General features: G+C 51.8%; 104 protein-coding genes and 2 tRNA genes (1 of these 106 running past the window's edge). 38 read left to right on the top strand and 68 right to left on the bottom strand.

Annotated features, from left to right (window positions below; translation table 11 throughout):
• Window positions 1-482, top strand: partial view of a hypothetical protein gene (locus tag DHN43_RS22235; RefSeq protein ID WP_208995567.1) — the 3' portion only. It extends 103 nt beyond the left edge of the window; the window shows 482 of its 585 coding nt (coding positions 104-585); its start codon lies beyond the left edge, outside the window; it ends in the stop codon at window positions 480-482.
• A 682-nt stretch (window positions 483-1164) separates the two neighbouring features.
• Here the strand turns inward: DHN43_RS22235 and uvrA are convergent.
• A complete protein-coding gene (gene uvrA / locus DHN43_RS22225) occupies window positions 1165-4098 on the bottom strand; it encodes an excinuclease ABC subunit UvrA (protein WP_108820084.1) in 2934 nt (977 codons plus the stop codon).
• Between the two features lie 401 nt (window positions 4099-4499).
• Between uvrA and DHN43_RS22220 the strand changes: the two genes are divergently transcribed.
• Window positions 4500-5057 carry a single-stranded DNA-binding protein gene (locus tag DHN43_RS22220; protein ID WP_063304007.1) on the top strand — a complete coding sequence of 186 codons (558 nt, stop codon included), beginning with the start codon at window positions 4500-4502 and terminating at the stop codon, window positions 5055-5057.
• A gap of 267 nt (window positions 5058-5324) precedes the next feature.
• Here the strand turns inward: DHN43_RS22220 and DHN43_RS22215 are convergent.
• Both DHN43_RS22215 and DHN43_RS22210 read right to left on the bottom strand, forming a co-directional pair.
• A tRNA-Glu gene (locus DHN43_RS22215) sits at window positions 5325-5399 on the bottom strand.
• Between the two features lie 190 nt (window positions 5400-5589).
• Entirely contained in the window at window positions 5590-6030 is a 441-nt protein-coding gene (locus tag DHN43_RS22210) for a VOC family protein (protein ID WP_057466264.1), read from the bottom strand.
• A gap of 417 nt (window positions 6031-6447) precedes the next feature.
• On the opposite strand from DHN43_RS22210, the gene DHN43_RS22205 reads away from it, so the two are divergent.
• Together DHN43_RS22205 and DHN43_RS22200 are read left to right on the top strand one after the other, a co-directional pair.
• Window positions 6448-7029, top strand: a complete 582-nt coding sequence (locus DHN43_RS22205) for a cold-shock protein (protein WP_057466310.1) — start codon at window positions 6448-6450, stop codon at window positions 7027-7029.
• A 116-nt stretch (window positions 7030-7145) separates the two neighbouring features.
• On the top strand, window positions 7146-7583 hold the full coding sequence (locus DHN43_RS22200; RefSeq protein ID WP_084407853.1) for a DUF192 domain-containing protein: 438 nt from the start codon (window positions 7146-7148) through the stop codon (window positions 7581-7583).
• 64 nt (window positions 7584-7647) lie between these two features.
• On the opposite strand, the gene galE is transcribed toward DHN43_RS22200, so the two are convergent.
• The 3 genes from galE to DHN43_RS22185 all read right to left on the bottom strand — a co-directional run bounded on the left by galE (window position 7648) and on the right by DHN43_RS22185 (window position 10383).
• A complete protein-coding gene (gene galE / locus DHN43_RS22195) occupies window positions 7648-8637 on the bottom strand; it encodes a UDP-glucose 4-epimerase GalE (RefSeq protein ID WP_108820083.1) in 990 nt (329 codons plus the stop codon).
• 69 nt (window positions 8638-8706) lie between these two features.
• A complete protein-coding gene (locus tag DHN43_RS22190; protein ID WP_093521706.1) occupies window positions 8707-9639 on the bottom strand; it encodes a cation diffusion facilitator family transporter in 933 nt (310 codons plus the stop codon).
• 111 nt (window positions 9640-9750) lie between these two features.
• Window positions 9751-10383 carry a MarC family protein gene (locus tag DHN43_RS22185; RefSeq protein ID WP_057466267.1) on the bottom strand — a complete coding sequence of 211 codons (633 nt, stop codon included), beginning with the start codon at window positions 10381-10383 and terminating at the stop codon, window positions 9751-9753.
• A gap of 408 nt (window positions 10384-10791) precedes the next feature.
• Here DHN43_RS22185 and gyrA point away from each other — a divergent pair, with 408 nt between their 5' ends.
• The 6 genes from gyrA (at window position 10792) to tgt (ending at window position 18095) form a co-directional block, all read left to right on the top strand.
• On the top strand, window positions 10792-13515 hold the full coding sequence (gene gyrA, locus DHN43_RS22180; protein WP_373456212.1) for a DNA gyrase subunit A: 2724 nt from the start codon (window positions 10792-10794) through the stop codon (window positions 13513-13515).
• A gap of 316 nt (window positions 13516-13831) precedes the next feature.
• Complete coding sequence (gene coaD / locus DHN43_RS22175; protein ID WP_063296938.1) at window positions 13832-14335, top strand: pantetheine-phosphate adenylyltransferase; 504 nt, start codon at window positions 13832-13834, stop codon at window positions 14333-14335.
• Window positions 14336-14534: 199 nt separating this feature from the next.
• Window positions 14535-15041 (top strand): peptidylprolyl isomerase, encoded by a 507-nt coding sequence (locus DHN43_RS22170; RefSeq protein ID WP_108820152.1) that lies wholly within the window; start codon window positions 14535-14537, stop codon window positions 15039-15041.
• 55 nt (window positions 15042-15096) lie between these two features.
• Window positions 15097-15558: a peptidylprolyl isomerase gene (locus tag DHN43_RS22165; protein ID WP_093521872.1), complete on the top strand. Its 462-nt coding sequence runs from the start codon at window positions 15097-15099 to the stop codon at window positions 15556-15558.
• Between the two features lie 273 nt (window positions 15559-15831).
• On the top strand, window positions 15832-16917 hold the full coding sequence (queA, locus tag DHN43_RS22160) for a tRNA preQ1(34) S-adenosylmethionine ribosyltransferase-isomerase QueA (RefSeq protein WP_108820082.1): 1086 nt from the start codon (window positions 15832-15834) through the stop codon (window positions 16915-16917).
• Window positions 16914-18095, top strand: coding sequence for a tRNA guanosine(34) transglycosylase Tgt (tgt, locus tag DHN43_RS22155; protein ID WP_108820081.1), 1182 nt, complete (start codon window positions 16914-16916; stop codon window positions 18093-18095). Before queA ends, tgt begins: the two co-directional genes overlap by 4 nt.
• 56 nt (window positions 18096-18151) lie before the next feature.
• Here tgt and DHN43_RS22150 read toward each other — a convergent pair whose 3' ends face one another.
• From DHN43_RS22150 to galU, 3 genes are read right to left on the bottom strand one after another with little or no spacing between them, the layout of a single operon-like run.
• On the bottom strand, window positions 18152-19438 hold the full coding sequence (locus DHN43_RS22150; protein ID WP_108820080.1) for a nucleotide sugar dehydrogenase: 1287 nt from the start codon (window positions 19436-19438) through the stop codon (window positions 18152-18154).
• 21 nt (window positions 19439-19459) lie between these two features.
• On the bottom strand, window positions 19460-20470 hold the full coding sequence (locus tag DHN43_RS22145; protein WP_108820079.1) for an NAD-dependent epimerase: 1011 nt from the start codon (window positions 20468-20470) through the stop codon (window positions 19460-19462).
• Window positions 20471-20487: 17 nt separating this feature from the next.
• The gene (galU, locus tag DHN43_RS22140; protein ID WP_108820078.1) at window positions 20488-21372 is read right to left on the bottom strand and encodes a UTP--glucose-1-phosphate uridylyltransferase GalU; all 885 of its coding nucleotides are present in this window, start codon (window positions 21370-21372) and stop codon (window positions 20488-20490) included.
• Between the two features lie 261 nt (window positions 21373-21633).
• Between galU and cysQ the strand changes: the two genes are divergently transcribed.
• The 6 genes from cysQ to eno all read left to right on the top strand — a co-directional run bounded on the left by cysQ (window position 21634) and on the right by eno (window position 28960).
• Complete coding sequence (gene cysQ, locus DHN43_RS22135) at window positions 21634-22443, top strand: 3'(2'),5'-bisphosphate nucleotidase CysQ (RefSeq protein WP_108820077.1); 810 nt, start codon at window positions 21634-21636, stop codon at window positions 22441-22443.
• A gap of 71 nt (window positions 22444-22514) precedes the next feature.
• A complete protein-coding gene (gene cysD, locus DHN43_RS22130; protein WP_057466276.1) occupies window positions 22515-23423 on the top strand; it encodes a sulfate adenylyltransferase subunit CysD in 909 nt (302 codons plus the stop codon).
• Window positions 23424-25349, top strand: coding sequence for a sulfate adenylyltransferase subunit CysN (cysN, locus tag DHN43_RS22125; RefSeq protein ID WP_108820076.1), 1926 nt, complete (start codon window positions 23424-23426; stop codon window positions 25347-25349).
• Window positions 25350-25564: 215 nt separating this feature from the next.
• On the top strand, window positions 25565-26155 hold the full coding sequence (locus DHN43_RS22120; RefSeq protein ID WP_108820075.1) for a hypothetical protein: 591 nt from the start codon (window positions 25565-25567) through the stop codon (window positions 26153-26155).
• A 491-nt stretch (window positions 26156-26646) separates the two neighbouring features.
• Window positions 26647-27495: a 3-deoxy-8-phosphooctulonate synthase gene (gene kdsA, locus DHN43_RS22115; protein WP_108820074.1), complete on the top strand. Its 849-nt coding sequence runs from the start codon at window positions 26647-26649 to the stop codon at window positions 27493-27495.
• 190 nt (window positions 27496-27685) lie between these two features.
• Window positions 27686-28960, top strand: a complete 1275-nt coding sequence (gene eno / locus DHN43_RS22110; protein WP_057466281.1) for a phosphopyruvate hydratase — start codon at window positions 27686-27688, stop codon at window positions 28958-28960.
• 481 nt (window positions 28961-29441) lie between these two features.
• Here the strand turns inward: eno and DHN43_RS22100 are convergent, their stop codons facing one another.
• The 4 genes from DHN43_RS22100 to DHN43_RS22085 all read right to left on the bottom strand — a co-directional run bounded on the left by DHN43_RS22100 (window position 29442) and on the right by DHN43_RS22085 (window position 35106).
• Complete coding sequence (locus tag DHN43_RS22100) at window positions 29442-30098, bottom strand: DsbA family oxidoreductase (RefSeq protein WP_108820072.1); 657 nt, start codon at window positions 30096-30098, stop codon at window positions 29442-29444.
• A 105-nt stretch (window positions 30099-30203) separates the two neighbouring features.
• On the bottom strand, window positions 30204-31445 hold the full coding sequence (locus DHN43_RS22095) for a DNA-binding response regulator (RefSeq protein ID WP_108820071.1): 1242 nt from the start codon (window positions 31443-31445) through the stop codon (window positions 30204-30206).
• Between the two features lie 8 nt (window positions 31446-31453).
• Complete coding sequence (locus DHN43_RS22090) at window positions 31454-33127, bottom strand: class I adenylate-forming enzyme family protein (protein ID WP_108820070.1); 1674 nt, start codon at window positions 33125-33127, stop codon at window positions 31454-31456.
• Between the two features lie 116 nt (window positions 33128-33243).
• Complete coding sequence (locus DHN43_RS22085) at window positions 33244-35106, bottom strand: extracellular solute-binding protein (RefSeq protein ID WP_108820069.1); 1863 nt, start codon at window positions 35104-35106, stop codon at window positions 33244-33246.
• Window positions 35107-35406: 300 nt separating this feature from the next.
• Here DHN43_RS22085 and DHN43_RS22080 point away from each other — a divergent pair, with 300 nt between their 5' ends.
• The gene (locus tag DHN43_RS22080) at window positions 35407-36021 is read left to right on the top strand and encodes an invasion associated locus B family protein (protein WP_057466286.1); all 615 of its coding nucleotides are present in this window, start codon (window positions 35407-35409) and stop codon (window positions 36019-36021) included.
• A gap of 114 nt (window positions 36022-36135) precedes the next feature.
• On the opposite strand, the gene hspQ is transcribed toward DHN43_RS22080, so the two are convergent.
• The 3 genes from hspQ to DHN43_RS22065 form a co-directional block, all read right to left on the bottom strand.
• Complete coding sequence (gene hspQ / locus DHN43_RS22075; RefSeq protein ID WP_057466287.1) at window positions 36136-36468, bottom strand: heat shock protein HspQ; 333 nt, start codon at window positions 36466-36468, stop codon at window positions 36136-36138.
• A 212-nt stretch (window positions 36469-36680) separates the two neighbouring features.
• Window positions 36681-37718 (bottom strand): HpcH/HpaI aldolase/citrate lyase family protein, encoded by a 1038-nt coding sequence (locus DHN43_RS22070; RefSeq protein ID WP_108820068.1) that lies wholly within the window; start codon window positions 37716-37718, stop codon window positions 36681-36683.
• Window positions 37719-37921: 203 nt separating this feature from the next.
• Window positions 37922-38815: a lysophospholipid acyltransferase family protein gene (locus DHN43_RS22065; protein WP_063288783.1), complete on the bottom strand. Its 894-nt coding sequence runs from the start codon at window positions 38813-38815 to the stop codon at window positions 37922-37924.
• A 201-nt stretch (window positions 38816-39016) separates the two neighbouring features.
• Between DHN43_RS22065 and DHN43_RS22060 the strand changes: the two genes are divergently transcribed.
• A complete protein-coding gene (locus DHN43_RS22060) occupies window positions 39017-39967 on the top strand; it encodes an AEC family transporter (protein WP_108820067.1) in 951 nt (316 codons plus the stop codon).
• On the opposite strand, the gene DHN43_RS22055 is transcribed toward DHN43_RS22060, so the two are convergent.
• The gene (locus DHN43_RS22055) at window positions 39964-41226 is read right to left on the bottom strand and encodes a UbiH/UbiF family hydroxylase (RefSeq protein WP_208995566.1); all 1263 of its coding nucleotides are present in this window, start codon (window positions 41224-41226) and stop codon (window positions 39964-39966) included. The genes DHN43_RS22060 and DHN43_RS22055 overlap by 4 nt on opposite strands.
• 271 nt (window positions 41227-41497) lie before the next feature.
• Between DHN43_RS22055 and DHN43_RS22050 the strand changes: the two genes are divergently transcribed.
• The 15 genes from DHN43_RS22050 to DHN43_RS21980 all read left to right on the top strand — a co-directional run bounded on the left by DHN43_RS22050 (window position 41498) and on the right by DHN43_RS21980 (window position 58795).
• Window positions 41498-42403 (top strand): DUF2182 domain-containing protein, encoded by a 906-nt coding sequence (locus tag DHN43_RS22050; RefSeq protein ID WP_063311220.1) that lies wholly within the window; start codon window positions 41498-41500, stop codon window positions 42401-42403.
• Between the two features lie 38 nt (window positions 42404-42441).
• Window positions 42442-43137, top strand: a complete 696-nt coding sequence (locus DHN43_RS22045) for a CDP-alcohol phosphatidyltransferase family protein (RefSeq protein WP_063288779.1) — start codon at window positions 42442-42444, stop codon at window positions 43135-43137.
• A 160-nt stretch (window positions 43138-43297) separates the two neighbouring features.
• Complete coding sequence (locus tag DHN43_RS22040; protein ID WP_108820065.1) at window positions 43298-44275, top strand: quinone oxidoreductase family protein; 978 nt, start codon at window positions 43298-43300, stop codon at window positions 44273-44275.
• A gap of 26 nt (window positions 44276-44301) precedes the next feature.
• A complete protein-coding gene (locus DHN43_RS22035; RefSeq protein ID WP_108820064.1) occupies window positions 44302-45231 on the top strand; it encodes a LysR family transcriptional regulator in 930 nt (309 codons plus the stop codon).
• Window positions 45232-45347: 116 nt separating this feature from the next.
• Complete coding sequence (gene uraH / locus DHN43_RS22030) at window positions 45348-45701, top strand: hydroxyisourate hydrolase (protein ID WP_108820063.1); 354 nt, start codon at window positions 45348-45350, stop codon at window positions 45699-45701.
• A gap of 4 nt (window positions 45702-45705) precedes the next feature.
• A complete protein-coding gene (gene xdhA / locus DHN43_RS22025; protein ID WP_108820062.1) occupies window positions 45706-47193 on the top strand; it encodes a xanthine dehydrogenase small subunit in 1488 nt (495 codons plus the stop codon).
• On the top strand, window positions 47183-49528 hold the full coding sequence (gene xdhB / locus DHN43_RS22020; RefSeq protein WP_108820061.1) for a xanthine dehydrogenase molybdopterin binding subunit: 2346 nt from the start codon (window positions 47183-47185) through the stop codon (window positions 49526-49528). Before xdhA ends, xdhB begins: the two co-directional genes overlap by 11 nt.
• The gene (gene xdhC, locus DHN43_RS22015; protein ID WP_108820060.1) at window positions 49528-50511 is read left to right on the top strand and encodes a xanthine dehydrogenase accessory protein XdhC; all 984 of its coding nucleotides are present in this window, start codon (window positions 49528-49530) and stop codon (window positions 50509-50511) included. Before xdhB ends, xdhC begins: the two co-directional genes overlap by 1 nt.
• A gap of 51 nt (window positions 50512-50562) precedes the next feature.
• Window positions 50563-52155, top strand: coding sequence for an ABC transporter ATP-binding protein (locus DHN43_RS22010; protein WP_208995565.1), 1593 nt, complete (start codon window positions 50563-50565; stop codon window positions 52153-52155).
• The gene (locus DHN43_RS22005; RefSeq protein ID WP_108820059.1) at window positions 52145-53233 is read left to right on the top strand and encodes an ABC transporter permease; all 1089 of its coding nucleotides are present in this window, start codon (window positions 52145-52147) and stop codon (window positions 53231-53233) included. The genes DHN43_RS22010 and DHN43_RS22005 overlap by 11 nt, the downstream gene beginning before the upstream one ends.
• Window positions 53226-54155, top strand: a complete 930-nt coding sequence (locus DHN43_RS22000; protein WP_082827144.1) for an ABC transporter permease — start codon at window positions 53226-53228, stop codon at window positions 54153-54155. The genes DHN43_RS22005 and DHN43_RS22000 overlap by 8 nt, the downstream gene beginning before the upstream one ends.
• Before the next feature lie 374 nt (window positions 54156-54529).
• Complete coding sequence (locus DHN43_RS21995) at window positions 54530-55603, top strand: BMP family ABC transporter substrate-binding protein (protein WP_063302018.1); 1074 nt, start codon at window positions 54530-54532, stop codon at window positions 55601-55603.
• A 118-nt stretch (window positions 55604-55721) separates the two neighbouring features.
• The gene (locus tag DHN43_RS21990; protein ID WP_108820058.1) at window positions 55722-56903 is read left to right on the top strand and encodes a urate hydroxylase PuuD; all 1182 of its coding nucleotides are present in this window, start codon (window positions 55722-55724) and stop codon (window positions 56901-56903) included.
• A gap of 4 nt (window positions 56904-56907) precedes the next feature.
• Window positions 56908-57444 carry a 2-oxo-4-hydroxy-4-carboxy-5-ureidoimidazoline decarboxylase gene (gene uraD / locus DHN43_RS21985; RefSeq protein WP_108820057.1) on the top strand — a complete coding sequence of 179 codons (537 nt, stop codon included), beginning with the start codon at window positions 56908-56910 and terminating at the stop codon, window positions 57442-57444.
• Between the two features lie 139 nt (window positions 57445-57583).
• Window positions 57584-58795: an ArgE/DapE family deacylase gene (locus DHN43_RS21980; RefSeq protein WP_108820056.1), complete on the top strand. Its 1212-nt coding sequence runs from the start codon at window positions 57584-57586 to the stop codon at window positions 58793-58795.
• Between the two features lie 34 nt (window positions 58796-58829).
• On the opposite strand, the gene DHN43_RS21975 is transcribed toward DHN43_RS21980, so the two are convergent.
• The 5 genes from DHN43_RS21975 to DHN43_RS21955 all read right to left on the bottom strand — a co-directional run bounded on the left by DHN43_RS21975 (window position 58830) and on the right by DHN43_RS21955 (window position 63680).
• Window positions 58830-59453: a LysE family translocator gene (locus tag DHN43_RS21975; protein WP_108820149.1), complete on the bottom strand. Its 624-nt coding sequence runs from the start codon at window positions 59451-59453 to the stop codon at window positions 58830-58832.
• A 177-nt stretch (window positions 59454-59630) separates the two neighbouring features.
• Complete coding sequence (locus DHN43_RS21970; protein WP_063318845.1) at window positions 59631-60254, bottom strand: LysE family translocator; 624 nt, start codon at window positions 60252-60254, stop codon at window positions 59631-59633.
• A gap of 183 nt (window positions 60255-60437) precedes the next feature.
• Window positions 60438-61163, bottom strand: a complete 726-nt coding sequence (locus DHN43_RS21965; protein ID WP_208995564.1) for a hypothetical protein — start codon at window positions 61161-61163, stop codon at window positions 60438-60440.
• Window positions 61164-61215: 52 nt separating this feature from the next.
• The gene (locus tag DHN43_RS21960; RefSeq protein WP_108820054.1) at window positions 61216-62259 is read right to left on the bottom strand and encodes a MaoC family dehydratase; all 1044 of its coding nucleotides are present in this window, start codon (window positions 62257-62259) and stop codon (window positions 61216-61218) included.
• A gap of 17 nt (window positions 62260-62276) precedes the next feature.
• Window positions 62277-63680 (bottom strand): acetyl-CoA hydrolase/transferase family protein, encoded by a 1404-nt coding sequence (locus DHN43_RS21955; RefSeq protein WP_208995563.1) that lies wholly within the window; start codon window positions 63678-63680, stop codon window positions 62277-62279.
• A 72-nt stretch (window positions 63681-63752) separates the two neighbouring features.
• On the opposite strand from DHN43_RS21955, the gene DHN43_RS21950 reads away from it, so the two are divergent.
• Both DHN43_RS21950 and DHN43_RS21945 read left to right on the top strand, forming a co-directional pair.
• Window positions 63753-64598, top strand: a complete 846-nt coding sequence (locus DHN43_RS21950) for an HpcH/HpaI aldolase/citrate lyase family protein (protein ID WP_208995562.1) — start codon at window positions 63753-63755, stop codon at window positions 64596-64598.
• 534 nt (window positions 64599-65132) lie between these two features.
• Window positions 65133-66149, top strand: a complete 1017-nt coding sequence (locus tag DHN43_RS21945; protein WP_057461165.1) for a zinc-dependent alcohol dehydrogenase — start codon at window positions 65133-65135, stop codon at window positions 66147-66149.
• Window positions 66150-66243: 94 nt separating this feature from the next.
• Here DHN43_RS21945 and DHN43_RS21940 read toward each other — a convergent pair whose 3' ends face one another.
• Window positions 66244-66708 carry a MarR family winged helix-turn-helix transcriptional regulator gene (locus tag DHN43_RS21940; RefSeq protein ID WP_057461164.1) on the bottom strand — a complete coding sequence of 155 codons (465 nt, stop codon included), beginning with the start codon at window positions 66706-66708 and terminating at the stop codon, window positions 66244-66246.
• 163 nt (window positions 66709-66871) lie between these two features.
• Here DHN43_RS21940 and DHN43_RS21935 point away from each other — a divergent pair, with 163 nt between their 5' ends.
• Window positions 66872-67711, top strand: a complete 840-nt coding sequence (locus DHN43_RS21935) for an SDR family NAD(P)-dependent oxidoreductase (RefSeq protein WP_108820053.1) — start codon at window positions 66872-66874, stop codon at window positions 67709-67711.
• Window positions 67712-67881: 170 nt separating this feature from the next.
• On the opposite strand, the gene wecB is transcribed toward DHN43_RS21935, so the two are convergent.
• The 26 genes from wecB to DHN43_RS21805 all read right to left on the bottom strand — a co-directional run bounded on the left by wecB (window position 67882) and on the right by DHN43_RS21805 (window position 98382).
• Window positions 67882-69027, bottom strand: coding sequence for a non-hydrolyzing UDP-N-acetylglucosamine 2-epimerase (gene wecB, locus DHN43_RS21930; protein ID WP_108820052.1), 1146 nt, complete (start codon window positions 69025-69027; stop codon window positions 67882-67884).
• 24 nt (window positions 69028-69051) lie between these two features.
• A complete protein-coding gene (locus tag DHN43_RS21925) occupies window positions 69052-70137 on the bottom strand; it encodes a DUF4434 domain-containing protein (protein ID WP_208995561.1) in 1086 nt (361 codons plus the stop codon).
• Window positions 70088-73780 (bottom strand): tetratricopeptide repeat protein, encoded by a 3693-nt coding sequence (locus DHN43_RS21920; protein WP_108820050.1) that lies wholly within the window; start codon window positions 73778-73780, stop codon window positions 70088-70090. Before DHN43_RS21920 ends, DHN43_RS21925 begins: the two co-directional genes overlap by 50 nt.
• On the bottom strand, window positions 73777-75246 hold the full coding sequence (locus DHN43_RS21915; protein WP_108820049.1) for a glycosyltransferase: 1470 nt from the start codon (window positions 75244-75246) through the stop codon (window positions 73777-73779). Before DHN43_RS21915 ends, DHN43_RS21920 begins: the two co-directional genes overlap by 4 nt.
• 174 nt (window positions 75247-75420) lie before the next feature.
• Entirely contained in the window at window positions 75421-76560 is a 1140-nt protein-coding gene (locus DHN43_RS21910) for a CaiB/BaiF CoA transferase family protein (RefSeq protein ID WP_108820048.1), read from the bottom strand.
• A 425-nt stretch (window positions 76561-76985) separates the two neighbouring features.
• Complete coding sequence (locus DHN43_RS21905; protein ID WP_108820047.1) at window positions 76986-77798, bottom strand: alpha/beta hydrolase; 813 nt, start codon at window positions 77796-77798, stop codon at window positions 76986-76988.
• A 1-nt stretch (window position 77799) separates the two neighbouring features.
• Window positions 77800-78219 (bottom strand): RidA family protein, encoded by a 420-nt coding sequence (locus DHN43_RS21900; RefSeq protein WP_108820046.1) that lies wholly within the window; start codon window positions 78217-78219, stop codon window positions 77800-77802.
• A complete protein-coding gene (locus DHN43_RS21895; protein ID WP_108820045.1) occupies window positions 78216-78638 on the bottom strand; it encodes an acyl-CoA thioesterase in 423 nt (140 codons plus the stop codon). Before DHN43_RS21895 ends, DHN43_RS21900 begins: the two co-directional genes overlap by 4 nt.
• Window positions 78628-79311, bottom strand: a complete 684-nt coding sequence (locus DHN43_RS21890) for an ABC transporter ATP-binding protein (RefSeq protein WP_063288762.1) — start codon at window positions 79309-79311, stop codon at window positions 78628-78630. Before DHN43_RS21890 ends, DHN43_RS21895 begins: the two co-directional genes overlap by 11 nt.
• On the bottom strand, window positions 79311-80060 hold the full coding sequence (locus DHN43_RS21885; RefSeq protein WP_108820044.1) for an ABC transporter ATP-binding protein: 750 nt from the start codon (window positions 80058-80060) through the stop codon (window positions 79311-79313). The genes DHN43_RS21890 and DHN43_RS21885 overlap by 1 nt, the downstream gene beginning before the upstream one ends.
• Window positions 80053-81078 carry a branched-chain amino acid ABC transporter permease gene (locus DHN43_RS21880; RefSeq protein ID WP_108820043.1) on the bottom strand — a complete coding sequence of 342 codons (1026 nt, stop codon included), beginning with the start codon at window positions 81076-81078 and terminating at the stop codon, window positions 80053-80055. Before DHN43_RS21880 ends, DHN43_RS21885 begins: the two co-directional genes overlap by 8 nt.
• Complete coding sequence (locus DHN43_RS21875; protein WP_057463887.1) at window positions 81065-81985, bottom strand: branched-chain amino acid ABC transporter permease; 921 nt, start codon at window positions 81983-81985, stop codon at window positions 81065-81067. The genes DHN43_RS21880 and DHN43_RS21875 overlap by 14 nt, the downstream gene beginning before the upstream one ends.
• A gap of 107 nt (window positions 81986-82092) precedes the next feature.
• Complete coding sequence (locus DHN43_RS21870; protein WP_063318834.1) at window positions 82093-83232, bottom strand: ABC transporter substrate-binding protein; 1140 nt, start codon at window positions 83230-83232, stop codon at window positions 82093-82095.
• Entirely contained in the window at window positions 83229-84875 is a 1647-nt protein-coding gene (locus DHN43_RS21865; RefSeq protein ID WP_193757806.1) for an AMP-binding protein, read from the bottom strand. Before DHN43_RS21865 ends, DHN43_RS21870 begins: the two co-directional genes overlap by 4 nt.
• On the bottom strand, window positions 84817-86028 hold the full coding sequence (locus tag DHN43_RS21860) for an acyl-CoA dehydrogenase family protein (RefSeq protein WP_108820042.1): 1212 nt from the start codon (window positions 86026-86028) through the stop codon (window positions 84817-84819). The genes DHN43_RS21865 and DHN43_RS21860 overlap by 59 nt, the downstream gene beginning before the upstream one ends.
• The gene (locus DHN43_RS21855) at window positions 86029-86850 is read right to left on the bottom strand and encodes an enoyl-CoA hydratase family protein (protein ID WP_082830577.1); all 822 of its coding nucleotides are present in this window, start codon (window positions 86848-86850) and stop codon (window positions 86029-86031) included.
• Window positions 86850-87332 (bottom strand): MarR family winged helix-turn-helix transcriptional regulator, encoded by a 483-nt coding sequence (locus DHN43_RS21850; protein WP_108820041.1) that lies wholly within the window; start codon window positions 87330-87332, stop codon window positions 86850-86852. Before DHN43_RS21850 ends, DHN43_RS21855 begins: the two co-directional genes overlap by 1 nt.
• Window positions 87329-88081: an SDR family NAD(P)-dependent oxidoreductase gene (locus DHN43_RS21845; protein WP_108820146.1), complete on the bottom strand. Its 753-nt coding sequence runs from the start codon at window positions 88079-88081 to the stop codon at window positions 87329-87331. Before DHN43_RS21845 ends, DHN43_RS21850 begins: the two co-directional genes overlap by 4 nt.
• Before the next feature lie 11 nt (window positions 88082-88092).
• A complete protein-coding gene (locus DHN43_RS21840) occupies window positions 88093-90390 on the bottom strand; it encodes a bifunctional salicylyl-CoA 5-hydroxylase/oxidoreductase (RefSeq protein ID WP_108820040.1) in 2298 nt (765 codons plus the stop codon).
• Between the two features lie 294 nt (window positions 90391-90684).
• Window positions 90685-91503: an MBL fold metallo-hydrolase gene (locus tag DHN43_RS21835; protein WP_108820039.1), complete on the bottom strand. Its 819-nt coding sequence runs from the start codon at window positions 91501-91503 to the stop codon at window positions 90685-90687.
• A gap of 49 nt (window positions 91504-91552) precedes the next feature.
• Window positions 91553-92335 carry a TatD family hydrolase gene (locus DHN43_RS21830; RefSeq protein WP_063297044.1) on the bottom strand — a complete coding sequence of 261 codons (783 nt, stop codon included), beginning with the start codon at window positions 92333-92335 and terminating at the stop codon, window positions 91553-91555.
• Between the two features lie 146 nt (window positions 92336-92481).
• Window positions 92482-94035 carry a methionine--tRNA ligase gene (metG, locus tag DHN43_RS21825; RefSeq protein ID WP_108820038.1) on the bottom strand — a complete coding sequence of 518 codons (1554 nt, stop codon included), beginning with the start codon at window positions 94033-94035 and terminating at the stop codon, window positions 92482-92484.
• 74 nt (window positions 94036-94109) lie between these two features.
• A complete protein-coding gene (locus DHN43_RS21820) occupies window positions 94110-95171 on the bottom strand; it encodes a DNA polymerase III subunit delta' (RefSeq protein ID WP_108820037.1) in 1062 nt (353 codons plus the stop codon).
• 20 nt (window positions 95172-95191) lie between these two features.
• Window positions 95192-95857, bottom strand: coding sequence for a dTMP kinase (gene tmk, locus DHN43_RS21815; RefSeq protein ID WP_108820036.1), 666 nt, complete (start codon window positions 95855-95857; stop codon window positions 95192-95194).
• Between the two features lie 52 nt (window positions 95858-95909).
• Window positions 95910-97127: a D-alanyl-D-alanine carboxypeptidase family protein gene (locus DHN43_RS21810; protein WP_208995559.1), complete on the bottom strand. Its 1218-nt coding sequence runs from the start codon at window positions 97125-97127 to the stop codon at window positions 95910-95912.
• A gap of 109 nt (window positions 97128-97236) precedes the next feature.
• Window positions 97237-98382 (bottom strand): septal ring lytic transglycosylase RlpA family protein, encoded by a 1146-nt coding sequence (locus DHN43_RS21805; protein ID WP_108820035.1) that lies wholly within the window; start codon window positions 98380-98382, stop codon window positions 97237-97239.
• A gap of 306 nt (window positions 98383-98688) precedes the next feature.
• On the opposite strand from DHN43_RS21805, the gene DHN43_RS21800 reads away from it, so the two are divergent.
• Window positions 98689-98778: transfer RNA gene (locus DHN43_RS21800), tRNA-Ser, on the top strand.
• A gap of 808 nt (window positions 98779-99586) precedes the next feature.
• Here DHN43_RS21800 and DHN43_RS21795 read toward each other — a convergent pair.
• The 4 genes from DHN43_RS21795 to DHN43_RS21780 all read right to left on the bottom strand — a co-directional run bounded on the left by DHN43_RS21795 (window position 99587) and on the right by DHN43_RS21780 (window position 101441).
• On the bottom strand, window positions 99587-99811 hold the full coding sequence (locus DHN43_RS21795) for a hypothetical protein (protein ID WP_108820034.1): 225 nt from the start codon (window positions 99809-99811) through the stop codon (window positions 99587-99589).
• A gap of 132 nt (window positions 99812-99943) precedes the next feature.
• Window positions 99944-100267 (bottom strand): hypothetical protein, encoded by a 324-nt coding sequence (locus DHN43_RS21790; protein WP_108820033.1) that lies wholly within the window; start codon window positions 100265-100267, stop codon window positions 99944-99946.
• Between the two features lie 102 nt (window positions 100268-100369).
• Entirely contained in the window at window positions 100370-100663 is a 294-nt protein-coding gene (locus DHN43_RS21785) for a hypothetical protein (RefSeq protein ID WP_108820032.1), read from the bottom strand.
• 1 nt (window position 100664) lies between these two features.
• On the bottom strand, window positions 100665-101441 hold the full coding sequence (locus DHN43_RS21780; RefSeq protein ID WP_108820031.1) for a glycoside hydrolase family 108 protein: 777 nt from the start codon (window positions 101439-101441) through the stop codon (window positions 100665-100667).
• 185 nt (window positions 101442-101626) lie between these two features.
• On the opposite strand from DHN43_RS21780, the gene DHN43_RS21775 reads away from it, so the two are divergent.
• Entirely contained in the window at window positions 101627-102082 is a 456-nt protein-coding gene (locus DHN43_RS21775) for a hypothetical protein (RefSeq protein ID WP_108820030.1), read from the top strand.
• Here DHN43_RS21775 and DHN43_RS21770 read toward each other — a convergent pair.
• The 15 genes from DHN43_RS21770 to DHN43_RS21700 all read right to left on the bottom strand — a co-directional run.
• Window positions 102066-102833 carry a DUF2793 domain-containing protein gene (locus DHN43_RS21770; protein WP_108820029.1) on the bottom strand — a complete coding sequence of 256 codons (768 nt, stop codon included), beginning with the start codon at window positions 102831-102833 and terminating at the stop codon, window positions 102066-102068. The genes DHN43_RS21775 and DHN43_RS21770 overlap by 17 nt on opposite strands.
• Before the next feature lie 10 nt (window positions 102834-102843).
• Entirely contained in the window at window positions 102844-106773 is a 3930-nt protein-coding gene (locus DHN43_RS21765; protein ID WP_108820028.1) for a baseplate multidomain protein megatron, read from the bottom strand.
• 436 nt (window positions 106774-107209) lie between these two features.
• Window positions 107210-107641: an NlpC/P60 family protein gene (locus DHN43_RS21755; RefSeq protein ID WP_108820026.1), complete on the bottom strand. Its 432-nt coding sequence runs from the start codon at window positions 107639-107641 to the stop codon at window positions 107210-107212.
• A complete protein-coding gene (locus tag DHN43_RS21750; protein WP_108820025.1) occupies window positions 107616-108509 on the bottom strand; it encodes a DUF2163 domain-containing protein in 894 nt (297 codons plus the stop codon). The genes DHN43_RS21755 and DHN43_RS21750 overlap by 26 nt, the downstream gene beginning before the upstream one ends.
• Entirely contained in the window at window positions 108506-109138 is a 633-nt protein-coding gene (locus tag DHN43_RS21745) for a DUF2460 domain-containing protein (RefSeq protein ID WP_108820024.1), read from the bottom strand. Before DHN43_RS21745 ends, DHN43_RS21750 begins: the two co-directional genes overlap by 4 nt.
• A 44-nt stretch (window positions 109139-109182) precedes the next feature.
• A complete protein-coding gene (locus DHN43_RS21740) occupies window positions 109183-109506 on the bottom strand; it encodes a hypothetical protein (RefSeq protein ID WP_063292412.1) in 324 nt (107 codons plus the stop codon).
• A gap of 246 nt (window positions 109507-109752) precedes the next feature.
• Window positions 109753-111480 (bottom strand): hypothetical protein, encoded by a 1728-nt coding sequence (locus DHN43_RS21735; RefSeq protein WP_108820023.1) that lies wholly within the window; start codon window positions 111478-111480, stop codon window positions 109753-109755.
• Between the two features lie 136 nt (window positions 111481-111616).
• Window positions 111617-111952 carry a hypothetical protein gene (locus DHN43_RS21730; RefSeq protein WP_063292410.1) on the bottom strand — a complete coding sequence of 112 codons (336 nt, stop codon included), beginning with the start codon at window positions 111950-111952 and terminating at the stop codon, window positions 111617-111619.
• 80 nt (window positions 111953-112032) lie between these two features.
• Window positions 112033-112776: a hypothetical protein gene (locus tag DHN43_RS27105; RefSeq protein ID WP_159096957.1), complete on the bottom strand. Its 744-nt coding sequence runs from the start codon at window positions 112774-112776 to the stop codon at window positions 112033-112035.
• A 146-nt stretch (window positions 112777-112922) separates the two neighbouring features.
• Complete coding sequence (locus DHN43_RS21720; RefSeq protein WP_108820022.1) at window positions 112923-113315, bottom strand: hypothetical protein; 393 nt, start codon at window positions 113313-113315, stop codon at window positions 112923-112925.
• 115 nt (window positions 113316-113430) lie between these two features.
• Entirely contained in the window at window positions 113431-113880 is a 450-nt protein-coding gene (locus DHN43_RS21715) for a hypothetical protein (protein WP_108820021.1), read from the bottom strand.
• Window positions 113881-113888: 8 nt separating this feature from the next.
• Complete coding sequence (locus DHN43_RS21710; RefSeq protein WP_108820020.1) at window positions 113889-114200, bottom strand: head-tail joining protein; 312 nt, start codon at window positions 114198-114200, stop codon at window positions 113889-113891.
• Window positions 114197-114340 (bottom strand): hypothetical protein, encoded by a 144-nt coding sequence (locus DHN43_RS27100; RefSeq protein WP_159096956.1) that lies wholly within the window; start codon window positions 114338-114340, stop codon window positions 114197-114199. The genes DHN43_RS21710 and DHN43_RS27100 overlap by 4 nt, the downstream gene beginning before the upstream one ends.
• 130 nt (window positions 114341-114470) lie before the next feature.
• Window positions 114471-114674, bottom strand: coding sequence for a hypothetical protein (locus DHN43_RS21705; protein ID WP_063292406.1), 204 nt, complete (start codon window positions 114672-114674; stop codon window positions 114471-114473).
• A gap of 85 nt (window positions 114675-114759) precedes the next feature.
• Window positions 114760-115343, bottom strand: a 584-nt coding sequence (locus DHN43_RS21700; protein WP_108820019.1) for a phage major capsid protein, incomplete at its 5' end; no start/stop codon positions are given.

Genomic DNA, 115343 nt, shown 5'->3' with positions numbered 1-115343 from the left:
ATCGCACGGCTGTGACGTTTAGCCAGAAAGACAAACAGCGATTACGCACGATTTTGAAGCGAGGGCATCGAAGCCCTGAAGCAGAACGCGCTGCAATTTCCAAAGCGGTGCAGTGGCAAGAAAAGCGTGTTGGGCCTGTGGTTGGGTCATCCAATGATATTGGTGGGCTGGATATGGGTAATGGCAACGTTAAAGGGCAGATGGACTGCATTGATGAGGCGACCAATACAACAAGCCTGCTGGTTTATGCGGGTTCTCAGGGTTGGCTTAAATACCACCGTGCGGCGCGGCCTGCCTCGCGCGGTTTTTTCCTTGATGGCAAATATCCGCATGCTTCAGCTGTTGTGGTGGATACGACCACAGAGATTCCATGGGTGGTAGACAGCTGGCGCCTAAGTAATGGCAAGCCGCCTGATATTTTGCACATGACTAAGTGGCTGACTATGACCAGCGCTGATTTGGAAAACCCATCAGGCAGGTGAGCTGGTGATGAGAGTTGCGCAGTGATGTGCGTAAAGCAGTGATGATTTGGAGAGCGTATCAGCGAGGCTGGTGCGCTTTTCTTTTGTGTGATTGCTTTACTGAGGACGATGGGCAGTTTTGAGGAAAATAGGCCCTTAAAACAGCTAACGCCCGTCGATGGGAGGAACGACGGGCGAAGCTAGTAAACAGAGAACTGGGAGGAAATCTCTGTTTAGAACCATCAAGCAGCTTGGGAGGAGGTGCTGCCTGAGGATTGTATGTTAGGCTGCCGAGGTTTAATTGGGAGGAGTTCCTCAGCGGCCTTGAGTTGGTTTATACAAAAGACTTTCCAATTGTGCATCACATCATTTCGCATGTCCGATATGCAAAAAATGCATGGCATTATGGCAAATGATGGCGCTACCATTGTTCAAAAAGACATAAATGCCAAAATTAACGATTGTGCAGTGCGGTAATTTTGTGATTTGCGGCACAAATCTGCATACCTGAGGGGCTGGGAGTGCTGTTTTTAGGCAGTTGGTGCTGAAAACTTAATCATATTTCAATGTGTCGCCGGCTTTGAACAGGTTTTGTAATAGAGCGGCGCCGACTGGTATTTTGTGTTGTTTTCGCGGAAAGAGACTGTTGGGGTGGTGGTCTTTGCAAAAAAAATGACCGGGACAGTGCCCGGCCATTTGGTTTTTATTCTGCTGCGTCCAGTTTGCTGGCGCTTCGCCTTTCAAACAATTCCTTGAGGAAGTGTCCCGTATAGCTCTTTGGTACCTCTGCCACATCCTGTGGACGGCCGGTTGCGACGATGGTTCCGCCGCCGTCCCCGCCTTCAGGGCCAAGGTCAAGGATCCAGTCTGCGGTTCTGATCACTTCCAGATTGTGTTCGATCACGAGAACTGTGTTGCCCTGATCGACCAGCTCATGAAGGACATCGAGCAGCTTGGCGACATCGTGGAAATGGAGACCGGTTGTTGGTTCGTCCAGAATATAGAGCGTACGGCCAGTTGAGCGTTTGGAAAGTTCCTTTGCCAGTTTCACACGTTGTGCTTCACCGCCGGACAAGGTGGTGGCCTGCTGACCGACCTTGATGTAGCCGAGGCCCACGCGGGCGAGGGTTTCCATTTTGTCGCGGATGGATGGCACGGCAGAGAAGAAGCTTGCTGCTTCTTCAACGGTCATGTCCAGTACATCTGCAATGGATTTGCCCTTGAACTGAACTTCCAGTGTCTCGCGATTGTAGCGCTTGCCCTTACAAACATCACAGGTGACATATACATCAGGTAGGAAGTGCATTTCGATCTTGATAACACCGTCACCCTGACAGGCTTCGCAGCGTCCGCCTTTTACGTTGAAAGAGAAGCGGCCCGGCGCGTAGCCGCGTGTTTTTGCTTCCGGCATGCCTGCAAACCACTCCCGGATTGGAGTGAAGGCGCCTGTGTAGGTTGCCGGGTTGGAACGCGGCGTTCTGCCAATAGGGGACTGATCAATGTCGATGACTTTGTCCAGACGCTCCAGGCCTTCAATCCGGTCATGCGGAGCAGGGTTGTCGCGTGCGCCATTGAGGCGACGAGCGGTTGCCTTGTAGACGGTATCGATCAGGAATGTAGATTTGCCGCCACCAGATACACCAGTTACGCAGGTAAATGTGCCAAGCGGGATGGTAGCATTCACGTCTTTGAGGTTGTTACCGCGTGCGCCGAACACCTTGATCTGACGGTTCTTGTCAATCTTGCGCGGCTCATCTGGTTGCGGAATGCTCATTTTGCCGGAAAGATACTTGCCGGTGAGGGAGGCCGGATTGGCCATCACTTCATCTGGGGTGCCTTGTGCGACCACCTGTCCGCCATGGATACCTGCGCCCGGACCCACATCCACCACATAATCTGCGGTGAGGACGGCGTCTTCGTCGTGTTCTACCACGATAACAGTGTTGCCGAGATTGCGCAGGTGTTTCAGGGTTTCCAGAAGGCGGGCATTGTCGCGCTGGTGCAGGCCGATGGATGGTTCATCCAGAACGTAAAGCACACCGGTCAGGCCGGAACCGATCTGGGAGGCCAGGCGAATACGTTGGCTCTCACCACCAGACAGGGTTCCGGAAGAGCGGTCCATGGAAAGGTATTCCAAGCCAACATCGTTGAGGAACTTCAGGCGCTCACGGATTTCCTTGAGGATGCGGTATGCGATTTCGTTTTGCTTGTCGGAGAGTTTTTCATCAATGCTGGAGAACCAGTCGTGTGCGGTTTTGATGGAAAGGGCTGTGATCTCGCCTATATGGCGATCTGCTATTTTGACGCAAAGCGCCTCAGGCTTGAGACGGTAGCCTTTACAGGCGTCGCAAGCATGGTCGGATTGGTAGCGTGAGAGCTCATCGCGCACCATCTGGGAATCTGTTTCACGCCAGCGCCGCTCGATGTTGCCGACAACGCCTTCGAATGGCTTTTCGGTTTTGTAAGAGCGAGTGCCGTCATCATAAACAAACTGCACTTTAGTGTTGCCGGTTCCGAACAGCACCGCATTGCGGAAGTCTTCAGGAAGGTCTTTCCAAGCTTTGGTCATTGGCTGCTTATGATGCTTGGCCAATGCTTCCAGTGTTTGGGTGTAATAAGGAGAGGTTGAACCGGTTTTTGACCATGGCAGGATCGCGCCGCCTCGAAGGGACAGGGTTTGGTCCGGTACAACGAGTTCGGCTTCAAACGCCAGTTTTGTGCCGAGACCATCGCAAGTCGGGCATGCGCCAAACGGGTTGTTGAACGAGAACAGGCGCGGTTCAATCTCCGGGATCGTGAAGCCGGAGACCGGGCAGGCGAACTTTTCTGAGAAAATGAGCTGCTTTGCTTTGCCTTTCTCATCCTGCTGATCTGCAAACTCAACAGTAGCGAGGCCTTCGGCAAGCTCCAGTGCGGTTTCCAGAGAATCTGCCAGGCGGCCAGCCATATCTTCACGCACGACGATACGGTCAACAACGACGTCAATATCGTGTTTGAACTTCTTATCCAGAGTGGGCGCATCGGCGATTTCATAATACTCGCCGTCAACTTTTACGCGCTGGAAGCCCTTTTTCATGAGCTCAGCGAGTTCTTTTCTATACTCGCCTTTGCGGCCACGCACGATTGGGGCCAGCAGGTAAAGGCGGGTTCCTTCTTCCAATGTCAGAATTCGGTCTACCATTTGGGAGACGGTCTGACTTTCAATTGGAAGGCCCGTTGCCGGAGAGTATGGAATGCCTACGCGCGCGAATAGGAGGCGCATGTAGTCATAGATTTCTGTGACTGTGCCGACTGTGGAGCGTGGGTTTTTTGAGGTGGTTTTCTGTTCAATGGAGATTGCAGGTGACAGGCCATCGATCTGATCTACGTCCGGTTTCTGCATCATTTCAAGGAACTGGCGGGCGTAAGCGCTCAGGCTTTCAACGTAGCGGCGCTGCCCTTCAGCGTAAATTGTATCGAAGGCAAGAGAGGATTTGCCTGAGCCGGACAGGCCAGTCATGACGATCAGGCTGTCTCGTGGAAGATCCAGGTCCACATTCTTCAAGTTATGTTCGCGAGCGCCACGTACAGTGATCTGCTTCATAAGGTCTGCGCGCGCTGGAGTATTTTGTGTGTCATGTGTTGGCGACTTCGCCATGGAACTGTCCTTTATCACGGATACCGAGTTCGCATATAAAAAGCAAAACAGGTCTGGGCGCGATCCTCAAAATGCAGGAGAATGAGCGCTGGAAATCAGGTGGAACATAAACGGAACAATTTTAAGGAGCAAGCCTTTTTGAGTTTGCTCGCGTAAAATTGTCTTTTAGAAAAATTGAGAGTTGAACTTGGCAGTTTTGCAAGGCATTGTATCGGAACAAAAATAGAACGAGCAGAGAGCCTTGCTTGCGGGCGCCTGATATTCCGACTGAAAGCCTAGGAAATGTGGACAACCACCGCGGGTTTGAGAAAGTCTGTTTGAATTGTAGAGCGCGGAGCATAGGTTACTTGCCAACTTAACTCGCTTAAACTTTGGGCGAGTTCAGACTTAGGAGTAATTCAATGGCCGGTAGCGTCAATAAAGTCATTTTGGTTGGAAATTTGGGCGCAGATCCGGAAATTCGCCGTACGCAGGACGGTCGTCCGATCGTCAACTTGCGTATCGCTACTTCGGAGAGCTGGCGTGACCGTAATAGCGGCGAGCGCCGTGAGCGGACCGAATGGCACCGTGTTGTTGTGTTTAATGAAGGTCTTGCAAAGGTTGCCGAGCAATTCCTGCGCAAAGGCTCCAAGGTTTACATCGAAGGTCAGTTGCAAACTCGCAAATGGCAGGACCAGAGCGGCCAGGATAAATACTCCACCGAGATCGTTCTGCAGGGCTTCAACTCTACGCTGACTATGCTTGATGGTCGCGGCGAAGGCGGTGGTGCAGGCGGCCAGGGTGGTCAGTCCGGAGGCTTCGGCGGCAGCGGCGGCGGTGGCGGCGGATACGACCAGGGCGGTGGCTTTGGTGGTGGCGGCTCCAGCAATCAGGGCGGCGGCTTCGGCGGTGGCGGCGGTGGTGGCCAAGCACCATCTGGCGGTTTCGGCGGTGGAATGGACGATGAAATTCCGTTCTAAGCCAAGCATGTAATTCAAGATGGCCCGGAGTGAGCGCAGGTTCACTGCCGGGCTTTTTTGTGTTCCGGCGTGGGGTCCTGATCAGAGGGTGATGTGGGTAAGGGTCTTACCTTGCGACTTTACTCGGGCTTAAGTGGACTGGTCGCGGCTATGAGGATTGGGGAGCTCGTTCGCAGAGATGTGTCGTCAGTACTTGCTCTCAAAATAATTGAGAAACAGCGCATGAAGATGCGATGCTAGCAAAACAAATAAATTTAAGGAGAGAATTGGTACGCCCAAGGGGAATCGAACCCCTGTTTCCGCCGTGAAAGGGCGGCGTCCTAACCGCTAGACGATGGGCGCACTCTACAGCATTTGCGCAATGTGGCGCGCTGTGAAGAGGCTTATAAGTTTTCAGCAGGATATTGTCTAGTGCTTAAAATTTTATAATTCAAACAATCCACAAATATGGATTTGGTCTATTCTTTTCTTAATTATTGTTAGATTTCAGCGCCTCAATTGAAATTGAGGCGCTGAAATACTTGTGCTGAAATTACCAGCTGCCGGTGTTGCCCATGGAGAGCCATGGCTCAGCTGGCTCAAGGCTTCCACCTTTTTGCAAAAGCTCAATGGAAATTCCATCTGGAGAAACAATGAATGCCATACGACCGTCGCGTGGTGGTCGGTTGATTGTGATCCCAGAGGCTTGAAGCTTTTCGCAGGTCTCATAGATATTGTCGACTTCATAGGCGAGGTGGCCGAAGTTGCGACCTCCGGCGTACTCTTCCGGATCCCAGTTGTATGTTAGCTCGAGTGCTGGTGCGGAAGATGCGCTGAAGCTTTCTTTGTCTTCAGGCGCAGCCAGGAAGACAAGCGTGAAGCGGCCGGCTTCGCTTTCGTGACGGCGAACTTCTTCCAGCCCAAAGATACTGCAATAAAACTTCAGGGATTCATCAAGATCTTTAACGCGGACCATGGTGTGTAGATAACGCATGTCGAACTCTTTCTTTTATGGGATTGGCTCTGTGAAGTGGGAACCAGCAGAGGTTGAAGTTGGCCGAAGCTAGCGCGAAAAAAGCTAGGAGGGAAGGGTGCCTAGTATTTCTGAATTCTGAATATGCAAGGTATGCTCCGCAATAGTGTGTATCTGATGACAAGCTGAGACTTTGAAAGTAACGCGGGGATTCATGGGATAAAATCTTCAGTAGTGTTAGCTATACCCCCTCCAAACTTCAGGTAAATGGTGTTGATAGGACAACACTAACCAAATCAATGGGGGATCATTTAGCTCTTTGTTAATTTTTTACCTTTTTGCCGTCGGGCGTAATGATATTCTTTTTGTGGAATCAAGTGGTGTTCGGTTTTGATCGAGCGTTACATTTCAGATGCGGCAAATTTCGGGGCATTCATCATGGTGGTAAAAACGGCGCCTCAGTTAGGCTCTGTCGAGGACCTGGTTGACGATACAGCCTTAGATGTTCTTCAAGTGGCAGGAACAATCAAGTGGTTTGATATTGGTAAAGGCTATGGTTTTGTAGAGCCGGAAGACGATCTGCCTGACGTCTTGTTGCATGTTACATGCTTGCGCAGGGACGGCTATCAGACGGCGTATGAAGGTGCGCGTGTTGTTTGCGAGGTGCTTAATCGTCCGCGCGGATTGCAGGCGATGCGCATTCTTTCCATGGATGAGAGTTATGCGGTTCATCCTTCTCAGCTGCCACCTTCTCGGACGCACGTGCAGGTGACACCAGAGGGTAGTTTTATCGACGCAGAAGTAAAGTGGTTTAACCGGGTCAAGGGCTTTGGTTTCCTGACGCGCGGCGAAGGCACGGAAGATATCTTCATTCATATGGAAACGCTACGTCGTTTCGGTATTACGGAGTTGCGGCCTGGCCAAAAGGTGCAGGTGCGCTTTGGTGACGGGCCGAAAGGCAAGATGGCTGCGGAAGTTCGGCCTGTTGGGAGTGGTACTCACATTCCGGCATCTCACTGACGAGAGTCTTACCGTTTTCAGATCACATTCCTGATATTTGCTGATTTTAAGCCCTTGGTGACTTGCCAAGGGTTTTTCTTTGGCTCAAAGCTAAAGAAAACGAGGTTTTAAGCTTTATGACGGTTCTTCGAATTGCATTCATTTTTGTTTTGCTGGGTATGACATCGACGGTTGCTGCAGGTATGAGAACTGAAATTCTTGAAGTGCGTAGTGCCAATGGAACGCATGAGTTCCAAGTTGAGGTCGCTGAAACGCCTGATGACAGGGCCCAAGGCTTGATGGGCCGAACGGATCTGACAGCTGATCAGGGGATGCTGTTCATTTTCCCGCAGTCGGGTCTTCAGTACTTCTGGATGAAGAATACGCCGACTTCGCTCGATATCATTTTCATCGGGTCTGACTATAAAGTTAAAAGCATTGCTGCGAACACAGTGCCGTATTCGGAAGAGATCATCCCTTCCGGTTTGCCTGCTCAATATGTTTTAGAGGTGGTGGCTGGGCGCGCGGCTGAATTGGGTATTCAGCCCGGAGATCGTGTTATCCGTATCCCATAGATGGAGCGTTTAGTGCTTCGCAGAAAAGTGCGCCGACTGAGGAGTTCAGCCGGCGCAATAGCGTCTAAAGACTGTTTTTGAATTGGAGCTTTTTCTCCCAATCCAGCGCATGTTTTACGATTGTTGGCAGGTCATCAAAGCGTGGCTTCCATTCCAGATTGCTCATGATTCTGGAGTTGTCTGCGACAACTTTTGGAGAGTCGCCAGCACGGCGCGGTTCTTTTTTCACCTCAAAATTAACGTCTGATACGGCTTTCACAGCATCGATGACCTGAAGGACTGAGTAGCCGTCACCGTAGCCTGCGTTCATGATAATGCTATCTCCGCCATCGCGCAGGCGTTTTAGGGCGAGGTAATGTGCGCTTGCGAGGTCGGAAACGTGGATGTAATCGCGCACTCCAGTCCCATCTGGTGTGTCGAAATCATCGCCAAAAATGCCGAGATGGGTGCGCTTACCGAGGGCAGCTTCGCAGGCCACTTTGATCAGGTGGGTCGCGTTCTTGGTGGATTGGCCAGTGCGACCTTCGGGGTCAGCGCCTGCCACATTAAAATAGCGTAGAGCCGTGTATTTGAACTCGTGGGCGGCGGCCGTGTCGCGCAACATAAGTTCTGTCATCAACTTTGAAGTGCCGTAGGGGCTTAAGGGAGTTAAAGGGGTATCTTCAGAAACTGGAATAACTTCTGGATCACCATAAACTGCTGCAGTTGATGAGAAAATGAAATGCTTGATGCCATTCTTCACGCAGGCTTCAATTAATGTGCGTGAAGCTGCTGTGTTATTCTCATAATATTTCAATGGGTTAGAGACGGATTCTGGGACGATAATTGAGCCCGCGAAGTGAATGACCGCAGAGATGTCGTGGTTGCGGATGATTGTCTGGAGCAGATCAAGGTCTGTGATTTCGCCTTCGTATAGCTTGGTGCTTTGCGGGATGGCCCAGTCGAAGCCCGTGGACAGATTGTCTATGACGACAAAATCCTCTCCTGCGTCGTGAAGACACCACGTCATGTGGCTTCCAATATATCCGCAGCCGCCTGTTACAAGTATGGTCATTGTCTGCTCCAAAATTCTTAGTATGTAAGCTTCTTAAGGGTCTAATTTGTAAGTCACTAGGCGGATAAACTACTCGCCCTCAAGAATCTGATGATCGCGTGCAGCCTGAACTTCAAGGAATACGCGTCCGATCAATGGTTGTGCCCGTTTGATCGTGTCTTCCAGTGAGAAGATGACTTCTTCAACTGCACCTGCTGTCAGAGCGTCTTCGAAATCCAGCGAGGCTGCGAGAAGGACGTCATTTGGGCCCAAGTGCAGGGTGCGGATTTCATTCACGCCTTTGACGGCTGCTGGTGCCTGTAGAATTTCTCGTACGGAGGCAACAAGTTCGTCAGAAGCGCTTTCGCCGATGAGGAGGCCCTTGGTTTCCAATGCCAGTACAAATGCTGTGCCTGCGAGGATGAGGCCAATTACGACAGAGGCTGCTCCGTCCAGCCATGCAATGCCCAAAGCTTGAGCGCCGTAGATGCCGACAAGTGCGACGAGCAAGCCAAGCATTGCGGCTGTATCTTCGAAAAGCACTGTGAAAACTGTTGGGTCTTTGCTGTCGCGCACAGCGGCAAGGAAAGGGCGCTTGCCTTTGGTTTTTTTGAACTCTTTGTAGGCGACCATCCAGGCCCAGCCTTCAAAAATGATTGCGAGTCCAAGGACGATGTAAGCGATCAGGGCAGATTCAATCGGGTGAGGATTGAGAATTTTCTGAATGCCTTCGTAGAGCGAAATTCCTGCACCAACGGCGAAAATCATGATGGCGACGACAAATGCCCAGAAGTAAATTTCTGAGCCATATCCGAACGGGTGTTTTTCATCTGCAGGTTTTTCAGCGCGCTTCATGCCAAGCAGCAGCAGGCCCTGGTTTCCTGTGTCAACGAGCGAGTGAATGCCTTCGGATAGCATTGCGGCAGACCCGGTATAGGCTGCGGCAGCAAATTTGGTGATTGAAATGAGTGTGTTGCCAGCAAGGGCGGCGAAAATCACTTTTTTTGAGCCGTGGGCAGCCATTCGAATCCTCCGTAAAATACAAGGGCGACTTTACGAAGGGGATTTGGGACTGCAAGCTTTAACTCATTTGGAGAGAAGAGCGCCCACAAGAGGTATGGGCGCTCACCTGAATTATGAATGCATCTCGATTAACGAGAAGATGCCGTCTGCAACGAACTGAACGGACAGTGCTGCGAGGATCACACCAAAAAGACGGGTGATGATGAGCTGGACTGTAGAGCCGAGCAGTTTATCGATGCGTGCTGCCAGCAGAAACACGAAGAAGCTGAGTGCGAGCACAGACAGAAGGACTGCGATCAGGCTCATCTGGCCAGCAAAGCCTGGTGCCTGACCGGCGAGCAGGATGATTGCAGAGATAGTTGCCGGACCTGCAATGAGCGGAATTGCCAGCGGGAACACTGCTGTCTGGGACAGGTCTTCCTGTTCGACAACCTTTTCCGCACTTTCAGCTTTACGCTTTTGGCGATGTTCGAACACCATCTCAGTTGCAATGATGAAGAGCAGAAGGCCGCCCGCAACCTTAAATGCAGCTTGAGAGATGCCGAGAACTTCCAGAAGCTGGCGTCCGGCAAAGAAAAATGCCAGGAGCGTGATGCCAGAAATGACTATGGCTTTAATCGCGATCTGACGGCGCTCAACACTGCTTGCCCCGGCGGTTACGGCCAGAAAAATTGGTGCCAGACCAATCGGGTCGATGGTGACAAACAGCATGGCAAATGCATTGATGAGGAACTCAATGAGCATTGCGCTTTACCTTGTATGTGGTTTAGCCCATCTTTGGGCGCTTTTACCCGCATTTCTGCGGTTCTTGAGAGGGCGCTACCAGACAATGTTGTATTTGGCAAGAGTTTGATAGGATTTTGCACTGCCTGCGTATAGCTTAGTATTTTTATGAGGAAGAGCGATGCTTTTGAGCAACGAAACTGTGTAGAAAGGCCTAGTAACCAGTGGTCGATGAGGCCGTGGGGTAAGGTAGTTGTTATTAGGTGTCTTTTCAGGGCTTGTGGCGTTTGGTTCTGCGGTTTGAATCGGCTATAAAGGCTAGGAATTCTGACTTAAAATTGATGAGAATAATCCTTGGCAGATCAGGACTTAAGTACACCACCAGGTGGCCTACCTAGCGACATTCGGCCCGTCTCTATCACAGATGAAATGAAGCGCAGCTATCTCGATTACGCAATGAGCGTGATTGTGAGCCGTGCGCTTCCCGATGTTCGTGATGGTTTGAAGCCGGTTCACCGCCGTATTCTGTATTCTATGCATGAAAACGGATATGAGTGGAACAAGCCCTATCGTAAATCCGCCCGCGTCGTTGGTGACGTTATGGGTAAATATCACCCACATGGTGATAGTGCGATTTATGATGCTCTTGTTCGTATGGCGCAGAATTTTTCCATGCGCCTGCCACTCATTAATGGGCAGGGCAACTTTGGCTCGGTTGATGGTGACCGTGCTGCTGCGATGCGTTACACAGAGTGTCGCCTCGAAAAAGTTGCTCAGACACAGCTTTCCGATATCGACAAAGATACGGTGAACTTCAATGAGAACTACGATGGCTCCGAGACGGAACCTGAAGTTCTCCCAGCACGCTACCCGAACCTGCTGGTAAATGGTGCTGGCGGTATTGCTGTTGGTATGGCGACCAATATTCCGCCGCATAACATGGGTGAAGTGATTGATGGCACGATCGCAATGATCGAGCGCCCTGAAATCACTCTGCCAGAGCTGATGGAGATTATCCCGGGTCCGGACTTCCCGACCGGTGGTATTATTCTTGGCCGTGCTGGCATCAAATCAGCTTATGAGACCGGACGTGGTTCCGTTCTTATGCGCAGCCGGGTTGAGACGGAAGAAATTCGCTCAGGCCGTATGGCTTTGATTGTCACTGAAATCCCTTATCAGGTGAACAAATCCTCTATGATCGAAAAGATCGCAGAGCTTGTTCGTGAAAAGCGGATTGAGGGCATCTCTGATATTCGCGACGAATCAGATCGTCGTGGCATGCGCGTTGTTATTGAGCTGAAGCGTGATGCTGTTCCTGATGTTATCCTGAACCAGCTCTATCGTTACTCTCAGCTTCAACAGAGCTTTGGCTGTAATGTGGTGGCTCTGAATGGTGGCCGTCCTGAGCAGCTTGCTCTGCAGGATATGCTGAAAGCGTTTATTGCTTTCCGTGAAGAGGTTATTGGTCGCCGGACTCGTTTCCTTCTGAACAAAGCGCGAGATCGTGCTCATGTTCTCGTAGGTTTGGCTGTTGCGACTGCCAACATTGATGATGTTATTCATCTTATTCGCACAGCACCTGATCCTGCGACTGCGCGCCGTCAGCTGATGGAGCGTAACTGGCCAGCGAAAGACATCGAGCCGCTGATCCAGCTGATTGATGATCCACGCTACGCTATTCAGGAAGATGGTACGTTCAAGCTTTCTGAAGATCAGGCTCGCGCCATTCTGGATCTGCGCTTGCAGCGTCTGACTGCTCTGGGTCGTGACGAGATTGGCGATGAACTCGACAAACTGGCGACGGAGATCAAGGATTATCTTGATATTCTGCGTAGCCGTGAGCGTATTCTTCACATCGTTCGTACCGAGCTTGAAGAAGTACGTGATGAGTTTGCGACACCGCGCCGGACAGAAATTACCGATGGTGGTGGAGATCTGGATGATGAAGATCTGATCCAGCGTGAAGATATGGTCGTGACTGTATCTCATACCGGTTACATCAAACGCGTTCCTCTGGACACCTATCGTGCACAGCGTCGTGGCGGTAAGGGCCGGTCTGGCATGCGGACGAAAGACGAAGACTTTGTAACCCGTCTGTTCGTTGCCAATACTCATACGCCGGTTCTGTTCTTCTCTTCACGCGGTATCGCTTACAAGATGAAAGTCTGGCGCTTGCCTCTGGCCAGCCCTCAGGCACGTGGTAATGCTTTGGTCAATATGCTTCCTCTGGAGCAGGGTGAACGCATCACATCTATTTTGCCGCTTCCTGAGAACGAGGAAACGTGGGCTGAACTGGACGTGATGTTTGCGACCAAGCGTGGAACCATCCGCCGGAACAAGCTTTCAGACTTCGCTCAGATCAACAAAAACGGCAAGATCGCCATGAAGTTGGAAGAGGGCGATGGCATCGTCAACGTTATGACTTCGACGGAAGATGATGACGTTCTGCTGACGACCTCATCGGGGATGTGTATTCGCTTCCCGGCAACGGATGTTCGTGTGTTCTCTGGCCGTAACTCCGTTGGTGTTCGGGGGATCAACCTTGCTGAGAGTGATCACGTCATCTCTATGACGATCCTTGGTCACTTTGAGTGCGATTCCGAAGAGCGGACGGCTTATCTGAAGCTTTCCCGTGCAATGCGCGGTGAGGAAGCAGAAGATAATGTGTCCTTTGAGGACGCTGGCATCTCCGAAGAACGCTTTAAAGAGATGGACGAGAGTGAAGAAGTCATTCTTACTGTTTCTGAAAAGGGTTATGGCAAGCGCACAAGCTCGTACGAGTACCGCACTACCGGTCGTGGCGGTAAGGGTATCGCGGCGATGACGGTGAATGATCGTAATGGCCGCCTGGTTGCGTCTTTCCGTAGTGAGGACAGCGACGAGATTATGCTGGTGACCGATGGTGGACAGCTGATCCGTTGCCCGGTTAACGGCATCCGCATTGCAGGTCGTTCGACACAAGGTGTGACCGTGTTCAATACCTCTGCTGAAGAGCAAGTTGTTGCAGTGGAGCGCATTAGCGAAGCTGATGACGATGAAAACGCTGACGTAGAAGGCGCCGTCGAGACCGGTGCAGACACCGAAGGAGCAGACGCAGAGAGCGCTGCTCCGACACCTGAGGGTGACGGTGGTGAAGCGCCAAGCACTGAGTAAGTGATGTAGATTCTAGAAAAAAGGCGGGGCATGTGCTCCGCCTTTTTTGTTTCTGGTTATTTCATTCTGAGAGAGGGAATTGCAATTTTATGAGTGATTTGGATTTTGCGACTTTCATTGTGCTTTTCTAGAAGCACGTCTTGGGTAGATCCAACTATCGATCCAATTCTGCATGATCTGTCCTATATGGTATGGCCTAATTGTCAGAAATAGCTTGAAACGCATGGATAAAATGGGTTCAATCTCGCCAAAGCCCAAAAGGTAAGTGTCATTTATGATGCTTATGGGGAGAGGCATTTGTGACGCGAGAGATTATATGAAGCGCATTGCACTTTATCCGGGGTCATTTGATCCTATGACACACGGTCATCTGGACATTCTGGAGCAATCATTGGTTTTGGCTGATGAGGTAATTGTAGCTATTGGCATTCAGGCTTCCAAGGCTCCGTTGTTTTCCTTTGAAGAACGTGTGGAGTTGATCCGCCTTGCTTGTGAAGAGCAGTTTGGTGCAGAAAATGCTGCTCGTATTCGTACAGTCTCCTTTACTGGGCTGGTAGTGGATGCAGCGCGAGAGCATGGCTCTAACATTCTGGTGCGTGGACTCCGAGACTCGACTGATCTCAATTATGAAATGCAGATGGCTGGAATGAATGGGGCGATGGCACCTGACATCAAGACCGTATTTTTTCCAAGCTCACCAGTGATGCGCCCCATTACGGCTACACTGGTGCGCCAGATTGCAAAGATGGGGGGAGATTACAGTTCGTTTGTCCCCAAGTGTGTTGAGGCTGCGCTTAAAAAGCGCTTTGAGATTGCTTAAAAACAACGCAACAGAAAAGACTGCCTATTTGATAGGGTTAGACTTTTTTAGCGCGTCGCGTTTATGTGCAATCACATAACACCCGCTAAATTTTGTTTTGTGTGCGTATCTCTTTTCGAAAGCCAATTGGGAGTTTGAGAGGTACGCCTTGGCTAAGACAAGGACAGAAATCTTGCTACGTATCCTGACAGCATGTGCGATGGTTGTGGGCGCATTTATGATGCCATTCACTGCCAGCGCGAAAGATCTTGAAAACACGATTTATCTGGACCTAAAAGACGGACGCGTTGAAATTGCGCTGCGTCCTGATCTTGCACCTGAGCATGTGAAGCGTATTAAACAGCTTACACGTGAAGGCTTTTATGATGGCATCGTATTCCATCGTGTGATTGATGGCTTCATGGCGCAGACTGGCGACCCAACCGGCACAGGCATAGGCGGCTCTGAAATGCCTGACCTGAAGGCTGAGTTCTCCAAGGCTCCATTCAAGCGTGGTACTCTTGGCATGGCACGTTCCCGCAGCCCGAACAGTGCGAACTCTCAGTTCTTCATCATGTTCAATGATGGGTCCTGGCTTGATGGTCAGTACACCGTATTTGGTGACGTGGTTTCCGGAATGGACGCTGTAGACAAGATCAAACGCGGCGAACCTGTTCGTAACCCTGATAAGATCATCAAAATGCAGGTTGCGGCAGACGCCAAGTAGAGGCTATGTCTGCACTCAGACTTATTCTAAGATAAAGGACAGTCCCGTGGCTGATATCAAAGATCCAGAAAACACACTGCTGCTGGAAACCACTCAGGGTAACGTTGTTATTGAACTGCGTCCTGACCTGGCACCTAACCACGTTGCTCGTATTAAAGAGCTCGCACGTGAAGGCTTTTATGACGGCATCGTGTTCCACCGTGTGATTGACGGCTTCATGGCTCAGACCGGCTGCCCTCAGGGCACAGGTACTGGCGGCTCCGGCAAGAAGCTGAAAGCTGAGTTCAATGATGCGAAACACGTTCGCGGCACTTGCTCCATGGCTCGCTCTATGGATCCAAACTCCGGCGACAGCCAGTTCTTCATCTGCTTCGGCGATGCATCCTGGCTCGACGGTCAGTACACCGCATGGGGTCAGGTTGTTGAAGGTATGGACAACGTTGACAAGATCAAACGTGGTGAGCCTGTTTCCAACCCAGATAAGATTGTCTCTTTGAAGGTTGCTGCGGACGCTTAATAGCGAACGCACTGTGAATTACAAAAGGCTCGGCAATTTGCCGGGCCTTTTTGTTGGGGCCATGCAAATGGACGCAGCGCTCTTCTAAACAGGTTGACCTAAATCGCGTCAGGAGGTATCTCCCTCTGGCTTCAATCGTTTGACTGCGGGACAGGTGACAGCAAGGCCTGCAGAATACAAACGGATTTGGCAATAATTCCAATAAGACAGCACGGAGATGGCGACCACATACTGTGCGGCGCTGATTTGCTGTTTTGTAAAACTGGATACCCTATGCTGGTTGATGATTTTGATTTTGATCTGCCACCGGAAAACATTGCGCTCCGCCCGGCAGTTCCGCGTGATAGTTCTCGGATGTTGGTGGTGCGTCCTGATGGTGAGCAACTGCTGACAGATGATCAGGTGCTGTCTCTGCCTGATCTTTTAGAGCCGGGTGATGCGCTCGTCTTTAATGATACAAAAGTTATTCCGGCACAGCTGCTTGGCTTCCGCTCGCGTGATGGCGTGACGGCAAAAGTTGGTGTGACATTGCACCAGCGTGCCAGCGCGAAGGAATGGCGTGCCTTTGTTCGTCCAGCTAAGAAACTGAAAGTTGGCGATACTGTTCGTTTTGCTTTTGATGAGGAAAGTAAAGATACTGCAGAGTTTTCTGCTGTTGTGACTGAGAAATCCGAGGCTGGTGACATTCTGTTTGAGTTTGACCGTTCTGCCGGTGAGTTGGATGCTGCGATTGCGCAGGTGGGGCACATTCCGTTGCCGCCATACATTGCAGCCAAACGTGCAGAAGACGATCAGGATCGCAAAGACTATCAAACCATCTACGCAAAATATGAGGGTGCTGTTGCTGCACCCACTGCTGGCTTGCATTTTACGGACCAGCTGTTTGCTGCCCTTGAAGAGCGCGGTGTTGAGAAACACTTCGTGACGCTTCATGTGGGCGCTGGCACGTTTTTGCCAGTCAAAGCCGACAAGACTGAAGACCATAAAATGCACTTTGAGTATGGCGAGATCAGCGGTGAGACAGCTGCAGCGCTCAACGCTGTTCGTGCCCGTGGCAACAAGATTGTTTCTGTTGGTACAACTTCACTGCGCATTCTTGAGAGCTCAGTTTCTGAGGACGGCGTGATTAACCCGATTTCTCAGAGCACCGACATTTTCATTACGCCGGGCTATCAGTTCAAAGCCATTGATGCGCTGATGACCAACTTCCATTTACCGCGCTCAACGCTGTTTATGCTTGTGAGTGCGCTGAGTGGTATGGACGAAATGCGCGCTGCTTATGAGCATGCGATCAGCACTGGCTACCGTTTTTACAGTTATGGAGACAGCTCGCTGCTGTTCAAGAAGGCTTCCAAATGACCGAAACATCTCGTGAAACACAGCAAGGCACCAAGCCGTTTTCCTTCAAGCTGCTGAAAACAGATGGCATGGCGCGCCGCGGTGAAATTACAACGCCGCACGGCAAGGTTCGTACACCTGCGTTTATGCCGGTTGGTACACAGGCGACTGTAAAGGCTATGTATCCGCAGCAGGTGCGTGATCTGGGGGCGGATGTTGTTCTCGGTAACACATACCATTTGATGCTGCGCCCGACTGCTGAGCGGATTGCCAAACTTGGTGGCCTGCACAAATTTATGGGATGGGATCACACGATCCTGACAGACTCTGGTGGGTTCCAGGTGATGTCCTTGTCTGGTCTTCGCAAGATGACAGAAGAAGGCGTAACCTTCTCGTCTCACCATGATGGATCAAAGCATTTCATGAGCCCGGAGCGTTCTGTCGAAATTCAGGGCCTGCTTGGTTCTGATATCCAGATGCAGCTTGATGAGTGTATTGCTCTTCCTGCTGAGCGGGATGAAGTTGAGCGCGCCATGCAATTGTCTTTGCGTTGGGCTGAACGCTCCCGTGCTCAGTTTGAGAAAATGGGCGGCCCAGAAAAGGGGCAGGGCCTTTACGGTATTGTTCAGGGCGGTGACGTGCCGGATCTGCGTGTTGAATCTGCTCAGCGGCTTGGTGAGCTTCCGATGGAAGGTTATTCCGTTGGTGGTCTGGCCGTTGGTGAGCCTCAGGCCGTCATGCTGAAGATGCTGGAGATCACGACGCCTGCGATGCCAAAGGACAAGCCGCGTTATCTGATGGGTGTTGGCACACCAGAAGATATTCTGGAAAGTGTCGCGCGTGGTATTGATCAGTTTGACTGTGTGATGCCAACCCGTGCTGGCCGTCATGGTTTGGCCTATACCCGATTTGGTAAAGTGAACCTGAAGAATGCGCGCCATTCTGAAGATCCGCGCCCGTTGGATGAGCAATCCAACTGTGAAGCAACTTCCAAATACTCCCGCGCTTACCTACACCATCTGGTGCGTGTGAATGAAGGTCTGGCTGCGATGCTGTTGACCTGGAACAACCTTGCTTACTACCAGTACCTGATGCAGGGCATCCGTGATGCGATTGATGAAGGTCGATTTGAAGAATTCCGCCAGCAGACCAAAGAAGACTGGGCACGTGGTGACAGGGAGCCTTATGTTTGGTCATAGGGTTCAGTGAACATAAAAACTACGAAGGCTTGGGCGTGTGAATGCCCAAGCCTTTTCTATAGGCGCCATAGAAGCACATGTTCTGGTGTCTTCTCTCTTTCCAAGAGGCCATGAAGATCGGCCACAAAGACTTTTTCTGCACTTAAGTACCGCTCCATCACATGCCAAGGTTCTTCGTTTTCGAAGAAAGCATGATGGGGGACAGCCAGAATAACTGCATCACAGTCACCTGGCGGAGTTTCCTGGTAGAGTTCGACGCCAAAGTGATCTTTCGTGTGTTCCGGATCTGCTAAAGGATCAACAGCGAAGATATGGGCACCGAAGCGTTCCAGTTCTCTAATCAGGTCGATTACTTTGGAATTTCGCGTATCAGGCACGTCTGCCTTGTATGTGATGCCTAAAATGGCAATGCGAGGTGGCATAGGGCGTGCAAGTTTTACGCACCCCTGAATGACTTCTGTTGCAATGAATCTACTCATACTTTCATTGGTTCCTCGTCCTGCAAGGATGACCTGAGGGGAGAAACCAAGCTGGTGCGCTTTATCTGTCAGGTAGTAAGGGTCAACGCCGATACAGTGTCCGCCGACCAAACCGGGATGAAATGGCAGGAAGTTCCATTTGGTTGAAGCACCTTCCAGAACATCGCGAGTATCGATATCCATGGCATGAAATAGCATGGAGAGCTCATTCATAAGCGCTATATTCAAATCACGCTGTGTATTTTCAATGACCTTTGCAGCTTCAGCGACTTTAATGGATGAGGCTTTGTAAACACCTGCTTTGACGATCTTTCCGTACAGCTCGGCCAGTGTTTCAAGTGCATCCTCTGAACTGGCTGAAACGATTTTGAGCAGATTCGAAAGTGTATGTTTTTTATCGCCGGGATTGATCCGTTCAGGTGAGTATCCAATCTGGAAATCCTTCTGAAATCGCAGGCCGGATTCTCGTTGCAAAAGGGGGATCGCGATCTCTTCGGTGGCGCCGGGATAGACTGTAGATTCGAACACTACGATGTCGTTGGGCTTCATGAAGGCCCCAACGATTTTGGAGGCTTTTTTGATTGGGCCGAGATCAGGGCGTTTGGAGATGTTTATTGGAGTGGGGACTGCAACAATGTGGATCCGCGCCTGTCTGATATCAGGCGCGGAATACGTGAGCGTTAGGTTTTTGGAAGAAAGAGCCGTCTTGCTGACAGATGCAGTTCTGTCATTTCCCTCGAGAAGCTCTTGGACCCGGTGACGATCTATGTCGTAACCAATGGTTTTGATACCTGCATGCGCTAACGCACAAGCAACAGGCAAGCCTACATAGCCAAGCCCGACAACTGAGACGATTTCTTCCATAAAATGGCACCTTGGGATGTCCTACACATTGTAGTAATCCCGATACCATTTGACGAAGTTTGCAACCCCTGCCTTTACGGAGGTTTGCGGTTTGAAGCCCGTTGTCTCAATCAGATCCGTAACATCAGCGAAGGTGGCTGCAACGTCTCCAGGCTGGAATGGTAAGAACTCTTTCTTTGCGGTCATGCCCAGCGCGTCTTCGATGGCGGCAAGATAGTCCATTAGCTGAACCGGATCGCTGTTGCCGATGTTGAAGACCTGATACGGTGCGCTGGAGGTCGCTGGATCAGCTGCTTTTCCATCCCAATCATCCGTACGTTTTGGCGGAAGGTTTGCAACCCGCACAATACCTTCCACAATATCATCCACGTATGTGAAATCGCGGATCATATTGCCGTGGTTGAACAGAGGGACAGGTTTACCCTCTAATATAGCTTTGGTGAACTTGAACAGAGCCATATCTGGGCGCCCCCAAGGACCGTACACGGTGAAGAACCGTAGGCCGGTGCAAGGGATGTCAAAGAGGTGTGCATAGGAATGGGCCATGGCCTCGTTGGCTTTTTTAGTCGCAGCATAAAATGAAACCGGATGATTGCCACCGCGATGTGTCGACAACGGCATCGTTTCATCTAGCCCGTAGACAGAGCTGGTGGAAGCATAGACCAGATGCTTTACATTATGCGCGCGAGCGCCTTCCAGTATAGATAAAAAGCCAGTGACGTTTGCATCGACATAAGATTGAGGGCTTTCCAGCGAGTAGCGCACACCTGCTTGAGCAGCAAGGTGAATGATCTTTGACGGTGCATGTTGCTTGAAGATGCGCATAACAGCTTCTGCATCTTCAAGCCTAATCCGTTCCTCTGTGAAATGGTTAGAGGATGTGAGGCGTTTCAGTCGCTCTTCCTTCAGCGTCACATCATAGTAGTCTGTGACACAATCCAGGCCGATGACATGATAGCCATTTTGTAACAGACGGAGGGCTACAGCGTTGCCGATAAAGCCGGCAGTGCCTGTTACAAGTACTTTTTCCATTTCACGTTTCCCGATACTCAGCTGGTTTTTACAAGAAGCTTGTCCAGCATTGGGCGTAGCTGAGCAGCCAGCTCCGAATCATCCAATGCATAAGCGACATTTGCCGATAAGAACCCTGAGCGAGAACCACAGTCGTATGTTTCTCCACGGAATTCGACGCCGTGGAAGTCCTGCTGGCCCATCAGTGTGAGCATGGCATCGGTGAGCTGGATTTCACCACCGGCACCGGTGCTCTGTTTTTCGAGAAGCCCAAAAATCTCTGGCTGCAGGATATAACGGCCATTGATGTAGAGATTAGATGGTGCAGTCCCCTCTGCTGGCTTCTCAACCATACCTGTGATGGAGAAGGTGTCGTCAGTGCGTGGAGCACCCCGCTCGACAATGCCGTATTTGTGTGTCTGATCCCACGGCACTTCCTCAACTGAGATGATGTTGCCGCCATGGTTCTCATAGGCCTCTACCATTTGTGAGAGGCAGCCTTTCGGTGCTTTCATCAGCATGTCTGGCAGCAAAATAGCGAAAGGTTCATTGCCGATGATGTCGCGTGCACACCAGATCGCATGCCCCAGGCCGAGAGGTTCCTGCTGACGGGTGAAACTGGTTGTACCTGCGGAAGGGCGGATCTTTTCAAGAAGTTCCAACGCATGGTCTTTGTTTCTGCGACGCAGAGTTTCTTCCAGCTCGTAAGCAATATCGAAGTGATCTTCGATCACCTGCTTGTTTCTGCCTGTTACAAATACGATGTGCTCAATCCCGGCAGTGCGAGCTTCATCAACCACGTATTGGATGATAGGCCGATCCAGAATGGTCAGCATTTCTTTTGGAACGGCTTTTGTTGCAGGAAGGAAGCGGGTGCCCAGACCTGCAACCGGGAGAACAGCTTTTCGTATCGCACGTGTCATATATTTGAATTCCTTAGGTCAAGGAGATCGAAACAGTCATTTTCTTAGCACTTATCTGCAGCGAATTAGGCTCGTCAATGGTACCAAATGAATTTGTCCTAGGACATAATGCTTCGATTGCCCGAAATTTGAATTACTCATTCTTTAGAGATGTTCATTCGCAGTCAATTATCGCGAAATTGTGAAGCTCTCTTGTTTCTCCAGAACATGCTGTTCTAAAAGTTACTTCCGAATGAACAAGATGCAATCAGAGGTATAATTGTGATTGAAGGTTTTAAGCTTGCGGCATTGGAAGCCGGACAACGAATTCTGGGGATTTATGGAGAGGACGTTCAGTCAAAAAAAAAGGGAGACGGGTCACCGGTCACGGTTGCTGACCAGCAGGCGGAGGAGATAATTCTGAAACATCTAGCTGTTTTGTGTCCTCAGATACCAGTCATCGCTGAAGAATCTATGGAGGCCGGGGTCATGCCTGAAACAGGTTCTTGTTTCATTCTTGTTGACCCACTTGATGGTACGAAGGAATTCATCAACAGGAACGGAGAGTTCACTGTCAATATTGCTTTGATTGAGAACGGCAAACCGACAAAAGGAGTTATTTATGCCCCTGCAACTGGTGAGTTATTTTGGGGAGAAGATAACAAAGGTGCCTTTCGTGCTGATGCAAAGGGTCTTGAGTGGGGTGATGAATCTCAAATGAGTTGTAAGGCGGTTTCTGAGGAACTGTTAGTTCTGGCAAGTCGTTCGCATCGCTGTGAGAAAACCAATACCCTCATTTCAAAGCTAGAGAACTCTTCAATTATAGCCGCGGGTTCTTCTTTGAAATTTTGTCGTCTTGCGGAGGGTAAGGCAGATTTCTATCCACGCATGGGGCCAACGATGGAGTGGGACACAGCTGCTGGACAGGCAATTCTGTGTGCAGCTGGGGGAAGCGTTATAGTGGAAGGCGGAGAGCCACTTGAATATGGCAAGCTGGAAACGCCTCAAGGCAAGCCTTTCGCAAATCCTTGCTTCCTTGCGGTCGCAGACGAAAAAATTATTTCCCATTATGGCTTAAGGTCGGGTTGGTAAGCTTCGGCGCATCAATGCTCAACCGTTAAACTCTGGATCAAGACTTAACGACACGTCCTTTGGAGACCGTGATGGGCATTGATAGCCAGTCGCATTTGCGACGACTAGAAAACGAGAGCATTCATATTATTCGCGAGGTAGCGGCAGAGTTTGACAACCCTGTGATGCTTTACTCCATTGGTAAAGACAGCGCGGTGATGCTGCACCTTGCTCTTAAAGCCTTCTATCCTTCCAAGCCTCCATTTCCTCTACTGCACGTGGATACCACGTGGAAGTTTCAGGAGATGATCACTTTCCGTGATTACACGGTAGATAAGTATGGACTGGATCTGATCGTTCACACGAACGAAGAAGGCGTCAAAAACAACATTAATCCATTTGATCACGGCAGCTCCAATTATACGCACATCATGAAAACGGAAGCGCTGAAAGAAGCGCTTACGCAATACAAATTTGATGCAGCTTTCGGTGGTGCGCGGCGTGATGAAGAAAAATCGCGCGCAAAAGAACGCGTTTTTTCGTTCCGTTCTGCGAGCCATGGTTGGGATCCTAAGAACCAGCGCCCGGAACTGTGGTCACTTTATAACGGTCGGATTGCCAAAGGTGAATCTATTCGCGCATTCCCGCTCTCCAATTGGACTGAGCTGGACATCTGGCAGTACATTCTGGCTGAAGGCATCGAAATTGTACCTCTCTACTTCTCTGCCAAGCGACCCGTGGTTGAGCGGGATGGCACTTTATTGATGCTGGATGATGATCGCTTTCGTCTGGAACCAGGTGAGAAAGTTGAGCAACGGGATGTTCGTTTCAGAACTCTTGGATGTTATCCGCTGACAGGGGCTGTGGAATCCACTGCTGACACTCTTGAAGATATTGTGAGTGAGATGCTCATTGCACGCACATCTGAACGTAGTGGTCGCCTGATTGATCATGACAGCTCCGGCTCAATGGAAAAGAAGAAGCGTGAGGGGTATTTCTAAATGAACAAGATCGCGCCAGTGGCAGAAGCATTTGATCTGTCCACCTATATCAACTCACAAGAGTCCAAAAGTTTCCTGCGGTTTTTGACTTGCGGCAGTGTCGATGATGGAAAGTCCACGCTTATTGGTCGCTTGCTCTACGACACCAAGCTGATTTTTGAGGATCAGCTGGCAGCGCTTGAGAAAGATAGCCGCAAGCACGGAACTGTTGCAGATGAAATTGATCTTGCGTTGCTCGTTGATGGCCTTGAGGCTGAGCGGGAGCAGGGGATCACGATTGATGTTGCTTACCGCTTTTTCTCGACTGAAAAACGGAAGTTTATTGTTGCTGATACACCTGGGCATGAACAGTATACGCGGAACATGGCGACCGGGGCGTCAACGGCAGATCTTGCAATTTTGTTGGTTGATGCGCGCAATGGACTGCTAACGCAGACACGTCGTCATGCATTTATTGCATCTTTGTTGGGCGTGCGTCATGTGGTTCTGGCGGTCAACAAGATTGACCTTGTTGACTATGACCAAAAGCGGTTTGATGAAATCAAAGCGGACTTTGAGAGCTTCTCATCTGGTTTTGATTTTGACAGTAGCGAAGTCATTCCGCTTTCAGCGCGTTTTGGTGACAATGTAACCACCAATAGCGAGAAGCTCAGTTGGTTTACTGGTCCGACTTTGCTTGAACACCTTGAAAATGTTGAACTTGGTGAAGAGCACAGTGAAGCAGCGTTCCGTTTTCCAGTTCAGTGGGTGAACCGTCCAAATCTGGATTTTCGCGGATATAGCGGCACTGTTCGTGGCGGATCTGTTAATGTGGGTGATGAAGTTGTCGTTGCTCAATCTGGCAAAACCAGTCGCGTTGAAAAGATTGTCACCATGGATGGTGATCAGCTGCGAGCTGATGATGGTCAGTCGGTTACTCTGACCTTAGCCGATGAGATCGATATTTCTCGTGGCGATGTTCTGGCGCCAGCGCACTCACGACCTGATGTAAGTGACCAGTTTGCCGCTCATCTGATCTGGATGTCTGAAAATGCAATGTTGCCGGGGCGTCCCTACCTTTTGAAGTGTGGTACTAAAACCATCGGGGCAAGTGTTACTGAGATCAAACACAAGGTAGATGTGAACACGTTTGATCATCATGCGGCAAAGCAGCTGGCTCTTAATGAGATTGCATTTTGTAATTTGGCGCTTTCTGAAGCAATTGCGTTCGACCCATATGAAGCAAACCGGGATACTGGCAGCTTTATTCTCATCGACAGAATGACGAATGAGACTGTTGCTGCTGGTCTGATCTGGTTTGGATTGCGACGGGCAACTAACGTTCATCGCCAAGCCCTGGATGTGAACAAGAAAGCGCGTGGCGGTCTTAAAGGGCAGAAGCCTGCAGTTCTCTGGTTTACAGGGCTTTCAGGTTCAGGGAAGTCGACCATCGCGAATGCGGTGGAACAGAAGCTCCTGAGCCTTGGACGGCATACCTATCTGCTTGATGGCGATAATGTTCGTCATGGTCTGAATAAAGATCTTGGATTTACCGATGCTGATCGCGTTGAAAACATCCGCCGAGTTGCTGAGACATCAAGACTCTTTGTGGACGCAGGGTTGATCACGCTGGTTTCCTTTATCTCGCCATTTAAGGCTGAACGTCAGCTTGCTCGTGATTTGCTGAATACGGACGAGTTCTTTGAAATCTTTGTCGATACAACTCTAGAAGAGTGTGAAACACGTGACCCTAAGGGACTTTATGCCAAAGCCCGGAAAGGTGAGATTTCCAACTTTACCGGGATAGATAGTGCTTATGAAGCCCCTGAGGCTCCGGAACTGCATCTGAAAACTGCAGGGCGCACTGTTGAGGCTCTGGCTGATGAGATCGTCGACCGCCTGCTTAAAGATGGCTATATTGGCTCGGACAATACCTGGGTCATCTAAAGCACCAGTAAGTTTTTGGAATTTGAAGCCGGGGACGAGAGTTCCCGGTTTTTCAGTTTCAAGTGAGTGTTTTATCAGGCATGGTTTATGCTAATCTTTCCGAATTGCTCTAAGAATTTTTTACCAAGGTGAGACCTCGTAATTTTTCGCAGGGTCGATATCAGGTAGTTTCTCGCTGCGTTTGTGCTGTCATGGCAAAACAGTTGGAGGAATAAATGCCAAAGGCTCTCAAAAAATATAAGAATGTCAAAGAGTTCTTGAGCGGTGTGTCTGCTTTCCAGAAAGAAATGGAAAAGAAACATAAGCTCCCGGCTAAAGATGTCGCTAAATACGGCAAGTTGACGAATGATAAAGCGGCTGTCGAAAAGGCCTACATGAAACTCGTCGAGGATGAACCGAAGCTAAAGAAAATTACTGCTGATATTGAAACAGGTCAGAAAGCCCTCAAATCTCTTGCGAAAGCGCAGGACGACTATATCAAGGCACATAATTTGGTGGAGCAAATCACCAAGGGAATGAAAACTTTGGAAGCTGAAGCTGGTGGAGACAAGAAAAAGCTCATTGGCGTTGAAAAGTATCAAAAACTTCGCCAGCATTTAGATACTGCGAACAAAGGTTATGATGCCGCTGAGAAGAAGATTGCCCAGGTGACCGCGCTCCAAAAGCAAGTTGAGCGATTTCAGGATACCTATGAGAAAGAGCGAGACAAAATAGCAAAGAGTTATGGAGTTACCTTAACAACAGATGCGAAGAGTTTGATTGTTCTTATGGGGAAGACTGCCGAGATGTCTATGGTTATTGGATGACGCTGTTTTAGCCTGGTGGATGTTTCGCTTGGCTACATAGTTTCTGATGGTTCGCTTTTGTGTTGGCGCTGTTATGTTTCATTTAAGCTCAGTGTGGGCGGCAACGTATCGATTGGCCGGTTGCCACTCTCTTCAATTCAATATGAAGCATTAATGAGCTCATCAAAGAATGTGTTTTGAACCACAGGCTTTGGCTAGTGAAAAGGTCGCCATCCAAGTTGAGGCGTAGCACTCATCTACTCACAGATGAGATGCATTCTATGCAGTGCGTGCTGTTGTTAGAAATGCATTGGACCAAGCAAGGTGATGACTGCAGCTATCCCATGAAACTCAAGTTTTTTGGCGTTCACAGACTTGGAGGACTGGCTGTAAGATCTGCGTATGTCAAAGGTCTCTGTGGAGTGCATCGCATCGTTCCTGCTCTTGTAATTTGGAGCCAAAGCGCCTAATCAACTTTTGGATTATATTCACGCCTTTAAGGAGATCTCTTCGTGTCTCAACCAAATTCAGAAGTTTCAGTTGGAAACGCTGTCTTTTCAAATGATAAGCCGTTTTCTCTTATTGCTGGACCATGCCAGATGGAGAGCCGCGCACACGCCATGGAAATGGCTCAGGCTGTCAAAGAAATTGCAGAAGAGCTGAATATAGGTTTGGTTTTTAAAGCGAGCTACGACAAGGCAAACCGGACTAGTCTGTCTGCCAGCCGCGGTATGGGCATGGCCAAAGGTCTGGAGGTTTTTGCCGAAATCAAAGAAACCTACGGCTTGCCGGTGATTACCGATGTGCATGAGCCAAACCATTGTGCGCCAGTTAGTGAAGTTTGCGATATTTTGCAGATTCCAGCTTATCTGTGCCGCCAAACTGACCTTCTTGTTGCTGCTGCTAAAACCGGCAGAGCGCTGAATGTGAAGAAGGGGCAGTTTCTCGCGCCCTGGGACATGAAAAACGTCATGACCAAAGTGGTTGAGAGTGGCAACTCCAATGTGATGCTGTGCGAGCGTGGCGCAACATTCGGCTACAACACACTTGTTTCAGACATGCGCGCTCTGCCGATTATGGCGGACATGGGTGCTCCTGTGGTGTTTGATGCAACTCACTCTGTACAGCAGCCAGGCGGCCTTGGTGGCACATCTGGTGGGCAGCGCGAGTTTGTTGCAACACTGGCACGTGCTGCTGTTGCCGTTGGCATTGCAGGCCTGTTTGTGGAAACTCATGACGATCCTGACAACACCATGTCATCTGATGGTCCGAATATGATTCCTCTAAACCGACTCAAAGACTTGCTGCTGTGGCTGCAGGAGTTTGATCGGATCGCGAAAAACGGAAGTTTTACGCTTTAGATATTTCACGGCACCTAAGGAAAGTGACAAAATACTGCGTTTTTACGTAGAGGTGCGACAAAATACATTCGTTTATTCCCAAGGATTTACAGAAGGGTACGGTCTCTTCTCTTCCTTGGGGGCAGTACCTCGGGTAAAAGCTCTTAGAGCCAAAATTCCACACTCTACAAGTACATTGGAGTACTCTTAGATGACTGCTATCATCGACATTATTGGTCGCGAAATCCTTGACAGCCGCGGCAACCCAACTGTTGAAGTTGATGTGCTTTTGGAAGACGGCTCCTTCGGTCGGGCTGCAGTTCCGTCCGGCGCCTCCACTGGCGCATTTGAAGCTGTTGAACGCCGCGATGGCGGTGAGCGTTACCTTGGCAAGGGTGTTGAGGACGCTGTAGAAGCTGTAAACGGTGAGATCTTTGATGCTGTCGGCGGTATGGACGCTGAAGACCAGATCAAAGTTGACCGTGCTATGATCGAACTTGACGGTACCGAAAACAAAGGCCGTCTTGGTGCAAACGCTATTTTGGGCGTTTCTCTTGCTGTTGCGAAAGCTGCTGCTGAAGCGGCTGCGATGCCACTTTACCGCTATGTGGGCGGTTTTGGTGCACGCACGCTGCCAGTTCCGATGATGAACATCATCAACGGCGGTGAGCATGCTGACAATCCAATCGATTTCCAGGAATTCATGATCATGCCAGTGGGCGCAAGCTCTCTGCGTGAGTCTGTTCGTATGGGTTGTGAAATCTTCCATACGCTCAAGAAAGGTCTTTCCGCTGCTGGCCACAACACCAATGTGGGTGATGAAGGCGGTTTTGCTCCTGGTATCGGTTCTACTGATGAAGCGATCGGTTTCGTTCTGAACGCTATTGAGAAAGCTGGTTACACCCCTGGTGACGACGTGATGCTTGCATTTGATGCAGCTTCCACCGAGTTCTACAAGGATGGTAAATACAACCTGAAGGGCGAGGGCAAGATCCTTGGTTCTGATGAAATGGTTCGCTACCTTGAAGATCTGGTGAGCAAGTACCCAGTATTCTCCATCGAAGACGGTATGGCTGAAGAAGATTGGGATGGCTGGAAGTCTTTGACCCAAGCGATCGGCAATAAATGTCAGCTGGTAGGTGACGATCTGTTCGTGACCAACTCCGAGCGTCTTGCTCGCGGCATCAAAAACGACACTGCAAACTCCATCCTCGTGAAAGTGAACCAGATCGGTTCTCTGACTGAGACCATGGAAGCTGTCGATATGGCGCACCGTGCAAGCTACACTTCTGTCATGTCTCACCGTTCAGGTGAAACCGAAGACAACACCATTGCTGACCTGGCAGTTGCATTCAACTGTGGCCAGATCAAAACAGGTTCTTTGTCCCGTTCTGACCGTATGGCTAAGTACAACCAGCTTATCCGTATCGAAGAAGAACTGGGCCTCCAGGGCGTGTTTGCTGGTCGTTCTATCCTGCGCGGATAAGACCTTCAGCATTTGCTTGAAATTAAGAAAGCCGGTCCATTTGGGCCGGTTTTTTTGCTTTCTACATCCTGACGAAAATGCCGTACAAAAAGGTTCCGACTTTGAATATGAACCACCCTGCAAATAGATAACCCCACATATACGGGACGGCTAGGAAACCCCATGCCGCCATCAGACCGAGATCATACAAAGAGTGCCCAAGATCAATCCCATAAATGATGCAGGGGCTTATACCTTTCGATGAAAATGAACAGTCAGTGCTCGAACTAATCACGAAGAGCGCTGCAATACTTGCAAGCCAAATGGCAATGGGAGTTAGTAGCAGCGCGATGAAAGTCCTAAGGCTCATGCATGCAAGGTTATACCTGCAAGCAAAACAGAGCCACTATTGAAATCCAGCAGTTGAATATGTGGCTTTGTTGTTGCGCTTGGAATTTATCTTCAGAAGCTCGTTGAGCGCATAAAGACGCGGCTACTTCTTTTAATCGCCAGTTTTTGTTTCCTCGGCGTGGCGGATTGCTGCTGCGAGTGTTTCGGGGTTTTCTGCTCCTGCCACAGCAAAGCGGCCATCTATGATGAAGAAGGGAACTCCTGTTACGCCAATTTCATGAGCACGGACTACATCTGCTTCAACTTCTTTTACGTCCTGATCCGTGTTCAATAGATCAGAAACGAGCTTGCTGTTGAGGCCTGCGCGTTCGGCGGCGTTGGTCAGGACTTGCTTATCGGTCAGGTCAGCACCTTCTGTGAAATAAAGCTTGAACAGCTCTTCGACCATCGCGTCCTGCATGCCTTCAGAACGGGCCCAGCGGATCAACCGGTGGCTGTCGATTGTGTTAGGGGATTTCGTGATTGCCTCAAACTTGAAGTCAATTTCTTCTGCTGCACCGGCATTGCATACCTGCGCGTAGATCTCTTTTGCCCGTTCAGCTCCGCCAAACTTGTCTTCCAGATACTTTTTGCGATCCTTGCCTTCTTTTGGGAGGGTCGCATCAAGTTGGTAGGGGTGCCATTGAACTTTTACGGTGCTGTCTGGTAGCAGCATCAAGGCTTTCTCCAGTCGGCGTTTGCCGATGAAGCACCATGGGCACATGACATCGGAGATAACATCAATGACAATCGGGGCAGTAGTAGACATCTGTATTCTCAGTTATGGGTTTGTCGCGTTAGCTCTACAATCTATCAGGAATATCCGATAGTTTTCCATGAAAACTCTCACAGTTTCGTGAGGAGGTGGAAGAGCTTATCCGTTGCCCAAGCCTGTGGTGCGTACCATGACGAGCACGCGGTTGGAGAGCTGTTCCATGCCTTTTTTGCTGCGTAGAACGGCGACGGGTCCGCGACCTTCAATGTTAGCAACGAAGTCTTCATCACGGCAAACGGCCATGGCTATGGAAAGAACAGTTCCGCTCCAGTATATTTGATGCTGTGCGAATGCCTGGGGGTTGCTGCCAGTGAAACGTTCTATGAGTTCAAGAAGATTAAGTTCGTAGATGGACTCACCACGGCGTTTCGTAGATTCTTCCAGAAGTTTCAAGTAGTTGAGGTATTTTTGCTCGGAAAGGAAATCATCATTATCCTGACGTGCAAGCCATTGGCTGGAAACAGTCAGGATTGCATCGGTCAAACGCTGGCGTCTGCCTGCGCGCAAGGCGCTAATGATATGACCCGTGAGCGCTTTATCTGAGACCTCACCGAGCAGGACATCAGTTGCACCTGCTGAATAAAGAAGGTGTGCGGACTCCTCGTCAACGCTATGGGCAAGTATGGGTAAGTTGAAATAACGTGGGTCAGCTCGCAGGCGCTCAATCTCTTCGCAAGCTTGCCATGCGGGCATGTCGATCAAGACAGCTTCAAATCGGCGCGCTGTCAGATAATCCTCTGTCATATCGGAGGAGAAACCGCTGACGATTTCTACAGGCATATCCAACAGAGCTTGCGTGCGTCCAAAGTGCTTGCCAAACCCAGCAACGAGTAGTCCCGCAGATTTTAGCGGGCCAAATTCGATCTTATACTCTGGCAATGGACCAAATAGGCCACGGCGCAGGCGCGCTTCCTCAGCTCTGTTAGCAAGACGCCTCAAACCGGCAATGCGTGGCAGTAGAACATCTGGTGGTATTGCATCACTCACAGTTGCGCTTGGCTTTAAATCCAGCGGAACAGGCACACTGCCACTTGTAATAATAAGAAGTGGAACTTCGACACCGGGGCCTTTTCGGAATTGCCTAATGGTTTGCGTGAGTTCATCAAGCTCAGGAGGGTTATCTTCCTGCCATGGCAAAAGAATGCATATGGGAAGAACGTTTGCACCCTGAAGCTCGTCGATGAGCTGCGCGCTGGTTCGAACTGCGACCAGACGATCGGATAGCACGGTCAAAGGCTCCAACATATCAAAGACATGATTTTGCACCGGTGCGATCAGCAGGATTTTGCCCCAACTGGAATCGTGCGTTTCAGTCTCTAATGGTTGGCTATGATCGGCCATTCATCCTCTCAGGCAACCGCTTCCACCGGTTTTGGCTGGGAGCGTCTGGTCAATTTCTGTCGGTCTACAGTGCCATCTTCTGTCATTGGCAATGCGCGAAGTGACAGAATTCTATGTGGCATCATTGTCAGGCTGACGCGTGATGCGTCGAGGTAGGCGTAAAAGGCCTCCACATCAACGAGAAGACCTTCTGACGGTACCACCGCGACCATAAGGCGTGCACCCATTAATTCATCTTCTACCAGAAAAGCAGCCGCTTCTTTTACCCCCGAGAATTCACTGTATATTTCGTCGAGACGTTCCAGCTCCAGCAAACCGGGCGCTTTTTGACCGGGCGTTCCAAAGCCATGAATTGCTCCAGTAACGTCATGTACGCCAACAGGGATTTGAGTAATCAGCCCATGTTCATTTTGCTCGTTGCTGAAGAATGTTAGATGAGATTCGTTGGTCGGCCAATCTGCATCCGGGACCATCGCACCCTTGAGTTTGAGGTGGTATCCGGGCGCTGTTGTCGAAACTCCCTGTGAATTTTCCTCATTTATTTCAACGGGATCAATATTAATAAGGCACGGGCCGTGGGTGGATGTGCTTGGGGCAAACTGGTTGCCCGGAATGAGGGGGACAGGCTCCTCAGAGGTTCCTCGCAAATGTGCCACCAGTGCATATTCATCCAACACATGGAGGTCTGTTACGATGCCTTTGGCTTTGTATTTGGCAGGCGTTGGTGAGGTGATTGCCCATGTGGCAACGGTGTTTGTTTTCCAGCCTTCCAAGGCCCCATCGATGTGAGACGCAAGCGGTCCAGGGGTTAAAATATAATTTGCCTCAATGGAGCGTGCGTGATCCGTTAATGTGGATAAAGCATGTGGATGGTGGAGATGCAGCGTCCCTTCGCTCAGTAGCCAAGGGACCAAACCGGCGCCAATTCCGGTAATTCCGCACAAAATATACGGCAGCAAAATCCGTGCACCTGGCTCCAGTCTTGTCTCAAGAAACGGCATGAGGCCTGTGGAGACCCAGTGGTTATGACTGCGTGGGATTGGGCTGATTTCAGATCCAGAGTGAACCCAGGTGAGTGTGGCGACGTGATTGGCAGGTGCGCCGTCCCGTTCTACCACCGGCTCCGGGAAGGAATCCCCGCTCTCAGCCAGCATAGGTGCCATATCGATGAGGCCGTCGGGAATGTCGCTGCCAAGGCCAAAAACGAAACGCAGAGAGAAAAAGTCAGCGGCAGCGTCGCGCGCTTCTTCGCCGAGCATGCGGGTCTCAACGCGATCTGCTGTGATCAGTGCTTTGGCATCTACTGTGCTGAGTGCGCGTAAAATCTCAGAGTGGCGCCAGTGCAGCGGGAAGGGGGAAACAATCAGGCCAGCGCGCAGAGCTCCAAGAATGCAAAGAACATTATCGACTGTATTGGGAGATTGCAGGCCCAGAATGTGATCGGGCTCCATCCCTACAGCTGCGAAGAAGCCAGCAATTCTGCTGATTTCCTGCTCTGCTTCGGCATAGGTCAGGTGGCGTGGCTTGCCGCCGGTCCATGTTTCTCTGTCGGGTGCATCGACCAATGCCAAGCGGTTTGGATGTTTTTGCGCAGCACGCCGGAACAGCATATCAAGAGTGATATTGCCCCAAACTCCAGTTGTGCTGTGGTTTGCAATGGCATCGGTATTTGACAGTATCATTTAAGGTAAGTCCGCTAAGCGACTGAGAAATTAGAGATTCGACAAGTTGGTTAATAGACACTTTTGTTGAGTAGGCTGCCTTCATCAAGAACGCAGCCTAATTTTTATGTGTTTATCTACTCTTTAGGTGCATCCCACCAGTTATCGAACTGCATGCCGTAAAGCGGTGATTTGGCTGGATGCTCAACGGTTGTCCATCGTGCAACCCACTCAGCAGGGGCGTGATAGAGTGGAATTGCGTAAAAGCCCGAGATCAGAACACGGTCGAATGCGCGGACTGCGGCTACAAACTCCTCACGGGTACGGGCCGCGACCATGGCATCGATCAATGCATCGATTACAGGTTCTTTTGCGCCAACGATGTTTCTGGAGCTCTTGGTGTCTGCTGCCTGAGATGACCAGCGCGCATATTGCTCACCACCGGGAGAAAGGGAAGCAAACCAAGTGTTGAAGAGGGCATCAAACCCAAAAGAAGCGCGGCGTTCTTCGAACTGGGCGGCGTCGACGGTTCGCACTGAGATTTCGATACCCAGAAGTTTGGCTGTGCGCTGCAATGCAAGCGCGACTTTCTCTTCGTCCTGAACGCGAACAAGAATTTCAAAGTTGAGCTGCTCGCCGGATTTTGTGTTGATCAGTTTGCCTTGATCAAGTTTGTACCCTGCCTGTTTGAAAAGGCTCAGTGCGTCGCGTAATACCTTGCGGTCACGCCCTGACCCATCAGCCTCGGATGGGCGCCATGTTCCTGCCAGAACCTCGTCTGTGACCACATTCGGGTATGGTTCAAGAAGTTTCTTTTCCAACTCGTTCGCCGGGCGCCCAATGGAGGACAGTTCAGAGTTGTCCCAATATCCGTCTGTACGTTTGTACAGTCCGTTGAAGAGGGTTCTGTTGATCCATTGGAAGTCTAACAGCATGCCAAGAGCTTGGCGGACGCGTTTGTCAGAGAACTGGGGGTGACGGGTGTTGAACGCAATGCCGGTCATGCTCGGTGGCGTGCCACGTTCAAATACGTCTTTGACAACCTTGCCTTCTTCAAATGCAGGAAAGTCACCCGCATTCTCCCAAAGGCTTGGATTGCCATAAATGAGCGCTTCTGTGTCACCTTTGCGGAATGCTTCCTGCAAGGCGTTATAATCTCTGAAGTAATCAACGGTCACTTCATTGAAGTTATCGAAGCCGATTTTCTGTGGCAGATCTTTTGCCCAATAATCGTCGCGGCGTGTGTAGGTGGTGCGTCTACCTGGGTCGATTTCAGAGAAAATGTAAGGGCCGGTTCCGATTGGTGGTGTCAGCGTGGTGTTGCCGAACGTTTCGGGATCAGTTGTGCGGCTGTTGAAAATAGGGGCCAGAGCAATGAGCAGTGGAAGCTCGCGGTCGCTGCCATCTTTAAAATGCAGTTTTACAGAATGTGCCCCCGTTTTTTCGAACTTGACGACTTTGCCATACCAACGCGCATAAGGCGGGCGGCCATGATCGCGGATGGTTTCAAGAGAAAAGATAATATCTTCAACGGTTAACGGGTCACCGTTGGAGAATTTTGCTGCAGGGTTCAGGCGAAATTCGATCCAGTTTCGCTCGTCTGGCATGCGCACAGCTTCAGCAAGGTGTGCATATAATGTGAATGCTTCGTCATTGGTGCGAAGAAGGAGGCTCTCCAGAATGAAAGAACCCATCTGACGTTCCTTCATGCCGCGTGCGGATGTCCATGCCCCTTTGAGAGCAAAGGAATTAAGACTATCAAATGTACCTTGAACGCCGAGAGAAAGACGACCGCCTTTAGGAGCTTCCGGGTTTGCATAGGGCAGGTGAGTATAATCTGCTGGCAGCGCAGGTTTCCCATGCATTGCAATGCCATGGCTCCAAGGAACGGTATCCTGAGCCAGTGCAGTTGAACAAGCTAATGTTGCCATACCGGAAATGACAACAAGCCCTTTCGTAAAATTGTTTATTCCATTCACATAGGATCGGAATTTAGTCATTAGAATTTCTCCTAGGGCGTCCGCAGAAACTAGCAATAATACGATTCTGAGGAAATTTCAGCCTACGAGGCTTTGGAAAAGGACAGTAACCACCCCAATCTATAGGTGGAAAAATGGTTCCGAGGCGTTTAAAGAGTACATAAGTAGCATTTAACAGAAGCGTTGCCTTTTTTTCAGCTCTGTTCTGAGTATGCTTGGCGCCGAACAAGCAGTCAAAACACTGTTGAACTTAAAAAATGGTTGCTGCGTAATTGCCGGAGGCATCGTTTTGCACCGGATCAAACTTTGAGGAAATTTGGGATGGCCGTTAATTTTAAGGGCGTTCTGACTGGTGGGATTATTGCAGCAATGGCCGCTGTTGGCTTTGCAGGCACCAGTGTTGCACAGAATGCACAGGCAGACGATGCTTGGGTGAAAGTTTGTAACACTGATCCTAAATCCAAGAAAGAATTTTGCCTTATCACACAAGAACTGCGCACGGACACAGGCCAGTTCCTAGCTCAAGCTGTTGTGCGTGAAGTGACCGGCGAAAGCCGCAAGTTGCTGCACCTTGCTGTTCCTCCAGGAATGCTGATTCAGCCTGGTCTTCGTGTACAGGTTGATGGTGGCAAACAGTCTGAAGCTAAATATACAATTTGTTTTCCAAACGCTTGTATTGCCGAGATGGTTATTGATGACACCTTCATCGGTGGCCTGAAAAAAGGTGGCAAGCTGATCATTACTACGTTGAACCAGCAGGGTAAGGCACGTCCATTCGACCTTACTTTGAAAGGGTTCACCCGTATTTATGATGGTGAAGCTATTAAGCCTGAAGAACTCCAGGCAAAGCAGGAGCGCCTGCAGTCTGAACTTCAGAAACGTGCTGAAGCCGCTCGTCAGAAGCTGATTGAGCAGCAGCGACAAGCAAACCAGTAATTTGGTTTTCGCTTTAAGAATTAAAAAACCCGAAGGAGTTTTCCTTCGGGTTTTTTATTGATCTGATGATTTTAAAAAGATGCGGTTTCCATGAAGAGAATTCAGGAACCGGCTTTAATGAATTTCCACATCCTTGACGATGTAGTCTCCATCGGTGGTCTCATCAAAAAACTCATCGACCTGCGGGTGTCTCACAGGTTCGCCACTGTCGTCTTTTTCCAGATTCTGCTCCGAGACATAAGCAATGTATTCACTCTCAGCGTTTTCAGCGAGAAGGTGATAAAAAGGCTGGTCCTTGCTTGGGCGTGCTTCTTCGGGAATTGACTCCCACCACTCTTCTGTATTGTCGAATGTGGGATCAACGTCGAAGACTATGCCACGGAACGGGTACAGGCGGTGACGTACGACCTGTCCAATTCTGAATTTCGCGGTTCTAATTGTCTCCATAATCCACCAAGCTTTCGAAGATACTGTATCTTGTCAGGGCGCCTTAAAGGTCATGCCATGCTCTTATTGTCAAGCTATATAGCGCAGCAAAGAGGCGAGAGGCAGCACAAACCGATCAAAATGTGACGTTTGGGGATGAATAGCTCCTCACATTTCATTGATATGCACATCCGCAGGGTTGAAGAGTGGCGCCGACCACTCTTCAGGATTGATTATTGGAAAGATTCTGCCAAATCCGGGTCTTTGGAGATGACCAGATCAGCTAGGTCACAGATCACCTTTGCCTGTTTCCAGGTTGCATCATCCTGCATTTTCCCATCCAGCATGACTGCGCCGGTTCCATCCGGCATTGCTTCCAGAATCCTGCGAGCAAATTTCACTTCATCTGGCTCTGGTGAGAAGACTGATTTTGCAATGCCAATCTGGCTTGGGTGCAATGTCCAGGTTCCAAGACAGCCCATGAGGAATGAGTTGCGGAACTGGGCTTCACATGCGGCTGGGTCGCTGAAATCTCCGAAAGGTCCGTAGAAGGGTTTAATGCCTGCAGCAAGGCATGCATCTACCATTTTGGCTACAGTATAGTGCCATAAGTCTTGCTGGTAGCGTGCGCGCGGTGCGTCACCGTCGGCATCTGCAAGTACCTGATAGTCAGGATGACCGCCGCCAACGCGAGTTGTCTTCATGCCGCGGGAGGCCGCGAGATCTGCTGGGCCGAGGCTCATGCCATGCATGCGCGGGCTGGCGGTGGCGATGGCTTCTACGTTGTTGACGCCTTCAGCCGTTTCCAAAATGGCGTGGATCTGGATCGGTTTTGTCACACCTGCCTTGGCTTCGAGCTGAGCGAGCAGCTGATCCAGATAGTGAATGTCCCATGGGCCATTCACTTTTGGCAGCATAATCACATCAAGCTTGTCACCGCAGCGGGTCACGATTTCGGTAATATCATCTAGAACCCATGGGCTTTCCAACGAGTTGATACGCGTCCAGAGCTTTGTGGTGCCAAAGTCATTGTCATTGGCCATCTGGATGAAGCCTTCGCGGGCATTGAGCTTTTCGTCCGCTGGGATCGCGTCTTCCAGATTGCCGAGAATTACGTCCACTTGAGAGATCATCTGCGGGATCTTTGCACGCATCTTTTCGATATGCGGCGGCACGAAGTGGATCATGCGCTCCAGTGCGACAGGCGGCTCAGCAAACGGTGTTGGGGCACCAATGGCCAGAGGCTTATAATAGGAACGATAGGTTTTCATCTGGCTAGCTCCCTCCCGAGCCGAAATTGAAATTCAAAGGGGAGTATACAGAATATTGTGCGGTGCAAAATCAGCTCTTTGGGCTAAGTCCTGAAGCGGTCAGTCTTTCGTTAGAACTGATTGTAGGGCTTTAGCTTTTGCCGGAGCGTGTCTTAAACTTAAACCAGCTCCGGCATTTGAGAGATACACCGTGGGGGAGCGGGCTAAATCCACTTCTTCATGATCCACATCCATTGGGATGGTTCTTCGCGGATCCATTCTTCGAACTGATCGTGCACTGCCTGTGTCGTGGTGATGGCATCCTGTACACGGTCTTTGGTGCGAGCAACTGGGATTTCTTTGGCAATGATGTCGAAGCGGGAGCCTTTTTTGCGGCGAGCAACCACAGCGATGAGACGCTTGTTCATGGTGCGGGCGAGCGCAGCTGGAATGTGCGTTGCTGCTGACGGTTGCTTGAAGAACTCAATTTTGACACCGCGATGGTCACGTACGTCTGCGACGAAGGCAACAGAACCCTTTTTACGCAGGATTGAAATGATCTTTGTGCCGGTGTCGTGGCCTTTGCAAAACAGGCCAAGCTTATAGAGGAAATTACGTTTTTCGACCAAATACCCTTCAGAGTAAGGGTTCTTCAGTTTTTGATAGACACCAGCGAGCGGAAGACCAAGTTCCTCGGCTTTGTCGGAGACAACCTCCCAGTTGCCGGAGTGCATGGTTACAAGAACGGCGCCTTCACCAACCGAGGGTTCAAAGACCTCTGGATTTACGTAGGTGACGCGGCTCGGATCCTTGTGGATTTTGGAAAGTAAAACGGTTTCAGCAGAGACTCGACCAAGGTTTTCCCACATATCCCTGATAATTTTATCCGCTTCATTGAGCGTCATTTCCGGATAGGCGGCCATGATGTGCGCTTTGGCACGGGCATGCCTATGGGTCATGGGGGCGATCAGACGCCACATGTTTCCCATGAAAGCGGAGGACCAATCCAGCGGCATAGAGCGCAGAATTCCGCCGATAAATCTTAGAGCCAGCCATTCAGCACGAAAGCTGAGCTTCTCGCGACGTGTCAGTGGGCGACGGGATTTTTTAGCTTTCATTTTGGCCTTTGGGCGGATGGAGCTTTCCAGTTCCGTTTACTCGCATACTATAGTGTCGTAGTTGCCGGTATGCCAACCTCTGTAGAATGGCTATATACGCTCAACTCGGACATGGTGATTAGCCAATCAGCATTTCAAAAGCAACTCATTCTCCAGTTGGATGCGGAGAACACTAAAAAATTGCATGGGGAAATGGTTTAGATGCTCAATGTTGTTAATTTGGCAATGCCATTTTTCTTGCTCATCTTCCTAGGGTTTGTTTCTGGTCGCGGTGCGAAACTCTCACGAGAGGGTTTGTCATGGATGAACTTTTTCGTGATCTATCTGGCTCTGCCTGCGCTGTTCTTTCAGTTGCTCTCTGAAACGCCGCTGGAAGAACTTGCCACTTTTGACTTTGTCGCTGCGACCACATTTTCCACCTTCGCAATGTTTGTGCTGGCTTATGCTTTTGCGCGCTTCATATTGCGCGGCAGTATCGGTGAGGCGACTGTGCAGGCACTGGTTGGTTCCTATTCCAACATTGGTTACATGGGGCCGGGCGTTACGCTTGCTGTTCTTGGGGCAGGGGCGGCGGTGCCGACGGCTTTGATCCTGTGTTTTGATACAATCTTGTTGTTCATTCTCGTTCCCATGATGATGTCGATTGGTGGGGCACGGAACATTAAGTTTGGGCCATTGGCCTTTGAGATTTTCAAGAAGATCATCACTCACCCGTTTATTCTTGCGGTGTTTGCGGGAATTCTGGCTGCTGCAATTGAGTTCAAGCCACCTGTTGCACTCGATCAGACCATCTCGTTTTTACGACAAGCTGCGGCACCTTGTGCATTGTTTGCCATGGGGGTGACGATTGCCTTGCAGCCAAGCCGGAGAACGGCGAAGGAACTGCCGGTCCTGTTGCTTATCAAGCTGGTGGTGCACCCAATCCTTGCATTTGTGCTGCTGGAGTGGATTGGTGGCTTTGACAGTCTGTGGGTCTCAACAGCTGTTCTCATGGCGGCGTTGCCGCCGGCTGCGAATGTTTATGTGCTAGCTCAGCACTACTCGAGCTATGTCGAGCGCGCGTCTACAGCCGTGCTTTATGGGACGTTGGCCTCTGTTATTACGTTGCCAACGCTCATTTATCTCATTCAATCTGGAATACTGGTGCCTTAATCGTTTTGCGCGCGCATCAGTGTTGGCAGGCTCCAGGATGGAGCGATGCCTTCACGCATCAGCAGACGACGTACAAGTGGGATTCTGGAGGCTGTGTAGAGCCCCAGAGAACGCAGCATCTGAACAGGTAAGGCATCCGTCAGCAAAGATCTGTTGAGCAGGTCTACGGCCGTTGTGCGGCTGATCACGTCTGCCTTGCGGCTGCGGTCATACTTCTGCAGCAACTCAGCCGAACCCATATCTGCCTTGGTGTGCTTTGCGTTGGCCAGCAGTTCTGTCGCAACGGCTACATCGCGCAGAGACAGATTGAGACCCTGGGCTCCGATTGGCGGGAAGGCGTGGGCTGCTTCGCCCATAAGCAGTGAGCGATTGCCACTCATGTGAACGGCTGTCAGGCCGGAGAGTGGGTAGACCTGCCTTGGGCTTGCTAGTTTAAGTGAACCCAGAACGAACTTGCTGAGTTTTTCCAGTTCGGCTTCGAGAGCTTCGTCCTTATAATTGTTCAGCTCTTCGGCGCGTTCTGGCGTTTCCACATAAACAAGGGAAGAGGTCTTACCTGGCAGCGGGACCATGGTGAATGGGCCAGTGTTGCGGTGGAACTCGGTAGAGATGTTGTAATGCGGCAGGTCATGCTTGAGATTGAGAACGAGCGCTGCTTGCGGGTACTTCCAGTTCTTTGTCTCAATGCCAGCGGAGCGGCGTACCACAGAATTTCGTCCATCTGCGCCGATGACGACATGACAGCTGATGTCTGGCGTATTGCTCAGTTCAATGGTGGCTTTGTGGTCATTACTGGAGACGTTTTTGATTGTGTCTTCGACAAGCTCAATGAGCTCGTTGTTGTTCACAAGATCAAACAGCACCCGGTTCAAGTCCTTGTTGAGGATGTTGTAACCGAAGGCAGGCAGGTCCAGTTCCGAGGCGGAAAATGTGGTTTCTGGTGCGCGCAAAAGGCGATCTGTGCCGTCGATCAAGCGCATCTTTTCCAGCGGTGTAAACGCTGAACGCAAGTCTTTCCAGATGCCGATATTATCGAGAAACTGGCGGGAGGCATCCATCAGGGCGGTGGTACGGGCATCATTGAGGTTGACTGGTGGGCCGATCAGCACAGTTTCCAGTCCATTGCTGGCAAGGGCAAGGGCGGCGATCATGCCAGCCGGGCCAGTGCCGATTACAGCGCAATCGTAGCTCTTTTCCTGCGACGGCGTGAGGTCGTTGTTTTTGCCTTTGGTGCTGTCTGCTGCAAGATTGGCTGCCATTTTTTCGTTCCGCATTTTGTTTGCGTTCTATTACCCAAGTATCTAGGGGATAAAACCTATCGGTTTCAAGGTGCCGCACGCGGATAGTCCCCTAGTGAAAGCGGAGAGGTCTCGTTGCGCCAGCTTCATCATGTCGCAGGTTCCAGTTTAGATTTGAACTAAATCAATGTCGCATTGGGACTATTACTGGTCTATTAGAGAAGCTGCATAAATTGCGCCGGTTCCGGAACCCCAGAGTTTCGGCCTGTCCTGATTGATTTTGAGGTTGGTTATGTCAGTTACCAGTCCGAAGACGGATTTACAGTTGTCCTATCGGCTCCCGTACATTGTGCTGGGTGGTGCTGTGGTTTTGGGCTGGGTTTATCTGGCGGCCATGGTTATCGACATGATCTCTCGCATGGATATGGGCGAGATGGGCCCAGGCATGGAGCTGTTCAATCAGTTCAACATGTTCCAAGGCCTGCCGGAACATGTGCGTGTTCAGCTAGCCTCGCTGTGTTTGCCATTGGCTCAGGAAGCGTTTGGGATGCCAGCGCTGGTGAATATGGGCCTTTACGACTATTTTCTGTTGTTTGTGATGTGGTTCATGATGGTGCTCGCCATGATGTTGCCGACTGCCATGCCCATGCTACAGACCTATCATGAAGCGCGTGGTGGCAAGGCTATTTATGTGGTGGCTGGCGGGTATCTGGCTATCTGGGTTGCGTTTTCCGTTGTCGCGACTGTTGCTCAGGGCGTGCTGCATGAGCTGGGTGTGATGAGCCCGATGATGATGCCGGTGTTTTCTACACTGACGATTACAACTGTCATTGCAGCCGCGATCTATCAGTTTACGCCTGCCAAGCAGGCTTGTCTTGACCGGTGCCGGACGCCCAATGTTGCATTGGCTCTGCATTCTGGTGAGCAAAAGCAAAGTGCCTTCCAGTTTGGAATCGAGCAAGGTTTGTACTGTTTGGGGTGCTGTTGGGCACTCATGGTGCTTATGTTTGCAGTGGGAATCATGAATATTATTTGGATCGCGCTGCTTGGTCTCATAATGACACTTGAAAAAAAGAGCAAAACACCGTTTACAAGCTATGGAATAGGTATCGCACTTCTGCTATGGGGCGGTGCAAACATCTATTTCGCTCGGGCGGACTTACCTCTTATTGAAGTTTTGGGCGATAGATTGTTCTAAGTGGTACCTTCACTTAAAGAATAACAAAGGACCCAAAGTTGACCGGTCAGACCAACTCCCGGCTGTTCCTCATTCACATCCTCACCGCATTGGGGGCCCCCATTGCGTTGCTTGCGCTTGTCGCTGGAGCGAACGGCAATCTGCCTATGATGTTTTTCTGGCTCTGGGTGGCACTTGTTGTCGACGGGCTGGATGGTCCTTTAGCACGTAAATATGACATTCAGAATCGCCTGCCGCGCTGGAGCGGCGTTATTCTGGATTTAGTGATTGATTACGCGACCTACGTTTTCCTGCCTGCTTTCGCGCTATACCAAAGCGGCCTTCTCTCAGAGTTCTGGGGACTTTTGTCTGGTGCTGTCATTGTGTTTACCGGCGCGATCTACTTCGCTGACGGCAACATGAAGACAGAAAGCGGTGGCTTCCTTGGCTTCCCTGGTGTCTGGAATATGGTGATTGTTGTGCTGGTTGCACTGCAGTCTCCGCCATGGATCATCATCGGCATGGTGGTGCTGTGTTCTGTGCTGACGTTTGCTCCTGTCGAGTTCGTCCACCCGGTGCGCACTGTCAAGTGGCGTCCGCTGACCCTGGGCATTCTCATCGTGTGGAGTGCTGCACTTGCGGTTGCCCTTTATCAGGATTTTATTATCGATAGCTGGTTGTTTGCGCTGATCACGGCAACGAGCCTTTATCTGTTTTGCGTTGGGGCTGTTCACCAGCTGTTTCGCAAGATGTGATTCTCGACAAATGAGTTTTTTAGAAGCCCGGCCAATTGGTCGGGCTTTTTGCTTTGATGCTTGCATTTCTCAGGGTGGAGCATGGTTTTCCCAAAGGTGCTTGCAAGTTAGCGGCATTCTGTCCAAACTCCGCCTCCAGCTTTTGTAAGGGAAAATCCATATGGTCTTTGCTGTTCGCGTTGAAAAAACTGGTGATCCGTCCGTTCTGACACACGTGGATGTGGACCTGCCTGATCCGGGGCATGGTGAAGTTCGGATCAGGCACACTGCGATCGGGCTCAACTTTATTGATACCTATTTTCGCTCTGGTCTTTATCCGGCACCAAATGGCGTCCCGTTTATTCCTGGCAATGAGGGGGCAGGGATTGTTGTTGCGCTTGGGCAAGGCGTGACCGGGCTCGCTCTTGGGGACCGTGTGGCATATGCAGGACCGCTGGGGGCTTACAGTGAAGAGCGTAATATTCCCGCCAGCGTGCTTGTGAAGATCCCTGAAGGTGTGAGTAATGAGCAAGCGGCGGCTTTAATGTTGAAAGGCATGACCGCACGCTACCTGCTGCGCGAGACCTACAACGTGGGAGCGGATACGACTTTGCTTTACCACGCAGCGGCTGGCGGTGTCGGGCTTATCGTTGGTCAATGGGCGTCGGCCCTTGGTGCAAGGGTGATCGGGACAGTCAGCTCGGAAGAAAAAGCCCGGCTGGCTCAGGCCAATGGTTATGAATATGTGATCAATTACAAGAGCGAGGACTGGGTAGCGCGGGTGCGTCAGATCACCGATGGGCGCGGCTGTGATGTGGTTTATGACAGTGTGGGCAAGGATACATATCCTGCATCGCTGGATTGCCTTCGTCCACGTGGGCTTTGGTGTTCCTTTGGTCAATCGTCCGGGCCGCTCCCTGAGTTCAACATGGCCATCCTGTCTCAGAAAGGCTCATTGTTTGCGACGCGACCGACGCTGTTCAATTACATTGCTGAGCGTTGGGAGCTGGAAGAGACCGCTGGGGACCTGTTTGCTGCTGTGGCTGACGGGACAATTAATATTCAGATCAACCAGCGTTACAGCCTGAAGGACATTGCGCAGGCGCACTGCGATCTGGAAGGGCGTAAAACCACCGGTGCAACAGTGATTATTCCCTAAATACGTTTGAGGGATTGGGAGGATTGATGGATCGGTCGCGGTATCTTTACGGCCCAGCGCTTCGCTATTTCGCAGCGGCTGCGGAAGAGAACTCCATTCGGGCGGCGGCGCGCAAACTCAATGTGGCGTCCTCTGCGGTGAACCGGCAAATTCTTACGCTGGAAAAGCAGCTTGGAATGGAGCTGTTTGAGCGAGTTGGCCGCACGATCCGTCTGTCTTCTGCAGGGGAAATTCTGCTGGCACATATTCGGCGGACGCTATCCGATCTGGAAGCGACCGGTGCGGAGCTGGATGCGCTAAAAGGTCTTCGTCGTGGTGTGGTTTCGATTGCAACGGTTGAGAGTGTGACCGAAGCGCTGTTGCCTGAGGTGATTGCGCAGTTCCACAAGGATTACAGCGGCATTCATGTGGATGTACAGGTGATGGGGGCTGAGCGGGTTGCGCAGGCCGTTGAGAAGGCAGAGGTGGATGTAGGGTTCACATTTGAACCACCGGATACCGATGCGCTTAACATCACCTACAAGAAGGCATTGGAGATTGGGGCAATCATGGCTCCGACGCATCCGCTGGCAGGAGAGACGCAACTTAGTCTTGCACAGTGCTTTGAGTATCCGGTTGCCATGCCAGCGTGCGGGATCTCCATTCGTGCCCGGCTGGATGTGGCGCTTTCTCACAGTTCTATTGGTGGGCACAGCAGTGTGGAGGCCAATTCTCTTCGCTTTATGAAACATCTGGTGCGCTCTGGTGAGATGGTGGCGTTTCAGACGGTCATTGGTTTGGAAGAAGAATTGGCGAGCAAACGGCTGCTTTTCAAACCGCTTGTTGATGAACAGCTGACACGCGGCCATTTTTGCGTCATCACCTCGTCGTTGCGTGGGCTTGCACTGGCGCCAGCGATTTTTCTTGAGCAAGCAGAGGCAAGATTGGAGAAGATTTTGCCTAAAGTTGATGCCTAAATGGCATCATGTATGACACTTTTTTGTTCTTTTGTTATCATAAATAGTCGTGCACTCTGTAGTTTCACTTAGATTCTGGCATCTATTGCAGTTGCCATTTGAAAGACGAGGCAACTATGGGGCGATTGACCACCCACGTTTTGGACAGTGCTCAAGGAAAACCTGCAGCAGGGCTGCGGGTTGAGCTGGTTCGTATCGATGGGGACAGCTTCTCCAAAATCGATGTGTTTTCGACCAACAATGACGGGCGTGTGGATGGGCCGTTGCTGGAAGGTGAGAGCCTGACCGCAGGCACCTATGAACTGCAGTTCCATGCTGGTGACTATTTGCGAGCTGAGGGTATTTCTCTTCCAGAGCCTGCGTTTCTTGATGTGGTGCCGATCCGCTTTGGTATTGCGGATGTGAGCAGCCACTATCATGTGCCGCTGCTGCTTTCTCCCTTTGGTTACACCACCTACAGGGGGAGCTGATTTGATGCGCACGGCAATCCGCTTCCTTCGTAAAGGCCAGATCGTCGAATTGGATCGTTTTGAGCCGACAACCACTTTGCTGGACTATCTGCGTCTGAGTGAACGCTCAACGGGCACCAAAGAAGGCTGTGGTGAAGGGGATTGCGGCGCCTGCACCATTGCGCTTGGGCGTTTGCGTGATGGCAAACTCATTTATGAGCCCGTGAACAGCTGTATTCTATTGCTCGGCCAGATTGATGGCTGTGAGCTTGTGACGGTTGAAGATCTGGAAGGGCCTGACGGATTACACCCTGTCCAAAAGGCGCTTGTAGAGCTTCATGGATCGCAATGCGGTTTCTGTACGCCCGGTTTCGTGATGAACCTGTTTACACTTTACCATGCGAATACGCCGGGTTTAACTCGGCAGGATGTGAACACCTGGATAGCGGGCAATCTGTGCCGCTGTACCGGATACCGACCAATTGTTGACGCAGCTCTGGAAGCGTGTCGCGATGGCTTGAATGACGTTTTTGCTGCGCGTGCAATGGAGACAGAGAGTAAACTCGCTGCTCTTCAGGATGCGCAGGATATTCATGTGGGCGATGACGAGCGGTTCTTCTTTGCTCCGAGCAGCTTTCAGCGCTTGCTGGAGACCTATGGTGAGCATCCGGAGGCTACGCTTGTTTCTGGCTCTACAGATGTTGGGCTTTGGGTCACCAAGCATCTGCGCGACCTTCCGAAGGTTATTTTTCTTGGGCGCGTGAATGGATTGAGCACTTGTTATGAGGATGAACAGGGTATCCGGCTTGGTGCGGGTGCGTCTTATGCGGTTGCTGAGCAGTTCCTGAAGTCTATTGATCCTGATCTAGAGGTGGTGATCAGCCGGATTGGTTCAAAGCAGGTTCGGGCATCGGGGACCGTTGGCGGGAACATTGCAAACGGATCGCCTATTGGGGATATGCCGCCGATGCTGATTGCTCTTGGGGCGGAAATTGAGCTGCAGAGCAATCGTGGGCGGCGTACCTTGCCTCTGGAGAGTTTCTTCATTGACTATGGCAAGCAGGATATCGCTGAGAACGAAGTGCTGACGTCGATCAGTGTGCCTCGTTTGAGCGCAGATGAGCAGTTCCGGGCCTACAAGATCACCAAGCGCTTTGATCAGGATATCTCTGCAGTGATGGCTGCGTTCTGTCTGACGGTGAAAGACGGTGTTGTGGAGCGTGCGCGCATGGCATTTGGTGGTGTTGCAGGCATTCCAAAACGTGCAAGTAGCGCTGAAGCGGCTCTGGTTGGTTCGTCCCTGGAAGATCCAGGCAGTTGGCAGGATGCGTTGAATGCGATTGAGAGTGAACTCGTTCCACTGACTGACATGCGAGCCTCCAGCACCTATCGGCGTGATATTGTGCGAGGGCTTTTAGAAAAGGCCTTGCTGGAGATATCTGCTTCATCCTCGCAAAAAACGCGTGTCCACGGGCAGCGTGAACTGGTTGAGGGAGGCGCTCATGTCAGCTGATCTTCTTGAAAAGACAGAGGCAGGCACCTCGACCTCTCAGGTCGTGGGAAAATCCTACAAGCATGACAGTGCAGAAAAGCATGTGTCTGGAACTGCGACATATATTGATGACATGATTGAGCCGTACGGCACTCTTCATGTGGCGCCGGGGTATGTGCTTCATGAAGCGTGTGGCCGTCTGACGACAATCGATCTGAGTGCTGTCAGAGCAGCCCCCGGTGTTGTTGCGGTACTGGAAGCTGCGGATATTCCCGGTGTGAATGATTGCTCTCCTGCGATGGGAGATGATCCGGTCTTTGTATCAGATCGCATCGCATTCCATGGGCAACTGGTGTTTCTTGTGGTGGCTGAGAGCCGTTTACAGGCACGCAAGGCTGTTCAACTGGCACGAATTGAAGTTGAGGCTGAAACGCCGCTGGTGAGCGTTGCTGATGCTCTCAAAGCCGAGCAGAAGGTTTTGCCGGACTATGAGTTTCGCCGTGGGGCACCGGAAGCCACTATGGAACGGTCTGCACACACGGTGAAGAGCAGTTTTGCGCTGGGTGGGCAGGAGCACTTCTATCTTGAAGGGCAAATGGCCTTTGCTGTTCCCGGTGAAGATGGCGATATGCTTGTGCATTCCTCCACGCAGCATCCAACTGAGGTTCAGCATACCGTTGCAAAAGTGCTGGGTGTTGATGAGGCGGCGGTGACCGTTGAAGTGCGTCGGATGGGCGGTGCATTTGGTGGTAAGGAATCTCAGGCCAACCAATGGGCCGCACTGGCGGCTTTGGCTGCAAACGCTACTGGTCGTCCATGTAAATGTCGGTTGGACCGTGACGACGATATGATCCTGACCGGGAAACGTCACGATTTTCTTGTTGATGTGGAAGCGGGATGTGATGCAGCCGGCAAGATTGAAGCGGTTCAGATTAATCTGAATTCGCGCTGCGGACACTCTGCGGATCTGTCGCTAGGTATCAATGATCGGGCTATGTTCCATGCGGATAACAGCTACTTTTATCCAGAAGTTCTTATTCGCTCTAAGAGACTAAAAACAAATACTGTTTCCAATACTGCCTTTCGCGGGTTCGGTGGCCCGCAAGGGATGTTTGCTGCTGAGCGATTGATGGATGCGATTGCGATCAAGATGGGACAAGACCCACTTGATGTACGTAAGGCAAACTTCTATCGCGAAGGTGAGAACACCACACCTTATGGGCAGTCGGTTGATGAACACGACGTGCTGGCCGCACTAGTGGATGAGTTGGAGGAAAGCTCCGAGTATCGTGTGCGCCGTAAAGCTGTAGATGCGTTTAATGCTGAGAACACGATCCTGAAGAAAGGGATCGCGTTGACGCCAGTGAAGTTTGGTATTTCGTTCACGCTGACCCATCTCAACCAAGCGGGTGCACTGGTGCATCTTTATCGGGATGGTTCTGTGCACCTGAACCATGGCGGTACAGAAATGGGGCAGGGCCTCTATCAGAAGGTTGCGCAGATTGCAGCGACTGAGATGGGGGTTCGCCTTGAGAAGGTAAAGATTACCGCAACCAACACCTCCAAGGTGGCAAACACGTCGCCAACAGCCGCCTCGTCCGGTACGGATTTGAACGGTATGGCAGCAGCGATTGCTTGTCGTGAGATTGTTGGACGACTGAAAACCTTTGTAGCGCAGCAATTCGAGGTGTCTGAAGACGATATCGAACTGGTTGATGACCAGATGCTGATTTGTGGGAAGCAGAAGCTTTCCATCAAAGAGCTGGCGCAGCTTGCATACGAACACCGCATTCATCTGTCTTCTTCAGGGTTTTACAAAACGCCGAAGATCATCTGGGATCGTGAGCGGGTAAAGGGACGTCCATTCCTTTATTTCTCCTATGGGGCCTCCTGTTCTGAAGTGGTGATTGATACATTGACCGGAGAGATGAAAGTTGAACGGGTTGATGTGCTTCATGATGTGGGCAAGTCGCTCAATCCAGCGCTGGATATCGGTCAGATCGAAGGTGGCTTTGTGCAGGGTATGGGTTGGTTGACCACGGAAGAGCTGTGGTTTGATGATGCGGGCCGACTGCGGACGCATGCCCCGTCTACCTACAAGATTCCGACAGCCACGGATGTGCCTGAGATTTTTAATGTGGCGCTTTATGAGAGTGATGGAAATCCGGAACCAACAATTTATCGCTCCAAGGCAGTTGGAGAGCCGCCTTTGATGCTGCCGATCTCGGTTTTCTGCGCGATTAACGATGCGGTTGCGAGCCTGAACAAGGGTGTTTTGCCGACACTGGATGCACCTGCAACGCCTGAAGCGATTTTGAAAGCTGTTAAAGCGATCAAGGTCGGAGAGGAGGGCTGATGCGGGTTTGGGGTGAAGTTTTGTCTGCTCTTGATGCTGCTGGCCAATGCGTGCTGGTGAGCATTTTGGATGTTGCTGGATCATCTCCCCGCGAGGTTGGCGCACGCATGGTGGTGCGACCGGATATGTCGTTTAAGGGAACCATCGGTGGTGGCCGTCTTGAGTACGATGTTTTGCATGAAGCTGTTTCATTGATGGGAAATGATGGGTCGGCCTTCCAGACGCGCTCATACGCGCTTGGTCCAGACCTTGGGCAGTGCTGCGGCGGGCGGGTTGAAATCGCATTTGAGCAATTTCACCTCAATTATCGCGGTCGTGCACAAGATTTTTCCACACAAGAAGGGGTGGGATTTTTTTCAACGACTGCAAATACTTGCAGCTCTGGCCCCCTTGAAAGGCACGTACTACCCCCTGCAATGTGCAGTGCAGATTCCGCAGAAATTGTTTTAAATCAAGGCAAACTGACCGAGAGGTTCGGGGAGGATAGGCCTCACCTGTATCTGTTTGGTGCAGGGCATGTTGGCAAGGCTTTGATGCTTGCGATGGCCCCTTTGGGCTTTCAGATCAGTTGGATTGATGAACGGCGTGAAATTTTTCCTAAATATGTACCTTCCAATATCCGCTGCATTCATCTAAATGAGCCTCAAGTCGTCGTAAAGAACCTTGAGCCGGGAAACTATGTCATCGTAATGACCCATGATCACAAGCGTGATCATGCTATAGTAGATGCCGCTGTTCGTAGAACCGATCTGGCATTTATTGGATTGATAGGCAGTGCAACAAAGCGCGCGCGAACACTAAAACGGTTCAAAGACTCCGGAATATCGGAGGCGCAAAGCAAACAGCTTGTTTGTCCGGTCGGAATTACTGAGATTAAAAGCAAAAAACCGTCTGATATTGCAATTTCCATTGCTGCTCAACTTCTAGTGGTGAAAGAGCAGCAAATGAGCAATGCTCAGGGAGGTTTTCGTTTTGCTTCTTAGGTTCAGGGAGAACATCTTGATCTAATTTTGCTTGGGGGAACGGGTAACACGATGGAAAACGAGCAGAGGTCTGGCCCGGTGACAGGGGGCGAGGATCTCATTGAAGCCAAGGGTATTACCAAGCGATTTGGTGACATTCTAGCGAACGACAATGTCGATCTCGTCATTAAGCAGGGTGAAATTCATGCTTTGCTTGGCGAAAACGGAGCGGGTAAGTCCACGCTCGTCAAAATTCTCTACGGCGCTCTTGAACCGGGTGCGGGAGAGATCCTCTGGAAGGGGAAACGGGTTTCAATCTCGAACCCTGCGGCTGCCCGCAAACTGGGCGTTGGCATGGTGTTCCAGCACTTTTCCTTGTTTGAAGCGCTGAGTGTGGTTGAAAACATCGCGCTGGCCTTGCCTAAAGGCGAAAAAATCGAGGCACTTTCCAGACGTATTACTGAGGTTTCCCAAAAGTATGGCCTGCCTCTGGATCCTGCAGCACTGGTTGCGGATCTGCCGGTTGGCATCCGTCAGCGTATTGAAATCGTGCGTTGCCTTTTGCAGAACCCCAGTCTCATCATCATGGATGAGCCTACGTCTGTATTGACCCCGCAAGAAGCGGATCAGCTTTTCATCACCTTGCAGCGCCTCGCCTCCGAAGGGTGTGCGATCCTTTACATCTCTCATCGTCTGGAAGAGGTGAAGAAGATCTGCCACAACGCCACGATCATGCGTCATGGCCGTGTGGTGGGTGGGTGTGACCCTGCTGAGGAAACACCGGCCAGCCTTGCCCGTATGATGGTCGGCGGCGATGTACATGATATCTCTGCTGGTGCGATTGAGGCTCAGCCGGGTGATGTGATGCTCAAGCTGCGCAATCTATCTATTCCATCGGATGGTGCGTTTGGCATTGAGCTGAAGGACGTCAATCTTGATTTGCGCGGCGGCGAGATTGTTGCTGTTGCCGGGATTGCAGCGAACGGCCAGAGCGAGTTGTTTGATGCGATCTCTGGCGAGACGCAGGTCAAAGATGCTTATGCGGTTGAAATTTGCGGTGTGCCAGTTGGCAAGCGCAAGATCAATGACCGGCGTTTGCTAGGCTCTGCCTTTGTGCCTGAAGAGCGCTTGGGTCATGGTGCGGTGCCGGGCTTTGTGCTTTCTGACAATATTTTGCTGACGCGCTATAAAACTGAGCCGTCATTGATCAAGCACGGCATGCTTAACCAGAAGCTTGCAACTGAAATGGAAAAGCGCATCACCGTTTCCTACGATGTGCGCATGTCTCATGATAATCCTGAGGCCCGCTCGCTTTCTGGCGGTAACCTGCAGAAGTTTGTGGTTGGCCGTGAGCTGGACCGTGTGCCGAAAGTGCTGGTGATTAATCAGCCGACATGGGGCGTTGATGCAGGCGCTGCGGCTTTGATCCGTCAGGCGATCATTGATCTGGCCCGAGGCGGTTCTGCTGTTCTGGTGATTTCCCAAGATCTTGATGAGATCTACGAGCTTTCTGACCGGATTGCGGTGATCTCTCGTGGTGAGCTTTCTGTCGCCGAACCAGCTTCTGAAATGACGCGTGAGAAGATCGGTCTTTTGATGGCGGGTATGGGTGAGGGCAAGTCTGCTTCCCCTGCAGCAAAAGCGGGAGAGACCCATGCGCATTGAACTTGAAAAACGTGCTGAGCACTCTCAGCTGATGACTGTTGTTTCGCCGCTGATTGCGATTGGTCTCACCCTCGTGTGTGGCTCAATTTTGTTTGTCAGCATGGGTTACAACCCGATTGATGCGCTTTATGCTTATTTCATCGAGCCCCTGACAACCAGCTGGTCCATTGAAGAGTTGCTGGTGAAAGCTGGTCCGCTGGTGCTGATCGCGGTTGGTCTGTCTGTCTGTTTCCTGTCCAACTCCTGGAACATTGGTGCCGAAGGTCAGTTCACCATGGGTGCGCTGGCTGGGTCTATCATTCCGGTACTGTTTTACGACTTTACCAGCCCGCTGGCCCTGCCATTGATGGTGCTGATGGGCATTTTGGGCGGTATGGCTTGGGCGTCTATTCCGGCTTTCCTGAAGGTGCGGTTTGGGACCAATGAGATCCTGACCAGCCTGATGCTGGTTTACATCGCGCAGTACATTCTCGACTTTCTTGTCCGTGGTCCATGGCGTGATCCGGAAGGTTTCAATTTCCCGGAAAGCCGGATTTTTGATGCGGCACACGTGCTGCCGAAAATCGGTGAAGGACGACTGCATATTGGCATGATCTTCGCCATTCTGGCCGTTCTGGTGGTTTGGTGGATGCTGTCTCGCACGCTCAAAGGCTTTGAGATCAAGGTGATGGGTGAAACGCCGCGTGCTGGCCGTTTTGCTGGGTTTTCCAGCAATGGGGTTGTCTGGTTTGGTTTCCTCGTTTCCGGCGGGTTGGCTGGTTTGGCTGGTATGGCGGAAGTTTCCGGTTCTATTGAACAGCTGACACCTGTTATTTCTCCAGGCTACGGGTTTACAGCGATTATCGTGGCGTTCCTTGGTCGGTTGAATCCGATTGGCATTCTGTTTGCCGGATTGTTGCTTGGGCTTTCCTACATCGGCGGCGAGTCTGCTCAGGTTAGCCTTGGTTTGACCGATAAGGTGACGCGTGTGTTTCAGGGCATGCTGCTGTTCTTTGTGCTCGCCTGTGACACGCTCATTCTTTACAGATTCAAGATTGCTTCCAGTGTGAAAAACATGAAGGAGGCAGGCAATGTCTGATCTTTCCATGATTGAGGCTGTACTTCTGACCATCATCACCGCATCCACACCGCTGTTGCTTGCTGCTATTGGCGAGCTTGTGGTGGAGCGCTCAGGTGTGCTCAACCTTGGTGTTGAGGGGATGATGATTGTCGGCGCTGTGATGGGTTTTGCAGCGACACAGGCGACTGGCTCTCCTTACATAGGGATTGTGGCGGCCATGATCTCCGGCGTTGCCATGAGCCTGCTGTTTGGCTTCCTGACGCTTAATCTGATGGCCAATCAGGTGGCGACAGGCCTTGCGCTGACTATACTGGGGCTTGGCCTTTCCGGCATGGTTGGAGAAGCTTTCATTGGTCAGCCGGGTATCAGCCTGAAACCGATTGCTATTCCAGTGTTGTCGGGCATTCCATTTATTGGGCCGCTGCTCTTTAATCAGGACGTTCTGGTTTACGCTTCTTATGGTCTTGTGATCGCGGTTTACTTTGTGCTGTTCAGGTCCCGTACGGGGCTGATCATCCGTGCGGTTGGCGACAATCACGGCTCAGCGCATTCACTTGGATACTCCGTCATTCAGGTGCGTTATCTGGCTGTGATGTTTGGCGGGGCGTGTTCTGGCCTTGCTGGCGCTTACCTGTCACTCATTTACACCCCGCAGTGGGTTGAGGGTATGACGGCGGGCCGCGGCTGGATTGCGCTGGCTCTGGTGGTGTTTGCAAGCTGGCGCCCGGCGCGTGTGCTGATTGGGGCTTATCTGTTTGGTGCTGTTTCCATTTTGCAGTTCCACGCGCAGGCTGCTGGCATTGGTTTGCCGACGCAGTTGATGTCCGCGCTGCCGTATCTGGCAACTATCATTGTGCTGATCATGATCTCGCGTAATAAGACACTTGCCAAGGTGAATACACCTGCATGTCTTGGTAAGCCCTTTGTGCCTGATCGCTAATAAGAACCTGATTTGACCGACGCGCTCATAGTAGACGTTGGTCAAATTGTAAATATTTCGACCTTCGTATACATGGTGGGTCGGAGATATGGATAACAGAGATTTAAATCTCTGAGTGAATATGAACTTATTCACGGCTGCACAACTTGCGGATTTCTGCACGCGCACGAATAAACGATCGCAAATATTTGCGAGCGAAAACAAAGCAGAAAAACAACTTGTGGGCGCACAAATGCGCAGAACGGCCTTCGGGTTTGTTCCTATCGTGTTTGCTTGGCGCCGTCGTTCATCTGGTTCTCAATGGTGTGTTCCGCCGCGCTTATTAGGGTGTTGCGTGGCAGGAATGCAGGTTAACCTATAAAGGGGAGCGCACAATGCGCACTATCTTCAAGCTTGCTGCAACTGCTGCAGTTGCACTTGGTCTTTCCGCAGGGGCTTCAATTGCTGCTGATCCACTGAAAGTGGGTTTCATCTATGTTGGTCCGGTTTCTGACCATGGCTGGTCTTACCAGCACGATCAGGGCCGTCAGGCGATTGAAAAGCACTTTGGCGACAAAGTTGAAACCACTTACATTGAAAGCGTGCCGGAAGGTGCGGATGCTGAGCGCGCGATTGAGCGTCTGGCTCGCTCCGGTCACGAGCTGATCTTTACAACGTCCTTTGGTTATATGAACCCAACCTTGAAGGTTGCGCGCAAGTTTCCGAAAGTGAAGTTTGAACATGCAACTGGCTACAAGCAGGCGAAGAACGTTTCTTCCTACGGCGCTCGCTTCTATGAAGGTCGTTATGTGCTTGGTCAGATCGCTGCAAAGGTCTCCAAATCCGGCACTGCTGGTTACATCGGGTCTTTCCCGATCCCTGAAGTTGTGCGTGGCATCAACTCCTTCATGCTGGGTGCACAGTCTGTGAACCCGGACTTCAAGATCAAGACCATCTGGGTGAACTCCTGGTATGATCCGGGCCGTGAAGCCGATGCTGCAAAAGCGCTGATCGATCAGGGCGTTGACATCATGGTTCAGCACACTGACTCCCCAGCGCCTCTGCAGGTTGCTGAAGAGCGTGGCATCATGGGCTTTGGTCAGGCATCTGACATGATCAAGTTTGCGCCTAAGGCACAAGCAACTGCGATCATCGACGACTGGTCCGCTTACTACATTGCCCGCGTACAGGCAGTGATGGACGGCAACTGGAAGGGGCAGGATACCTGGGGCGGTCTGGATGTCGACATGGTTCACATGGCGCCGTTCACCAACATCCCGCAGGATGTTGCAGAAGAAGCTGCCAAAACTCTTGCTGCAATCAAGTCTGGTGAGCTGAAGCCATTTACCGGCCCAATCACCAAACAGGACGGCTCTGAGTTCCTGAAAGCTGGTGTAAGCGCTGAAGATGGTGCACTGCTTTCCATGAACTTCTACGTTAAAGGCATCGACGACCAGCTGCCTGAATAAGCTCCAAGCTTGTTTTCGGAGAGCGCCACATTTTTTCACGGTGCTCTCCGCTGATTTCAGCAGTGGGGGATTTCTCCCGCTGCCCACTCATTTCAATTGAACTTAAAAGAACAAGACAATGACAGCCACTTTCCTTAGTGAATGGCTCAATCTGCTTTTCCGCTGGTTTCACTTGATTGTGGGCGTGGGCTGGATTGGGACCTCTTTTTATTTCATCGCTCTCGACCTTTCCTTGCGCAAACGGGAAGGGCAGGCAGAGGGCATATTTGGCAGCGCCTGGGAAGTCCACGGCGGCGGTTTCTACCATGTTGAGAAATTCATGGTGGCACCGAAAGAGTTGCCGAAAGACCTGATGTGGTACAAGTGGGATGCTTATCTCACCTGGGTATCCGGCTTTGCTCTTTTGAGCGTTCAATACTATTTCAATGCAACAGTTTATCTCATTGATCCAGCGGTCATGAAGCTTTTGCCTGTTGAGGCTGTTGCGATTTCCATCGCGTCCCTTGGGCTGGGCTGGATCATCTATGATCGCCTGTGCCGCTCTGCCATTGGCAAGAACACACCCTTGCTGGCTGCGTGCCTTCTGGTGATCATTCTGGGTGCGACCTATGGGTATTCTCAGGTCTTTTCAGGGCGCGGGGTTCTCATTCACGTTGGCGCGCTGATTGGCACGTTTATGGCCTTCAACGTGTTTATGGTGATTATCCCGAACCAGAAAAAGATTACCGCAGACCTGCTGGCAGGGCGTAAACCTGATGCCGCGCTTGGCCTGATTGGCAAGCAGCGCTCGGTTCACAACAACTATCTGACATTGCCGGTTCTTTTGATGATGGTGTCCAACCATTATCCGTTGCTGACGGGGCATAGCCAGCCTGTGCTGGTTGTTGCGCTGATCCTGGTGATGGGCGGCATGGTGCGCCACTTCATCAATCGTCATGATGCGCATGACAACTTTGCCAATTTCTGGTGGGCCTTGCCTACCGCAGCTGTCAGTCTGTTTGTGGCTCTCATTGTGACACAGCCTGCCAACATTGGTGGTGGACATGGTCCGATCCCAGACAGTGATGTGCTGGAGATTGCGCAGACCCATTGTGCGGCCTGCCATAGTGCGGCGCCAACTAATGAGGCTTTTAGCGAAGCGCCTAAAAACATTGAGTTGGACAGCATTGCTGATCTGCAACGCTATGACAGTCTGATCATGGCGCAGGCGGTGCGGTCCTCTGCCATGCCACTTGGCAATGAGACAGGCATGACCAAAGAAGAGCGCGAGATTCTTGGCGCCTGGTTGCAAGGGCATTGAGGCCATGGTGACTTATTCTCTGGATGAAGTGAACCGGTTTTCGCTGGACACCTTTGTCGAGGTGTTTGGCGGGGTTGCCGAGCACACTCCCTGGGTTGCAGCTGTTGCCCAGAAAGATGCACCTTTTGCCTCTCGTGATGCGCTGATCGAGGCGTTTGCTCATGCTCTGCAATATGCGGATGAAGAGGCGCAGCTGGCGTTAATCCGTGCGCATCCTGACCTTGCCGGCAAAGCGGCGCGTGCCGGTGAAATGGCTGATGCCTCTGTGAATGAACAGTCCGGCGCTGGACTGGATCAGCTGAGTGATGCGGAATATGAGCAGTTCACCCAGCTTAACGGCACCTACAAATCCAACTATGGCTTCCCCTTCATCTTTGCGGTGAAAGGGGCAACCAAGCATCAGATACTGGAGGCCTTCCAGCTTCGCTTGCAGAACAGCGCGAAAGATGAGTTCGCGGAGGCTTTGCGACAGATCTGCCGGATATTCAGCTTCCGACTGGAGGATCTGGTTGTAGATGAACAGAGTGCTTGCAGTTCCTGATCCTTGCCGGAAAGTGCTAACTACAGTTACGTAAGGGGCAATAATCCACTGGAACATGAGGGGCTGCATGACAAGATGCTTGCAACCATCACCGTTATCTATTGGATTAATGCTACTGTAAAATTCAAGGGGAGCATTCATGAAGGCCGCGATTGAAAACCGGTTTGCGGAGCAGGTCGACTTCCTGCGCGAATTGGTCAAGGTGCCAAGCGACAACCCGCCAGGGGATACAGAGCACCACGCGTTGCGGACTGCTGAGCTGCTTGAAGGCCTTGGCTTTACCGTTGAAAAACACCCTGTTCCAGAACCATTTGTGCGCCAGAACGGCATGGTCTCTGTGACCAATCTGATCATTCGTGAAACGTTTGGCGACGGGTTCGGTCCAGTGATTGCTCTAAATGCACACGGTGATGTTGTTCCTCCGGGGGAAGGTTGGACCAAAGACCCTTATGGCGCCGAGATTGACGATGGTGCTTTGTATGGGCGCGGAGCTGCGGTTTCCAAAGGAGATTTTGCCACCTACGCTTTTGCATTGCTGGCTCTGCGTGAGTATGCAGATGAGCTGGAAGGCTCCGTGGAACTGCATTTGACGTATGATGAGGAAGCTGGCGGGTTTGTAGGGCCAAAGTGGCTTTTGGAGCAAGAGCTGACCAAGCCGGACTATGCGATCTCGGCAGGCTTTTCTTATGCAGCGACAACGGCTCACAACGGCTGTTTGCATATGGAAGTGATCTTCCGTGGCCGTCAGGCGCATGCTGCAATGCCAGAGAGTGGCGCGGATGCCCTGCAAGCTGCAACGCCTGTTCTCACAGCGCTTTATGCGGAACGTGAAAGGCTCAAGTCCATTCAGAGTGAACAGGATGGCATTGGGTCACCTCAGATCACTGTGGGCCTGATCTCAGGTGGCATCAACACCAACGTTGTGCCAGAGCGTGTCTCGCTTCGCGTTGACCGGCGTTTGATCCCCGAAGAGAACGGCGAACAGGTGGAAGAGCAGCTGATTGAGCTGATTGAAGCTTTGGTACCGGAAGATTGCGGTGTTGAGGTGGAGTGTCGGCGCATTATGATTGCTGAGCCGCTGCGCGAGTTGCCGGGTGCAAAAAAGCTGGTGGAAGCGTTGAAATGGCCTGCCAAAGAGGTTTTGGGCATTGAGCTGAAAAGCACGGGTGCTCCGCTTTACACCGATGCCCGCCATTATGCTGAGGCCGGTATTCCAACAGTGCTTTATGGTGCAGGACCGCGGTCCATTCTGGAAGCCAATGCCCATGGGGCGGATGAGCATCTGCAGCTGTCGGATCTCAAGGCAGCTACGATTATTGTGGCGGATGCCTTGAAAACACTTCTTCGATAGATTGTGAAAAGCCCGGATGTTCCGGGCTTTTTTGTTAGCTCACGCGGCCAGACAAAGCGGTGAAAATACCTGCGCCCAGAAGGCCGGTGCCACCGACCTTATTGAGGCGCTTGAGTGTGCTTGGTCCGTTGACAACTTTGCGCAATCCGCCCGCCATGGATACCCAGAACACTGTGTTTATGCCTCCAAGCGTAACAAAAGTGAGGCCCAGAATGAAAAATTGGGTCAGCACGGGCTGGGTGTGGTCAACGAACTGAGGCAGGAATGCCACGAAGAACAGCATGCCCTTTGGGTTGAAGGTGGTGACCAGCAGGGTGTCTCTGAAGATCTGCAGTGCCGGAACCTGTGGCATTTCAACTTGTGTGGATGGGCCGGAATTGCTGCGCCACATCTTAATGCCAATGTAAATCAGATAGGCAGCGCCGATGTATTTCATGATTTGGAAAAGCATGGCGGAGGTTGCCAGCAGGGCTCCAAGGCCAGCAAGAGCTGCTGTAATTGCAAACAGGTCCCCTAGCATCACTCCGGTGACGGAGGCAACTGCGGCGCGCTTGCCCTGACTGAGGCTGTAGCTGATGACCATCAGGACGGTTGGGCCGGGAATGATCAGTAGTAGGATACTTGCCGCGGCAAACGCGATCCATGCTTCAAACGCCATGATGTTCTCCGGAAAGGCCTGATCGATCATGAACAGGTGATGAGTTGAAAGGCTTTGAGCTGATGTCTCAAAGTGTGCAGCAAATGAGAAGCTTACCCATGTAGATGCTGTTTGGGTAGAGGCAGGCCTTTGAGAAATACTGGAGAGACTTTGAGTTCTTGCCACTGTCTGTGAGTTTTATGGAAACTTACCGGAGAGTGCGATGAAGAGCCCGGCACTCAGCAGACCAGTCCCTCCGATCCTGTTGAGACGTTTTGCGCATTTGCCTCCGGTGAGCATGGCACTGCAACTGCCTGCCATGGAGGTCCAGAACATTGTGTTGATACCACCAAGGAGCACGAAGGTTGCTCCCAGCAGTATGAACTGCGGAATGACTGGAATCGTGTCATCTACAAATTGCGGGAGAAACGCAACGAAGAACAGCATGTCTTTGGGGTTGAATGCTGAGACCAGAAACGTATCTCTGAATATTTGCAGGCGGGTCGTTGCCACAATCTCCATTTGGTCTTTGAGGACAGATTTCCTGCGCCACATGCTGACGCCCAGATAAATGAGGTAGGTCGCCCCCGCATATTGCAGGATGTCATAGAGCAGTGCAGAGGTTGAGATGACGGCGCCAAGTCCGGCCAATGCGACCGAGATCAGTAAGATACTCCCCAAACTAACGCCAAGGGCTGAGGCGACAACCGCCCGCAGGCCCTGGCTGATGCCATAACTGGAGACCATAAGGACCGTTGGTCCGGGGATGATGAGTAAGATGGTGCAGGCGAGGACATAAGTCAGCCAAACCTCGATGGCCATGGCTTTTCTCCTGAAATGATATGTTGCACAGGAGAGGTAGGGGCGAATTGTGACCAAAATTCTGCGGGTGTGATGACGAAATACAACAATGGAAACAATTATTTACGCCTCACATTTTGTTGCAGGAGGCAATGACGCTTGATGAAAGTTTGAGCGATTGCATGCTGTTGCCCTTAGGAGAGCTTAGCTTGGTGAGAATTGTTTGACCCAGACCGTCAGGTTTCCGGAAGTTTCAAAGCCCGTTTGTTTGGCGCTGTGCAGAGTTTCACCTCGTGCATAGCCGACTATAGGTGCTGATGGTTGCCATGCCTGCAACAGGCACGCCATTTGCTGGAGGTCTTTTGGGGACAGTGTGCCTGCAAAGATGTTGGAAAGGCCGATTGAGCTGCCAGACCAGTTGCCGATGAAGCCCTTGGTGTACTTTCCCGCTTCAGCATAGCCCCAAAAGGTAATGTTCGGGTTCGTGAGAAGTGCAGGTGGAAACATGCTGCAGTCTGTCTGATTGCCGCTTGTCTTCCATGCTGCCTCCCAGTGCTCCAGCTGCCGGGCGGTCTTTATCTGCTCCCAGCCAACCGTGTCTGCTTTGACGATTTCAGTCAGATAAAACCAGCTGGCATCGAACAGTTTTTTGAAACCAAATTGTTCCAGTGGAAGATCTGCAAAACTGTCTTTGACATAAACATCAACGGTTGCAGTACGCGTGAAGTCATTGACGAGTTCAGGTTTTGTTGCCGGGAGGCAGGTCACGATGCTGGAGTAAAACGGAAGGGGCAGCACAATGGTGTGAAACAGCTCCTTGGAGCGCTCATAGGGAATGCCATGGGCTTCAAACATAAGCTGATAAAGATCTGCATTGTTTTCAGCGGCTTCCAACTGCCATGCGGCTTTGCTCATGATAGCTGGTCTCATGTATCATCCATCTTCTACACAAGAGAGCATCATAGGAGAATGTGGTGTGGGATCAATAGCCAGCGGCTGCGTATGGACCGCCGCCCTGACGGTAGACGAGCAGGGTGCGGGTGTAGGAGAGGGCCTCGGTGCCGGTTTGATCATGGGCGACGGTTTTTACGGTCAAAATGCCTTGATCTGGTCTGGAACGGCTTTCTCGCTTTGACAGGACTTCGCTTTGCACTTTGAAGCGGTCATCTGCATAGAAATGACGAGACAATTTTGTATCGGTCCAACCCAGATTGGCAACCACACGGCCAAAGGTGGTTGTGGTGGCGGCGGTGACCAGCGAGAGGACGTGCAGTTCTGATGCTGGCAGACGGTCTCTGCCGTAGACCTCCCGCGCGAACTCATGATCACGGTAGAGTGGATGCCATTGCATGGTCTGGACGGCGTGGCGAAGCATGGAGGAGGAGTGGAGTGTGATGTCCGGGCTGTGCTCGAAGACCTGACCTGCTGCGAACCCCTCAAAGTAGATGCCTGTTGTTTCCTGCAAGGACCCATCCTCACGTTGATGATAGGCCAAAAACCAAGGATTACTGCTGGAGTTAGGAAGGTCGCCCCAAACCGGGTGCTTGCCTTTCTTGAAGATGCTGACGGTGTATGTGAGGTTGGCGACCTCAACACCTTTCTGATTGGTGCTGGAGGCTTTTACGGTGACGTTGCCGGTTTTATCTTCGCTCTCATCCACTGCGATAATTTGGCTGCTGCAGTAGAGCGTATCACCGCCGAAGATGGGCGCAGTCATGGAGATGTTCTCAAACGCTGTGATGCGGTCTTTTCTGGCGAAAGTCTTCCAGCTCATGCCGAAGATCTTTTGCAATGTCAGCGAGGAGACGACGAGAGGTTTCCTGAACTCAGTCTGCGCTGCGTAATGAGCATCATAATGCAGCATTGCAGCATTGAAGGTGTCCAACGCTTCCTCTGCATTTTCCTGCTGAGAAACCGTCATGCCGGGACGATGGTGAAAGATCTGGCCCACGGAGAATTCCTCGAAGTTGAGGCCGTAAATCTCCAAAAAGCGATTTTCTGAGATTTGAGCGTAGGCTGAATACATGATGGGCTCCTTTCAGCCTAGTAGATGGTCAGGTTTTTGGCTTCTTCGCGCAGCTCATCGCGAAATTGCGGGGCGGCGAGCTCAATGAGGGCGTGGGCGCGCTCTGAGGTGGACATGCCAAACAGGTTGGTGCAGCCGTACTCTGTAGCCACATAACTGACGTCATTGCGCGGGGTAGTGACGATGTTCTGCAGGCGTGGGACAATCTTGGAGATACTGCCGTTTTTCGCGGTGGAATGGGCTGCCAGCACGGCAATGCCTTCTTTGGAGCGGAATGCTCCGCGGACGAAGTCCAGCTGCCCACCGCTGCCGGAAATCTGACGCCAGTTGATGGATTCTGAGGCGACTTGGCCGAACAGGTCAATCTCCACGAAGGAGTTCACGGAGACCATCCGGTCATTTTGAGCAATGATGTGCGGATTGTTGACGTAGTGTGCGGGGTGGCAGGCCATGGTGGGGTTGTTGTCGAGATAGGCGTAGTAGTGGGGATTTGAGAACAGCGCGATGTTAAAGACGGTGTGCCCGACATTGAGCTGTTTATACCGATTGGATACGTTACCGGCCTGTATCAACTCGAACAGCGTATCACCCAGCATTTCAGTGTGAATGCCAAGATCAGATTTTGTCTTCAGGCGTTTGCCAACTTCATTCGGGACACCGCCAATGCCGAGCTGAATGCAAGCATGATCTGGCACAAGTTCAGCAACAAACTCACCGATCTTATGGTCCTCAGGACTTGTCGGTTTGTTCGGCAGGACCATGAGGTCGCTGTTGTGCTCAATAAGGGCTGAGACCTGAGAGATATGAACCAGCCCAGACCCAAAGGTGCGCGGCATGTTTTGATTGACTTCAACGATAATCTGGCCGGCTTCAAACGCCAGGGGGATGGACATGCTGCCATCCACGCCAAAGCTGAAATAGCCGTGCTCGTCCATGGGAGAGACCTGAAACAAGTGCACATTGGGCTTGCCATGACGGGAGAAAACACCTTGTGCATACAGGCTAAAATGCTCTGGCAGATAGTGCGGAATGATCAGATCCGGATGGCTCTGCCTTAACTCCTTGGCGTGATCAGCAAGTTGACGAAAACTTCCTCCTAAAAAGGGGCAGAGCAGCTTGATCTGTTTGAGGACATCGACATTTGAAAACTGATCGACAATCTCTTTGCGCGAGCGGAGCAGGTAAACATCTGGCGTGCTGCTAAAGTATCCGGCAGCAGCAGCCTCGCAAAAGGCTTGGGTTAGGCGAGGAGGGGTTCCGCAATAACACCCGAAGGTGATCAGCTTTGTATCTCTTGCAAGCGTTTTTATCGCCTCATCTGCGCTTATCAGTTTTTGTTGATACAGCTGATCAAAGTGGTCTGCAGGCATGCGGTTATGTCCGGGGTCCATCGTCAAAGAGATCAGCTTGATCCTATCCATTTTCAGGAAATTAATTGTTACTGATCTAAATTATGCCCTAACGGCATCAATGGATTAAGTTGGAGTTCCGGTGTGAAGAGCCTGTTATTCTTACCTGCAGATAAAGCCCATCTTTTCCCGAAGGCGACAGCATCGGGAGCAGGGTGTGTGGTGCTTGACCTTGAAGACGGTGTTTCTGAAAAGCAAAAGCCAGCAGCTAGAGATCTGCTGCGCGGCCTTCAAGATGAGATCCGCGAGCATGAGGCCTGTGAAATCGGCATTCGCATCTCATCGATGAGCACGCCGGATGGACTGGAAGATGTGTTGTGCCTGCTGGACCTGGCGCACCTGCCAGACTGGATATTTCTGCCCAAATGTGAAAGCCCACGTGATCTGGAGCAACTTGACCATCTGCTGCAGGGCCATCCTGGCAAGGAGATGGTGCGGGTGTGCGCGTTGTTGGAAACGCCAGCGGGACTGTCTAACGCAGAAGCGATTGCCTCAACTCATGCACCGCTTCATGCACTGGCCTTTGGGTATGCGGACTATACGGCAGAGACAGGCGGCACTATGGGCTGGAACAGTCTTGTGTGGCCACGTGGACAGCTGCTGAATGCAGCCGTTCAGAACCATCTTTGGGCGATTGATGGCGTGTATTTAGACTTCAATGACCCTGAAGGGCTTGAAGATGAAGCCCGCAATGCGCGAGATATGGGGTATAACGGCAAGTTTGCCATTCATCCTTCTCAAGTCAGCGTTGTCAATTCGTGCTTTGAACCAAGTGATGAGGAAGTTCAGTGGGCCTTGAATGTGCTTGAAAAGCAAAAGGATACAGCAGGACAAGGCGCGTTTGTTGTTGATGGCAAGATGGTCGATGCACCTGTGATCTTACGCGCAAGACGTTTGCTTGGCCTGAGTGATGGTGATGATCATCCATAGTATGAACTAGCTGTTAGATTGTTAAGTATTTAAATGACACAATACTTATAGTTGCTATATTTAGATCGAATAATAGCAAGTAATTCCATAATCTACCTTATGCATACATTTGATTTATACTTGGTATTGTTAGGTGGAGGCAAGTGTTTTGTGGTGTTGCATGGAGTAGGGGGAGAGTGTCTGGTCTCCGCTCGACTCATGACGATGAAATGATCTCAGGTGAAATCGCCTAAAAGCTACGTAGTTAGCCTAAGTTGATGAATTTGTTTCACTTTACGGAAATGTATGTCCTTGAATACACCTGATTGTCGTCCGCGGGTTTTGTATTAAAGAACAAGCCTTTTTAACTTTGAGTGACCGGCGAGAAACGCTGTTAACCGCGCTTGCATCCTTGAAATATCATCTCTTTTATACTTGGCTAGAGGTTTGTTAGGCTCGGGTTGAATGCTGGTGCTGCATACCTGCATTTGCAAAATTTAGCTTTCCCTGTATGCATCTGGGCCGCTGCGGCCCGAACAGGTCAAGGAGCCCGTCATGTCTATGATGAGAGCGGCCGTTGTGCGCGAGTTTGGTGCACCGTTGGACGTGTGTGAAGTTGAAAAGCCTACAGTAAATGATGACAGTGTTCTGGTGAAAATTGAGGCCACTGGCGTGTGCCACACCGACCTTCACGCTGTTGAAGGTGACTGGCCAGTCAAGCCGACACCAGCCTTTATTCCGGGCCATGAAGGTGTGGGCATTGTGGTTGAGAAAGGCCGGAATGTCACTTCGGTGAAAGAGGGGGATCGCGTTGGAATTCCCTGGCTTCACACTGCTTGCCGTTGCTGTCGTCACTGTGTTGATGGCTGGGAAACTTTATGCGAAAGCCAGCAAAACACGGGTTACAGCGTCAATGGCAGCTTTGCAGAATATGCTTTGGCAGACCCGAATTTCGTCGCTCATTTGCCGAAGGAACTTGAATTTGCACCAGCAGCACCAATCCTGTGCGCAGGTGTAACCGTTTACAAGGGGCTGAAGGAAACGGAGACAAAACCGGGACAAACGGTTGTGATTTCCGGTATTGGCGGTTTGGGGCATCTGGCTGTTCAGTACGCCAAGGCTATGGGCTTGCATGTGATTGCGGTTGATATTGCAGAGGACAAACTGGAGCTTGCAAGATCACTTGGCGCGGATATGACGCTCAATGCCTTCAAGTGCGATCCGGTGGCTGAAGTGCAAGCTGGCGGCGGTGCTGAGGGCGTGTTGGTGACGGCAGTGGCTGGCAAGAGCTTCCAGCAAGGTGTTGGCATGCTGGCACGTGGCGGCACTATGAGCCTTGTTGGTTTGCCTCCTGAGGACTTTCCACTCAACATCTTTGATATGGTGCTCAACCGCAAAACATTACGTGGTTCCATTGTGGGTACGCGAAATGATCTGCGGGAGTCATTAGAGTTTGCTGGTGAAGGCCAGGTGGCTGCGCATTACACCACAGAGCCGCTCGACAACGTCAATGACATCTTCGATCGTATGCGTAACGGCAAGATTGATGGTCGTATTGTGATGGACTTTTAAGGCCTGAGAAGACGAATGAATGCCGCAGATGCCAAATCTGGTTCTGCGGCATTTGCTTGTCTGTCCGTACCTGGTGAGACCGTTAGAAAATCGCTCATAACAGGTCGGGATGCGCACCAAGCTTCTCCAATAGGCGGCTCATCTGGGCACATTCTTCTTCAGAATACACTTTGCTCAAAAGCGGATAGGCGACATTCGCCATGGCGCTGAGAGCGGTTGCGAGTTTGCTTTCGCCTTCCTCTGTGATGTTGATCAGGATAACCCGTTTATCCTCTTGCGAGCGATGCCGCGTGACGAGGCCTTGCTTCTCCAGCCGGCCGATGATCTTTGTTGCGCCACCTTCGGTGAACATCAGAGCACTGGAAATATCACTCATCCGCACTTCACCTCCTGATTGCTGGACGCGTCCAAGAAGCTCTTTTTCTGACAAGGTCAGATCACACGCCTCAGTCACTGCCGTTTGTAGCTTCTGTCGAAGGCGAGCGGCTTGCTGCAACAGCAGATGCGCTGTCTGAATGGTTGCCTTTTGGGATTCTGGGGCGAAATCAAACTGAGTCATCACGTATCCGAGGTGTTATAGATAATACTTGACTGGATTAGTAATCCAGTCAAGTATTATGGTCAATCAATCTTGACCGACTGTAAACAAGGATAAAAAAGTGTCCATAGACCTCACCCCATATAGACCCTCCAAAACCAGTGTTTTCCGCCTTTTACGGTGTATGTTTCGTCAGGGGGCGAGAACGCGTATGTGTCCTCCTGGACCACGACTTGACGGGAAAACTGCCCTGATAACAGGTGGATCAGCGGGTGTCGGCGAGTACGTTTCCCGCGGATTGATTGCACGAGGCGCTAAGGTTGTGTCTCTGTCCCGCGGCATCTCTCAGGGGAAGAGAGGGGGCTGTGACCTCCAGCAAGTTAAGTGTGATCTATCATGCTTGCAGTCTGTGGCGGATGCAGTTGGTAAGGTGGGGGACCAGAAAATTGATATATTGATCTGCAACTCGGGTGTTATATTGCATGATCACAAAATGGCCTCGGACGATATTGAAATGACCTTTGCAGTCAATGTCTTAGGTCATCATCTGCTGTATCGGCTTCTGATGGAGCAAGGCAAGTTTGCGGAGGATGCACGCATTGTGATGACATCGGGAGACGCCTATATCATGGCCCAAACCTGTGATGTGAACCCGCTAAACTACTCAAGCAACAGGGTTTATGGTGGCAGCAAACTGGGTAATTTATGGCAGATGCGGGAGCTCGCGAAACGCTATCCGGCTCTCAATAGCTATGCTGTTCATCCCGGGGTTATTTTGAGTGGTTTTGGTGGGTTTGCTGAGCAAGGCGGGCTTAGAAGCTGGTTGGCCAAAAGACTGCTGATATCGGAAGAACTCGGGGCGCAGGCTGCTCTTATTGCAGCTACGCAAGATGTTCCCAGCGGAATTTATTGGCACAACGTCTGGGGCCTTATGGATTTGCCTGATGGAGATGCCAGTATGGATTATCAAAAATCAACGGCTCTTTGGGATCAACTAGAACAGCTTACTGAAGCTTACTTTTGATTGCCTAAAGGTCGTGTGCCATGCTTGAGAGCTGCATTCTGACAATATCGCAGACCTGAAGAGCGGACATTTTAGAGGTGCGAAGGACAAAGATACCTTCGCACGGGCCGCATATATAAAATACGCATAAGGTAGATTATGGAACTTAAATGATAAAGGCCAGAATGAAGCTAGTCTGCTGAGTTTATGTGGCTTTCTACGGCCGTCGCTATGCGCTGTGATGCATGGCCATCGCCGAACGGGTTTTGACGGTCGATCTTTGTGTGTTTGCATTTCAAGATGTGTGCGGCTTCATCTGTGATGGTTTGCTCGCATGTGCCGACGAGTTTTGCAAGACCGCTGGTCAATGCTTCTGGTCGCTCTGTGGTCTTGCGCAGGATCAACAGCGGTGTTCCGAACTCCGGTGCTTCTTCCTGTATGCCGCCGCTGTCGGTCAGGATCAGGTCTGCGTCACGTTCCAGTGCTATCAGTGCTTCATAGGACAATGGCGTGACCAGATGGATGCGCGGTATATTTTTGAGCTCGGACTCGATCATGTCTTTGACGACCGGATTTGGGTGGACTGGCAAAATGACTTGCAGGTCCTCATGGGCTTTTGTGATGCGTTTAATGGCCTGGCAGATGCGGCGCATGGGATCGCCCCAATTTTCACGTCTATGTGTGGTCACCAGCACCAATCGCTTTTGCGGCCCCAGAACATCTTTCAGTTCGTCGAGCTCGCGTGCCGGTTTGATTTTCTGTGCCAGATGACGAACGGCGTCGACCACCGTGTTTCCTGTGGTGAGGATTTTGTCGTTGCTCAGGCCTTCACGCAGCAAGTTGTCTTTGGCGATGGATGTTGGTGCGAACAGCCTATGGCACAGTTGGTCTGCCAATCGTCGGTTGGCTTCCTCGGGAAATGGATCCCGCAGCTCACCACTGCGCAATCCGGCTTCCACATGGCCGACTGGAATGGCGCTGTAAAAACTGGCCAGCGCGCCGACGAAGCCTGTTGTGGTGTCGCCGTGGACCAATGCGTATTTGGGGTGATGCACGGCAATGTATGCGTTTATGCCTTTGAGTAGTTCGCCAGCCTGATCGGCCAGCCTGTGACTGGTGCTGGATACGTCGAGCCAGTTGATCTGGTGGATATCAAATGATTCCAGAGCTTTGGATGCAATGTCGCGGTGCTGGCCTGTCATTAGAATATGGGCGTGCAAGTTTGAGCAGTTTGCGATTGCAGAGATGACCGGCGCCATTTTTATAGCTTCTGGGCGGGTGCCAATGATGCATAGCACTTTGTTCGGACCCGCTCCGATGATCTCTGGCTCTTTCATCCTATGCGCTACTGTCCTTGTGAGTTATTCGGCAGATTCCGCATTTGCCAGTGTGTTTCTGCCGCAGATATGAGCGTTTTCTGTAAGAAACTCTTTGATATCGCGGCTGTGTTTATTGTCGAATTTCAAGATATGGCTGGACAATGAGAACAAGGCCAACGGCTGTGCGGGCGAAAATCTTGCGTTCTTCAGACGGCTTTTCATGGTGCCGAGCGTGGTTGGAATTGTGCTGAAATCTGCTGTTCTCGGATCGATTTCGAAGATTTCCACCACGGGAATAACCGTATGATCTTGTGTGCTGAAGGCGGCGCTGATGGCGCGTTGCAGGTTGCGGCTGGAATAAGGTTCCATAAGCTTGGCCCCTAGCCCGTCCTGCAGCAACAGAATGTCCATGGATGATTTCGCCATGAGTTTGTTCCATTGTGTGGCCAGTTTTCGCGGAATGGTCTTCAAATCGGTGTATCCAGAGATGGCAACAGGCCCCGGGAGGATGTGGTTCAAGATTGCGCGGGTTTGTTTTGTGTACCCGGTGACGAGCTTTCTGAGCTTGCTATCCAACAGCAGATTGCCGTCAATTTCATCTGGTATATACCAGCCCGCAAATACCTCAGTGGGATGTGCGGTATAGCTGATCTGGGCCTTTATCGCGGTGGCGAGCTTTTCGGTCTCTGCTAAGCGATTGTCCAGATAGGTCTGGCCGTCCTTTTGCAGCTTCTCCATGAATGTTGGATCATACCGCAGGCCGAACCAGAGTTTGGCTCCAGCCTCATCTGCGCCCATGATTGCAGCTTCGAGCCAGAGTGGCAGCTTGATTTCATCCTGAAGATCGCTGCCCCACATGGTCCACTGCAGGATGACCTCTTCAATGCCAAGTCTTTGATGTGCAAGGAGTTCGCTGCGCCATAATCTGGGATTAGGAAAATATTCATCACCCCATGGCTGGATGAAGCTCATGCGTATAGGAATACATTCCTTAGTGCCGGAATCCTGCCGCGCATAGGCTTTAAAGATCATCATGAATGTGATGAGAGCGAGGCAGAACACCCCAAGAACGAAGAGTTTAGAAGTTTGCTTGAAGCCCGAGAAGCACTCGGCTGGTCTCACTGTCATCTGTGTTTAATACTTCGTGTCCTACACGCCCGAACACTTCCAGCTGAAGCAGGTCACCATAGGCTTCGGTGTACCACCCTCTCCACTTCAAAGATGCTCCCAGCCCTGCCTCGATCGCCACAGCGCTGGTTTGGGAGTTCCAGTTTCCGCTCCCTATGGAATACGCAAAGGGCGACAAAATCAGGTTAGGATCGAGCCTAAAAGTGTAACCAAGTCGGCCATCTCCATAGAATAGAATGGTTTTTTCCTTTTCGAAGAAACGACCACCTTCCAGATACAGGCTGATGTAGGGTTCTTTGTCGATAGGCTCACCGGAGTAAAAATCGTAGAGCGGGAGGAAGTCGTTTCCGCGTGTGAAGGACCAAAGCACCCTCCCCAGCCAGTTGTCTTCTGTGATGCTGCCGCCTTTGAAGAACCGCTCCAGACCGATTTTCAGGTTTTGCGTCATGAAAGGCTTGAAGCGCAGGCCGACGATGGTCTGGTAGGTGTCAGGGTCAGGGCGGAAGCTGTAGCGTTGGTTGAGCCACTGGGCGCGGGCAATGACTTCAAAGACGCGGCCATTCTGGTAGCCAATGACCGGAGGTCGCCATGCCACTTCCAGTGAGCCGAACGGGCTGCTGGATGGGATGCCAAGGATGGCGCCTGCAAACTCCTCCTCATCCTGCCGTGACGGGCTGGCACCATCGAAGAACAGAAAGCTGATCGGGATTTCCAGAATGCGGAGCTGGCGCTGGAAGCGCTCCAGCTTGTCCTGTTCATAGATGTCGCGCTGATGCTGGTGCAGCACATCAATCCGCTTGCGAAACAGTTCAGCGGCCTTCTTGTTTTCAAAGGCTGCCAGATAGGTATAGGCCAGATCTTCCTGCAGGTTCGCCTGATCTGGTTTTTCCTCCAGCGAGGTTTCAAAGCGGGTGACTGCCAGATCATTGTCACCCTGAGCACGGGCAAGGTATCCTCCCAAAGCGAGTGTTGCCGGGTTTTTAAGGTCGGCTGGCGGCAGGTTTTCGTATTCGGCCTCTGCTTCCTCTAGTTGATCCAGCTGGAAAAGAACCTGAACTACGGAAAAGCGAATGTCCGGTGTCGAGGCGATGGACCGTGCCTTGCGCAGGTCCACCAGAGCGCTTGCCAGTGCTTCGGGTGATTGATTGCCCTGATGGAGCGTGAGCTGGGCCCGGGCGGCGTAGTAGCCGGCCATTTGCTCTTGAGAGAGCTTGGAGACATCCAGTTTGGCAAGGAGTTGTGCTGCCTCATCATAGTCCATCTGGCGCAGGTTGAGGTAGAGCAGCGCCATACCAGCGCTCTGATCGTCATGTTCTTCAAAAGATTCCAGAAACCAGTCTTCCGCGACCTCATATTCTCCCAGCTCCTGATAGAGGAAGCCAAGCTGGCTTGCGGTGGCGAGGTTTGGGCTGAGTTCATACGCTTGCTGTAGTTCCTCTCTGGCTTTCTCTTTGTCTCCCAGCCGCAGGTAGAGGCTGGCCAGTGTCAGGTGCTTGTCTGCATTCATGGGCTGAGCCTGAAGCTCCTGTTGCGCGCATGTCAGGGCCTCAAGATTGCGGTCAAGTACGCGGTAGGCCTCGCACCTGATGGCCAAGATCGCATCGGTGTTTTTGGTCTGGTCCAGTTGTTGCAGCAACATCAGAGCTCTTTTGGGGTGATTGAGCTCCAGTGCAAGATAAGCGGCTTCCAAACGGGTTTCCGCAGTTGGGGCCAGTCGTAGTGACTGGCGGTACATTTTCACGGCTTCTTGAAGCTGCCCTTCTGTTTTCAGGAGGCGTGCCAGTGAGAGGAAAGCCATGGCAAACATGTCTTTGCTTTCCTCTGACAGGTTTGCAGTGTTGGTGTAGCTGAAAACGTAGTTAAGCCACATGCGTGCCGTGATGCCTTCTGCGGTGCTTTCCTTGAGCATGAGATATGCTGGCAGAACCAGTGTCGGGTCCGGTTGCAGCTTCCAGTCAGCGATCAGATAGTCAAGCGTGCTGGTCCAGTCTTCATTGGTTGCAGAAACGGCTGCCAGATCAAACAGAAGACGTGCATAGGCTTTCTTGTCGTTTTCATTGAAGGCGCCGTCAGCGCGGGCTCTTTGGGCTCGTGCAAGAGCATCCTGAAGAACAGCGGAAGCGATGCGGTGATGGTTGGAGAGCAGGGCGACCTGCCCTCTTTTTGCTGTGATGCGCCAGTTGGGCATCAACGTTTCAGCTTCTTTGAGAACCTGATTGGCGAGATCCAGATCCCCTGCCCGCCGCGCCAGATCTGAAAGGGTTTGCAACAACTCGACCCAGGCTTCCGGAGATTTCTGTTGGTCTGTGAACTGGGTGATAGCGCGTAGTTCCACCAGCGCGTTGATGGCTTGTGTTTCCCAGCCGTTGTTAAGAGCGAGCATGCTGAGTTGCAGGCCGTATTCCGGGCTGCGGGTAAGCTTGATCAGCAGTCGGCCTGCGGTGACCGCTCTGGCATCATCTCCTGCGCGAATGGCGATGTCTGCCAGTGCCAGATAGTAGTTGGCGGCTTCTTCCGGGCCAGAGGCTTTGGTGTCGAGGATCCTGCCATCCGCTGTCAGAAGCGCCATTTCTGCCTCTGCGCTGGAGCCTTTTTTCACCAGAGCGTAGGCCAGTTGAACGCGCGTGGACAGTCCCAGTTGATCAATGCGCCCGGGGTTGAGGAAGGTCAGCAACTCATCCAGATGACCAGAATTGAGCGCGCTGGCGGCCAGAGCTCTGGCGAATGTGCGTTGTTCCAAAGCGGAGGATTGGCGGCCCGTAAACAGTCCATTCATTTCACCGCGCAGTAGCAAGCGGTAGGCTTCTTCGTCCTTGCCTTGCGCAAGAAAGAGGAAGGCTTCGTTCAAAATTGCTGTGCGCTGAGTTCTTGGTGCGTTGTCCAGCTTGGAAAGCTCGTCCCATTCGCTACGGGCTTCTTCCAGCTGATTGAAGTTGCGCAAAAGATCCGCTCTGATGAGCCTTTGTCTTGGGGTGGCAGCGCCCAGTTCCCGCAAAATGTTCAGTGCATGGAGAGCTTCCTTGGTTTTGCCAAGCTTGATGGCTGCTTCTGCTGCGCCTGCGAGGGCTTCTTCCCGGTTGCTCGGCAGCAATTTGCCAGTCTCTATCGCCAGCCGGAAATCATCAAAGGCTTCCGCATACTCGCCCGTGAGCATTTGCAGGTGGCCGAGCGAAAGATAGCCGCGGCTGAAAGCGGGAGCTTGAGATTGGAGGATCTCTAATTGGTCGATTGCTGCGATCGGGCGATTGAGGCCGATGAGCAGCTGGATTTTTTGCCAGCGGGCCACAAGATGATCAGGGTCTTGTTTCAGCAGCTCATCCAGTTCTTTCAGCGCATCTTCACTTCGCCCCTCTGCCAGCAGGCGGTAGGCAAGGTCCAGCAAGGGATAGGAGCGGTAGCCACGCCATGTGCTTTGCAGCAGGGATTGGCTGTCCTGTCGGTCCTTCAGCAAGCTGATGTAATACTCGTCTTTTTGCTGGAGAGTGTAAGGCGCAGGGCTGACTCTCTGTGAAGGTGGTGCTGGATTTTGTGATTGTGTTGGGATGGATAAGCCAAGCGCAAACATGACGACCCACAGCAGATAGAATGCCGAGTTTCGGTTGGCATTTCCGCGTGTGTTGTGGGGCGTTTGGGGCCGGGTCATGTTTGTGCTTCCTGCTCTACAGGAATTGCAAGCTCCAGACTTTCTTCCTCCGGATAGTCATGAGCGGTCTTGTCCCAACCGATGACTTCGCCAGTGCCCAGATGCCGGATCCATGTTTTGATGGCGCGCATCATGGCGATGTAGTTGATGATGATGGATACGAAGTAGCGCAGGGTCACAGGTGCCAATGCGCGCAGGCCATAATGGTAGCCTGTCCAGATATGGCGCTGGATAAGGCGGTGGGCGAGCAGGAGCACGTTGAACCAGATTACATACCAAAATGGGCTGTCTTCTGGCAGAAGTGGCGGCAAATGGTAGGCATCCGGTGTCAGACGCTCATAGAGGCGAAGGCCCCAGTAGAAGAAAAGCGAGATGTACCCGATGATGATGGCATGGCTGAAGAACACCATCTTCCTGTCGCGCCAATAAAAATATTTATCAGCGAGCCCTCCCTTCCACCCCAGCTGTGCCCAACCCTGAAACGCGATGCCGATGGTCCAGCGGGTTTTCTGGCGTACGCTTTGCCAGAAGCCGGAGGGAAACAGCTCCTGCGTGACTGCAAAGTCCGTGTGGTCGCTTTTCTTTGCCGGGTGGACCCAGAGCAGGTGGTGGGTGAGCCCCTTCCCTGTGAGCCGCATGGCGAGGTCGTAATCTTCCGTCAAGGAGCCGATGTTGAAGACTTCCGGTATGCCGTTCTCATCTGTGCCGGAAATGGATTTGGCTGTCTCGATGGTTTTCTTGGAATAGCAGGTGCCAACGCCAGCGCCCGGAACTGTTCCGGTCAAGAATCCCCTGACGAGAACTTCCTTGGAATGGAACTCGGCAAACTCGTCCATGTAGTGGCCGGCTGTCAGGTTCCGCCGTCTACGGGGTAAGGAGAGGACAGGCAGTTGCACCACATCGGCAAGTTCAAGGCTGGCGTTGAAGACGTGCAGAGCGTTTGGGTTGAGGATGTCTTCGGCGTCCTGCATGACGATGCCGGCAAAGGAGATGTTCTGTTCCTGTTCGAACTTTTCGATTTCGGCAATGATGGTGTTGACGCAATCGGCTTTGCAGGTTGGGCCGTCATTGTTGGTGGTAACGACACGCAGATTGTCATGTTCGGCTGCCAGACGATTTGCAGCCTTCTGTGTGGCTGTGTCATTGGGATAGACGCCAATGAATATCCAATAGGATGGATAGTCCAGTCTGCGCATAATGCCTGTAACGGCGGGATAGAGGATTGAGGCTTCATCCCATGCAGGTAGCATGATGGCCAGCGGTCTGGGCGGGACGTGCCCTGTTTCTTCAAACAGGCGTTCTTCGGTTCTTCCTGCTAATGGGCCGCGATACCAGGCGACGAAGGTGTAATAGAGGGTGTCAACGAACAGGTCATCTGCGCCAGATACAGCAAAGACGTATGAGGCGACGAGAAAGAGGCCCTGCGTAACAAGAAACAGTAATACAAATGCATCTGTTACCAGCATACTCTGGTGCACTCCTTCGCAGTAACCTGATTAAAGTTACCCTAGGAGATTCGAGAGGATGTCCTCAGTCATGGGATGTGCTCAGAGGATTGGGCTGAGGCAGTTATGACGTGGGAGGGAGTGCTGAGGCCCCCTCCGTTTATAGTTTGTTTCGCATCGTTAATTGTCGCAGATTCAGGCCAAAGTTTTGCTCTTTTGCATATCAACGATATCAGCTTCAGAGAAACCAAGCTGCTGTAAAACCTGTGCAGTATCGTCTCCGGTTCTTCCTGCTGGTTCAGGTGTTTGCGGAACTGTGCGGCTGAAGCGCGGTGCGGGTGCTGCCTGGGTGACGCCGTTGAGGCGGATGCGGTTGCCGCGCTCGGTGTTGAGAGAGGCTGCATTTGCCTCCTCAATGGAGAGCACAGGGGCAACGCAAGCGTCAGTTCCCGCAAAGACGCCAGTCCAGTGGTCCAGCGTATTCGCCTTGATGGCAGTGCCGATTTGCTCTTCCAGCTGAGGCCACTCTTTCATGTTCATCTGGATCTTGGAAAGCTCTTGCGGGAGGTCCAGCCCTTTTAGCAGCAGAGCGAAGAACTGAGGCTCCAGAGAACCAACGGACAGATAGCGGCCATCTGAGGTTTCATAGCAGCGATAGAACGGTGCGCCACCGTCCAGCAGGTTCGTTTGGCGTTTGTCCTGCCAAAGCCCGCGACCCAGCAAGGAGTAGATCAGGCCCATCATGGCTGGTACGCCGTCGACCATGGCTGCATCGATCACCTGCCCTTTGCCGCTTCTGGTGCGCTCAAATAGCGCTGATAACACCCCCAGCAGCAAGAACATGGACCCGCCGCCGTAGTCTGCCGCCATGTTGAGTGGTGGGACCGGTGGGCGGCCTTCCTCGCCGATGGCGTGGAGCATGCCCGTCATGGCGAGGTAATTGAGGTCGTGGCCGGCGGAATGAGCCAGTGGCCCGTCCTGCCCCCAGCCGGTCATGCGGCCATAGATCAGGCCCGGGTTCTTGGCGAGGCATTCGTCCGGCCCAAGGCCAAGGCGCTCCATTACGCCGGGGCGGAAGCCTTCGATCAGGATGTCGGCTTTCTCAACAAGGGAGAAGAAGACTTTGACGGCCTCATCGCTCTTCATGTTCAAAGCGATGGACTTCTTGCCTCTGCGGTTGACGTCCTTGTCGATCCGCTCGCCGGTGCGGCGGTCGACGACGATGACATCGGCTCCCAGATCTGCAAGCAATTGTCCGGCCATGGGCGCTGGGCCAAGGCCTGCCATCTCCACCACCTGAAGTCCTGAAAGTGGTCCCGCTTTTTCTGCTGTCACATATGCCTCCCCAGTCAGCCAAGTCCTGCGCATACGAGCATCTTGGAAAGTGCCCGTTTCCAGAGTTGATGCCTTACAGAGCTGGCTTGTCAGATGAGTGTACCTGCAAGCCGCGCTGGGCGGATAACTCCGGTTCGCGTTGTTGGGTCAACCTTAGAGCGGCTGGTAGCTGTTCCACAACTCTCCATTTGGTGAATAGGATATCCAATAGGTTAAGATGGATGGAGAGTGCGAGGAGATTTTCAATCTGATGCGCCGGGTTGCTTCGGTTGCTGTGATGGACACTTTCGGATGAAATGAATTCATCAACGCAGTCACATAGCAACTTAAAGTAACGCATGAATCACTTAAACCACGCAAAATTACACATAGGAGCGCAAAGTTGCGTGGTTTTTATAATATCTATATATTTCAGTATGTTGTGATTATGTATTCAACATAGTTGTGAGGGGGAGACTGTTGGGCTGCTCCAGTGCCTCTACCACGGTAAAATGGTTTTTGCCCGGATCCTCATAGGCGGTGATGTGTGTTTCGAAACCGCCCCACATTGCGCAGTGGGTTGCATTTTGCCGCCGAAACTCTGCCAGCTCCTCAGCGCCAACCCAGCCTGTAAAGCGAAGATTATCAAGAGGTTCGTGCAGGACTGGACTTTCTGCCAGCGCCTCAGTCTCGTCGATATGCAGAGTATCGTTCATTGCCGTCCTGCGGATTGGCCGCAGATCGTAAACCCCGCTGATGCCGAGGATGTGCTTGATCCGACTAGTGATACTGTCTGGTATCATCCTATTTTTGCAGCCCAACCTCGCTACCAAGTGTCCACCAGCAGAATGACCGGTCAGGTGAATCGATCCTTCAACTCGTTCAGCTGCAACTTCAAGAGCTTGCTGCATCTGATTGGTAATGCTGGTTATTTTTGCGTCCGGGCAAAGGTCGTAAGAAGGTACGGCAACGGTGTACCCCATCTCGACGGCCCCCTTCGCCAAGTGGCTGAAGGCGGATTTATCGAAGGCCTTCCAGTACCCTCCATGAACGATCATGACGAGCCCTTTGGACGCCTCAGCGCCTTGCGGGAAGAACAGGTCGAGCTTCTCTCTCTCCCCGCTTCCGTAGGCTACGTCCAGTTGGTTTTTTGAGGTCTCGCGAAACGCTTTGGAGCGCTCAACCCATTGATTAAACAGCTCTTGTGCGTTTGGTACTGCACCGGAGTTATGATAGGCCGCGTCCCAATCCCGCATCATGTTATTCCGCTCTTGGCAGTACTGCCGTTGCTTCAATTTCCACTTTGGCCTGATCTTCCACCAAATCAGCCACCTGGATCATGGTCATGGATGGAAAATGACGGCCAAACACAGAGCGATACGCCTCGCCAACTTCGCGCAGGCGAGCGGTGTAGTCTTTCTTGTCGACCACATACCATGTCAGGCGCACCACATGCTCTGGCTTAGCGCCAGCTGTGGCTAGAATTTCGCTAATGTTCTCAAGCGTTTGCTTGATCTGGTCAATGAGATCATCGCTCTCGAAGACCTGCTGGCCGTTCCAGCCGATTTGACCTCCCAGAAAGATGGGTGTGCCTTCTGCCATGATGCCATTGGCGTATCCAGAAGCAGGCTTCCAACCTTCCGGCTGGAGAAATTTGAACAGTGCTTGTTGTGTTGTCATGAAGGTCCCTCTTCCTTCAGGAAAAATTCCATTCGTTTCTTAATGGCTTGCGGCCAACTCGCTGGCTTCTTGTCCTCGCCTTTGACGTAGACAATGACCGAGTGGCTTGTGAGACGAAGCTCGTCCTCGCATGTCACCGTAAACTCCAGATGGACGCTGGAGCGTCCCAGCTTTGTGACCTGGAGCGTGAATAAGAGCTCGTCACCAAGCTTGCTCGGCTTTTTGAACTCTGTTTCGATCTTGGCTGTGGGGACTGCATCCCCTTGATTTATATGAATTTCTACGAACGACGTGCCGAGCGATTGCTCGAACCACTCTTCGGTGACCTGATTGATCATCTCGAAGTAGCGGGGATAAAAGACAATTCCAGCGGGGTCGCAATGCTGGAAGATCACTTTGATCGTGCGTTCAAAGACCAAGGTATCTGTCCTTCATTTCCTCGGTGAGTGTATCCGGGCGACCTGCCCAGACTGACTCGCCTTTTTCCAGAATGACGGCCTGATCAGCCAGCGGAAGGAGCTCCTTGAGCGTCTTGTCGACGATGAGAATGGACAATCCTTCCTTCTTCAGCCTGGCGATCGCCTGCCAGATTTCCCCGCGCACCACAGGTGCCAGACCTTCCGTTGCTTCATCAAGGATCAACAATTTGGGGTTTGTCATCAAGGCTCTGGAGATAGCGAGCATTTGCTGCTCTCCGCCAGACAGCGTGTTTGCGCTCTGGCTTTTCCTCTCCTGAAGGCGTGGAAACAAGTCATAGACGCGGTTCAGCGTCCATGCGCCTTTGCGGGCGGCCGCGCTGAGGTTTTCCAGAACAGACAGGTTCGGGAAACAGCGGCGACCTTCCGGGACCAGTCCCAGACCAAGGCGTGCGGCTTTGTGGCTGGACAGGCGGTTCAGGCTTTGACCGCGAAACTCAATGGTGCCTTTGGTCGGCGTAACCATCTGACAAATAGAGCTGATTGTGGTCGATTTGCCCATGCCATTGCGGCCAAGCATCGCGACCATTTCGCCTTCATTGACGGAGAGATTCACACCGAAGAGCGCTTGCGCAGCACCGTAGTGGGCTTCCAAGCCTTTGACTTCTAACAGCATCAGGCTTCCTCCCCAAGATAGGCTTCTCTGACAAGTGCACTGGCGCGGATATCATCGACCGAGCCGGACAAAATAGCTGCACCGCCGACCAGAACCGTGATGCGATCTGCCAGACGGAACACGGCATCCATGTCGTGCTCAATGAGCAGGATTGGGATTTCCGGGCGAATTTCCTCAAGGAATTCAGTGAGCTGAATAGAGCCTGTCGGGCCGAGGCCTGCCATAGGTTCGTCCAGTAGCAATGCTTTGGGTTTGAGAGCCAGAGCGCAGGCGACTTCCACCTGACGGCGCTCACCGTGAGAGAGTTCCGAGACCGCGATATCTTCGCGGCCACCGAGACCGACTTTTCTGAGCCAGTTTCCGGCTGTTTCACGCAGTTCTTCGTCGGACTTGGTTTGCTTCCAGAAGCGGAAGCTGGAGCCCTGACTGGCTTGTACGGAGAGCATGACATTGCGACGGGCGCTGACGTCCATGGCCAGCGAAGAGACCTGGAAACTGCGGCCCAGTCCTTTGCGAGACCGGCTGGCGACTGTCTCTGAAGTTACGTCTTCACTATCCAGAATGATGCTGCCGCTGTCAGGTGTGATCCAGCCTGCAATCTGACCGATGAGCGTTGATTTACCAGCCCCGTTTGGTCCGATAAGCGCATGAATCTCATTGGGTTTCAGGTCCAAGGATACGTTTTTTGTCGCTTGCAGAGCCCCAAAGGATTTGTGCAGGCCTTTGACTTCAAGAACCGGTTTAGTCATGGCGTGCTCTCCCTGCAATCATGCCCATGACGCCACCTCGGGCGAACAGAACGACCCCGAGCAAGGCCAGACCAAGCAGCAGTTGCCAGTGCTCTGTCCATTCGCCGATATAGGTTTCGAGCAGTACGAATAGCGCTGCGCCGATAACAGGGCCATAGAGACGCCCGACGCCGCCAAGGATGACGAACACCATAATCTCTCCGGAACGGTGCCAGGAGAGCATTGAAGGCCCTACAAAGCCATTCAGCTCGGCAAACAATGCTCCAGCCAAGCCGGTGATCATCGCGGAGATGACAAAGCCTGTGAGCTTGATCGGGAATGGATCAATGCCAGAGGTTGCCAGCCGTGTCTCGTTCATACGGGCGGTGCCAAGAGCTGCACCGAAACGGGAGCCAGACAAGCGTGCTGAGACGAAGATTGCACCGAGCAGCAGGACAAAACAGACAAGGAAGAACGTCAGAGCGCTTTCTGCATCTACCATTGGAAGTTCGTTGCGCAGGTAAATTGAGAGGCCATCTTCACCGCCGTATGTCGGCCAGGAAATGGCAAAGTAGTAGATCATCTGGGCAAACGCCAGTGTGATCATGATGAAGTAGACGCCTTCGGTTCTCAGCGAAATTGCGCCAATTGCTAAGGCAGCGATGCCGCAAATGACCATTGCGACAATCCAGATAATAAGCATCTGGTTGGTGCCGGAGATTGCAAAAGGCATGGCCATGAAGAGGGTCTCTTCAAAGCTGTGAAAGGCTGCAATGCCAGTGGTGTAGCCGCCAATGCCGAAGAAGGCCGCATGGCCGAAACTGACCATTCCGCCTTGCCCGATGGCAAAGTTGAGGCCAACGCCAGCAATGGCGAAGATGGTGATCAGGCTTGCCAGATTGACGTAGTAGTCTTCTCCGATAGACGACGCCCAGAGCGGCAGAGCCAGCAGGATTGCCATAACTGCGATGTTGACGACGGTCTCGCGGCTCAGCTTTGGCATGTTGATGGATTTTGGAGCTGTATCAGTTCGTTGCATTGAAAAGCCCCTTTGGTTTGACTGCCAGAATGCCTGCCATCATCAGATAGATAAGCATGGAAGACAGAGCTGCCCCGATGCTGTTTGCACTGGCATTTTCCATGAAGAACTTCAGGATAACGGGCAAGAAAATACGTCCCAGAGTATCCACGAGGCCAATCAGGATGGAGCCGATGAGAGCGCCTTTGATTGAGCCAATGCCGCCAATCACAATGACCACGAAGGCCAGAATGAGAACAGGTTCTCCCATGCCGACCTGTACGGAGCGCAATGCCCCGACCAGAGCACCCGACAGACCTGCGATCGCGGCGCCCAATGCGAAAACGATGGTGTAAAGCGTTTTGATATCAACACCTAAGGCAGCGATCATCTCGCGGTCACTTTCACCGGCGCGGATCCGCATGCCAAGGCGCGTTTTGGAAATAAGCAGGTAGAGAAGCAGGGCAACAGCCAGCGCTGCCAGAATGATAAACAGGCGATAGACCGGATAAGCTTCTACGCCGGGCAACGCCATGGTGCCCCCCAGAGCTGCCGGAATGTTGAGGTAAAGTGGCATGGAACCGAAGACCATACGGGTGCCTTCAGAAAAGATCAGAATAAGAGCAAAGGTTGCCAATACCTGATCAAGGTGATCGCGGTCATAAAGCCTGCGAATGACAAGCATTTCGATGAGTGCACCAGCTGCCGCCGCTCCAAGGACACCACCACCAAGACCAAGCCAGAAAGAGCCGGTCTGCTGAGTGATCCAAGCGCAACAAAAGGCACCGACCATGTAAAGCGAGCCATGAGCGAGGTTGATCAGACCCATAACGCCGAAGACCAGCGTGAGGCCAGCTGCCATCAGAAACAAAGTGAGACCGAATTGCAGCCCGTTCAATACCTGCTCAAAAATCAAAGCTGCCGTCATTTATGATATTCCCGAGGCTTCTTTTTCATTGTGACATCAGTATAGGGGATCAGCGGAGAAGGATTAGGGTTTCCCCGCTGATTAACTTTTTACTTCAACGCGTTGGCTTATTTCATCCGGCATTTGGATGCGTATGCATCCTGATGGCCTTTGATTGCGACACCGACAATTTTGTTGGTGATCTGGCCGTCTTCTTTCACCACTTCGCGAACATAAATGTCCTGAATTGGGTGGTTGTTGTTGCCGAATTTGAAGTCACCGCGCACAGAAGCAAAATCAGCTTCCTTCAGTGCTGCGCGGAAATCGTCTTTGTCACTGACATCTGCCTTTTCCATTGCAGAAAGGATCAGATTTGCAGCGTCATAGCCCTGAGATGCATATAGGGAAGGCAGACGGCCATAAGCTTCTTTGAAGCCTTTGACGAACTTGGCGTTCACCTCGCTCTCAATGTCCTTACCCCACTGTGAGGAGTTTGCCACGCCGAGTGCAGCGTCACCAATCGCAGGCAGAATATCCTGTGAGAAGGAAAAAGCCGGACCCATGACAGGTACATCAACGCCGGACTGCGCGTACTGCTTCATGAACGCAATGCCCATGCCACCTGGCAGGAAGAAGAACACGCTGTCAGCGCCAGAAGCACGGATTTGTGCGATTTCTGCAGCGTAGTCATCCTGACCGAGCTTGGTGAAGAGTTCACCTGTCAGCTCGCCTTGGTACATCCGCTTGAAGCCTTTCAGAGCGTCGGTACCAGCTGGGTAGTTTGGCGCCAGAATGAAGGTCTTCTTGTAACCTGCCTTGTTGGCGTGAGATCCCATTGCCTCATGCAGGTTGTCGTTCTGCCAGGCCACGTTGAAGTAATTTTCGTGACAGGCTTTACCAGCCAGCGCAGATGGACCTGCATTTGGGCTGATGTAGAGCGTGCCTTTGCGGGTTGCCGCAGGAACCACAGCCATTGCCAGGTTGGACCAGATGATACCTGTGAGGATATCAACCTTGTCTTTTTGAATGAATTTGTCTGCCAGTTTTTTGGCAACGTCCGGCTTGCGGGCGTCGTCTTCTACCAGCAGCTTTACATCGGATGCGCCTGCCTGTTTGAGTGCGAGCTCAAAACCATCGCGGACGTCGATACCGAGGGTGGAGCCACCGCCTGACAAGGTGGTGATCATGCCAATTTTAACTTCGGCTTGCGCCACGCCAGCTGTACAACACAGAAGGGCGGCTACTCCGGCTGAAACGAGTTTTTTCATATAAGTTCCCCTGATTTATCCTCGACCAGCTGTTCCTTCAGGCGGAATCTTTGAATTTTACCGGTCGCGGTTTTTGGTAGAGAATCTACCAGTTTAAGTGAACGAGGGTATTTATAAGGCGCTATAGTAGATTTTACATAGTCCTGAAGACGTTTGATTACATCTGCATCTTGTGGGTGGTCCTCCACCAGCACCACATGAGCTTCAACAATCTGTCCCCGGTCCTCATCTGGCACGCCTATAACAGCACACTCGGACACTTCCGGGCTGCTTAGCAGAGCAGCCTCAACTTCAGGTCCGGCGACGTTGTAACCGGACGTGATGATCATATCGTCTGCGCGGGCTGCGAAGTGGAAATACCCTTTTTCATCCTGATAAAAGGCATCACCTGTCAAATTCCAGCCGTCACGAACATATTTCTGCTGCCGGTCATCTTGCATATACCGACAACCGGTTGGTCCTCTTACGGCAAGTTTACCAACTGTGCCGCGTGGAACCTCCTGCATGTTTTCATCAACCACTTTTGCGGAGTATCCTTTGATCTCCCGGCCAGTGGTTGCTGGCATGGCATCTTCCAAATGGTTGGAAATAAAGATGTGCAACATTTCTGTTGCGCCAATCCCATCCAGCATCGGAATCCCGGTTTTCGCTTTCCATTGCTCAAACACTGGTGCTGGCAATGTTTCTCCCGCGGAGACTGCGATGCGCAGTGAGGACAGGTCTGCCCCCTCTTCCATTGCCGCCATCATGGCACGGTAAGCCGTTGGTGCTGTGAACGAGATCGTTGCCTTGTAAGTCTCAATGATCTCAATAAGCTGTTTGGGTCCTGCCGTTTCCAGCAGAGTAGCGGTTGCGCCGAAACGAAGCGGGAAAATTGCCAAGCCGCCGAGGCCAAATGTAAAGGCCAGTGGTGGACTGCCAACAAACACGTCCGATGGCTGGATGTTCAGCACTTCCTTTGCATAGGCATCTGCGATGATCAGCAGATCGCGGTGGAAGTGCATGGTTGCCTTCGGCTGTCCGGTGGTGCCAGATGTGAAACCCAGCAGGCAGACATCGTCTCTGCCCGTTTGAACGGCCTCAAACTGGACGGGCTTTGACAGTGCGACCTTATCCATCTCACCAGCAAAGTTGGCCGTGCCATCGAAGCTTACGATTTTGCTCAGATGATCGTTCTGCTCAAGGCAACGTTCCATCTCTTCCATAAGGCGAAGATCGCACATGGCCAGTTTGATTTCGGCCTTGTCGACGATCTGGCTTAACTCGCCAGCCCGCAGCATTGGCATAGTGTTGACTACCACGGCGCCTGCTTTTGTGGCAGCCAGCCAACAGGCGACCATCGCCGGGTTGTTTGCTGAGCGGATAAGAATGCGGTCGCCCGGTTCTACTCCGTAATCCTCCTGCAGAGCTCGAGCGATGCGGTTCGTCCAGTCCGCAAGCTCCTTGTAAGTACGTTTTCTGCCATTGCCGATGAGAGCAATGTTGTCACCAAAGCCGCGTTCAACCATCTTGTCGGTCAACTCTACTGCGGCGTTGATGTAGTCTGGGTACTCAAACCCCTCCAGCTGGAAAACTGGCTGCTGATCAATTGGTGGCAGCCTGTCCCTTGTGAAGGTGTCCTTGTGCGCGCTTGGTCCCAGCATTTCTCCCCTCCTGAGAAAGCAATTGCCTTGCTACTATTATTTTCTGAACATCGGATGCGCCTTCGTAGATGCGAAGAGCTCTGATTTCACGGTAAAGTTTTTCGACAGTATTGCCTGAACGGACGCCCTCACCCCCGTGGATTTGTACCGCCTTATCAATGATTTGTTGGGCCTGATCGGTTGCGAATTGCTTTGCCATGGCAGCCTCGCGAGATACTCGTGCTGCCCCCATGTCTTTCGTCCATGCAGCGCGGTAGATCAGGAGTGCAGAGGCATCAATGTCGATTGCCATTTCCGCCAGGTGGCCTTGCACCATCTGCATATCGGCCAGCACGCCATCCCCCAGTTTGCGGGTTGTTGCGCGTGCTACGGCTTCTTCCAATGCACGGCGGGCAAAGCCCAGTGCGGCAGCGCCGACGGTGCAGCGGAAGACATCCAGAACCGACATTGAGATCTTGAAGCCTTCTCCGGCTCCCCCAATGCGGTTTATTGCTGGAATGCGCAGTTGTTTGAAGCCCAACCGTGCCAGAGGATGAGGTGCCATCACATCCAGCCGTTCTTCAACGGTTAAGCCCGGTGTATCCGCCGGTACTATGAAGGCGCTGATGCCTTTGGCACCCAGTGCTTCGCCCGTCCTTGCGAAGACAACGTAAAGGCCTGCAATGCCGCCGTTGGAGATCCAGGTCTTTTCGCCATTGAGCACATAGTCATCGCCGTCGCGGATGGCAGAAAGCTCAATGTTTGCAACGTCTGAACCGGAGTCTGGTTCTGTCAGCGCAAACGCAGAGAGTGTCTGGCCTGCTCTGGTTTTATTGAGCCACAGCTGTTGTTCTGGCGTGCCAAACAGGCTGATGGCGCCGGTGCCAAGGCCTTGCATGGCGAAGGCGAAGTCCCCCAGACCGTCGTGACGGGCCAGTGTTTCGCGCATGATGCACAGGCTACGGACATCCAGCGGTTTGGGATCAGCCGGATCAACAGCAGTGAGCTTCAGGAAACCAGCAGAACCAAGATCATTAACGAGCTTGATACAGGCAGCATCCGTGTCAGAGTGGTCAGCTGGAAGGTTTTTGCAGCACCAGTTTTCTATGGCTTCGGCCAGCTCTCGGTGTTTTTCTTCAAAAAACGGCCATGTGAGGAAGGTGGTGTCAGCCATTTATGCCCCCTCAAAGACCGGTTTTTCTTTTGCAACAAAAGCTTTGTAGGCGGTTTCGAAGTCTTTGGTCTGCATGCAGATGGCCTGCGCCTGTGCTTCAGCTTCAATCGCTTGATCCAGACCCATGTTCCATTCCTGATTGAGCTGGGTCTTGGTGATACCGTGCGCAAAATTCGGCCCTGCCGTGATACGCTGAGCCATGCGAATAGCATCGGCCTCTAGTGCTTCTGTGGTGGACATGGAGTTGAAGTAGCCCCAAGTGTAGCCCTCTTCAGCGCTCATGGACCGACCTGTGTAGAGCAGCTCTGCAGCACGCCCCTGCCCGATGATACGTGGAAGAATGGCACAAGCACCCATGTCACAGCCAGCAAGACCGACGCGGGTGAACAGGAACGCTGTTTTGGCGTCTGGTGTACCAATGCGCAGGTCTGATGCCATGGCCATGATTGCCCCAGCACCAACGCTGATACCGTCTACAGCTGAAATGATCGGCTTGGTGCAGTTGATCATGGCTTTGACCAGATCACCCGTCATACGCGTGAACTTCAGCAGGTCTTTCATGTCCATTGCAACTAGCGGACCGATGATGTCGTGGACGTCTCCACCTGAGCAGTAGTTGCCTTCGTTGGAGGCGATCACAACGGCATTAACGTCATCTGCATAGACGAGATCGCGGAATGTATCGCGCAGCTCGGCATAGCTTTCAAAGGTCAGCGGGTTTTTGCGGTCCGGGCGGTCCAGTTGGATGACTGCGACATCGCCTTCCATGCGCCAAATGAAGTGCTTTGGCTGCAAATTCGCCATTTTGTAGGTTGTCAGCATTATCGGGGCTCCCCCTCCCAATCGCTTGCAAATACCTTCAGTGTGTCAGCAAGGGTTTCTGCTTCATCGGGAGAAAAGTGAGAAAGCAACTCATTGATCCACTCGCGGTGGCTTGCTGCCATTTGCTCAAAATTCTCGTGGCCTTCTTTGGTAAGCAGAACCACAGAGGTTCTCCGGTCTCCGTCTCTCAAGGTGCGCTGAACCAGTCCGTCCGTGGTCAGGCGATCAATGAGGCCGGTGACGTTGCCGTTGGATACCATCAGGTATTTGGAGAGCTGGGACATGAGCATGCCCTCTGGCTCCCGGTAAAGTGCCGCCATCACGTCAAAGCGTGGCAAGGTCACATTGTAGGTTGTCCGCAGCCGCTCTCTCAGTTCGCCTTCAATCGCACGAGAGGCGCGGAGCAATCTCAACCAGAGGCGAACGCGGGACTTGTCGTCGGTTGCTCTGTCAGCTTTGAGCATTTCCTGTGAGGCTGTCATTGGGTCTCGCCTCCTGATACTGAAATAGCTTGCCCTGTCACTGAGCGGGCACCATCTCCGATGAGCCATGCCACTGTGGCGGCGACTTCGTCCGGCTGGATGAAGCGTTGCTGTGGGTTGTCCTTGTAAAGAGCGGCCCGTGCCTGCTCTTCGTTCATTCTGGTTTTTTGCATGATGTTTTCGATCGAGCGTTGCAGCATTGGGGTCTCTGTGAATCCTGGACACACAGCATTGACCGTAAATGGCTTGCTGGCAAGTTCGAGTGCCAGTGATCTGACCATGCCGACGACACCATGTTTGGCTGCGGCGTAGTGAGAAACATAGGAATACCCGCGCAAACCTGCTGTAGATGCAATTGCGATCAAACGCCCATACTCCTGCCCTTTCAGGCATTCCAGTCCCTTTTGGAAGGTCAGGAATGTACCTGTCAGGTTGATGTCGAGCATGCGCTGGAAGTCTTCCCGTTCGATCTTTCCAAAAGGTGCAGATTCTGCTGCACCTGCATTGGCAATCACGATGTTGACTGGTCCGTTTGCTTCAGCCGCCTTTTCAAACATCTGTCCAACGGACACTTCATCGGTAATGTCTGCTGTAACAGCGCTGATGCGGCTGTTGGCACTTGCGACCAGATCAAGCGGCTCGCGTCTGCGCCCAGCAATGGTGACGTTGATGCCAGCCCCCGCAAGGTGGCGGGCTATTTCAGCCCCAACGCCTGTCCCGCCACCTGTTATGAGTGCATGCTTTTCCAAACCGATCTTCCTCACACGCGAACTTTCATGGTCTCGGCGCGCTCTGCCAGACGGTACAGCTGGTCACGGCCAGCATGATATGGTTCTGGCCAGTACACACCTTTGTCGCCCAGTTCAGCAGCTGCGTGCAGTGTCCAGTACGGATCGGACAGATGCGGACGAGCAAGACATACAAGATCCGCGCGACCAGCCATCAGGATTGAGTTCACATGATCTGGCTCATAGATGTTGCCGACAGCCATGGTTTTCATACCGGCGTCGTTGCGGATACGGTCTGAGAACGGCACCTGGAACATACGACCATAAACCGGTTGTGCGCGAGTGCTGGTCTGACCTGCGGAGACATCGCAGATATCAACGTCAGCTGCGTCCAACATGCGGGCGATCTCAACGGCTTCTTCTGGTGTGAGGCCCTCGTCTTCCACCCAGTCCGTTGCTGAGATACGCACGGACATCGGTTTGTCCTGAGGCCATGCTTCGCGTACTACTTTGATGACTTCCAACGGGTATCTCATGCGGCTTTCAAGCGATCCGCCATACTCGTCTTCACGCTTGTTGGTGAGTGGAGAGATGAAGGAGGACAGAAGATAACCGTGGGCGCAGTGGACTTCGATCATGTTAAAACCAGATGCATCTGCCATCTTGGCTGCATTCACGAACTCTGCCTTGACGCGGTCCATGTCTGCCCGGTCCATTTGCTTTGGTGTCTGGTTGCGTTCAGACCAAGCGATTGGAGAGGCGGCAAGAAGCGGCCAATTGCCGTCGTTCAGCGGCGCGTCCATCTCTTCCCAACCAACTTGCGTTGAACCTTTTGGACCGGCATGGCCAAGCTGACAGCAGATCTTTGCGTTGCTGTGTTCATGCACAAAATTGGTGATACGCTTCCATGCCGTTTGATGTTCTGGTGCGTAAAGACCCGGGCAGCCTGGTGTGATGCGGCCATCTGCGCTGACACAGGTCATCTCAACAACAACCATCCCTGCTCCACCTTTGGCGCGTTCGCCATAGTGGGCCAGATGCCAGTCGGAGACTGTTCCATCTTCCGCTTTGTACTGGGCCATAGGAGAGACAACCACGCGGTTGTTCAGCTCCATCTCGCGAAGTTTGAACGGTGCGAACATTGGCGGGCGTGGAGCATTGTCGGTGTCCGACACTCCGGCTTGATTTTGGAACCAGCCTTCTGCAGTTCCCAGCCACTCAGCATCGCGCTCACGCAGGTTCTCATGGGAGATGCGCTGGGAGCGTGTCAGGAGTGAGTAATTGAACTGAACTGGATCGAGATGCAGGTAGCGTTCGACGTTTTCAAACCATTCCAGTGAGTTACGGGCAGCGGACTGGAGCTTCAGAACTTCCAAGCGGCGCTCGTCCTCATATTTTTGGAAGGCGCTTTGAATGGAGTTTTCGCTGTGCAGGTAATCTGCCAGTGCAATGGCGCTTTCCATGGCAAGCTTGGAGCCTGATCCGATAGAAAAGTGTGCAGTTGCAGAGGCATCGCCCATGAGAACGAGGTTTTCGTGGGACCATTTCTCGCAGAGCACGCGTGGGAAGTTGATCCATGCAGAACCACGGACGTGGTTTGCGTTGGTCATCAGCTCATTGCCGCCAAGATGCTTTTTGAAGATCGTCTCACAAGTCCGGCAAGACTCAGCCTGGCTCATGTCGGCAAAGCCAAATGCTTCGTATGTCTCTTCCGTACATTCCACGATGAACGTCGCGGTGTCATCATCGAACTGATAGGCGTGTGCCCAGATCCAGCCATGCTCTGTTTCTTCAAAAATGAAGGTGAAAGCATCATCGAATTTCTGGTGGGTGCCGAGCCAGACGAACTTGCATTTGCGGGTGTCGATGTCTGGCTTGAAATACTCAGCAAACTCGGTGCGGCTGGTGGAGTTTAGGCCATCTGCTGCAACAACGAGGTCGTAATCACCCATGAACTCTTTAGCGCTGGTGTAATTGCGCTCAAATTCCATGTTTACGCCAAGCTCTTTAGCCCGGTCTTGTAGCAGCAGAAGCAACTGCTTGCGGCCAATACCGCAGAAGCCGTGACCGCTGGAGACGTGGCAGGTATCTCGGTAGTGAACCGCGATGTCATCCCAGTAAGCAAAATGTGCGCGGATGGCTTCAGCGCTTTTCTCGTCGTTGACCTTGAAGTTGTCCAGTGTCTCATCTGAAAGAACAACACCCCAACCGAAGGTGTCGTCAAACTTATTTCGCTCGATGACTGTGACCTCATGCTGAGGATCTCGCAGCTTCATGCTGATTGCGAAATAAAGACCTGCCGGGCCGCCTCCAAGACATGCGACTTTCATTGCTCTCTCCCCCTTAGGCTGCAAGTGCCTAATTCCAACTTGAGGTAAGCGTGACAGGTTTTTTAAATTATTTCAAACATAAAATATCTAAGTATAAAATATACAAAGAGTGGCCAATTGTCAGTCTAACGTGCTGTATTTTATATGCTTATTTTTGATTTGTAACGAGCTGCCTTATATCGGCAGGGAAATATATTTATCTCGCACGCGTCACTGATATATCTATATCAGCATGAAATGTGGAGGTCTGGCAAGCATTGATTCTGTGTAGGTATCATAAAAAATGCGACGGCTTCAGACCGTCGCATGTGCTGGAAATTTGATTTCCTGACCATCAAAGGCAGGTGAAACACCCTCTGGTAGGTCTGTTCGCAAGCGCTGATAATCCAGATCGCAATGCAAATTGGTGAGGATGCTCTTAACGGGTTTCATCCTCTCGATCCACGCCAATGCATCATTTACGCAGAAGTGGCTTTGATGTGGCTTCTGACGTAGTGCGTCTACAATCCATGTATCGAGGCCCTTCAATGCATGAAAGCTGCTTTGCGGGATGTCGTTGACATCAGGGGTGTATGCCAGATCCTGAAAGCGAAAGCCCAGTGCATCAATGTCGCCATGATGGACAAGAAATGGTAGCGCAGTGATCGGTCCCCCTGCACCATCGATGGTGACCGGAGTGCCATTCGTCAGGCCGTTTTCGCTCAGGATTGGCGGATAACCGGAACCTGGCGGCGTGACAAAGCAGTAGTCGAAGGCAGATCGGACGCGCTTTGAGGTGAACTCATCCATGAAAACGGGCACTTTGGCACGCTGCATGAGTGCGAAGAAGCGCAGATCATCTATGCCATGCAAGTGGTCTGCATGGGCATGGGTATAAAGTACTGCGTCCACGTGTGTGACACCGGCTGCCAGCATCTGCTCACGCAAGTCCGGGCCGGTATCCACGATTATGGTCGTCGTGCCATTTTCAGAGAACCGCTGAACCAGCAGAGCACATCTACGGCGGCGGTTTTTCGGTTCATTGGGATCACATTCGCCCCAATCTCCGCCAATCCTTGGTACGCCGGTAGATGAGCCGCAGCCCAGAATAGTGACCTTAAAATTGCTGGTCATCGGTCCTCTCAAAATACAATGGCAACACGATCCGCGTCAGTTTAGTCAATCAAGCTGGCTGTGGCACCTTGGAAAACAGGCGCAGGAAATTCTGTGTGGTTGCCTTGGCCATTACATCTTCTGAGACGCCCAGTGCTTCAGCCAGAACTTTGTTGGTGTGCGCTACATAAGCTGGCTCGTTGCGCTTGCCACGCCATGGCTGCGGCGCAAGATACGGGGCATCTGTTTCAACAAGAAGGCGATCCATTGGAAGTTCTGCTGCGATCTCGCGCAGTTCGGTGGAGCGCTTAAAGGTCAAAATGCCGGAGAAGGAAACATAAAGGCCGAGCTCCAGTCCCTTCAATGCCAACTCTTTGCCAGAGGAAAAGCAATGAAGAAGTGCTGGGAAGCTGCCAGCCTTCATCTCTTCTTCCAAAATGCGCATCATGTCTTCATCGGCATCGCGGCTATGTATCACCAGCGGCAGCTGGGTTTCGCGGGCTGCTGCAATATGCGTGCGCAGGACCTTTTCCTGATCTTCTGGAGATGCGTTGTCGTAAAAATAATCTAGTCCAGCTTCTCCGATTGCCACCACTTTGGGATGCTTAGCAATCTCCACCAATTCTTCCGTGGTGACGTCGGTTTCCTCACCCGCTTGGTGCGGATGGGTTCCGACGGAGCAATATACGCTGTCATAGGCCTCAGCGATTTCTTTAATCTGCTCGAACTTGCGGACGCGAGTACAGATGGTGACCATCAGCTTGACGCCAGCCTCGTGGGCGCGCTCGATGATCTGGTCGCGTTCTTCTGCGAAATCCGGAAAATCCAGATGACAATGACTATCAACTAACATGGTCACAGCAAAAGCGCCTCCAGCGCGATTCTGTCAATAGGTCCGGTAGACCTCTTGTTTTATCTCAGCGGTAAATACCAGCGTATTTACCTCATAAAAAAGGGAGGCATACGCGCCTCCCCCTTTAAGTTACATAATCTTGCGTTTTATTCTGCAGTTTCCGGCTCAACATAGCGCGGGAACACGCCTTGTGGCTTCGGCAGATCACGACCACCTTGCAAGCGACCAGCTTCACCCAGCAGTGCGAATGAGCGCTCGTCTTCATTCAGCACCAGCAGGTCGAGCAGTTTGGATGCAGAGCCTGGCATTACAGGTTGTGCGAGAATGCCAACCTGACGGATGATCTCGGCGGTGGTGTAAAGAACGGTGGCCATGCGCTCGGGGTCAGTCTTCTTCAACGCCCAAGGTTCCTGAGAAGCAAAGTATCGGTTTGCTTCACCAACAGTTGACCAGATGCATGCCAGTGCATGGTGGATTTCCTGCTTTGCCATGAAGCCGCGGCATTTTTCCAGCATCTCATCAGCTTGCTGCAAGATCGCCTTGTCTTCGACAGAGAATTCGCCTGGAACCGGCAGTTTGCCTTCGCAGTTCTTGAAGATCATGGAGAGCGAGCGCTGAGCCAGGTTGCCGATATCATTGGCAAGGTCAGCGTTGATGCGGTTTACCATTGCTTCGTGGTTGTAGTTGCCATCCTGACCGAATGGCACTTCACGCAGGAAGAAGTAGCGAATTTGGTCGAGGCCGTAGGTTTCTACCAGATCACGCGGTGCGATGACGTTGCCCAGAGATTTGGACATCTTCTCACCGGAGTTGAACAGGAAACCATGGGCAAACACGCGCTCTGGCAGTGGAACACCAGCGGACATGAGGAACGCAGGCCAGTACACCGCGTGGAAGCGGATAATGTCTTTGCCGATGATATGTGCGTTGGCAGGCCAGAACTTGGCCATGTCGCCGTCCATATCAGGATAACCAAGCGCAGTGATGTAGTTGGTCAGAGCGTCAACCCAAACGTACATAACGTGCTTTTCATCACCTGGCACCGGGATGCCCCAGTCAAAGGTGGTGCGGGAGATGGACAGGTCTTTCAGGCCACCTTTTACGAAGCTCATGACTTCGTTGCGGCGTGCATTTGGACCAATAAAGTCAGGGTTCTTCTCATACAGCTCGATCAGCTTGTCTTCATAAGCTGAGAGACGGAAGAAGTAGCTTTCTTCTTCGACCCACTCGACAGGCGTGCCTTGCGGACCATAACGAACACCGTCTTCGCGAACTTCGGTCTCGCCTTCCTGATAGTAGGCTTCGTCGCGTACAGAGTACCAACCGGCGTAGCTGTCTTTGTAGATATCGCCAGCATCTGCCATTTTCTGCCAGATTGCCTGACAGGATTTATAGTGACGCTCTTCGTTGGTCTGAATGAAATCGTCATTAGAGCAGCCCAGCATCTCCACCATTTCGCGGAAAAGCTTGGAGTTCTTATCTGCAAGATCTGAAGGTGACATGCCTTCCTTGACGGCGGTCTGAAGCATCTTCTGACCGTGTACGTCGGTACCCGTCAGGAAGTGTACTTCTCGGCCATCCAGTTTCTGGAAGCGGGCCAGCACGTCAGTTGCAATTGCCTCGTAGGCATGGCCGATATGCGGCTCACCATTTGGGTAGGAAATTGCTGTTGTAATATAGAAAGGCGATTTTTCTGTCATATCCTAAAGCGATCTTTTGATCCGGGATCTAAATCTGGAAAGTTCTTTGGGTTTGTGGCCCAAAAAGACGTAGGTCAGCTCGTGCTTGCTTTCCGCAGGTCAACGAGGAAAGACAACACAACTTGCTTGCGATCAAGGTTTAAAGCTTCTGCTGTTGAGGCAGCGCGGCCCACCTTTTCCCACAAGTCAGCCCACCTGACAAGCGCATCCGGCTTTGTGCTTGCATCTTTACGCAGTTGATTGCTCAAGAACGTGCGGGTCAGCTCCAAAAATGTGTTCCACGCGTCTTCTGCACCACGTCCCGAAACTTTATCTGCAAAGCTGTGCGCACGGATCATATCCAGATTGGCGATTGTCTCAACCAAGCCGGTAAACTCCTGCGCGATTTGCAACGCTCCGCCGTTTGCTGCCAATGCGGCCTGACGCAGGCTACCATCAGCGAGTGTGTGCAGAGCCTGTGTATTGCCGGATGGAGCGCAGTCCATGTCAGTCAACGCTTGCTCGATCGTTTGCTCTTCCAGCTTGCGCATAGACAATTTGCGGCATCTGGAGCGAATTGTTGGCAAAAGACGTCCTGGATTGTGTGAAAGCAGGATAAAGAGCGACTGCTTTGGTGGTTCTTCGAGAATCTTAAGCAGCGCGTTGGCTGCGGACTGGTTCATGTCGTCAGCAGAATCAACAAGGCAGATGCGCCAGTTTCCACCTGCTGCCGTTGACCCAAAGAAGCCTGTGGTCTTACGAACTTCATCAACAGGAAGGTCCCGCTTGAAGCGCTTTCCTTTCAAGTCCCATGGACGGCGCAGGTGTAATAGGTCTGCGTGAGAACCTGCCGCGACCATTTGTGCGCTATGGCTTTCTGGCGGCACATACAAGCTGTTTGCTGCCATGACAGGCGTTGAAAAACGGTCCGGGTGCTCCAGTATGAAGCGTGCGAAACGAAATGCCAGCGTGGCTTTGCCGATGCCTTTGGGGCCACCGAGGATCCATGCATGATGAAACCGCTGCGATCTGTAGGCATCAAGCAGTTCGGTTTCTGCAAGTTCGTGGCCGTATAGGTTGGATTGCTCGCGTGGAAGCGGAAGGCCTTCGACCTCGTCGAACTCAGGGACTTCTTCGATTATGGGAGCTTTCGCCATACTCACTTTTCCCTGATTGCTTACGGACGGGCCGTATCTTGTTTGATCTGCTCTTCAAAGCGGCTTTGGACAGCTTGCCAAATATCTTCAGTCACCTTGTCCTGCGACTGGTCACCATCAATCACAGTGATGCGGTCTGGCTCTTTACGGGCCATCTCCAGAAACATTTCTTGTCTGCGACGATGCGTTTCCAAGGTATCTGTTTCAAATCGATCCGGGCCATCAAATTCGACAGGAGCAGTACGCTTTGAGACGCGGGTTAAGCCAACTTCAGGCGTCACGTTGATCAGCAAGGTCATGTCTGGATTATGACCTGCGATTGCGACCTGTTGCAAGGCTTCCACTGTTTGCGGAGGAACACCGGATTCCCCCTGATAAACGCGTGAGGAATCGGCAAACCGGTCGCACAGGACCCATTTATCGTCATCTAATGCTGGTTTGATCAGTGTATCGATATGGTCTGCTCGGGCAGCTGCAAAAAGGACTGCCTCAGCCGTTACACCATAATCTTTTGCAGCGCCGGACAGCAGGACTTCGCGAACGAGTTCAGCGCCTTGAGAGCCGCCCGGCTCACGTGTGGTGATTGCTTCAATGCCTCTGGCCGCGAGTTTGTCGCGTAAGCGCTGAATTTGAGTAGACTTACCGGCGCCCTCGCCGCCCTCAAAACTGATAAAAATACCCGACAACGTCGAACAGGCCTCCAAGACCTACGGAATTCAATAGTTCTGAAATCCGGTGCTAGAACAACTGGTAGAAGAACTCGCCTAGCGCGTCCCAAGCACGGCCTTGCAGGTCTCCCATGGCTACATCCTCTCCTGTAACCAGTGTTGCCCGATAAATCACGTCATTTTTGGAAAGAACCTGCAGTTCTCCAACTTCCATTCCCTCTTTAATCGGTGCGGGTATGGGGCCATTGTAAACAACGCGCAGTTGGTATTTATCTTTTTCGTTGGGGTTGATAAGCGTTGCGACGGCATCATTTGTCTTCAGGGAGACTGTTGTTCTTTTGCCGCCATACACTTGTGCGTCACTGACAAGATCACCTTTGCGGTAAAACTGTTCGAGCTTAAGGCCGGAAAAAGATGGCAGCAATAGAGTTTTCATGTCCTGAACACGGTCTTGCATCGTCGGCGAGGCTGCAATAGCGGCTACATAGCGACGACCGTTGCTGTCGAGTGTTCCAAGCGCAGCAAAGCCTTCTCTCTCAGAAAAGCCGGCACCAAACCCATCCAGGCCTTCAATATCCCGAATGAGTGGGTTTTTGTTGCGCTGTGTGATTTTGTTCCAGGTAAAGCGGTCCATGGAAAACACAGAATGCAATTCAGGCTCATGTTCCAGGACATACGCCGCCAAGATTGTCAGGTCTTCCAGTGTCGTTTTGTGGTTCTCCTCAGGGAAGCCGGTCGGATTGGTGAAATTTGAATTTTCCATTCCGATGGACTTGGCGAGCTTGTTCATCTCCCGCGCAAAGTTGGCTTCACTGCCGGCCAGGCCTTCCGCCAGAATGATTGCGGCATCGTTCGCGCTTTGAACGATAAGGCCATACATTAGATCGTTCACGGGGACGGAGGAGTTCAGGCGTGCAAACATGGTGGTAACGCGCGCTGGAGCCCCGCCTGTCCGCCATGCATGTTCACTGACCTTGAATGTGGTTTGCGGCGTAATATCACCGGCATGCAGTGCCTGTTGCACTGTCACTGCGGTCATGAGCTTGGTTAGATTTGCCGGCGCAAGCAGAACCTGAGAGTTTTTAGAGAAGATCAATGACTTGTTGGAGAAATCGTAAAGCGTTGCGGCTTTGGCTTTTATCTCAACAGCATGAGTTGCTGGAGATACGAGTAGTGCGCAGAGCGCTATTGCCGAAGCCGCTGAGAATCTCCAGCAATCAGGAGATAGCCAGCGCTTAAAGTTGCTTCGAGATTTATGCTGTTTGCACTTCTGCCACCCAACCTGCACGCCTGTGTCTCCCTGAATGTTTTTAGAGAGGCTATGCTACGCCCCATCCCCTAAAACAAACACTAACGCAGGTCAGCAGACTGGGTAAAGCCGTTTAAAGCTAAATGACTTAGTGTTTTTGGCCAGTACGAGATTGCAGTAAGTTCTTCAAACCAGTTCCACCTGAAAATGATTTAAATGCCTCATGCGCACTGTTGAGCCTTTGCTGTGACGTATAGGAGGAAACTGCATTTCCGCTCTGGAACGTTGGTGCGCTGCCACTTGTTGGTGTTTTGTAGACACCTGAACTTGGTGGTGGAAGGAGTGAGCTGCCAAAGGATGTTGAAACTGGTTGTGCGGCAATCGCAGGTTTGGGTGCATTCGGGTTTGCGTTTATCGCAAGGGCGCTGTTGATGCGGTTCTTGAAGCTGGATATGGATGCGACTTGTGTCGTGCTCAAGTTACGTTCGTAAACCACTGCAGGATCGAGCTGGCTGGAATTGAACGCCAACACATTTTGCGCCGCATAAATTGGAGTGTCGTATGGCCTGCTTTTTGGCATTGGAACCGGGCCGTAAATGCGTTTCACAGGATTTGCAAAGGCAAACATGGTCCGAGGTGCAGAGTTCCCGCCGTTCCAGTTTCCGCCATTGCCAGAATAAGATGCCAGTAGCTTCTTCTCGTCCTGTCCGTGAAGAGGTGCGCGGCTAACGTATTCAACACGAACCTTTGCAACACCGCTGGATTTGGTGCCCAACATTCCAGCAACGCGCTCAGACAGATCAATCACGCGATTATCGTGGAATGGTCCACGGTCATTCACGCGCACAATCATGGAGCGGCCATTTTGCAGGTTTGTCACCTTAGCATAGCTTGGTAGAGGCATTGTTGGATGTGCCGCTGTCAGCGCATTGCGATCAAAGATTTCGCCGTTTGCTGTTTTGCGACCATGGAAGGTTGGACCATACCATGATGCCTTACCGGTTTTCTTGTAGTTATCGTCTCTTTTGGGGTAATACCACTTGCCAGCCACTTTATACGGTTTGCCGACAACAGCGCGCCCGCCTCCTTTGGGAACTGGCTTAGTGCCTTTCACCACACGAGGACTTGCAGCCACGCCGTACTTCTTTTCACTGAACTTCACTTTGTCTGTGCCGCCACCACAGGCTGCAATACCTGCGCACAAGGCAACTACAGATATGCTGGTCGCTACACGTTTGATCGTTTCGGGAGCTGGTGCTTTCACCGAATAGCCCCAATTCAGTAAAGAAGTCATACCGTTGTTACTCACTACATGTTCGGCACTGACGGATTTCAGTCTGGTTGAGCAAAAACACCCGAGCTCACTACAAACTGAACCAATATTAAAAAGATAGCCGATAAACCTTAACTGAATCCGATCAAAATGTCTCCACAAGAAAGAGAGTTTCTTGTCAAGGCTAACTTACTTAGGGGAAATAGCGGTTTTGGCGGGACTGTTTGATTCCGCTGTGAAAAAAATAAATTCAGGCTGTGGAACAAGTTTTTCGCCGGCTTGACTTTGGAGGCCGCATGAACCAAATAGAGCCCACACCACACAGCCGGAGAGGTGGCAGAGTGGTTGAATGCACTGGTCTTGAAAACCAGCGGGCGTGGAAGCGTCTCGTGGGTTCGAATCCCACCCTCTCCGCCATCACTACTTTTACTAAGTAGTTGATAGCTAAAGAAAAACCCGCGAAAGCGGGCTTTTTTTTGCCTATTTGTTTCCCTGAGCGGGTAACAAAACGGGTAACAAATAAATTTTTTAGAGCCCAAAACCTCCTCCTCTAAATTCTTATGGCGCTTCCTTTTCAGAGCCCATTTGCCTAATTTCTATCACTTTCAATTGCCACGATACCCACCGCTTTCATAGCCGCCAAGGTCGGAAAGAAGAACTCACTTTTGTAACTGCGCCACGAATCTTTTTCTATTGGCATTCCAAAGCTGGAAAACACCGCCCTACATAGTAGCGCGCAAACACCAAGCTTATAAACGCCAAGAAAAAACTCCATCCAGCAAGCGAAATATCAGAGCGGCTAAGCGCAGGCACAATTCGCAAACCTGTAATATACGCCGAATAGACGCATAGCGACGCTGGGATTAACCACAAGAACCTGCGGATGCTGAGAACACACCAATACCAACGCGGCATTACAACAAGTCCGTTGTTCTCATTCGTTTTCAATTTCATGCTCGACCCTCCGGATATTTGACAATCCAATCTTGGGGAGCACCGCTGAACAATGGAATCCTTGAATATTCAAGTTGCACACAAGCATGATGAGTGATGCTGAACTCTTCTTATCGTTTATTAACACGATTCACATGTGGTAATATTGTACAAGCGCAGCATAATATAAGTAACATCCAAACATATCTCACCATTAAAACTATTGGTGAAAATAAATTAATTAACTTAACGCATCAATTAGTGCCACCCCCACCGCAGGGTGGCATTTTTACTACAGCGTTATAATAACTCCATTTTCCATTTTTAAAGAAATGCCTTCTTTATATATGATCTGATTGCAAGCCTGCTCTGAAATCGGTGTTATCTGTAAGTGGTTGGCGATATGAGTGCTCTCCTCATTCGGCAGCTCTTTCAAAATATGTAGAGCCTGGTTGATAGCTTCCTCTTCATCAACACCCAAGCTTAGAATTGATGTTCTATAAACAGCTACAAACATGAAATTCTCCTAATAATTACGTGTAATTAATTTCACACATATGCATTAGGAACCGATTTCATGCCCTGAGTTACTGGTGAGAATAAGAGGCAGGTTGTGCAGGATACAGTTGTAGTTCTTTATCTTGGATACTCATCTGTAGCCTTTCCAAATTTTTAAAATCATCCCGGCCGATTTGAATGGATCTCGAGAAAGTCGCAACACAAACACGGTGATATTGCGCCCACTCATCGCCAACACTCCGGCTGTTGCATCGCTAAAGGCAGCCTTCAACTCAAAGAAGTCCAGGAGTGGCTGAGTGAAGGTCACTGCCGCAGCAATTCCAATGAAGAATGTAAGCACGCGCTGCCAGAAGCCAGCCTCTTGAAGCAAAGCTCCAATAAGTGCAAAAGCGACAATGACGGCCGTTTTCCAGTACGGCAAATGATAGACAACCTCTAAGATGAAATCCGTCATTTCCAGCAGTCCTGCCTTTGTCCGTTCCTGTCATTTGCTGCAACTCTATCCGCCCCTGCCCGATCCGTTTGCACAAGCGCCACGAACCCGGCAGGGCTTAGGTTATTCTTTGTGAACCCGTCGCAACTGCTGGCACTCTTCCATGTTTCGCAGCCCGGAATCGCCAAAGTACTCAAGACACAAGCGGTAATCTTCAAGACCTTGCAAATAAGCATCATCTTGCTTCCTTTGCTGTTCCGCTTTCACAGTCCCTTGCAAAGCGTCCTGCTCTGCCTCGATAAACGCCCCCTGCCGGATCTGGTGATAGGCAACGGCCGCAAGTGCACAAAGAAGAAGGGCGGCCACTAGCGCCCGCCCTGTCTTCGTCTTAATCAGGATTGAGAGAACCGCCCCCATGTCAGGCGGCCCGCTCTTTATTGATCAGCAAATAGCCAGCAACGCCCACACTAAGAACCAGAGCGATTGCAAAGCCCCACTGCACCGGCCCGGAACCTGCAAGAATGCCGGAGAAGCCAGAAGCGGCCATTGCGCCCTTGGTGATACCATCCGGGCTAAGCCAAGCGCTGAGTGCGCTGGTTTCCTCATCAACGGCCTTTGAGCCTTCCTCATTTTTATGCGGCTCAAGATTTGGAGCCGGAGCACGTTTAATAATGGCATTGCCCACCAGCTCTAGGGATCGCTCCTGCACATGGCGCACGCGCCGCGTCCAGCCGGTCTTGTTATAGGGCCAGTTTCTCAGCCGCTTCATGAATTTCAGGCGAGCTACTGAGAACAGGTTGATTAAGGTTGTGGCAGAATGCGCCTTCACTGCACCCAACGTTATCAGGCCCAACACGCCATCTACTTTGACTTTGAGGATCTTCTGCAGGATCTTGACGGCCCGCGCCGGGCCGGAGTTTACCGCACAATCAAAAACGGTATAGTCCAGCCCACGCGGCAGCTTATCGCCTTTCACAGCATCCCAGTATTGCGCCCGGTAGATTTCGATTGCCTCCTCATGGCTCAGGCGCGTCACCTCTTCCACGCTCACGGCACGTCCGCGCCAAGCCGACAAAGTTCTTTGAGTGATGCCAAGATTAGTTGGTCCGCCCGGATCTGCTTTGCGAGACCGGTTTGCAAACCCGCCCTCAGTTCCAAGCAGGTCTACAATAATCAGTCGGAACGTATCTTTCATGCTCTGCCCCTAATAAAAAACGGGAGCCAGAGCCCCCCGTGCAGGTACAAAAAAAGCCGCAAATGCGGCCGGTGAAACGGTTGAGTTACTTAGAAAACGAATGAAGTTTATTCATTTGAGCCTCTCAACGATTAGCCCTATTTTCCAAGTCAAATTTTTGAGAAGTTTGTAAGGACGCCGAGTACATGAAGTTTCTTTTTATTACGCTGAACCTGTGCGTATTCTGGTGTTCATCAGTGTACGCAGAAACAGGGAAACTCGATCTCGCCAAGCAATACGTCGAGAAACTAAATTTCATGCAACACTACAGAGCCCAGACAAGAAAAGACCTACAACCACTCATGATGGAAGTTTACAGTGCTGAAAACCTTTCAAACGTTCACGAAAGGGTCGAGAATGCGCTCTCTCAAATTGACGAACAACTGCTCTCAATGACAGATCAATTGAATGAGCAAATTGCTTTGGGATTCGCTGATAAACTCACAAAAGAACAACTGAAGGAACGTCTCTCACAAGAAGTACATCCTGAAGACATCACAGGAGCTTTAAACTTCAAATGGAATTACGATCCAAGCGAGAAGCGTTTTGTTTTATCCCAACCCGGTGGAGACCCCTATCGCCTTCTTAACTCTGCGGAGTAACCGGCAGGAAGTAATGCAGTGCAATGCGCACCTTGCCCCCGGTGAAGTCGCCGCCATTGGCCGTCAGCTTCACGGCCGTATCTCCATAAAACGCCTGAGGTCCAATCACTCCGGCATTGTTTGAGCCAACGGCCGCCCCCAGCGATCCGCCGAACTTGGATTGCTCACCGACAAGCCCGCAGTCATAAGAGGCTGCCCCTGTCACAACCTCCACCGTGCGGGTGGATACGCAGAACACGATTGCCCGATTTGGGATTAAAACCGAACTATCAACGCTGCTACCTGCAAGGATCAGCTCTTCATCAATGGTTACAAACTGGCTTTGTGCTTTGTTATCCGTTTCACTTAAAACGGTTTTCTCTTGCTGGAAGGCAAGGCCGCCTGTTCCCGGATCTGTGCCCAGACCAGCCACAGAAGAAAAGCTGCCCCATGCCCCACTAGAAAAGATCTGCATAGCGCTTTCACTCTCAACCCATGCAGCCCACCCGGTGCCCGGTTCAAGGAACTCCCAAGCCCCGGCGCTAAAGGCCGCGATCTGGTTTTCATGCCCGGCAAAAGCACCAGTCGCTCCTGCAGGTACGATGTAACGCGCTCCCTCATCAGGATCTGCAGGCGGATTGGTGACGCTGTTTGAGATGACTGAGAGCTGCACCACCACATCAAGCAAGGCTAACGCCTCATTATGGGTCACATGCTTTTGCGATTGCGCAGCCGCAATCATCGGCAAGTTCAAGTGTGCCGTTGTGCTCATACTTCCCCCTTTACGCTTCATAATGAGCAACAGCAGGAACACCGCGCCCGTAGACCTCAGATAGTTGATAGGCCCACACGTCAAAGCTGGATGCAGGCCCGCCAAAGTCTTCCGCCTGCATGGCGGCCGTGTAGGAAACAGACCCTTTGGAAGCAGAAAGGGAGCGCTTTAAAACGCCCCCTTCACGGATCTCAACAGTGTAGCTTTCTACAGTCTCCCCAAGAGGCACCTCTGCAACCTCCCAGCTATCCCCGCCCGTTCGCGTGCGCCTTATCCAGCTTATTGCAATACTGCCATCAGCTTGCACACGGGCACGCAGATGCACAGGCGACAGCGGCCGCTCTCCCCGGCCGGTGAAAGTCTTCTGGTAACTGGTGTAATCCTCAGATCCCACACCAGTCCCGGCCCGACCTGCTTGCCAGTTAAGCGGCAAACCCAGCTCAGAACGAGAAAGCCCGTTTTGTGTCATGCCGCCATCCAGCACCACCACACGCGCGCCTGCAGGTGCACCCATGCCCGGCTCACTGCCCCGCTGCCCGCGCAGCAGCTTGCTTAAGGTATAGGTGCGCTCAGCAATCAGCTCAGCATTGGCAAACTGCAACAGCTCCCATTCACCGCCTACCCCTTCAATCAGCATGGCATTGCCACCAGAGAACACCAGATCCTCTTCAAGAGAAGCCAGCGCCCCGTTGTAGAGCTTGACCTTGACTCGGTTGCCTCTGTCCCAGCGGTGCAGCGGCCCTGCAGGTAAGGGTGCCTGCAGCTCTCCCAATGTGCCTTGCTGATTAAGGGCGGCCCGCAGCTCATAGCCACTTGTCACCGGACTGGATAAGAACGCCATGCCCTTTGAGAACGGCAACTGATAGCCGGTCAGATAGCCTTGCCATGGAGTGTCCTGATCACGCAAAAGCGGCCCATCAATAAACACCCCTAAGGCAGCCGCCTGCAGCACCTGCCCTTTTGAGACAAAGGCCCGTGTTGCTCCCTTGGTGGCTTCATACACCGGTGCATCATAAGTCACCGCTTCAATCATGCGGGCGTCTCCATCCTTGACGGAAAGCACCCGCACCGCGAACACACGGCCGGAAACGGTAAGTTTAAGATAATCGCCCGGCTCAATATGCAGATCCGTTGGAGGCAGCACATAGCTTAAGCGCTCCCGCGAGGCCCACGCCTCCTGCAACAAACTTTCAGCCATGCCTTGCAGGCGCTCATAGTTGGTCACAACGGGCAGATCAGAAGTCACAACCCTTTCCGTTGAAACAGCCCCGACCAGAGCCTCTGCAGTCGCCGTGTTAAAGTCCTTTGAGCTGTCATAGGCCGTTACCCGCACCACTGCAGGCAACTCGGTTTCTTGCGCTCGCGTTATGGAAACCCGCTCTTTGTCCTTGCCCTGATCAACCAGTTGCTCTGCTTCAATCTCAGCTAAGGGAAAGCGGGAACGACGCGGGCGAAACGCCACCCGGCCACCAGATTCCACCGCATCAAAGAAGAAAGCAGCCCCAAGGGTTTCCAACACGCTGCGGGCACTGGTGATGGAAGAGATAAGGAAGCCATCGGCAACCCCATCCGCCCCGGCAGTTTCAAAGTCTATGCCTTCACGCAAGCCCGCCCGCTCCATTAAGAGCCGGGCAATGCCATCAACTGAGACACCGCCCACACGGCCGGAAAGCCAATGCCCGGTGGTGAAGTTGCCCCAATCCGCCCAGGTATCGGATTCCACCGGAAACGATGGAAACGGCCGCACATCCCAAGCCCATGCAAACATGTTCACAGGGTCCACCATTGGCCCGCCATAGACCGGGCTAACTGGATTGTTGCCAGCCTCTACAGCCCAGTATTCCAGCATGGCGCGTAGGTAACGCCGCTGTATCAGGTCATCACGCACCCCGGAGGAAAAGTAAGGCACCTGACTTTCTGAGGATTTGGGATCATAAAACACGTTTGGCTGATTGGTGCCTTTGTCGATCGCGGGGCAGCCAAACTCTGTAAACCAGATGGGCTTTGATTTTGGCACCCAGTTAGTTGAGGTATTTGAACGCACCCCGCCCGGCCGGTTGTGGTGCGGGTTTTCCCACCAGCCCCGCAGATCCTTTTGACGAAACACCCAGTGCTCACCATGTTCCTGATCTGCAATCAAGGTGCGGTTCTGGTTGGTCCGATCCTCATCAGAGGCATAGTAGAAGTCAAAATACTCCCGGCCCTCGATGCCAGCTTTCAGATAGTCCAGATCATGGATCGATTGCGCATCTTGCCCGTGGTCCTCATGGTTTTCATGATCACGCCAATCAGTCAGCGGCAGATAGTTATCAATGCCGATAAAATCTATGTTTTCATTGGCCCAAAGCTTGTCCAAATGAAAGAACACATCACCGCTGCCATCACCCGGCCGATAACTGTGAAACTCGGACCAGTCGGCGGCATAGCCTATTTTGACATCCGGCCCCAGCAAACTGCGAACTTCACCCGCAACAAAATTCATAGAAGTAGCAAACACGAACCCCTCAGGTTCATAATAAACACTTGAACACCCCACCATTTCCGAGCCAATTGCGATAGCATCAACACCACCGGCAATCTTTGCCAACACTGCAACATGCATCACGAAATGACTTAGGGTCCAAGGATATGGCCCCGTGTAAGAGACTTCAGTTCCATCCCAGGAGAAATGATCGTACCGTGCCCCTGCAATAAAAAAGAAGATCTGCAGCAGCCCTTCAACCGTTCCATGAGCACTATCAGGCTGCCCCGCTGCCGGGTGACAAGTGATCCGGCCGCGCCACGGATAAGCCTTTTGCTCAGCCTCTCCGTAAGGATCTGGCAGGCCGTTGCCTTCTGGAATATCCATCATGACAAACGGATAAAGCATCACCTTAAAGCCGCGCTCTTTCAGGTCCTTGATTGCTTCAATCACAACACTGTCAGAAGGCGAGCCACCATAAGCGGGCTTTCCGTCCACATAAGAGACAAGCCGCGCTTCATCCCGGCTTAGTCCGGCAACGCGCCATTCAATTGGACTGGTGGTTTTACGCGCTTCCACTCGCGGTGCAATCGTGCACTCTCCCGCCCGCAGATCATCACCAAACCATGCCACCACCAGAGAGACTGTTTTGCACTCCGGGCAGGTGCTCTGCAGCAAGTCTATGGAGTGCTCCCAATCGGTTGCTGCGGAAAGTGTGTGCCGGTTGTTATAGGCCGTGGTGGGGCCGTCCTTGCCATCCTTCACAGGTGTTTTGGAATAGCCGAACTCAGTAGAGCCGGGAATAAGAGAGATAGCCGTCAGCTTTTCTTCCTCATAGCCAACTGAGCGCACCACTTCAAAAGTCAGTTGTGGCAGGCGGTTTCCAAAGTCTGCAAGGGGCAGTTCTTCAAACACCACATAGGCAAGGCCGCGATAGGCTGGCACATCCGGGCTGCCCTGTTTGGCAGCAATAAGCGGATCTGCTTCCTGTTCCTCATCACCCTTGTAAATGCGCATGGTGATTTTGGTTGTGTCKATTTCCTTGCTATCCGCCCACACGCGCAAAATGTCAGAGATTGGCCCCTCRCAGATCCCAACCGCAAAGTTGGCRTAGTAGCTGTARGTTGTTTGCGTCACCGTAGAAGACGAACCACCGCCCGCCTTRCCGCCATGTTTTTCCGTTGTGGTGGTCACAACCTCATGCAGATTTGTTGCCCAGATCACCTGCCCGGAAACACGCGCACGCCCGGCCACAAGGGGAACCACCGCCCCTTCACTGGACCCCATCACCTGCAGGTTATCCAGCCGCTGCCCTTCCACATGGCTCTTGCTGCCCGGTGTAAAGGCAGAAACCAACATGTTGTCTAAGTAGCTCCCGGCAATGCTTGCCGCTGCAGAAAGAGCAAAGGCCGCAACCTGCCCTGCACCTGTAGCCCCTGCAATCGCAGTTGCCGCCGCTGTTAAAACAAGCGTTGCCATTGTTTTGCCCTGTAGGTTGTGTCAATTATTAATTAAAATCGAAAGCCAGAGTGGAGATAAACTTGGAGTTACTGAGCATCGCAATCGGTACCCTTGCGCTCTTCAGTGGTGCTCTCTGGTACTTTAGAAAGAAAAAGAGGCTAGACCTGTCAATTGTACTCGTTATGGCCTATTGGCCCGCAGTACTTATTTCAGTTGAGATCTTGTTTTTAGGATTTGCGACTGTCTATTGCCCACCAGTCTACTCATCCGCGCATGCCCCTTCTTGCAACATCCTGGGATTTGATGCAGCAACGCATCTCCCTATAGGCGTCCAGATGTTCTCAATGATCATCTATGCAATTTTGTATTGTCTCATAAGCTCATTCATCTGTGCTATCGCGGCTCTCGTTGCGTTCATCCGCCGCCGCATGAGCAGATAGTTGCAGGGGTTCTTTCAAGGAAACTCAAACGCAGCCACCGCCCGGCGCTGCCACCACCCTGAATAGGGCACCTCAACAACTCCCGCGCCCTCTTGTGCGTGGATCATCACACCCGGCCTGCTGATCAGGCCCGCATGTTTTGCAATCGCCCCGGATCGCACCCGGAACACCACCACAGCCCCAAGGCCGGGCGGGTCCAGCGCTGCCCGCTGGAAGTACTTTTCTCCGGCTTCCAAAAGCGTTTCACGTGTTCCAACTTCTCCCCAATCAGGAGAATAAGCCGGAACCGTTTGCGGCTCAGATCCGTAAAGCTCCCGCCAGATCCCGCGCACCAGTCCCAGACAGTCACAACCAGCCCCTTTGACACTGGCTTGGTGGTGGTAAGGCGTCCCAAGCCAACCACGGGCAAGCGCAACAACCTTATTTGACATAGGAGGAACCGTCATTTTTCTGCTCATCCTGTTCAGCGTAGGACAAAATAAAATCAGGGCCGGGCATGTGCGGAAAGCCGCGATAGTTCACCGCATTTGCAAACTTCTTTTTGCAGGCCGCAAAGGTGTGAGCGCACCCGGCAAACACGTCAAAGGAATCCCCTGTAGCAACGGGCTGCACAGGCGCTTGCCAAAGGGTTAGCTCTGCAGCCCCTTCCTCTGTCAGCTTGTGCACCTTGATTTTGACGCGGGCACCTTTGTTTGCCCCGGTGGTCCAGTGAAGCTGCCCCCATGAAAACCGGTCAGCCGGAAAACCACCTAAGCCAGCACACGTAAACACCCGGTCTTTTACCTCTGTTACACTGCCCGTCCCATTGTTCTCCGGTGCCTGCAGATCCACACCACAGCGGCTATCCCCCAACTCAGCATCGCAGCCATACTGATAAGTGCGGCCGGTGCTTTGGCCCAGCCGGTGGGCAAGGCTGCGCATCTCTGCGTTAAAAGCAAGCTCGCCTCTGCTCACCTCGCCAATGTTGCCACGCTGCATAACTTCCCGCTGTGACGTATCCTGCCAGTTCACCCGGTAAAGTACGATTTCAGCATCATCATAAAGCCCGGCCGCAATGTCAGCTTCCGTGATCTTGTCCGAGGAAAACGCGCCTTCAACATCCATGTTGTTAACGGCAAGGCCAAGGCTTGCTTCTACATCGGTTCCGGTAAAACCAGCAGCCGCCTCAAACACCACGCCTAAGAAAATCAATTGCCGGTCATGGTCTGTAAAACCCTGCTTCACGCCATCGCGCCGCGTGACCCGCCAGCACCAACACAAGGTGGTGCAGTTGCCCTGCAGATGCTCTGCAAGGGCTGGATTAAGCTGTCTCATAACAGCACCTCAACAATCGGAATATTGGTCACGCTGCCCTGTACATGGGCGTTTAGTGTCAGTTCCAGCATGTCAGCATCAAAGCGGGCCGGAACATCAAACTCAAAGCCCGCTGTAACGTCCTCACCTGCAGGCGGGGCAGAAGCAAATGTGATCAGGCCGGAAGTCTCATCAAGCACAAACCCCACGGCCGGGGCACCGCCCACTGCCACCACAACCGGCGCAGTATCTGCAGGCAAAAGGATCTTGCGTGTATATGGCTGGAAGGTTGCGCCGTAGGTCTTCACAAGCTGGAATTCCTTTTGCACCCCATCACCAACACCTAACACCTGATCAGTGGCGCTAATTGCATCACCGGGCGGGCAGCTCTTAAAATCTGCCCAATCCTTCCAGCGAAACGCAAACATACGCCCGCGCCGCTCTTCAAAGAACTCCACCACCTTATGCAGATCATTGACAGAGCGAACACCCTTAGCCGCGTTGTATCGCCTCCGGCTATCTGCCCATTGCTGRTTGCGCGTYTCCCGGCCGTTGGCACGCACCACAACTTGCGTTTTACGTTCCGGCCCACCGCGTGCCCCTAACGAGATATCTGGCGGAAACCGTRTGTCATGAAATTCTTCCAGCATGTCAGCCTCTCTGCGACRAACACAGATCGAACTTCACAGCAAGCTTAGAGTTCAAACCAAAACACGATGCGATCTGCATTACAGGCAGTCAAAGCATCCAAGTCCAGAAAGAACTCAGCCCCGAGAAATTCTCGAAGTGTCATCTGTTCACCTTTACCAAGTGCAACTGTATTGTTTGTTTGGTAAAAATCGGCTCGATCTGAKCCAACACGGCGTTCGCGCCTGTCTTCGATAACTTCGCAATAGTCGACTTCTGCCAACTCTGAGACAAGAAACCAGGACGCAGAATGCAGCACGTCAGGATAGCTGTAGTATCTCTTCGAGACACTTTCCCGAACATCATCAGGCAATCCGCGAGGCGCGGACAACGGTGTAATTCCTGCATAATTTCGAACACCTGCTAAAAATGCATAGACCCCATAATTTGGGGGAGCAAATGGCTCAAAGGATAGAAACAGGTCTGGTCTATCAATCTGCTCATACTYTCCTCCGGATCTGCGTTCTACCCAGGATGTTAGTCTCGTTCCCATTTTTATRACCTACTCTAGATTGCATTTCTATTCATATGCATATCTCATTAATGGAACCGAYTAAACTCACCTCCTGCTCTTCTTCTAGCGGTTGCGCCGCCCACGGCTCAAAGCATCAACCAGCATTCCAGATACTTGCCCTTGTGACTGGCGAAAGCTCTCAACATCAGGCGTTTGGATGTACTGGTTGACCACCACACCGCGCTCAGAACCTCCAAAGGCGTCCTTGTTGGAAATGATCTTGGCAGGCCCCAGAACCGGCTCAGGGCCGTTTTCTCCTGCAATGCCCCACTGCCCGGCACCAAGCACACCACCACCTGCGAAGAAGCCTTGAAACGTACTCATGAGCGCCGTTGATAGGTTCGATTGCTGCGAGGTTCCAAACATCCCGGCAAGCGGCCCTTGTCCCATAAAGGCAGCTTGTGCGGCCGCCTCTGCCAGCGTTGCCACCAGCCGCCCGGCTGCCGTGTCAGCAATCCCCAGAGCGTCAATAAATTGCGACATGGAATCCTGTGCCATCCCGCCAAGCAAACTCACAACTTCATTGTGCTGCTTCTGCGCTTGGGTTTGTGCATAGATCTCATCTGTAACTTTAATCAGCTCCTGCCCTTGCTTGCTGGTAGCCTCCACACCGGCAAGGCGCAAAGTATTGGCCCGCTTTTGTTCCTGTGCATTCATGCTCAGCAGATCACGCTCAAACTTAAGCTGCTCTAAAACACGAGCATAAGGGTCCACCTTTGTCTTGGAAGACCCACGGCCCCCGCTGCTATCCGTTTTCTTGTCGGGAATGATTGTTGGTTTCTCAGTTTTCCGCCCACGACGACCACCACGCCGGGTTGGTCCTCCTGTAAAACCAGTGTGGCGTAACTGACGTTCGCTTTGAATACCTGCAAGGCGGGTGTTTACCGCATCAATTTGCTCTTGAATTTCAGCAATACGGGCTTCATCACCAAGCGTTTGTGCAAGCGACAACTCACGGTTAAGCCCCGGCAACTTGCGCGAGAACTCTACCTGCAAATCCTTGAGGGTTGGCTCGGCAACAGGTGTATTAAATGCAACGTCCATTGCATTGGCAGCCGCCAGAGTTGCCCGCTTTGCACCAATTTCAAAGGTGCGCCACATCTTTGCAAATTCATCATCAATCTTTTCAGCCTTACGCAAGAGCTTTTCATCCAGAACCCCGCCCGCTTCATCCGCCTTGCCCATCAACTCATCAAGGCCCTTGGAACCGTTTTTGAGTGCCAGAACCAACCCGGCCCCTTCCCGGTCAAACGCCTTAAAGCTCAGCAAAAGCCGCTCTTGTTCCGAGCTGGCGTTTTTAATCAGGTCTGCATATTCGCCCAATATCTGACCTTGGGTTTTCATCTTGCCGCTGGAATCGCGAAGTTGGACGCCATTTGCTTTCAGGATCTCATAAAGAACACCGGACCCGTTGGCAGCCTCACCAACACGCCGGGAAAAACGTTGCAACGCTGTATCTGTGGTGCCAGCCGCAACACCAGTCAGCTCAAACCCATAACGCATGCGCTGCAGTTCATCGGTCGTTACGCCCACCTTATCGGCAACCTTGGCAAGCTTGGAGCCTTCTGAAACAGCGCTTTTTATTGCAGCTGTCAACTTGGCAACCGTAGCTGCCGCAGCTGCTGCCGGGAGAAACCGAATTGCCCCCATAGATTTACCAAGTGATCCCATATCCATGTTGAGCAACTTGGTTTCCCGGCGCGTCTTTTGTAACTCGCGCCGGTTCCGTTCAAAGGTTGCACGGGATTTATCATTGGCCCGAACGTTGTAGACAAGATCCGGCACGGTCATGGGTTTGGCTCCCCGGCAAATTTTAGGTAGATAGACCATTCTAAAAGTTCGGATTCCGGCCAGTCTTCAAGATCCGCAACCCGCATGTGCAAGCGATCCGCAAGCTTAAATAAGAACATGCGCCACGGATCGCCTCTTAGTTTTTTTCAATTTCCCTGGCATCGCATGGGCCAAGCATCTGCACGGCAATCCGGCCAATGATCGCGCCATCTGCTTCCGTTAAAAGCTTGTGTTTGTCATCGGCATTAAAGAGCTTTTCGCCGTTTTCATCCTGTGCTTTCATCACAAGCACATCCACAAAGGCTTCCGGGTCCAGTCCCTCATTTTCGTCATTCACGCGCTTGCGCTGGTTTGGGGTCATCGGGTCATAGTAGATCTTAAAAGGATGATCTCTTGCCCCCCATTCAGGCACGTCAATAATCTGATTTTTTGCCCGTTTGTAATGGCTCTTCACACGCTCAATCGCACGCATTTTGATCCTTTCATCATGTCAAGAAAAGGGCCGCTGGATCTTTCATCCAACAGCCCTTAATGCGGTTTATGTTATCTGATCTATTGCGCATATCGCGCTATATCTGCCTCAGAGTTCCTGAGACAGAACTCGTGATATTGTAGTAGCTTATTCCAAACACTCTTTGGTGCATCATACCTGAGGAGATAATAATCATAGTAACTAGGATCAGGTATCAGCGAGCTTCGACCTTGACAGTGGTGGAGGAACGAAAAACTCCGAAGGTCTTTTTGCTCAACAAACTCTTCCACCTCATCATAGAGCCGATCAATGAATTCATTGTCATCCCGCTTTGTATGGAGCCGCTCACGGTTTATTTTCTCAATCTGTTTGGTTCGATAATGCTTGTAGAGTTTCTCTATGAGATCCCCCGTTTGATCTCGCAGTTTTCTGGTGCGCTCATTGTAATTGAACTCAAGCTTATAGTTGTGCAACGTGATGTTGCCCACTTCTCTCAGATTTATCGTAGTCTGCTCACCACGGTTTTGATGGATATTGCGGCAGCCATTGTTGAAATGATTACTGATCTGCACAACGCAAGCATCAAGCGTGACATCTACAAAGTTTTTGCCAGTAATCCGCCGATAGGTGTTTAGGTCAGCCTTAACTTTCGCCTGAAGCGAATAGAACTGCTCCACCTTTCTCACACTATCAATGGTGTATTTCGTTGCAGTATCTTCAGAAAAAAGCCGAACTACCAGAAAGAACAAGATCGGCAAACAAATTGCCAAAACAACAACGACCTTCCAGGTCGAGGAACTAAAAAGCCGAGAAACCACGTTCATGCTACACCAAAACAAAACGCGCCTGATACTTCTTAGGAGCCATCTAAACGCACATCACAAACGCCCTACCTACTCTAACAATGGCTCACATCCAAGTACTTACCGCATCGCATAATCACTTAGGATACGGCAAGTACCGCATTGTTTTAAGCCACCGCCTCTTCTGTCAGCGGGCCGTTGCCGGTAAACTCAAAGGTCATATCAATGGTTTCAGAACGAGTTTGCGCATGCTGCACGCTGGTAACTGTTGCAGTGCCGGAAGCGTAGGTTTCACCGCTCTCATTGCCGCTGTAATAAAGGTGCAGCACCACAGAAGCCCCGGCGCTCAGCTCAGCTTGCCCCGTGTCGCCTTTCACCCGCTTGGCGCTGATAGAACCAGACCAGCGTTTTGGTGCGCCTTCCAAGTGGGTTTCCCACTCTTCACCCATCGCCGTTGCATCTGAGATTGGCGCTTCTACCGAAAGGTTGAAGCTTTGAACCTTGGCGACATCCTCACCGCCAGCAGTCACACTGCCCTTATTGCCGTGAATTAAAGGCATGCTCTGTTCTCCTGAATTGTTGGAAAGTTAGTTCTTCAGCCGCACGCTTAAGCGCGGCTACCGTGTATCGCCGAAAAGTGGGTACCGGTTTTCAGATGAAGATACGCAAGCAACTTTAGTGCGCGGTTTCCGGGTCATTCTCCGGGGCAATGGCTAGCGCCATATACCGCAATGTCAAAATCCCTTGGCGCTTCTCGCCCCGGTCCCGGCGCGTTGCTATATCCAGATTGGTTGACTGCAGGTATAGCTCTTTCACYARGCCACCTAAGAAGCCGCTGCCCGCGAGTGCGGTTTCAACTTCCACCGCAATYTGGTCCAGCTCATCATCAAAGCCCTTGCCATCGGCCGTGGCTTCAACAGTGACGCTCATTTGCCGTTCAATGTCGCGGTCTGCACCCATTTCCGCAGGCTGGCTTTGTTCATCCAGCACATAGACAAGCAGCGCAGGCAGCCGCTTGTGATCCAGCGGAAAGGTGCGCGTGACAAAGCAGCGATCTTCTGTAGAAGGAAGCCCTTTTAAAGCCACCTCTACAGCATCGCGCACCTGCGTTCTAATGTGAGCCATGACCGCCCCTATTCGCGCTCTAGCAGGATCTGGCTTAAGCCTGCCCCGTCACTCATGGGAGCGCTTGCCGCCGTGAAGCGCTGCCCGTCAATCAGCAGCTCTGCACCCTCGCCAAACTCAGCCGGAATGTCAGAGGTTTTCACCGCAAACACTGGTTTGGAAGTGAGCATGCCAACCTCACCAAAGGAGGTTTCCTCCCCCTCATTGGTAAAGATCCCGGTGAGCTGCCCGGTGTCCCCGTTCTGCAGCGCGTAGGTTGCCGTTGTTGCAAACTCATCAGTGCGCAGCATCTCATTCAGATCATCGTCAAAATCAATCATTGCCGCTTCACCATTGTTTGCCCGCCCTGCACACCAACCGCCCGATTTGCCCGGTTGTTGCCCAGCACGCGCATAAGCTCTTTGGTTGTGAGCGGCTTTGGCTGTTTCAAGCTGGTGGTGCTCTGTAGTTCTTTTTTCACTGGTAAATCCTCGCCTCCAAGGCCAACGAAAAACGGGAGGCAGAGCGTATCCCCGAAAAGTGGAAACCGGTTTTCGGATAAGGATACGCTACAACAAAGCCCCCCGTTTGCTGCTCATATGAGCCGGGGTTTAATCCCCGGCTGGATTGTCTTCTTCTTTTGGCTTTTCTCCCGCCTTAGCCTTGCCAACCCGCCTTGTGGTTGTTTCTGCTTTTTTCATATTGATCAGGAATTTTGCATCCTTTTCAGAAGCGTTCACCACATCACCCGGCGCAACCGGTTCACCACCGCAAACCGTGCGTTTCAAAATTTCAATCTTCATCTTTGCAGCCATGATCTGCCCTCTTGAGAAATGAAAGGAGTATGAGAAGTCCAAATAAAAACAGCCAGGCGAACCGGCTGCTTAACTGGCGTAAAGCTTAAGCTTTGAAGGAGTGACAGAAGCTCTGCGGGTGACGCACTGCAAAATCTACATCCTGCATGGCAACCACGCGCACGGTCCCGCTGGTGGATTGGGTAAACGGATCAACGGTCAAATCAACACCCGTCCAAAGCGCAATCAGAAGATCCGCCCAGTTGCCAAAGAAGCCATTGTGATCCAGCACCTGATTAGAAATACCGGTGTTGTAACCGTTCACCGTGTTGCCCTGTTCCCAGATAAACTGGGCAGTCCCTGCAGCTTTTTCCGTGGTCTTGAAAGATCCACGCATCGCAGCATTGAGGACATAGCCCAAGGCTCCAATGTCTGCATCATCCGTTGCAACAGCCGTTTCCATTGCAACCACTTCTTCAAATGTTGGGGCATTTGCCGCAAAGGTGGTGGAGTTAATGCCAGTGGTGGCAGCGATCCCCTTTGGAGTTTCCCCAGAGCCGTCACTATGCAGCGCTGCCCGGCTGATCTCCAAACCAATCACCCGCGCCAGATCATCACGCACCATTGCTTCCACATCCAGCGAGGATTGAATGAGAAGTCTGCGGGAATAGTCGGTAAACGCCCCCAGAG

It is taken from the genome of Pseudovibrio sp. Alg231-02 (assembly GCF_900143565.1).
GTDB lineage: Bacteria > Pseudomonadota > Alphaproteobacteria > Rhizobiales > Stappiaceae > Pseudovibrio.
This window is presented reverse-complemented; position numbering and strand designations above follow the sequence as displayed.

Bases quoted from the DNA above. Each gene is read 5' to 3' on its own strand.
- DHN43_RS22035 (WP_108820064.1), top strand. From the start codon at position 44,302: ATGGATCGGTCGCGGTATCTTTACGGCCCAGCGCTTCGCTATTTCGCA.
- DHN43_RS21940 (WP_057461164.1), bottom strand. From the start codon at position 66,708: ATGACTCAGTTTGATTTCGCCCCAGAATCCCAAAAGGCAACCATTCAG.
- xdhB (WP_108820061.1), top strand. From the start codon at position 47,183: ATGTCAGCTGATCTTCTTGAAAAGACAGAGGCAGGCACCTCGACCTCT.
- DHN43_RS21860 (WP_108820042.1), bottom strand. From the start codon at position 86,028: ATGGCTGACACCACCTTCCTCACATGGCCGTTTTTTGAAGAAAAACAC.
- DHN43_RS21890 (WP_063288762.1), bottom strand. From the start codon at position 79,311: ATGCTGTTAGAAGTCAAAGGCTTGGAAGCCCACTACGGTGCTGCGCAA.
- metG (WP_108820038.1), bottom strand. From the start codon at position 94,035: ATGACAGAAAAATCGCCTTTCTATATTACAACAGCAATTTCCTACCCA.
- DHN43_RS21875 (WP_057463887.1), bottom strand. From the start codon at position 81,985: ATGACGGCAGCTTTGATTTTTGAGCAGGTATTGAACGGGCTGCAATTC.
- wecB (WP_108820052.1), bottom strand. From the start codon at position 69,027: ATGAAAGAGCCAGAGATCATCGGAGCGGGTCCGAACAAAGTGCTATGC.
- DHN43_RS21975 (WP_108820149.1), bottom strand. From the start codon at position 59,453: ATGGCGTTTGAAGCATGGATCGCGTTTGCCGCGGCAAGTATCCTACTA.
- coaD (WP_063296938.1), top strand. From the start codon at position 13,832: ATGAAGCGCATTGCACTTTATCCGGGGTCATTTGATCCTATGACACAC.
- DHN43_RS21935 (WP_108820053.1), top strand. From the start codon at position 66,872: ATGTTTCGTCAGGGGGCGAGAACGCGTATGTGTCCTCCTGGACCACGA.
- xdhA (WP_108820062.1), top strand. From the start codon at position 45,706: ATGCGCACGGCAATCCGCTTCCTTCGTAAAGGCCAGATCGTCGAATTG.
- DHN43_RS22040 (WP_108820065.1), top strand. From the start codon at position 43,298: ATGGTCTTTGCTGTTCGCGTTGAAAAAACTGGTGATCCGTCCGTTCTG.
- tgt (WP_108820081.1), top strand. From the start codon at position 16,914: ATGACCGAAACATCTCGTGAAACACAGCAAGGCACCAAGCCGTTTTCC.
- DHN43_RS21730 (WP_063292410.1), bottom strand. From the start codon at position 111,952: ATGCGTGCGATTGAGCGTGTGAAGAGCCATTACAAACGGGCAAAAAAT.
- DHN43_RS21850 (WP_108820041.1), bottom strand. From the start codon at position 87,332: ATGACAGCCTCACAGGAAATGCTCAAAGCTGACAGAGCAACCGACGAC.
- DHN43_RS21990 (WP_108820058.1), top strand. From the start codon at position 55,722: ATGACAGCCACTTTCCTTAGTGAATGGCTCAATCTGCTTTTCCGCTGG.
- DHN43_RS22190 (WP_093521706.1), bottom strand. From the start codon at position 9,639: ATGGCTGCCCACGGCTCAAAAAAAGTGATTTTCGCCGCCCTTGCTGGC.
- DHN43_RS22090 (WP_108820070.1), bottom strand. From the start codon at position 33,127: ATGATACTGTCAAATACCGATGCCATTGCAAACCACAGCACAACTGGA.
- DHN43_RS21955 (WP_208995563.1), bottom strand. From the start codon at position 63,680: ATGGATAGGATCAAGCTGATCTCTTTGACGATGGACCCCGGACATAAC.
- DHN43_RS21835 (WP_108820039.1), bottom strand. From the start codon at position 91,503: ATGACCAGCAATTTTAAGGTCACTATTCTGGGCTGCGGCTCATCTACC.
- DHN43_RS21880 (WP_108820043.1), bottom strand. From the start codon at position 81,078: ATGCAACGAACTGATACAGCTCCAAAATCCATCAACATGCCAAAGCTG.
- DHN43_RS22050 (WP_063311220.1), top strand. From the start codon at position 41,498: ATGTCAGTTACCAGTCCGAAGACGGATTTACAGTTGTCCTATCGGCTC.
- DHN43_RS21755 (WP_108820026.1), bottom strand. From the start codon at position 107,641: ATGACGGTTCCTCCTATGTCAAATAAGGTTGTTGCGCTTGCCCGTGGT.
- DHN43_RS21770 (WP_108820029.1), bottom strand. From the start codon at position 102,833: ATGAGCACAACGGCACACTTGAACTTGCCGATGATTGCGGCTGCGCAA.
- DHN43_RS22145 (WP_108820079.1), bottom strand. From the start codon at position 20,470: ATGGAAAAAGTACTTGTAACAGGCACTGCCGGCTTTATCGGCAACGCT.
- gyrA (WP_373456212.1), top strand. From the start codon at position 10,792: ATGAAGCGCAGCTATCTCGATTACGCAATGAGCGTGATTGTGAGCCGT.
- DHN43_RS22205 (WP_057466310.1), top strand. From the start codon at position 6,448: ATGGTGGTAAAAACGGCGCCTCAGTTAGGCTCTGTCGAGGACCTGGTT.
- DHN43_RS22080 (WP_057466286.1), top strand. From the start codon at position 35,407: ATGGCCGTTAATTTTAAGGGCGTTCTGACTGGTGGGATTATTGCAGCA.
- DHN43_RS22170 (WP_108820152.1), top strand. From the start codon at position 14,535: ATGGTTGTGGGCGCATTTATGATGCCATTCACTGCCAGCGCGAAAGAT.
- DHN43_RS22100 (WP_108820072.1), bottom strand. From the start codon at position 30,098: ATGTCTACTACTGCCCCGATTGTCATTGATGTTATCTCCGATGTCATG.
- DHN43_RS27105 (WP_159096957.1), bottom strand. From the start codon at position 112,776: ATGAACGTGGTTTCTCGGCTTTTTAGTTCCTCGACCTGGAAGGTCGTT.
- DHN43_RS22070 (WP_108820068.1), bottom strand. From the start codon at position 37,718: ATGAAAACCTATCGTTCCTATTATAAGCCTCTGGCCATTGGTGCCCCA.
- DHN43_RS21705 (WP_063292406.1), bottom strand. From the start codon at position 114,674: ATGGCTGCAAAGATGAAGATTGAAATTTTGAAACGCACGGTTTGCGGT.
- DHN43_RS21945 (WP_057461165.1), top strand. From the start codon at position 65,133: ATGTCTATGATGAGAGCGGCCGTTGTGCGCGAGTTTGGTGCACCGTTG.
- DHN43_RS22185 (WP_057466267.1), bottom strand. From the start codon at position 10,383: ATGCTCATTGAGTTCCTCATCAATGCATTTGCCATGCTGTTTGTCACC.
- uraH (WP_108820063.1), top strand. From the start codon at position 45,348: ATGGGGCGATTGACCACCCACGTTTTGGACAGTGCTCAAGGAAAACCT.
- DHN43_RS21965 (WP_208995564.1), bottom strand. From the start codon at position 61,163: ATGAGACCAGCTATCATGAGCAAAGCCGCATGGCAGTTGGAAGCCGCT.
- cysN (WP_108820076.1), top strand. From the start codon at position 23,424: ATGAACAAGATCGCGCCAGTGGCAGAAGCATTTGATCTGTCCACCTAT.
- DHN43_RS21970 (WP_063318845.1), bottom strand. From the start codon at position 60,254: ATGGCCATCGAGGTTTGGCTGACTTATGTCCTCGCCTGCACCATCTTA.
- DHN43_RS21995 (WP_063302018.1), top strand. From the start codon at position 54,530: ATGCGCACTATCTTCAAGCTTGCTGCAACTGCTGCAGTTGCACTTGGT.
- DHN43_RS22000 (WP_082827144.1), top strand. From the start codon at position 53,226: ATGTCTGATCTTTCCATGATTGAGGCTGTACTTCTGACCATCATCACC.
- DHN43_RS21805 (WP_108820035.1), bottom strand. From the start codon at position 98,382: ATGACTTCTTTACTGAATTGGGGCTATTCGGTGAAAGCACCAGCTCCC.
- DHN43_RS21720 (WP_108820022.1), bottom strand. From the start codon at position 113,315: ATGCCTTTAATTCACGGCAATAAGGGCAGTGTGACTGCTGGCGGTGAG.
- DHN43_RS21870 (WP_063318834.1), bottom strand. From the start codon at position 83,232: ATGAAAAAACTCGTTTCAGCCGGAGTAGCCGCCCTTCTGTGTTGTACA.
- DHN43_RS22095 (WP_108820071.1), bottom strand. From the start codon at position 31,445: ATGGCCGATCATAGCCAACCATTAGAGACTGAAACGCACGATTCCAGT.
- DHN43_RS21905 (WP_108820047.1), bottom strand. From the start codon at position 77,798: ATGATGCGGGATTGGGACGCGGCCTATCATAACTCCGGTGCAGTACCA.
- DHN43_RS21795 (WP_108820034.1), bottom strand. From the start codon at position 99,811: ATGTTTGTAGCTGTTTATAGAACATCAATTCTAAGCTTGGGTGTTGAT.
- DHN43_RS22055 (WP_208995566.1), bottom strand. From the start codon at position 41,226: ATGGCAGCCAATCTTGCAGCAGACAGCACCAAAGGCAAAAACAACGAC.
- DHN43_RS21885 (WP_108820044.1), bottom strand. From the start codon at position 80,060: ATGACTAAACCGGTTCTTGAAGTCAAAGGCCTGCACAAATCCTTTGGG.
- DHN43_RS22065 (WP_063288783.1), bottom strand. From the start codon at position 38,815: ATGAAAGCTAAAAAATCCCGTCGCCCACTGACACGTCGCGAGAAGCTC.
- hspQ (WP_057466287.1), bottom strand. From the start codon at position 36,468: ATGGAGACAATTAGAACCGCGAAATTCAGAATTGGACAGGTCGTACGT.
- DHN43_RS22085 (WP_108820069.1), bottom strand. From the start codon at position 35,106: ATGACTAAATTCCGATCCTATGTGAATGGAATAAACAATTTTACGAAA.
- cysD (WP_057466276.1), top strand. From the start codon at position 22,515: ATGGGCATTGATAGCCAGTCGCATTTGCGACGACTAGAAAACGAGAGC.
- DHN43_RS21855 (WP_082830577.1), bottom strand. From the start codon at position 86,850: ATGCTGACAACCTACAAAATGGCGAATTTGCAGCCAAAGCACTTCATT.
- DHN43_RS21790 (WP_108820033.1), bottom strand. From the start codon at position 100,267: ATGACGGATTTCATCTTAGAGGTTGTCTATCATTTGCCGTACTGGAAA.
- DHN43_RS21960 (WP_108820054.1), bottom strand. From the start codon at position 62,259: ATGTATTCAGCCTACGCTCAAATCTCAGAAAATCGCTTTTTGGAGATT.
- DHN43_RS21865 (WP_193757806.1), bottom strand. From the start codon at position 84,875: ATGCTGGGACCAAGCGCGCACAAGGACACCTTCACAAGGGACAGGCTG.
- DHN43_RS22150 (WP_108820080.1), bottom strand. From the start codon at position 19,438: ATGGAAGAAATCGTCTCAGTTGTCGGGCTTGGCTATGTAGGCTTGCCT.
- DHN43_RS21925 (WP_208995561.1), bottom strand. From the start codon at position 70,137: ATGACAGTGAGACCAGCCGAGTGCTTCTCGGGCTTCAAGCAAACTTCT.
- uvrA (WP_108820084.1), bottom strand. From the start codon at position 4,098: ATGGCGAAGTCGCCAACACATGACACACAAAATACTCCAGCGCGCGCA.
- DHN43_RS21840 (WP_108820040.1), bottom strand. From the start codon at position 90,390: ATGAAAGTCGCATGTCTTGGAGGCGGCCCGGCAGGTCTTTATTTCGCA.
- DHN43_RS22200 (WP_084407853.1), top strand. From the start codon at position 7,146: ATGACGGTTCTTCGAATTGCATTCATTTTTGTTTTGCTGGGTATGACA.
- DHN43_RS21775 (WP_108820030.1), top strand. From the start codon at position 101,627: ATGAAGTTTCTTTTTATTACGCTGAACCTGTGCGTATTCTGGTGTTCA.
- DHN43_RS21980 (WP_108820056.1), top strand. From the start codon at position 57,584: ATGAAGGCCGCGATTGAAAACCGGTTTGCGGAGCAGGTCGACTTCCTG.
- galE (WP_108820083.1), bottom strand. From the start codon at position 8,637: ATGACCATACTTGTAACAGGCGGCTGCGGATATATTGGAAGCCACATG.
- DHN43_RS21710 (WP_108820020.1), bottom strand. From the start codon at position 114,200: ATGATTGATTTTGACGATGATCTGAATGAGATGCTGCGCACTGATGAG.
- DHN43_RS21830 (WP_063297044.1), bottom strand. From the start codon at position 92,335: ATGTTAGTTGATAGTCATTGTCATCTGGATTTTCCGGATTTCGCAGAA.
- DHN43_RS22220 (WP_063304007.1), top strand. From the start codon at position 4,500: ATGGCCGGTAGCGTCAATAAAGTCATTTTGGTTGGAAATTTGGGCGCA.
- DHN43_RS21900 (WP_108820046.1), bottom strand. From the start codon at position 78,219: ATGACAACACAACAAGCACTGTTCAAATTTCTCCAGCCGGAAGGTTGG.
- DHN43_RS22120 (WP_108820075.1), top strand. From the start codon at position 25,565: ATGCCAAAGGCTCTCAAAAAATATAAGAATGTCAAAGAGTTCTTGAGC.
- DHN43_RS21735 (WP_108820023.1), bottom strand. From the start codon at position 111,480: ATGACCGTGCCGGATCTTGTCTACAACGTTCGGGCCAATGATAAATCC.
- queA (WP_108820082.1), top strand. From the start codon at position 15,832: ATGCTGGTTGATGATTTTGATTTTGATCTGCCACCGGAAAACATTGCG.
- xdhC (WP_108820060.1), top strand. From the start codon at position 49,528: ATGCGGGTTTGGGGTGAAGTTTTGTCTGCTCTTGATGCTGCTGGCCAA.
- DHN43_RS21920 (WP_108820050.1), bottom strand. From the start codon at position 73,780: ATGACCCGGCCCCAAACGCCCCACAACACACGCGGAAATGCCAACCGA.
- DHN43_RS22010 (WP_208995565.1), top strand. From the start codon at position 50,563: ATGGAAAACGAGCAGAGGTCTGGCCCGGTGACAGGGGGCGAGGATCTC.
- DHN43_RS21820 (WP_108820037.1), bottom strand. From the start codon at position 95,171: ATGGCGAAAGCTCCCATAATCGAAGAAGTCCCTGAGTTCGACGAGGTC.
- DHN43_RS22210 (WP_057466264.1), bottom strand. From the start codon at position 6,030: ATGCGTTATCTACACACCATGGTCCGCGTTAAAGATCTTGATGAATCC.
- DHN43_RS21750 (WP_108820025.1), bottom strand. From the start codon at position 108,509: ATGAGACAGCTTAATCCAGCCCTTGCAGAGCATCTGCAGGGCAACTGC.
- uraD (WP_108820057.1), top strand. From the start codon at position 56,908: ATGGTGACTTATTCTCTGGATGAAGTGAACCGGTTTTCGCTGGACACC.
- DHN43_RS21780 (WP_108820031.1), bottom strand. From the start codon at position 101,441: ATGAAAGATACGTTCCGACTGATTATTGTAGACCTGCTTGGAACTGAG.
- galU (WP_108820078.1), bottom strand. From the start codon at position 21,372: ATGACACGTGCGATACGAAAAGCTGTTCTCCCGGTTGCAGGTCTGGGC.
- DHN43_RS22005 (WP_108820059.1), top strand. From the start codon at position 52,145: ATGCGCATTGAACTTGAAAAACGTGCTGAGCACTCTCAGCTGATGACT.
- DHN43_RS22060 (WP_108820067.1), top strand. From the start codon at position 39,017: ATGCTCAATGTTGTTAATTTGGCAATGCCATTTTTCTTGCTCATCTTC.
- DHN43_RS21915 (WP_108820049.1), bottom strand. From the start codon at position 75,246: ATGCTGGTAACAGATGCATTTGTATTACTGTTTCTTGTTACGCAGGGC.
- DHN43_RS21785 (WP_108820032.1), bottom strand. From the start codon at position 100,663: ATGGGGGCGGTTCTCTCAATCCTGATTAAGACGAAGACAGGGCGGGCG.
- eno (WP_057466281.1), top strand. From the start codon at position 27,686: ATGACTGCTATCATCGACATTATTGGTCGCGAAATCCTTGACAGCCGC.